This is a genomic window from Micrococcales bacterium, assembly GCA_016703125.1.
Taxonomy (GTDB): domain Bacteria; phylum Actinomycetota; class Actinomycetes; order S36-B12; family UBA10799; genus JADKAV01.
Genome location: JADJCR010000004.1, coordinates 228,335 through 340,660 on the forward strand (window position 1 = coordinate 228,335; position 112,326 = coordinate 340,660).

The window sequence follows — 112,326 nt, forward strand, 5'->3', positions numbered from 1 at the left end:
TCCGCCCCTTCGGTGTCGAGCAGTGGATGAACGAGTACGAGACGCGCTGCACCTACAACCTCGCGGAGACCTGCGTGGAGTCGCTCACCGTGCGCCAGCTGCTGGACCTCACCGGCCACACCGACCTTCTTCAAGACCTGCTGCCCATGAAGCTGACGTACGGCGAGATCGAGGGCAGCGACCGGCTGCGCAGCGCCGTGGCCGCACTCTACGCGGAACAGAGCCCACAGAACGTGCTGATCACGCACGGCGCGATCGGCGCAAACCATCTGATCTACCTGTCGTTGGTCGAGCCCGGCGATCGGGTGGTCGCGATCGTTCCCTCGTATCAGCAGCACTACTCCATCCCCGAGTCGATAGGGGCCGAGGTCCGCCTCGTCCACCTGCGGGAGGAGAACAACTGGCAGCCCGACCTCGACGAGTTGGCCGACGCCATCGGCGGGCGCGCCAAGGTGGTGTCGCTGACCAACCCGAACAACCCGACCGGTTCACTGGTCGACGCGTCGACCCTGGCGCAGATCAGCCAGTTGTGCGACGCGGCTGGGGCCTACCTGCTGTGCGACGAGGTCTACCGCGGCATCGACCAGCAGGGGCCGGGCACCACGGCCTCGGTGGCCGATCTCTACCAGCGGGGGATCAGCACGGGCAGCATGTCCAAGGCCTTCTCCCTGGCTGGCCTGCGCCTCGGCTGGGTCGCTGCACCCACGGATCTGATCGCAGACCTCACCATTCATCGGGACTACAACACGATCAGCGTCGGGATGATCGACGATCTTCTGGCAAGCATCGCCCTCGAGCACGCCGACACGATCCTGGCCCGCAATCGCCAACTCGTGCGCGCTAACCACGCGACCTTGTCTGAGTGGATCGCACAAGAGAAGCGCATCAGTTGGGTGCCGCCGCGGGGCGGGACCACGGCCCTGTTGAAGTACGACCTCGACCTGACATCCCGGGACCTGTGCGTACAACTCGTGGAAGAGACCGGCGTCATGCTGACCCCCGGGAGCGCGCTGGATGTCGAGGGCTACCTGCGGATCGGCTACGCGAACAACCCGCAGGTCCTGGCCGAAGGGCTACCGCGCTTGAGCGGATTCCTCCGCGGTCGCCCGTAGCGATACGGGCGAAGGTTCAACCTCCGGGCGGTCATAGACCCGGATGGCGATGAGCAGGGCAGCTGTCGCGGTGATGGACACCGCGTTGGTGAGGATCAGCGGCACGTCACGGTTGGCCAGACCGTAGGAGAACCACAGCAGGAACCCGACGAACAGGATGCTGATCCAGGCCAGCGACACGCCACCGGCATCGCGCTCGCGGATGACGATGCGCAACTGCAACAGCGGGGCCAGGGCCATCACGAGGCCCCAGGACGTGGTGATGACAGCGAGAAATGCAGACATGTGACTCCAGACTTCAAGTGGGTGGACGGCAGGCCAGCCACTACCGGAAGTCGCCGCGGCGCACGTCCTCCCCGTACAAGGGGAAAGTGAGGTGCGTAGCGGTGGTCACCCCTCAACGGTAGCAACGCGGCCGACAAATGGACACAACCGTCGGACGTGATCCCGCCCATAGACGCGGGCGGCGCGGCCCGCCACCCACGCGACCGATATCGCCGCGCGGGACTGCGGATGCCGGGATGGACTCTGCCCTTCCAGACGGCCCACCACCTCAGCGACGGACTGGGGACCGGCCCGACATCATGGCTGCTGTGGACCGCGTCGGGTTCAGCTGCAGCACCCGTGGCGCTCAGCCGGCGTGAGCTGTGAGCCCGACACGCAACGCGCCCGCTGCCTCGAGCAGCACATCCCGCCCCGCGTGCCCCACACCAGTGGCGTTGATGATGCCGTGGATGAGTCCACTGTGGCGCCGCACGGAGACGGGGACCCCGGCCTGCTTGAGGCGCGCCGCGTAGGCCTCCCCCTCGTCGCGCAGCGGGTCGAACCCCGCCACCGCGATGTACGCCGGTGGCAGGCCGGAGAGGTCGGTGGCCAGCAACGGCGAGACCCGCGGGTCGAGCGCTTGTTCGGGATCGGTGAGGTAGCGGGCCTTGTACCAGTCCATCTGGGACTCCGTGAGGAAGAAGCCCTCGGAGAACAGCGAGTACGACCGGTGCTTGGTCGACAGATCCGTCACCGGGAAGAACAACAGTTGAAAAGCTGGCGCCGCACCGGTTTCGCGGGTGGTGACCTGCGACACGACGGCCGCCAGGTTGCCGCCGGCGCTCTCCCCCGCGACCCCGATGGCCGCAGGATCGGCACCGAACTCCGCCGCGTGCTCCACGGCGTACCGGAACGCGGCCACGGCATCATCCACGGCCGCGGGGAACGGGGCCTCGGGGGCCAGCCGATAGTCGACCGACAGCACTGCCAGGCCGGCGTTCGCAGCGAGAAACCGGCAGGCCGCGTCGGATACCTCGAGATCGCCGAGCACCCAACCGCCGCCGTGGAAATACACCAGCAGCGCGGACGGCTCAGGTGCCTCCCGGTACAGGCGAGCACCGATATCCCCCGCCGGACCCGGGATCGTCAGGTCACGCACAGTGGCCACGGGGGTCTGGTCGCCGAAGACCCACGCCTCACTGCTGATCTGGGCGCGGCCCTGCTCCAACGGCAGGCTCTCGAACGTCTCCCCGGCCGCCAGGTTGAGCAGGCGCAACGCGAGTTGCACCTCGGGGTTCAGTTCCTGGCCGTCGATGCGGACGGTTCGTCCACCCAACCCCCGCTGCACACCCGGGGGCAGTGCCCCCAGCCCGCGCAGCAGTCGGCGGGCGAAGCGCTCTTGCGCGGGTCTCTTGGTCGTCGGCATGTGATGCTCCCGGTGGCGAGTGGTATGACGAACCTACCGGCCTTCAGACGCTGTCCCGTGCCATACGCAGGCGAACCATGCGGTACGCGATTCCCACGAGGAATACCAGGATCCCCACGCTCACCGCCGCCACCGGCAGCGTCACCACCAGCACAGCGCAGCCGACGGCGCCGACAAGTTGCAGCCAGCGCGGATACCGGCGATCCGCGCCGTCCTGCGTCCACGCCGACACGTTGGCGACGAGGTAGTAGAGCAGCACGCCGAACGAGGAGAACCCGATCGCCGACCGCAGGTCGGTGACCAGCACCAGGGCACACACCACGATCGCCACAGCAACCTCCGCGTGATGCGGTACTGAAAAACGCGGATGCACAGCGGCCAACCACCGCGGCAGGTCAGCGTGCCTGGCCATGGCCAGCGCGGTCCGTCCGACCCCGGCGATGAGCGCGAGCAGTGCGCCCAGCGCTGCGGCTGCCGCGCCCACCCGCACGGGCAGCGCCGCCCACTGCCATCCGGCAGCCTCGACCGCCCCCACCAGCGGCGCGGGCGTGGCGGCCATCCCGGCCGGCCCCAGCGCCAGCAGCAGCGCCACCGCGACCACGGCGTAGACGGCCAGCGCGAGGAAGAGTGCGGTCATGATCGCCGTGGGGATCGCCCGGCGCGGGTCCCGGACTTCCTCGCCCATGGTGGCGATGCGGGCGTACCCAGCGAAGGCGAAGAAGAGCAGCCCGGCGGATTGCAGGACGCCGTACCAGCCCCCTGTCCATGTCCAGTCACCGACATCCACCCGGGAGGCCCCGGCCAGTGATGCCGCGACCACCAGGACGAGGCTGGCGAGAACCACCACCACGATGACTCTTGTTGCCGAGGCGGTGCGGGTGACGCCGCGGTAGTTGATCGCCGCCAAGGTTAGAACGGCCGCGACGGCCACGGGCTTGCTCCAGTCTCCGGGCGCCACGTAGACGCCGAAGGTCAGGGCCATGGCGGCGCAGCTGGCGGTCTTGCCGATGACAAAACCCCACCCGGCGAGGAATCCCCACCAGTCCCCCAGCCGCTCGCGGCCGTAGATGTAGGTCCCGCCGGAGGTGGGGTACTGGGCAGCCAACTGCGCGGACGCCGCTGCATTGCAGAAGGCCACGAAACCGGCGATGAGCAAACCGACGAGCAGCCCGGCGCCGGCCGCTGCGGCCGCTGGCGCGAATGCCGCGAACACTCCGGCACCCATCATCGAGCCCAGCCCGATGACCACAGCATCCCGGGTGGACAACCGGCGGGCCAGCGACCCTCCGGAGTCCATCGCCGCCGCCATGACCGTCACGCTACCGACGTCCGACCCGACTATGAGTGCGGTGAAGGGCAACGTCCCAGTGGTTCACGTCCTCATGTGGCCCACTGGCCGAGCCGTTGCGCCGCGCACAGGCGAAGGGGGAGAGACACGTACAGCGGGGAGCGAAACTGCGCGGTCGAATCGCTCCCCGGCATCCGTAACACTCCCCGGTACATCTGGAGTGCGGGAACCCGGCGCCGGGGTCCTTCGGCCGAAGGGGGGAGAGACACGTACAACGGGGAGCGAAACTGCGCGGTCGAATCGCTCCCGAGCATCCGTAACACCCCCGGCACATCTGGAGTGCGGGAACCCGGCGCCGGAGCCGGCAAGAGCCGCCACTCACCGCACTACGGCAACAGGTCGAAGGCCCGCCGCAGGAGATCAGATCGTCGACGAGTGCCTCCCGGCGGTCCTCGGGGACCTCGCTACCGATGACCCACAGTTGATCCCCCCAGGCCTGCGGGGCGATGTCCGGAACGGGCCGGCCGGTCATCTCCCGCAGGACCCGGCGATACGCCTGCTTCTCGATCCGCAGCCGAGTGGGCGGCAACTGACGCAGGCGGTCGGCGGTCATCTCCAACTCGCGTTCGTAACTCATGGGCGTACCTGCTCCACTTCCGGCACCGGGTGACGCCGCACGCGACGCATCAGCGCCCACGGACCTCTGGGACCGCGACCACCGGCGGCCAGGTGGGTCCCGGCCTCCTGCGCGGCATCTGCCGCGGCTTCGGACAATTCCACCACGCTCACCGACGTCTCGTCGTCCGGCCGCGCGGAGTCGAGTGCGACGAGTACCGCCGGGAAGAGCACCTGCGTGACCCGTTCGTAGCCTTCCGGGCCCGGGTGGAAGCGGTCCTCGGCGAACAGGTCCGGGTCGCTGGCGAACTCGTCTCCGAGCTCATCGGCGAAGGAAACCCCGTGGGCACCCTCCCGCACGCACGCGATCATCTGCGCGGCAGCCAACTGCCTGCTCAGGCGCCGGGCCACCCACCGCAGTGGCTGCGGAATGGGCTGTACGGAACCCACGTCGGGACAGGTTCCGACCACGACCTCGCAGCCCACAGCACGCAGTCGGCGGACTGCCTCTTCGAGATGGGAGACCGCAGCCTGCGGCCGTCCGACGTGGGTGATGTCGTTAGCGCCGATGATGATGACCGCGATGTGCGGGCGCATGTGCAGAGCCCGGTCGACCTGTCCGTACAGGTCCGCGCTGCGGGCTCCCACGGTAGCGGTGTTCATCAACCGCACCGGCTGGTCCAAGACGTTGCTGATGCCTTGGGCCAGCATCGCGCCCGGGGTGTTACGCACATGGCCCGCCCCGAGCCCGGCGGCCAGCGAATCCCCGAGCATCACAAAACGCTGCGACGTGCCCTGCCTGCGCGCACCGTAGAGCCCGTCGGCGTAGGGAGCAGCGTGCCGGCGCACCCCGATCTCTTTGCGCGCGTGCCGTCCCTGCGCCACGGCAAGGCCGAAGGCAGCCGCGCCGAACCCCACGACACCCCCACCCCCGTAGGCGGCCGTCATGGCCAGTCGTCTCGCGTGCGAGGCACGGCTCACTGCACGACGCCCTCGCGGCGCAAGAATCCGCGCACTGCCTCCCGCGCCCCGGAGTCGATGTGCGGCCCGTGGGTGAACGCAGCCACGCGGTACTCGACGTCGGCCAGCACCGCAGCCGTCCGCTTGTTGAGCGGGAAATCGGTGCACGCCATCTTGAACGGCCACGTCATCCGTCGGTTCATGTTGAAGATCGAGTCGCCCGTGATGAGCACGCCGGAGGACTGGTGCAGCAGGCTCACGTGACCGGGGGTGTGCCCGGGGGTGTGCAGGACCTGCAGACCGCCGGCCACAGCAAGGACCTCCCCGTCGGTGATCGTCCGCTCGACCGGGCAGGCGGGGAAGCCCATTCCGGGCAGCCGGTCCAACATCCCGAGGACGGCCGATGTGTACGGTGCCGGGGTGCCTTCGCGGATGTAGTCGGCATCGTCGACGTGGACGTACGCGCCCGTCGCCCGGGTGTGTGGCAGCAGGCGGGCGGCCGACCCCGCGTGGTCGCTGTGTGCATGGGTCAGGATGATGCGCTGCACATCGCGGGGATGCTTGCCGAAGCTCGCCAGGCCATTGACGATCCGCTTGGTGGCCAGTCGCGTGCCGGTGTCGACCAGGGTCACCGACCCATCGTCCTCCACGAACGCGAACGAGTTGATGAAGTCGCCGGCGGTGGGGATCCGGTAGACCCCCCTGCCGACGGCGACCACACCCATGTTGCGCTGACTAGTTGTTGCTGTTGAGGATGGCCAGGAACCGCAGGATCTCCAGGTACAGCCACACCAGCGTGACGATGAGGCCGAAGACCATCCGCCAGGAGTAGTCCTCGGACAGGCCCTCGTTGATGCCCTGTTCGATGGCCGCGAAGTCCAGGTTCAGCGACAGCGCCGCCAGGCCCACGCCCACCACGCACAGCAGCAGGCCCAGGCCACCGACGCCGTAGAAGCCCCAGCCGCCACCAACGCCGAACAGCGCTGCAACGAAACTCATGAGCGCGATCACCAGGTAGGAGATCATCGCCACCATCATGATCTTGACGAAAGTGCCGTTGACCTTGATGATCCGCGTCCTGTACAGCACCAGCATCACGGCGAACGCCACCAGCGTGCCCAGCACAGCCTGGGCGATGATGTTGGCATCGCTGCCGGACGCGGCCACGAAGTCCTGGTAGAACATGCTGATGCCGCCGAGGAACACGCCCTCGACCAGCGAGTAGGAGAGCACCGTGCCCGCCTTGGGCAACTTGCGGAAGGCGCCCACGAAGAAGATGCCCAGCCCCAAGATCATCGCGGCGAAAGGCAGCCAGGGCATAGCCGGGGTGAGTACCCAACCGATCCCGGCACCGATCACCAGTGTCAGGAATGCCATGCCGGTCTTCGTGACAACGTCGTCGATGGTCATGGGTCGCCCGGCGGTGGGCGCACCGATGGTCGGGCCGCCCTGCTGGTCGAGGGTGGCGGTGCCCGCAGCGGCCTGCTGGTAGGCGTTCACGCCCTCGTTGTAGGCGAAACCGGGCTGCTTCTCGATGTCCCGGAAGATCGGGTTCTTTGATTGCATATGTGTCCTCCTTGGCACAAGGTTACGGGGTGACGCTGACACGCACCACTACGCCACGGCTGCGACGTCCTACTTGCGTTTCACGAGAACTCGAACAGGTCCCAGACCTGCCTCGTTACGGGCCCGCACTGAGAAGCGCACCGGACCCGCAGCCAGCTTGCGCACCGAGGACTTGGTCCTGGACGTCGTGAACCAGAGTCCTTGACCGATCCGGACCCGGTAGCGCACCTTCAAGCCTGTGCGTACCGGCGGCTTCCACACGATCCGTGCCCGAGGCCCGGAACGCCTGACCTTCAGCGCCCGGACCTTCCCCGGCTTCACCGGTGTGGCCACCTGTCGGGACGCCGAGGCACCCGCACCGCGCTCGTTGAACGCTCGGACCTCCAGCGTGTGGCGCACACCCTTGGCCAGACCGTTGATCCGCATCGACGGTGACAGCGCGGCGTCCGTCCAATCCCCGGGAGCGCGGCCGGTACGGGTCAACCGGTACTGCAGGCCGGTCAGCTGCTCGGGAGGCAGGCCCACCCGCAGTCGCACCGAGGTCTTGGTCGGATAGCGCACCGACAGGATCTGGACACCGCCGGGCAGGCCACGGGGGGTCACGACGCCGGACTGGGTCCACGGGCCCTGACCGAAGACGTTGCGTGCGGCCACGCGCACCTGGTGGCCCACGCCGTTTGTCAGTCCGCTGAGGACCTTGCGGGTCAGGGTGCTGCTCCAGAGGTCCGGCACGACGATCCAGTCGCCGCCGTCCGGGCGGTATTCGACGGCGTATGCCACGACGGGACCGGTGCCGGGATCCGTGGGTGCCGACCAGGAGACCGACAGGGCCGAATCCGCAGGCGAGGCCACCAGCTCACCGCTCGGGCCGGGCACCCGGGGCGAGATCGTCAGGGCCCGCCGCACGTCGAGCATGCCCGCCCCGCAGGAGCCGGTGCAGTTGCTGCCGGCCGGAAATGTGCGGGCGGTGTCCCGCAGGTGCTCTGCGACGGCACTCGGGGCCATCGGTGCCCGCTCCTGCAGGACCGCCGCGGCACCGGCTACCTGCGGTGCAGCCATGCTCGTGCCGTAGTACGCGGCGTACCCGCCGGTGGTCGCCGTGGTCTGGCCGAGGTTGATGGTGGACAGGATGCCCGCGGTGGCGTTCGTGGCAGTGCCACCGGGGGCGAACAGCGGCAGATCCCGATCCACGACGCCGTAGTTCGAGTAGGTCGCCCGGCTCCCGGTCCTGGTCAGCGCACCCACGGTGAGGATGTCGTAGCAACCTCCGGGCGAGTAGTTGACGAACGGGGCGGCGTTGTTACCGGCAGAGGCCACAACGGTCGTACCGCGGCTCATCGCACCGTCGATCGCAGCCTGAACGAAGGGCTGGCAGGACGTCGCCGACGACAGCGACAGGTTGATGACGTCCGCCGGCGTCGGATTCGTGGGCACGCCCGGCACCTCGCCACCGGAGGCCCACGTGACCGCAGCCGCGACATCCGACATCGTCCCCCCACATTTGCCGAGGGCCCGGACGGGCAAGATCTTCGCGCTCGGTGCGACGCCGATCACGCCAGTGCCGTTGTTCCCCGTGGCCGCGGCGATCCCGGAAACGTGGGTGCCATGCCAGGACGACGTTGTCTGGATCGAGCATCCAGCGAAGGTGCCGGGGTTCGATTGGATCTCGGAGACTGTGAGCCAATCCCCCTCGTCGGCGGGATCCGCATCCCGGCCGTCCCCATCGTGTGCGCTGACCGGATCCTCGATCATGTCGTAGCCGGGTAACAGGTTGGCTACCAGGTCGGGATGCCCGGTGATGCCCGAGTCGATCACGGCGATGACCTGTCCGGCGCCCGTGGCCAGATCCCAGGCGGATGGTGCCGCCACCCCCGACACCGGATCGCTCAGTGCCCACTGCTGCCCGAACAGCGGGTCGTCGGGAACGGCATCGGGATGTACGCGGGTGTCGAGGTCGACGCGGGCGATCCCGGCTTCGTCCTCGAGGCTGCGCGCAGCCCGCACGGCTTGTGCCGCGCTCAAGTCCGGGACGGATATCGCCGTCACGCCGGGGGCCACTGGACGACGGCCCTCAACGGGGCCCACCGCCTCTGCTACCAAGGCCTGCGCCTGCCGGGCGGACGTACCCGGATCCCGGGTGACGACCAGGCCCACGACCTCGGAGGGACGGGGCTGGACGGTCAGCGGTGCTGCTTCGGCGGCGGCCGGAGGCACCACCAAGCCCGCCGCCGTGGCCGACACTGCCACCGCGGCCACGATCAGCCGTGTGCCACGCATCACCTCAGGGTAAGCGCTCACCGGAGTTGGACGGCGTAAGGACCGATGTGGATCCGCGAACTGCCCGTTCGCAGACCTCAGCCACCCTGGCCGTTGATCGCGGACTGCACCCTCGCGCAAAGGGCCCCACAGTGCCCGGGGCGGGACTTGAACCCGCACGTCTTTCGACCCTCGGGTTTAAGCCGAGTGCGTCTGCCGATTCCGCCACCCGGGCGCCTCACCCAGGTTAGTCCAGATACACCTTGCGCCGATGGACCCCGGCGGCGGAGACCACGCGATCCAGGAAGAGGAAGCCGTCGAGGTGGTCCACCTCGTGCTGTACAGCGCGGGCCTCGAACGCGTCGGTGGTCAGGGTCACGGTTGCGCCAGTGACCGGCACCTGACCAGTCACGACAAGGCGGGTTGCGCGCTTGACGTCCCCGGTGAAATCCGGCACCGACATGCAGCCCTCACGGGCCTTCTCGTTGCGCGAGGCCTGCGTGACCACCGGGTTGACCAGCACAAAACGCCCGTGGCACGTGCGGGTCTTCGGGTGCGTGCTCACGTCCAGGCTGAACACCCGCCATGCGACCCCCACCTGGTTCGCCGCCAGACCCACGCACCCCGGTGACACCGCCATGGTGGCCAGCAGATCCGCGGCCAGTTGCACCACGTCAGCAGCGGTCGGATCCACCTCCGCGCAGCGAGTGGACAGCACCTCGGCCGGAGCGGTGACGACCGGGCGGACCACCCCGTCCGGGAGCGGAACCTGCAGTGCGGTCACAGGACATCCTGGTCGGCCGGCAGCACTGAAACGTCCACGCCCACCGTGCGGCCGACCTCCTTCAGATCCTCGGTCAGCGACGAGGCGTCAGCTTCCCGGGGGAAGTCGGCTTCGGCCACGACGACGTACAGACCGCCACCGAGCCGGGTCTGCAGGTCGGTGATGTTCCCACCACGGTCGGCGATGGCGTCGGTGATCGCAGCGACGATGCCGACCCGGTCTGCGCCATGCACACTGATGACGAACGGGCGCGCCTGCGCCGGTGGTGCCAGCTGCTCGTCGGTTACGGGCAGCACGCTGACCATCAGGTCGTCGGACTCCAGGAAGGCGAGCTCCGCAGCGACCACCTCGGCGGAGGTGTCGGTGCCGACGACCAGGGTCCACGCGAAGTGCCCCCGCAACAGTGTCATCGACGAGTCCTCGACGTTGGCGTCGCGCCGGGCCAGGACCTTGGTGACGTCGGCGATGATCCCGGGACGATCGTGCCCGAGCACGGTGATTGCCAAGAGGGCCATGCCAGGCACCCTACTGCCCGGTCGCCGCCAGGCTCAGCGCGATCCCGTCGAGGATGTCGTGCTCACTGACGACCACCTCGTCGAAGCCACCGAGGGTCAGGATGCGGTCGAGCACAAGGGCCCCCCCCGATGACGTCGACGCGACCCGGGTGCATCACGGGCTCGGCTGCGCGCTGCTCCCTGGTCGCAGCGAGCATCCGGCTGGTGATCTCGTGGACGTCGCCGGCGTCGACATGGGAGCCGTGAATGAGCTGCGGGTCGTACTCGGGTAGATCCATCGCCAGGGCCGCGACGGTCGTCACCGAGCCGGCAAGTCCCACGATGGCGTCGGCAGCGGCGAACGCGGTCACGAAGAGCGCATGGCTGACGGCGGCGTCGATGTCCCGGGTGGCGGCGGCCACCTGCGCCCCGGTCGGCGGATCGTCGTGCAGGTGCCGCTCAGTCATGCGCACGCAGCCGATGTTCTCACTGACCGCCGCCTCCACCCCGGACGTGCCCACGACGAACTCCGTGGAACCCCCGCCGATGTCGACGACCGCCACCCGGCCGGGCACGTCGACCGCCGACACCGCACCGGCGAAACTCAGGGCGGCCTCCTCGTCCCCGGAGATCACTTCCGGGGCGGTGCCGAGGCGGTCGACCACCCCGGCCACGAACTCCCCTGCGTTCTGCGCGTCGCGCGAGGCGGAGGTCGCGACCATCCGCACCCGGTGAGCCCCTGCTCCGCGGATCTGCGCGGCGTAATCGGAGACCGCATCCCAGGTCCTCTGCATGGCCGCAGGCGACAGTCGTCCGCTGACGTCGACCCCCTCCCCGAGTCGCACGACACGCATGACCCGCACGACGTCGGTGAGGCGGCCGGCGTCCACGTCGGCGATGAGCAGCCGGATGGAGTTGGTCCCGCAGTCGATCGCAGCGACTCTCACGGCACCTCCACACAGGGCTCTGTGCGGTCGAGGACGCCGCGCCGCCGCAGTTCGGCCAGGGCCTCGTCGCCGAAGGGGTTGACCCCCGGCCCCATGGCCAGTGATTGACCGACCAGCACGTGCAGGCACTTGACCCGGTCGGGCATGCCGCCCGCTGACACGCCGTCGATCTCAGGTACGTCGCCGTGGTGGGCGCGTTCTTGCAGGTACACGTCGTGCGCCTGGCGGTACTGCCGCGCCAGATCCTCGTCCTGCGCCAGGCGCTGCTGCATGGCCGCCATCACCCCCTCGGACTCCAGGGTCGAGATCGCAGATGTCAGGCGCGGACACGTGAGGTAGAAGAACGTGGGGAACGGTGTCCCGTCGCGCAGTCGCGGCGCGGTGCTGACCACGTCGGGCAGGCCGCAGGGGCAGCGCGACGCCACCACCACGACATCACGCGCCGGCCGGCCGAGCTGGGCACTGACCGCGGCCACATCCGCGGGTGACGGTGGTTCAGCGGGGGGCATCTGGACGCACCACGACCACGGACTGATCGGGCTGCTGCTGTGCCTGCTGCACGCTGCGCAGCGCCCGCTCGTACCACGCGGAGTTGTCCTCGGAGTCCTGGGTGAGCGGCTGGGTCGCCGGCGCCGTGACCGGCGGGTCGGTGACCACATAACCGGTCTCGCCGGGGTACTGCAGGTGGAACCGCTCACGCGCCTGCCCGACCACGTACGCATCGTCGGCCCACTTGTCCGCCTCCTCCTGCAGCGCGTCGACCCGCTCCCGCTGCGCAGCTGTGGTGGCTTCCAGTTCGGCGATCATCGAGCGCTGGTTGAGGAACTCCCGCAGCGGCAGGGCCAACGTCAGCAGCAGTGCCGCCGCGATGATGACGACGACCGTCAGCCGGCCGGTCGTCAGGCCCGGGCGTTGGGCAGCCCGGATCGTGCTGGTACGTTCCACGTTCCTAGACTCACCCACCCCGGTCCGACCTGTGTGCATTGGCAGGCTATCCGGCGTGTCCGTGGCTCACATGGATCGGGCGTGGATCAGCAGTGCGTCGCGCACGTACGTGGCCCCGGCCAGCCCGCCGTAGTTGGCGGCGAAGCGCTCGTCGGCGACGTACATCTGGGCCAGCCCTTCGATGGCCTCCGAGGAGGGCTGCCGACCACCCCACCCTTGCTGGATCCACCGCACGTGCCGGGCCGCGAGGCGCGCAGCGCGGTCGTCGTCGACCGCCACGCCTTCGGCTCGCAGATCCTGCCAGGCGGCACTGATGGCTGCCGCCTCGGCCATGAAAGCCTGCTTGCCCTCCTCGCCCAGCCCCCGCCACCACCGGTCGCTTTCGGCGTAGGCCTGCTCACCCCACCGCTGTTCGACCTCCTCGCGGTACTTGGTGTGGTCGAAACCGTCGAACATGTCTTCGGCTTGCATCTGTTCCTCCTTCTTCAAGGCCGTCACCGTGCGCTGGACACTGGCGATCTGTCGCTCGAGGCGGCCGCGCTGGGCCCGCAACTGCTCGAGGTGGGTCTGCAGCGCCACACGGTCATCGGTCCGGCCGGCCAGGATCCGGGCGATGTCGGGCAGCCCGAGACCTTGTTCGCGCAGCAGCAGGATCCGCTGCAGTCGCACCAGGTCCTCCTGCCGATAACTGCGATACCCGCTGCGCACCTGGCGCCCGGCGGGCAGCAGTCCGATGGCGTCGTAGTGCCGCAGTGTCCTGCTCGTCACGCCGGCCAGGGCCGCCACCTCGGTGATGCTGTACTCCACCCCTCGAGGTTAAAGGTTGACGCTACGTCAAGGTCAAGCGCGGCCGCTCCGCCAGCGGGTCCTACTCCACGGTGACGGACTTGGCCAGGTTGCGCGGCTGGTCCACATCGTGGCCCTTGGCCGTGGCCAGTTCACAGGCGAAGACCTGCAGGGGAACGGTGGTCACCAGCGGCTGCATCAACGTGGGCACCGCGGGCACCCAGATGATCTCGTCGGCGTACGGCTCGACGCCGTCATCGCCCTCTTCGGCGATGACGATGGTGTAGGCGCCCCGGGCCCGGATCTCCTGCAGGTTGGAGATCATCTTCTCGTGCAGCAATGACCGGCCCCGCGGTGACGGCATCACCGAGATGACCGGCAGGCCGTCCTCGATGAGTGCGATCGGCCCGTGCTTCAACTCCCCGGCCGGGAACCCCTCCGCGTGCATGTAGGCCAGTTCCTTCAGCTTCAGGGCACCCTCCAGGGCCACCGGGTACCCGACATGCCGGCCCAGGAACAGCACCGAACTCGCGTCCTTGAGCCTCCGGGCGAGCTCGCGCACCGGGTCCATCGTGTCGAGTACGCGGTCGATCTTGTTGGGCATGCTGGCCAGGTCCGACACCAGGGATCGAATCTCGTCGCCGAACAGGTTGCCGCGCACCTGCCCGAGGTACATCCCGAACAAGTGGGTGGCGACCAACTGCGTGAGAAACGCCTTCGTCGATGCCACGGCGATCTCCGGCCCCGCGTACGTGTACAACGCGGCGTCGGACTCCCGCGGGATGGTCGACCCCTGGGTGTTGCAGATGCTCAGCACCCGCGATCCCTGATGGCGGGCGTGCCGGACCGCCATGAGGGTGTCCATCGTCTCGCCGGACTGGGAGATGGCGATGACCAGGGTCTGCCGGTCCAGGATGGGGTCGCGGTAGCGGAACTCGCTGGCCAGTTCCACCTCGACCGGGATCCGCGTCCAGTGCTCGATCGCGTACTTCGCCACCATGCCGGCGTGGTAGGCCGTCCCGCAGGCAGCCACCACGATCTTGTCGATCTCGCGCAGTTCGGTGTCCGAGATCGTCAAGCCCTCGAGCACGAGGCGGTTGTCGTCGGTGATCCGCCCGAGGAGGGTGTCGGCGACTGCCTTGGGCTGCTCGGCGATCTCCTTGAGCATGAACAGGTCGTAGCCGCCCTTCTCCGCGGCACTGTCGTCGCATGTGACCTCGTACTCGGTGCCCTTGGCGGCGCGCCGTCGAAGTCGCTGACCTCGACGCCGTCACGGGTGATCGTGATGACCTGGTCCTGACCCAGTTCCATCGCCTGCCGGGTATGGGCGATGAACGCGGAGACATCGGAGGCCAGGAACGTCTCACCATCACCCAGACCGACCACCAGAGGCGAGTTGCGCCGGGCGCCCACCAGCGTGTCGGGGTAATCCGCAGATGCTGCCACCAGCGTGAAGGCGCCGCGCAACTCACGGCAGGTTCGCTGCATCGCCTCGGTGAGATCGCCGGAATCGGCGAGCATCCGGGCGAGCAGGTGTGCGGCGACCTCGGTGTCGGTCTCGCTGAGGAACGTCGCACCGCCGGCCTGGAGCTGGTCGCGCAACTCGGCGAAGTTCTCGATGATCCCGTTGTGGATGACCGCGAGGCGTCCGTCCTCACTGAGGTGGGGGTGCGCGTTCACGTCGTTGGGTGCCCCGTGGGTGGCCCAGCGGGTGTGGCCGATGCCGACCGTGGTATTCGGCAGCGGTGTCTCTGCCAGTGCTGACTCCAGGTTCGCCAGTTTGCCGGCCCGCTTGCGCGACTGCACTCCCGTGGATGTCACGATCGCAACTCCGGCCGAGTCATAACCCCGGTACTCGAGTCGTCGCAGCCCCTCGATCACGACGTCAGTCGCATCTTTGTCGCCCACATAGCCCACGATTCCGCACATGCCATCAACGCTACCTGCCTGCGGACTCCGGCCCGGCAGCGCTGGCGTCCACCTGTACACAGCCCGGCCCAGACGCGGCAGTTGCGCGTCGCACCCCTGTCGTGTGCTGGACACGCAGCGCCGACAGTGCGCGCGGAGCAGGAGAATCAGATGTGCGAGATGTGCGACGGCCTTTCCGAGGCCGACTTGCGGGCACAGGTTGTCCGGACCATCGAAAACTTCGGGTGGCTGGTCCAGTTCGTGGAGGCCGATCCGCAGGTGCCCTCGTTGGCCTACACGGTCGGCCTCACCGGGTTCGGACTCCCCGAGATCTGCGTCGTGGGCCTGAGTCCGCAGTCCGCAGGCGATCTGCTCAACCACGCGGCCGAACTGTGCCTCGCGGGGCAGACCGGGCCGGGATCCCGGGTCTTCAGCCACGACGGCTGCGAGTACCTCTTGGGGCCGGTATCGCCGGCGGATCTGCTGGTGGCGCTCGACGTGTACGGCAGCAGTGTGCGGGCGCTGGAACTGCGAGCCGGCTGACGGGAAGTCAGAGGGCCAGCCGAGCGCGCACCTTGTCGGCGAGGCCCTGGGCGACCTCGGCGGCAGTGTGCTCGTCCTCGGCTTCGACCATCACACGCACGAGGGGCTCCGTGCCGGACTTGCGCAGCAGCACGCGCCCGCTCCCGGCGAGCCGGGCTTCGGCATCGGCGACCGCGTCGGCGACATGCTGATCGGCATCGACGGCGTTCTTGTCCACCCCGTCGACGTTGATGAGCACCTGGGGCAACCGACGCATCACGCCGGCCAGATCTTGTAGCGTCCGGCCTGTCGCCGCCATGCGGGACATCACCTGCAGCGCAGTGAGGACGCCGTCGCCGGTGGTGGCGTGATCGGTCATGACCACGTGCCCGCTCTGTTCGCCGCCGAGGACGTAGCCCGAACCGAGCATGGCTTCCAGCACGTACCGGTCGCCGACCGCGGTCTCCACCACGGCGATGCCCTCACGGTCCATCGCCTGCTTGAAGCCCAGGTTGGCCATCACGGTCGCCACCACCGTGTCGTGGGCCAGGCGACCCTGGTCGCGCAAGGACAGGGCGATGATCGCCATCAGTTGGTCGCCGTCCACGACGTTACCCTCGGCGTCGACGGCCAGCGTGCGGTCGGCATCACCGTCGTGCGCGATGCCCAGATCTGCACGGTGCTGCAGCACCGAGGCCTGGAGGTCCCCGACGTGCGTGGAGCCGCAGCCCTCGTTGATGTTGTAACCATCCGGGCTGCAGTGGATCTCGATGACGTCCGCGCCGGCCTGCCGGTACGTGGCCGGACCGACCACGCTCGCGGCGCCATTGGCTGCATCGACGACCACCCGCAGCCCTTCCAGGGACGGACCGACGCTGGTGAGCAGATGCTTCTCGTAGTCCTCGGCAGCCCGCTCGTCGCTGACGATCCGGCCCACGGCGTCACCGGTCGGCCGGTCCCAGTCCTCACGCAGGCGGCGCTCGATCTGGTTCTCGATGTCGTCGGGGAGTTTGTTCCCGTCGGCGTTGAAGAACTTGATGCCGTTGTCTGGCATCGCGTTGTGGGATGCCGAGAGCATGACCCCCAGGTCGGCCTGCCGGGCCTTCGTCAGATGCGCCACTGCCGGCGTGGGCAGCACGCCGACGTCGATGACGTCCACGCCCGCGCTGGCCAGCCCTGCCGACACGGCGGCCTGCAGGAACTCCCCGCTGGCACGCGGGTCGCGTCCGACGACCGCGGTACGCCGCGAACCCACCTCGGAGAGGATATGGGCGGCCGAGACTGAGAGGTCCAGCGCCAGTTCGGCGGTGACATCCCGGTTCGCCAGACCCCGCACACCATCGGTGCCGAACAGGGCGCCCACGACGGGCCTCAGCGCTTGCTGTACTGGGGTGCCTTGCGGGCCTTCTTGAGGCCGTACTTCTTGCGCTCCACCACGCGCGGGTCGCGGGTGAGGAAGCCGGCCTTCTTGAGGTCCGGGCGGTACTCCTCGGCGGCGATCTCGATGAGGGCGCGGGCGATACCCAGACGCAGCGCACCGGCCTGACCGCCGACCCCGCCACCGTGCAGGCGCGCGATGACGTCGTACTGGCCGTCGAGCCCGAGCACCCGGAAGGGCTCGGTCACGATCTGCTGGTGAACCTTGTTCGGGAAGTACGCCGCGAGGTCACGGCCGTTGATCTTCCACTGACCCGAGCCGGGCACGACGCGCACGCGGGCGACGGCCTCCTTGCGGCGGCCGGTGCCGCCACCAGGCTGCTGAACGGCCTGGCGGCTCGGCGCCACCGGAGTCTCGGTGGTCATGGTCTCAGTCACGGGTGTTCCTTCCTCGGCGCTACTGCGCGACCTGGCTGATGACGTAGGGAACCGGCTTCTGAGCCGCGTGGGGGTGCTCGGAGCCGGCGTAGACCTTGAGCTTGCGGATCTGCTTGTTGCCGAGCTTGTTGTGGGGAAGCATCCCGGCCACGGCCTTCTCGATGACCCGGCGGGGGTTCTTCTCCAGCAACTCACCGTAGGCGGTCGACCGCAGGCCACCGGGGTAACCGGAATGCCGGTGGTCGAACTTCTGCTCCGCCTTCGCGCCACTGAGTGCGACCTTCTCGGCGTTGATCACGATCACGAAGTCACCGGTGTCGACGTGCGGGGCGAAGGTGGGCTTGTGCTTCCCGCGCAGCAACGTCGCAGCGTGAGTGGCCAGCCGGCCGAGGACCACGTCCTCGGCATCGATGACGTGCCACTGAGAAGTGACATCGTCGGCTTTCGGGGTGAACGTACGCACGTCTTCCTACCTAGATATCCGTGTGGTCGCCCTGCTGGTGAGCAGAACTCGGTTCGGGCTGTGGCTCTGCAGCAATCACTGCAGCGGACTCAACCGCTGGTTGGCACGCGCAGAGCGCACACGACCTGTTTCAGGATAACCCACACCTACGAGTGCGATGACGCGGGTATCTGCCCTGCCTCACTCGTAGTACTGGATGCCGTCGACGTCAGTACTCACCCGCGTGCCGGAGGTCCCGTCCAGGATGTCCCTCAGGTTCTCCAGGGCACCGATGACCGCGACTTTGCCCTGCCGGGCGAACTCGCTGGCGGCATCGACCTTCGGGCCCATCGAGCCGGCCGGGAAGTCCAGCGCCGCCAGCGCATCGGGGTGCGCGGCGGCGATCGCCTTCTGCTCCGGCGTCCCCCAGTTCACGTACACGGCGTCGGCGTCAGTGGCGATGACCAGCATGTCGGCCTCGATGTCGCGGGCCAGCACCATCGACGAGAAGTCCTTGTCGATGACCGCTTCCACGCCCATCAGGTGACGCGTGCCCTTCTCGTACATGGTGGGGATGCCACCGCCACCGGTGCAGACGACGACCGCGCCCTTCTCCAGGCACCATTCGACGGGACGGATCTGGAAGATGCGCTTGGGCAGGGGCGACGGGACGACGCGGCGCCACTTGTCTCCGTCCTGCTTGACCGTCCAGTCCCGTTCGGCAGCCAGGCGTTTGGCTTCCTCCTCGCTGTACACAGGACCCACGAACTTGGTGGGGTTCTGGAAGGCCGGGTCGTCGGCGTCGACCTCAGTCATCGTCAGCAGCGTCGCCAATGGCTTCTCGAACGGCAGCAGGTTGCCGAGCTCCTGCTCGATGAAGTACCCGATCATCCCCTCGGTCTGCGCACCCAGCACGTCGAAGGGGTAGCTGGACTCTTCGTTGTAAGAGGCCGCCTGCAGGGCCAGCAGACCGACCTGGGGGCCGTTGCCGTGCGAGACGACGAGCTCATGGTCCAGAGCGACCGGCGCCAGCGCTTCGCACGCGAGCCTGACATTGGCCCGTTGGCTCTCCACGGTCATCGGCTCGCCCCGCTTCTGCAGTGCGTTCCCACCTAGTGCAACCACCACGCGCATGCTTCCTCCAACTCGATCCTGGTAACCGCAGACTGTCATGGGAATGCGGTGGCACGCATCTTTGTCGTATCACCACACCCGGAATCGGCGAGCGCGCTCAGCCTGAGCCGCCAGTTGGTCGGTAGGCGGGTAGCCGACCTCCATCAGGACCAGGCCGTGGGCGGGGCCGTGGTGAAGCGGGAACGCGCGTGGCCGCAGCCAGGATCTGGCCCAGATCGTCGGCACTCAGACTGCCGTGCCCCACAGCCAGCAGCGCGCCGACCACCGAGCGCACCATCGAATGGCAGAAGGCGTCAGCAGTCAATCCGACGGCGATCAACTGCGGGTCGCGGGGATCCTCCCGGCGTTGCACACCGGCAGACAGCACGCGGCGCACGGACGAGGCCTCCGGCCGCGCCCGGCAGAAGGCCGCGAAGTCGTGCTCCCCCAGCAGGACCTGGGACGCCGCGTCCATGGCGGCCACGTCGAGCTCCCGTCGCTGCACCCACACGCTGCCGCGGGCGCGGGGGTCGAGCAGGCCACTGTCGCTCAGCAAGTACTCGTAGCGTCGGTACCTCGCGGAGAACCGTGCGTCGAAGCCCGGTGGAGCCACGTCGGCGGCAAGCACCCGGACATCGGGCGGCAGGACCGCATTGAGACGGCGAAACGCGGTCGGGGCTCCGGGCCACGCCGCGCGGGGCAGATCGACATGGCAGACCTGACCCATTGCATGAACGCCGGCATCGGTCCGCCCGGCCACAACGATGTGCGGGTGCGCTATGCGCAGGACCCTCGCGATGGCAGCGGCCAATTCGCCCTGCACGGTCCGCAACTGCGGCTGGCGGGCCCAGCCGGCGAAACCCGCACCGTCGTAGGAGAGATCCACCCGGATGCGCAAGAGCCCGCCACCTTCCGGTGCGGGCTCCTGCGGATCGTTCGATGGATCAGGCATCGTCCTTGGACTGCAGCCCCTCGACAGCGTCCTGCTCGGCCTGCTCCCGCGCCGCCTCGACCTCAGCGGCTGCCTCAGCCTTGGCCTCGGGCGTTTCGGCTTCCGCCTCGACCTGCTCCACGGCGGCCTCCGAGGCGGCCTCGACCTCCTCGGTGGCCTCCTGCGACGTGACAGGCGCGGCGTCACGAGCAGCGCGCTTGGTGGCCGACGTGGCCTCCGTGACGACGGCCTCGGCCATCGGCTCCACCAGGCTCGATCACGGCCATCGGCGCGTTGTCACCCTTGCGGGGTCCGATTTTGGTGATGCGGGTGTAGCCACCGGGACGTCCCGCGTACTGCGGACCGATCTCGGTGAACAACTCGTGGACCACCGACTTGTCGCGGATGACGGTCATCACCCGGCGGCGGGCGTGCAGGTCACCGCGCTTGGCGAATGTGACCAGACGGTCGGCCAGCGGGCTGAGCCGCTTGGCCTTGGCCTCCGTGGTGGTGATGCGACCGTGCTGGAACAGGGCGGTGGCCAGGTTGGCGAGCATCAGTCGCTCGTGCGCCGGCCCGCCACCCAGGCGGGGTCCCTTCGACGGCTGGGGCATCGTGTTCTCCTTGAATTGCGGCAGCGGGCTCTTAGAGCTGCTCGTCCTCGGCGTACTGTTGGTCGTCCTCGGCGTAGAAGGTCACAGCCTGCGACGGGTCGAACCCGGCCGGGCTGTCCTTCAGGTTCAGGCCCAGGCCGCCGAGGGCGTCCTTGACCTCGTCGATGGACTTCTGGCCGAAATTGCGGATGTCCATGAGGTCCGCCTCGCTGCGGGTGAGCAACTCACCGATGGTGTGCGCCCTCGCGCTTGAGGCAGTTGTAGGACCGGACCGAGAGGTTCAGCGCCTCGATGGGCTGGCTGAACTGCTCGGCCATGTACGTGTCGACCTCGGACGGCCCGAGCTCGAGACCCTCGGCCGCGGCGTTCAGGTCGCGGGCCAGGCCGAAGAGCTCCACGAGCGTCTTGCCGGCGCTGGCGACCGCGTCCCGGGCCTGGATGCTGGACTTGGTCTCCACGTCCACGATCAGGCGGTCGAAGTCGGTGCGCTGCTCGACACGGGTCGCCTCGACCTTGTAGGTCACCTTGAGGACCGGCGAGTAGATCGCGTCCACGAGGACACGGCCGGGCTGCTTCTCGACCATGGAGCCGGCTGCGGCGGGGACATAGCCGCGGCCACGCTCCACCGTCAACTCCATCGTCAGAGACGCACCCTCACCCAGCGTCGCCAGGTGCAGGTCCGGGTTGTGGACCTCGACGCCAGTCGGGGCCTCGATGTCAGCGACGGTGACCGCGCCGGGGCCGGACGCCCGCAGGTACATGGTGACTGGCTCGTCCATCTCGGTGCTGACCACGATGCCCTTGACGTTGAGCACCAGTTCCGTGACGTCCTCGGTCATGCCGGGAACGGTGCTGAACTCGTGCTGCACCCCGTCGATGCGGATGCTGGTCACGGCCGCGCCGGGGATCGACGACAGCAGGGTGCGACGCAGGCTGTTGCCCAGGGTGTAGCCGAAACCCGGCTCCAGCGGTTCGAGGACGAACCGCGAACGGGTGTCGGAGACGAACTCTTCGGTCAGGACTGGCCGACTGGCGATCTGCACTTTCTCTTCCTTTCTGGGACGACCGCTATATGACGCCCCGGAACCACAGCGCGGTGCTGCGGGTTACTTCGAGTAGAGCTCGACGATGAGCTGTTCCTGCACCTGAGTGTCGATCTGCTCACGCTGGGGCAGGGTGTGCAGGAGCACCCGGAAGTGCGATGGGATGACCTCCAGCCAGCCCGGCACGTCGCGCTCGCCGGCCTCGGCGTGGGCCACCACGAACGGCGTCATCTCGCGCGACTTGTTGCGCACCTCGACAATGTCGTTCGGCGACACCCGGTAACTGGGGATGTCGACCTTCTTGCCGTTCACGGTGATGTGGCCGTGTCGCACCAACTGGCGGGCCATGTCCCGGCTCTTGGCGAGGCTGGCACGGAACACGACGTTGTCCAGACGACTCTCGAGGATCGTCAGGAGGTTCTCACCGGTCTTGCCCTGCTGCCGGTTGGCCTCTTCGTAGTAGCTGCGGAATTGCTTCTCGAGCACTCCGTAGATGCGGGCGCACTTCTGCTTCTCCCGCTTCTGCATCAAGTACTCGCTCTCCTTGGTGCGGTTGCGGCCGTGCTGTCCCGGCGGGTAGGGGCGCTTCTCGACCGGGCATGCCGGCGAGTCGCACTTGGCGCCTTTGAGGAACAACTTGGTCTTCTCGCGGCGGCAGCGTTTGCAGTCCGCGCCTGTGTAACGGGCCATCTTCTATCTCCTGGCTCTCAGACCCGGCGCCGCTTGGGCGGACGGCAGCCATTGTGGGGTACGGGGGTGACGTCCTGGATCGTGCCCACCTCCAGGCCGGTGGCCTGCAGCGAACGGATGGCCGTCTCACGGCCGGACCCGGGACCCTTGACGAACACGTCGACCTTGCGCATGCCGTGCTCCATCGCACGGCGGGCGGCAGCCTCAGCAGCCATCTGCGCGGCGTACGGGGTCGACTTGCGGGACCCCTTGAAGCCGACCTGGCCGGAGGACGACCACGCCACGACCTGACCCTGCGGGTCGGTGATGGTGACGATCGTGTTGTTGAAGGTGCTCTTGATGTGGGCGTGACCGAAGGCCACGTTCTTCTTCTCTTTGCGGCGCTGCTTCTTCGCGCCCTTCTGGGGTGCCATGGCTGCTCAGACTCCTGCTCGAATGCTCACTTGCCGACCTTCTTCTTGCCCGCGACCGTCTTCCGCTTGCCCTTGCGGGTGCGCGCGTTGGTGTGGGTGCGCTGGCCGCGGACGGGCAGACCGCGGCGGTGGCGAAGGCCCTGGTACGAGCCGATCTCCACCTTGCGGCGGATGTCGGCCTGCACCTCACGGCGCAGGTCACCCTCGGTCTGGAAGTTGGCCTCGATGTAGTCGCGCAGGGCGATCACGTCGGCGTCGGTCAGGTCGCGCACCCGGGTATTGGGGTCCACACCGGTCGCGGCCAGGGCTTGCTGGGCGCGGGAACGACCCAGCCCGAAGATGTAGGTCAGGCCGATCTCCACGCGCTTCTCACGCGGCAGGTCGACACCCACGATGCGTGCCATAGGGCTCTCCTGTGTTCAGTCAGCGAAGGTGTGGTGGCGTCATCGGTCCCACCGCCCTGGTGGGTCCCCGGCCTTCGCGTCCGGGGGTGGCGTCTGGCAGCCCTATGGCATCGGGCACCAGGTTCGGATGACGTCCTACCAGGGGTCAGCCCTGGCGCTGCTTGTGGCGCGGGTTCTCGCAGATCACCATGACGCGACCGTTGCGACGAATCACCTTGCACTTGTCGCAGATCTTCTTAACGCTCGGTTGAACCTTCATCGGTGTCCTGCAGATTCCTCACTTGTACCGGTAGACGATGCGTCCCCGGGTCAAGTCGTAGGGCGAGAGCTCCACGACCACGCGGTCATCCGGAAGGATCCGGATGTAGTGCATCCGCATCTTGCCGGAGATGTGGGCGAGGACCTTGTGGCCGTTGTCCAACTCGACCCGGAACATAGCGTTCGGAAGCGACTCGATGATCGTGCCTTCGAGCTCGATCGCGTCGTCCTTCTTAGCCATGCGTGGGCCCAGTCCTCCGGTGTCTGCGGATTTGTGCGGCAGGTGCCGCTGTCGAGGTGCATTCGCCCTCTGTTCGAGTGTAGGACATGGTCCCCGGCCCCGGCCAGGGGCCCCCCGGTCGCCGATCCGCCCAGCGCACCCGCGGGCCGTGTTGCGCGGTGGCGGCGATTCATCCGGTTTGCGGCATCCTGGCCTTCCCCGGCACGCGCGACCGGACGGTCAGTCGGCCAGCGCGGAGACCTGCACCCCGAGGCGCTCGAACTCCGCACGGCCACCGTCGCGGGCAGTGAGCACGAAGGGGCCGGTGGAGGTCACCGCCACGGTGTGCTCCCAGTGGGCGGCCAGGGAGCCGTCCATCGTCACGACCGTCCAGCCGTCGGGCAGCGTCACATTCTCCGGGGACCCCAACGTGATCATGGGTTCTACCGCGACGACGACGCCGGGCACCAGCGCCGGACCGCGGCCGGCCGGTCCCGTGTTGGGCACGTCGGGAGGCATGTGCATCTCGGTGCCGATGCCATGTCCCACGTAGTCGCGCACGATGCCGTAGTCGTGCGCCGCGCCCCGGATGGTGCGCTCGACCGCGGCACCGATGTCCGTCAGCCGGCCACCCGGGCGGGCATGGGCCACGCCGTGCCACATCGCCGAGCGCGTCACGTCGGACAGTTCCTGGGCGCCTTGCCCGACCGGCCCTACCGGCACGGTGACCGCCGCATCGCCGTGCCACCCGTTGAGGATGGCCCCGCAATCGATGCTCACCAGCGCGCCGGCATGCAAGGGGTCGTCCCCCGGGATGCCGTGCACGATCGCGTTGTCGACACTGACACAGATGCTGGCCGGGAAACCGTGGTAGCCGAGGAAGGACGGCACGGCGCCGGCCGAACGGATCACATCCTCGGCGATCGCGTCGAGATGCCTGCCGGTCACCCCGGGGGCGACGGCATCGGTCACCGCCGCCAGCGCGTCGGCCACGACCAAGCCGGCCCGGCGCATGAGACCGATCTCATCGTCGGTCTTGACCTGGATGCGGGGTTGCCGGCCGAACACCTAGTCCCCCAGCGCCGCCAGCAGGCGCCCCGTGACGTCGTCCATCGACCCCATGCCGTCGACCTTCACCAGCAGGTTCCGCTCCGTGTACACGCGCACCAGCGGGGCGGTCTGCTCCGCGTAGACGTCCATGCGGCGCCGGATGACGGCCTCGGTGTCGTCGGCGCGCCCCTGCTCCTTGGCGCGGTTCAGCAGCCGGGCGACGACCTCGTCGGTGTCCGCGGTGATCTTGACGACCTTGTCGAGCTGGCCGCCGAGCCCGGACAGGATGGAGTCCAACTCGTCAACCTGGGCCAATGTGCGGGGGTATCCGTCGAGGATGAAGCCCGCGGCGGCGTCCTGCTCGGCCAGGCGCGCGGCCACCATGGAGTTGGTGACCTCGTCCGGGACGTACTCCCCGGCCTCCATGTACCGCTTGGCCTCCAGCCCCAGCGGCGTGCCAGCGGCGAGGTTGGCCCGGAAGATGTCCCCGGTGGAGATGTGCGGCACCTGCAGACGTTCGGCGATCTTCGCGGCCTGTGTGCCCTTGCCCGCCCCGGGCGGACCCATGAGAACAATGCGCATCATCGCAAGAACCCTTCGTAGCTGCGTTGCTGCAGTTGTGCTTCGATCTGTTTCACCGTATCGAGGCCGACACCCACCATGATCAGCAGTGACGTGCCACCGAAGATGAACTGTTGGCCGACCCCCAGCGAGCCGAAGGCGTACAGCGGGATCACGGCGACGACCGCGAGGTAGATCGACCCGGGGAAGGTCAGCCGGCTCAACACGTAGGACAAGTACTGCTCGGTGGGCTTGCCTGCCCGGATGCCCGGGATGAAGCCGCCGTACTTCTTCATGTTGTCGCTGACCTCGACCGGGTTGAACGTGATCGACACGTAGAAGTACGCGAAAAAGATGATCATCGACACGTAGAAGAGCACGTACAGCGGTTCAGTGCCCTGGGAGAGGTTCCGGGCGATGAACATGCCCCACGAGGAGTTGGTGTTGCCGCTGACCGTGGCCAGCAACTGCGGGATGTACAGCAGCGACGACGCGAAGATCACCGGGATCACACCGGCCATGTTGACCTTGAGGGGGATGTACGTCGACGCCCCACCCATCAGCTTCGACCCGACCATCTTCTTGGCGTACTGCACGGGGATGCGGCGTTGGGCCTGCTCCACGTAGACCACCGCACCGATGATGACGACACCCACCGCCAGCGTCGCCAGAAGGACGAAGGCGCCACGGGACTGGTAGATCGACCAGAACTGCCCGGGCATCCCGGCGATGATCGACACGAAGATCAGCAGCGACATGCCGTTGCCGACGCCGCGGTCGGTGATCAGTTCCCCGAACCACATCAGCATCGCGGCGCCCGCGGTCATGACCAGGACCATCGTGAGGATCAGCGCGATGGACTGGTTGGGGATGAGGTTCTCGTTGCAGCCGGTGAACAACTGCCCGGGCGTACGGGCCAGTGAGATGAATGCGGTGGCCTGCAGGACCGACAGTCCGATCGTCAGGTACCGCGTGTACTGCGTCATCCTGGCTTGTCCGGACTGCCCCTCCTTGCGCAAGGCTTCCAGCCGCGGGATCACCACTGTGAGCAACTGGATGATGATGCTCGCGGTGATGTAGGGCATGATGCCGAGCGCGAAGACGCTCAACTGCAGCAACGCCCCGCCGCTGAACAGGTTGATCAGCCCGTACAGCGAGTTCCCCTCGACCAGGGACAGACAGGTGCGGATCGCGGTGTAGTCGACACCGGGGGTGGGGATGATGGCACCCACGCGATAGATCGCGATCAGACCGAGAGTGAACAGGATCTTGTTGCGAAGGTCCGGGGTGCGGAACGCCGCAGCGAATTGCGATAGCAAAGATCCTCCTCGCGCGAACCCAGAGCCCGGGCGCGCAACACATGTGCCGGTACTGTCCCTGAGGGTAGCAATAGGACCGATGGCCGGGGCGGGGTCGGGGCGGGCCAGGGTTTCGTTCACCGCGAACGCGAGTCGAGCACCCCGGTCGCTGGGTGCCGCTGGTACGGCGTTTGGCCGTCGGAGAGAACGCGCGACTGACCAGCTCGGGCAGTTGGGTGGGGCTCGGTGGGGTTGCAGTTGGGTGGGGCTCGGAGTTGGGTGGGGCTCGTGCAGCTGGGTGGGGCTCGTGCAGTTGGTTGACGCTCAGCGCCCGACGAACGTCAACCAACTGCACCAACCCCACCCAACGCGCGAGGCGTCGCACCCGGCCGTGCCAGACGCGAGAAGGGGGCGCCGGTCACCCGACGCCCCCTTCTCGAAAAGTCACACTCAGGCGGTCGTCACCGATCCGCCGGCGGCCTCGATCTTGCTCTTGGCGGTCGCGGACGCGGCGCACACGTGGACCTGGACCGCCACCGAGATGTCGCCGTTGCCGAGCACCTTCACAGGCTGGTTCTTGCGCACCGCACCTCTGGCGGCGAGCTCCTCGGCAGTGACCTCGCCCCCTTCGGGGAACAGCGCCTCGATCTGGGCGAGGTTCACGACCTGGTAGGTCACCTTGTTGGGGCTCTTGAAGCCCTTCAGCTTCGGCAGCCGCATGTGCAGCGGGGTTTGGCCACCTTCGAACGCCGCCGACACCTGACCGCGGGCGTGCGAGCCCTTGGTCCCACGGCCGGCCGTCTTGCCCTTGGAGGCCCCACCACGGCCCTTGCGCGTCTTTGCGGTCTTCGCCCCGGGGGCAGGCCGCAGGTGATGCACCTTGAGGGTCATTACTCCACCTCCTCGACCGTCACCAAGTGGCTGACGGTGTTGACCATGCCCCGCAGTTCGGGGCGGTCCTCGATCTCAACAGTCTGCCCGATGCGGCGCAGGCCCAGCGACTTCAGCGTGGCTCGCTGGTTCTGGGTGCCGCCGATCGGCGAGCGGGTCTGGGTGACGCGAAGTTTCGCAGCCATCAGGACCCCGTCCCCGCCGCCTGGGCGCGCAGCAGCGCGGCCGGGGCGACGTCTTCCAGCGGCAGGCCGCGCCGGGCGGCCACCTCCTCGGGACGCTCGAGTTCGCGAAGCGCGGTCACCGTGGCGCGCACGATGTTCAGTGCGTTGTCCGACCCCAGCGACTTGCTCAGCACGTCGTGGACACCGGCGCACTCCAGCACCGCACGCACCGGACCGCCGGCGATGACACCGGTACCCGGGGAGGCCGGCCGCAGCAGCACCACACCGGCGCTGTCCTCGCCCAGCACCGAGTGCGGGATGGTGCCCTGGATGCGCGGCACCTTGAAGAAGTGCTTCTTGGCCTCCTCGACGCCCTTGGCGATCGCGGCCGGCACCTCCTTGGCCTTGCCGTAGCCGACGCCGACCATGCCGTCGCCGTCGCCGACGACGACCAGCGCGGTGAAGCTGAACCGGCGGCCACCCTTGACGACCTTGGCGACGCGGTTGATGTTCACGACCCGCTCGAGGTACTGCGACTTCTCCGCGCCGCGTCCGCCATCGCGGCGGTCCCGGCCTGAACGATTCTGATTCGACATATCTCTCCTAGAACTCCAGGCCGGCTTCGCGGGCGCCGTCGGCAACTGCGGCCACCCGCCCTTGGTACCGGTACCCACCCCGGTCGAACACCACCGAGGTCACCCCGGCATCCTTCGCACGTTCGCCGACGAGTTTGCCGACCGTCTGTGCCTTGGCGGTCTTGTCGGCGCCGGCGGCGCGCAGGTCGGCCTCCATCGTCGAGGCCGATGCCAGGGTTCGCCCGGCAGTGTCGTCGACGACCTGCACCTCGATGTGCCGGGTGGACCGGAACACGACCAGACGCGGCCGCTCGGCGGTGCCGGTGACCTTCTTGCGGACACGGGAGTGCCGGCGGCTGCGGGACACGCTGCGCTTGGATCCCGCGCCGAGTTTCGTCACAACGTTGCTCATCACTTACCTGCCTTTCCGGCCTTGCGGCGGATCTGTTCGCCGGTGTACCGGATGCCCTTGGCCTTGTACGGGTCGGGCTTGCGCAGCTTGCGGATGTTCGCAGCCACCTCCCCGACCAACTGCTTGTCGGTGCCCGAGACGGTGAACTTCGTCGGACCCTCCACCTGGAAGCTGATGCCCGCGGGGGCATCGATCTGCACCGGGTGGCTGAAGCCCAGGGAGAACTCCAGCCCCTGACCCTTGGGGACCACGCGGTAACCCGTACCGGAGATCTCCAGGGTCTTGCTGTACCCCTCGGTCACGCCGGTGACCATGTTGGCGATGAGGGTGCGGCTCAAGCCGTGCAGGCTCTTGCTGCGCCGCTCGTCGTCCGGGCGGGTCACCTCGATGGTGCCGTCATCGTTGCGGACGGCCTTGATGGGCTCGGCCACGACGTGGGTCAGGGTGCCCTTCGGGCCCTTGACGGTGACCGCCTGGCCCTCGATCTCGACGGTCACACCGCTGGGGACGGGGACCGGGTGCTTGCCGATTCGCGACATGTCGACCCCTTACCAGACGTAGGCGAGAACTTCCCCGCCCACGCCCTTCTGCTCGGCCTGTCGGTCGGTCAGCAGACCCGACGAGGTGGAAATGATCGCGATGCCCAGTCCGCCGAGCACGCGCGGCATGTCTCCACGCTTGGCGTACACGCGCAGGCCGGGTTTGCTGACACGGCGCACTCCGGAGATGGAGCGCTCGCGGTTCGGGCCGTACTTCAGCCCGACAACGAGGGTCCTGCCGACCTGTGCGTCCTCGGTGTGCACGTCGGCGACGTAGCCCTGGGACTTCAGGATCTCGGCAATCCCCTCCTTGATCTTCGAGTGGGGCATGGCCACCTCATCATGGTGGGCCGCACTCGCGTTGCGCAGACGAGTCAACATGTCTGCGATCGGGTCGGTCATGCTCATTCGGATCTTCTTTCCCGCCGTGGTTTCCGTAGGGACCTTCGGCGTTGGGGGTTGGTGGCTACCAGGAGCTCTTGGTCACGCCGGGCAGTTCGCCGCGGTGGGCCATGTCGCGCAGACACACGCGGCACAACCCGAACTTGCGGTACACGGAGTGCGGCCGGCCGCAGCGCGAGCACCGGGTGTAGCCGCGAACCTTGAACTTCGGCTTCTTGTTGGACTTCTCGATCAATGCCTTCTTGGCCATGTCAGTTCTCCTTGAACGGCATGCCGAGCAGCGTGAGCAGCGCGCGGCCGCCCTCGTCGTCGACCGCACTGGTCACGATGGTCACGTCCATTCCACGGGCGCGGTCCACCTTGTCGGGGTCCACCTCCGGGAACATGACCTGCTCGGTCAGTCCGAAGGTGTAGTTGCCGCGGCCGTCGAACTGCTTCGGCGACAGCCCGCGGAAGTCACGGATGCGAGGCAGCGCCACGGCCATCAGGCGGTCCAGGAACTCCCACATGCGGTCGCCGCGCAGCGTGGTGTGCGCACCGATCGGCTGCCCCTCACGCAGTTTGAACTGCGCGATGGACTTGCGGGCCCGGGTCACCTGCGGCTTCTGGCCGGTGATGGTGGCCAGGTCCCGCACCGCCCCGTCGATGAGTTTGCTGTCCCGGGCGGCGTCGCCGACACCCATGTTCACGACGACCTTGGTCACCGTGGGCACCTGCATGACATTGGCCAGGCCGAGCTGCTCCTTGAGCGCCGACTTGATCTCGTCGTGGTAACGCTGCTTCATACGCGGCTGCGTCGTGGTCGCGGTCATTCGATGTCCTTACCTGTCCGGCGGGCCACTCGCACCCGCCGCGTTGCTTCGTACGTGGTTCCGTCTGCGCGTCGCTTCTCGATGCTCTCGCGCCGCGAGCCCACCTTGGTGGCCTTGCCGTCCTCGTCCACGAGCATCACGTTGGACAGGTGGATCGGCGCTTCCGTGTGGATGAGCCCACCGGTCTTGGCGCCACGGTCACCCTGGCCCACCTTGGTGTGCTTGACGACGCGGTTGACGCCTTCGACGATGACGCGGTTGGTCACCGGGTCCACCACCAGCACGCGACCGGTGATGCCCTTGTCCTTGCCGGCGATCACCTGGACGGTGTCACCCTTGCGGATCTTCACGCCTGCCATCACAAAACCTCCGGTGCCAGCGAGATGATCTTCATGAAGCGCTTGTCGCGCAGCTCACGGCCCACCGGGCCGAAGATGCGCGTGCCGCGCGGCTCGCCGTCGGGCTTGAGGATGACGGCCGCGTTCTCGTCGAAGCGGATGTACGAGCCGTCCGGGCGGCGCTTCTGCTTGGTCGTGCGCACGACGACGGCCTTGACGACCTCGCCCTTCTTGGCCGAGCCGCCCGGGATCGCGTCCTTGACGGTGGCCACGATGATGTCACCGATACCGGCGTAGCGCCGGCCGGATCCGCCGAGCACCCGGATGCACAGCAACTCCTTGGCGCCGGTGTTGTCGGCGACCCGGAGTCGTGATTCCTGCTGGATCATGGTTACTTCGCCTTCTCGAGGACCTTCACGACCCGCCACCGCTTGGTGGCAGAGGTCGGACGGGTCTCCATGAGCTCGACGCGGTCACCCACGCCGCACTCGTTGTTCTCGTCGTGCGCCTTCAGCCGGCTCGTACGCCGCACGACCTTGCCGTACAGCGGGTGCTTGAACCGGTCCTCGACGGCGACCACGACGGTCTTGTCCATCTTGTCGCTGACAACCAGGCCCTGGAGGACCTTGCGGAACCCGCGCGGCTGCACCGTCTCTTCGGGGGCGACTTGCTCACTCATGCCACGACCTCGTCATTCGTAATGCCCAACTCGCGCTCACGCATGACCGTGTAGACGCGAGCAATGTCCTTCTTGACCGCACGCAGGCGGCCGTGGTTCTCCAACTGGCCGGTGGCGGACGGTCAGGGGACGGTCCGGGTAGATGTTGATCCAGACCTGTCCGCCACGCTTGATGTGACGGGTCATGGCGATACGAGCGGCCTCGATCTGGCGGTTCGTCACGTACGCGGGTTCCACGGCCTGCAGGCCCCAGTCGCCGAACGCCACCTTGGTGCCACCCTTGGCCATCCCGCTGCGCTTGGGGTGGTGCTGCTTGCGGTGCTTCACTCTGCGGGGGATCAACATGCTCAGGCCTCCGTCGCAGCCGGCGGTGCCGCGGGAGCCTCGGTCACCGGGGCCTCGCGCTCGGCATTGCGGGAACCACGGTCACCACGGTCACCACGGTCGCGGCCACCACGGCCTTCGCGGTCACGGCGACCACGGCCCGGCGACCCGGAGCGTTGCAGACGGGCCTGCCGCTGCTGCTCACGCTCGGTCCGGTCCGTGGAGACCTCGCCGTGGTAGATCCAGACCTTGACGCCGATCCGGCCAAAGGTGGTCCGGGCCTCGTAGAAGCCGAAGTCGATGTCCGCACGCAGTGTGTGCAGCGGCACCCGGCCCTCGCGGTAGAACTCCGTGCGGCTCATCTCCGCGCCACCGAGGCGGCCGGAGACCTGCACCCGGATGCCCAGTGCGCCGGCCCGCTGCGCGGACTGCATGCCCTTACGCATAGCGCGACGGAACGCCACGCGGCTGGACAACTGCTCGGCGATGCCCTGGGCCACCAGCTGGGCGTCGACCTCGGGGTTCTTCACCTCGAGGATGTTCAACTGCACCTGCTTGCCGGTGAGCCGCTCGAGTTCGCTGCGCAGACGCTCGGCCTCGGCGCCCTTGCGGCCGATGACGATGCCGGGCCGGGCGGTGTGGATGTAGATGATCACGCGGTCACGAGTGCGCTCGATCTCGACCTTGGAGATGCCTGCACGCTCCATGCCCTCGGACAGCAGCCGCCGGATCTTCACATCCTCGGCCACGTAGTCCGCGTAACGCTGACCGGGTTTCGTGCTGTCGGTGAACCAGCGGGTCACGTATTCACTGGTGATCCCAAGCCGGAACCCGTGCGGGTGTATCTTCTGACCCACGTGGCTCACCCCTTCCCTTCAGTTGCCATCGCCGAACGCGATGCGACGACGACGGTGATGTGACTTGTGCGCTTGCGGATGCGGTTGGCCGATCCGCGCGCCCGCGGGCGGAAGCGCTTCATGGTCGGCCCCTCATCGACGTACACCTCGGACACGAACAGGTCGTTCGGATCGAGGCTGTGGTTGTTGGCGGCGTTGGCGATGGCGCTGTCCAGCACCTTGCCCACCGGCTCGCTGGCGGCCTGCGGAGCAAATCGCAGAATCGCCTGCGCCTCGGCGGCCGGCAGACCCCGGATGAGGTCGACAACCCGACGCGCCTTCATGGGCGTGACGCGCACATAGCGTGCACAGGCCCTGGCTTCCATCGCTATCCCTGCCTTCTGCTTCGTTCTCGTGTCTTCGATCAGCGGCCGCGCTTGGCCTTGCGGTCATCCCTGACGTGACCCTTGAAGGTGCGCGTCGGGGCGAACTCGCCGAGCTTGTGGCCGACCATGTTCTCGGTGACGAACACCGGGATGTGCTTGCGGCCGTCGTGCACCGCGAGTGTGTGACCCAGCATGGCCGGGACGATCATGGACCGGCGCGACCAGGTCTTGATGACCGCTTTGCTGCCCTTGTCGTTCTGCGCCTCGACCTTCTTCATGAGGTGCGTGTCGACGAAGGGACCCTTCTTCAGACTGCGTGGCATCGTATTTCCCTCTAGCGCTTCTTGCCGGACTTACGGCGGCGGACGATGAACTTGTCGCTCGGCTTCTTCTTCGAGCGGGTACGGCCTTCGGCCTTACCCTTCGGGTTGACCGGGTGACGTCCACCGGAGGTCTTACCCTCACCACCACCGTGCGGGTGGTCGACCGGGTTCATAGCTACACCGCGCACCGTCGGGCGCTTGCCCTTCCAGCGGCTACGGCCGGCCTTGCCCCAGTTGATGTTGGACTGCTCGGCGTTGCCGACCTCGCCGATCGTGGCGCGGCAGCGCAGATCGACGTTGCGGATCTCGCCGGACGGCATGCGCAGCTGCGCGTACGGCCCGTCCTTGGCGACCAGCTGGACACTCGCGCCGGCCGAGCGGGCGATCTTCGCACCACCGCCCGGTCGCAGTTCCACCGCGTGCACCACCGTACCGGTGGGGATGTAGCGCAGCGGCAAGTTGTTGCCCGGCTTGATGTCGGCGCCATGGCCGGTCTCGACGCGGTCGCCCTGCTTCAGGTTGTGCGGCGCCAGGATGTAGCGCTTCTCGCCGTCGGCGTAGTGCAGCAGCGCGATGCGGCTGGTGCGGTTCGGGTCGTACTCGATGTGCGCGACCTTGGCCGGCACGCCGTCCTTGTCGTAGCGGCGGAAGTCGATGATCCGGTAGGCGCGCTTGTGGCCGCCGCCCTGGTGACGGGTGGTGATACGCCCGGAGTTGTTCCGCCCACCCTTCTGGGGCAGCGGCTTGGTCAGCGACTTCTCCGGCTGCGAGCGCGTCACTTCGACGAAGTCAGCCACGCTGGAACCACGGCGCGCCGGTGTCGTCGGCTTGTACTTACGGATTCCCATGTCGTATCCCTCAGCTCACCGGTCCGCCGAAGATGTCGATGCGATCGCCCTGGGCAACCGTCACGACGGCACGCTTCGAGGCAGCGCGGTGGCCGAAGCCACTGCGGGAATCTTGATCTCGGTCTTGTTCGCGTCCGGACGCACCAGGAAGGTGTACTTGTTCTCGTCGAGCAGGCCATAGGCCTTCTCCGAGATCACCGGTCCCAGCAGGACGTCGCGGTGGTCTGCGATCCTCATGCGGACTCCTCTTCAGTCTGCGCGGCCTCGGCCTCGGTCGAGGTGGCGGTCGCCTTGCCCGAGCCGCCCTTGCGGGGCCCGGTCAGGAACTGCTCCAGTGCGGCCTGGGTGAACACCACGTCGTCGTTGATGAGCACGTCGTAGGTGTTCAACTGGTCGGGGGCCAGCAGGTGCACCTCGGGCACGTTGCGCAACGACAACCAGGTCAGGTCATCGCCACGCTCGGCGACCAGGAGCACAGCGGCGGCCTCGGTGACCGCCCGCAGGGACGTCAGCGCTGCCTTCGTCGAAGGCGTGTCGCCGTCGACCAGGCAGGTCACCACGTGCACGCGATCGGCACGCGCCCGGTCCGACAGTGCCCCGCGCAGCGCGGCGGCCTTCATCTTCTTGGGCGTCTTCTGCGCGTAGGACCGCGGCTGCGGACCGTGCACCACGCCACCACCGGCGAACTGCGGCGCACGCACCGAGCCCTGCCGGGCACGACCGGTGCCCTTCTGGCGGTACGGCTTGCGCCCGCCGCCTGCGACCTCTGCGCGGGTCTTGGTCTTGTGCGTTCCCTGCCGCGCCGCGGCCAACTGGGCCACGACCACCTGGTGGATCAACGGCACGTTGGTCTGCACGTTGAACACCTCGGCGGGCAACTCCACGCTGCCGGCGGCGTCGCCGGAAGGGTTCTTGATCTCGATCGTCGTCATGCTCATGCGCCCTTCGCCGCGTCGCGGATGAACACCAGCGCGCCCTTGGGCCCGGGCACCGCACCCTTTATGAGGATGAGGTTGCGCTCGGCGTCCACGGAGTGGATCGTCAGGCCCGGGGTCGTGACGCGGTCGGACCCCATACGTCCGGCCATGCGCAGCCCCTTGAAGACCCGGCCCGGGGTGGCACAGCCACCGATGGACCCCGGCGAGCGGTGCTTGCGCTGCACGCCGTGCGAAGCGCGCAGCCCCGCGAACCCGTGCCGCTTCATGACACCGGCGTAGCCCTTGCCCTTGCTGGTCCCGGTCACGTCGACCACCTGACCGGCCTCGAACACGTCGGCGTTCAATTCCTGCCCGAGCGTGTACTCCGAGGCGTCTTCGGTGCGCAGTTCGACCACGTGCCGGCGCGGAGTCACCCCCGCCTTGGCGAAGTGGCCGCCGTCGGGCTTGTTCACCCGGCGAGGATCCACGGCGCCGAACGCCAGTTGGACGGCCGAGTAGCCGTCTGTCGCCGGAGTGCGGACCTGTGTGACCACGTTCGGTCCGGCCTCGATGACGGTCACCGGAACGATCCGGTTGTTCTCATCCCATACCTGGGTCATGCCGAGCTTGGCGCCCAGCAGCCCTTTGCGAGTTGTCGTCTTCATCAGTGGCGTCCTACAGCTTGATCTCGATCTCGACGCCCGCCGGGAGGTCGAGTTTCATCAGCGAGTCCACGGTCTTCGGGGTCGGGTCGAGGATGTCGATCAGTCGTTTGTGCGTGCGCATCTCGAAGTGCTCGCGGCTGTCCTTGTACTTGTGCGGCGAACGGATGACGCAGTACACGTTCTTCTCCGTCGGCAGCGGCACAGGACCGGCGACCTTGGCACCGGTGCGCGAAACGGTGTCCACGATGGTCTTCGCCCACTTGTCGATCACCTCGTGGTCGTAGGCCTTGAGCCTGATGCGGATCTTCTGTCCCGCCATGGCGCTGGTTTCCTCTTCTTCTCGCCGCTGTCGTTCTTAGGGGTTCTGGCCGGGGGGCGCGGGTTCTCCGCACCCCCCGGACGCAGCTAGTGCTGTACTACTTCGTGATCTTGGTGACCCGGCCGGCGCCGACGGTACGGCCACCCTCCCGGATCGCGAACCGCAGACCGTCCTCCATGGCGATCGGCTGGATCAGCTGCACCGACATCTCGGTGTTGTCACCGGGCATCACCATCTCGGTGCCCTCGGGCAGCGTCACCACACCGGTCACATCGGTGGTGCGGAAGTAGAACTGCGGACGGTAGTTGTTGAAGAACGGCGTGTGCCGGCCGCCTTCGTCCTTGCTCAGGATGTAGACCTGGGCTTCGAACTCTGTGTGCGGGGTCACGGACCCGGGCTTGCACACGACCATGCCGCGCTCGACGTCCTCGCGCTTGGTGCCACGCAGCAGCAGGCCGACGTTCTCGCCGGCCTGGCCCTCGTCGAGCAGCTTGCGGAACATCTCGACGCCGGTCACGGTGGTCTTCTGCGAGTCGTCACGGATGCCGATCATCTCGACCTCCTCGTTGACCTTCACGATGCCCCGCTCGATGCGACCGGTGACGACCGTGCCGCGACCGGTGATCGTGAAGACGTCCTCCACGGGCATGAGGAACGGCTTGTCGATCTCGCGCTCAGGGGTCGGGATGAACTCGTCGACCGCGTTCATGAGCTCGAGGATCGACTCGCCCCACTTCTCGTCGCCGTTCAGCGCCGGAGCCGCGGCAACCTGCACCACGGGGGTGTCGTCGCCGGGGAACTCGTAGATGTCCAGCAGTTCCCGGACCTCCATCTCGACGAGCTCGAGGATCTCCTCGTCGTCGACCATGTCGCACTTGTTCAGGGCCACCACGATGCTCGGCACGCCGACCTGGCGGGCGAGCAGCACGTGCTCCTTGGTCTGCGGCATGGGACCGTCGGTCGCTGCCACCACCAGGATCGCGCCGTCCATCTGGGCGGCACCGGTGATCATGTTCTTGATGTAGTCGGCGTGACCCGGGCAGTCCACGTGGGCGTAGTGCCGGGCCTCGGTCTGGTACTCGACGTGCGCGATCGAAATCGTAATACCACGCTGACGCTCCTCAGGGGCCTTGTCGATCATGTCGAAAGGCGTGAAGGGGTTCAGGTCGGGGTACTTGTCGTGCAGCACCTTGGTGATCGCCGCGGTCAGCGTCGTCTTCCCGTGGTCAATGTGACCGATGGTGCCGATGTTGACGTGGGGCTTCGTCCGCTCGAACTTCGCCTTCGCCACTGCGGTCCTCCTCTTTGTTCCTGGACTGACGGCCTGCTCCCGGGGCGGGTCTCGGCCTTTGACTTCTGTTGTTTCCGGGTGTCTCCAACTGCGAGACGTGACGTCAGGGACTACTCCCCGCGCGCCTTGGCAATGATCTCCTCCGCCACGTTGTTCGGAACCTGGGCGTAGGAGTCGAACTGCATGCTGTAACTCGCGCGCCCCTGGGTCTTGCTCCGGAGATCTCCGACGTAGCCGAACATCTCCGACAGGGGTACGAGAGCCTTGACCACGCGGGCGCCCATGCGCTCCTCCATGGCCTGGATGTGGCCGCGGCGGGAGTTGAGGTCACCGATCACCTCACCCATGAAGTCGTCCGGAGTCGTGACCTCGACGGCCATCATCGGCTCCAGCAACACGGGCTTGGCCCGGCGGGCGGCCTCCTTGAAAGCCATCGACCCGGCGATCTTGAACGCCAATTCCGAGGAGTCGACGTCGTGGTACGCACCGTCGATCAGCGTCACCTTCAGGTCGACCATCGGGTATCCGGCGAGCACGCCGGTCTCCATGGCCTCGCGGCAGCCGTGGTCCACACTCGGGATGTACTCGCGCGGGATGCGGCCACCGGTGATCTTGTTGACGAACTCGTAACCGTTCTCCAGCTTGTCCTCGGACTCCGAATCGGCGTTCGGCTCGATCGCGATGATCACTCGGCCGAACTGCCCGGATCCACCGGTCTGCTTCTTGTGGGTGTACTCCACCTTCGCGACCGGCAGAGTGATGGTCTCGCGGTAGGCCACCTGCGGCTTGCCGACGGTCGCCTCGACGTTGAACTCACGGAGCATTCGGTCGACGATGACCTCGAGGTGCAACTCGCCCATGCCGGCGATGATCGTCTGAGCGGTCTCCTCGTCGGTGTGGACGCGGAACGTCGGGTCCTCGTCGGCCAGCCGCTGGATGGCGGTGGCGAGCTTGTCCTGGTCGCCCTTCGTCTTGGGCTCGATCGCGACCTCGATCACCGGGGCCGGGAACGTCATCGACTCCAGCACGATCGGGTTCGCCGAGTCGCACAGGGTCTCACCGGTGGTGGTGTCCTTCAGACCCATCACGGCGACGATCTCGCCGGCGCCGACCGACGCGATCTCCTCGCGCTTGTTGGCGTGCATCCGGTAGATCTTGCCGATGCGCTCCTTGCGGTCCTTCACGCTGTTGAGCACCTGGGTGCCGGCGTTGAGGACACCGGAGTAGATCCGGATGTAGGTCAACTTGCCCAGGTGCGGGTCCGCGGCGATCTTGAAGGCCAGCGCTGAAAAGGGTTCGTCGTCGCTGGGCTTGCGCTCGAGCTCCACGGCCTCGTCGCCGGGCTTGTACCCGGTGACCGCGTGCACGTCGAGCGGGGTCGGCAGGTAGGCGACCACTGCGTCAAGCATGGGCTGCACGCCCTTGTTCTTGAACGCCGACCCGGTGAGGACGGGGGTCAGGGTGCCACCGATGGTTGCCCGGCGGATGCCTGCCTGCAACTGCTCCTCGGTGGGGTGTTCGCCCTCGAGGTACATGTGCATGATTTCGTCGTCACCCTCGGCGAGGGTCTCGATCAGCTTCTCGCGCCATTCCGCAGCCGTCTCGACCATGTCCGCGGGAATGTCCTCGAGGACGTAGTCCTCGCCCATCTGGGTCTCGCCGCGCCACATCATGGCCTTCATGCGGATGAGGTCGATGAGACCGATGAAGTCGGACTCCGCACCGATCGGGAGTTGCAGCACCAGCGGCGTGGCACCGAGCCGGGACACGATCGTGTCGACGCAGAAGAAGAAGTCGGCACCGGTCCGGTCGAGCTTGTTGACGAAGCAGATCCGCGGGACGGCGTACTTGTCGGCCTGCCGCCACACCGTCTCCGACTGGGGCTCCACACCGGCGACGCCGTCGAACACCGCCACCGCACCGTCGAGCACGCGCAGCGAACGCTCCACCTCGACCGTGAAGTCCACGTGGCCGGGCGTGTCGATGATGTTGATCTGCGTGCCCTTCCACTCACAGGTGGTGGCCGCCGAAGTGATGGTGATGCCACGTTCCTGCTCCTGCTCCATCCAGTCCATCGTGGCTGCGCCATCGTGAACCTCACCGATCTTGTAGTTGATACCGGTGTAGAAGAGGATGCGTTCGGTCGTGGTCGTCTTGCCGGCATCGATGTGGGCCATGATGCCGATGTTGCGGACGTCGCTGAGATCTGCCATGTCGTTCGCCCCTACCACCGGTAGTGCGCGAACGCCTTGTTGGCCTCGGCCATCTTGTGCGTGTCCTCGCGCTTCTTGACGCTGGCGCCGAGACCGTTGCTGGCGTCGAGCAGCTCATTGGTGAGGCGTTCGGTCATCGTGCGCTCGCGGCGCTGACGGGCATAGGTCACCAGCCAGCGCAGGGCCAGGGTGTTGCTGCGGCCGGAACGGACCTCGACCGGCACCTGGTAGGTGGCGCCACCGACGCGGCGGCTGCGGACCTCAAGGGTCGGGCGGATGTTGTCCAGGGCGCGCTTGAGCGTGACCAGCGGGTCCTGACCGGACTTCTCACGACAGCCCTCCAGGGCGCCGTAGACGATCGACTCGGCGGTGCTCTTCTTGCCGTCCAGCAGAACCTTGTTCACCAGTTGGGTGACCAGCGGCGATTCGTACACCGGGTCAACAACCACCGGGCGCTTGGAAGCGGGTCCCTTGCGTGGCATCAGCCCTTCTCCTTCTTCGCGCCGTACCGGCTGCGAGCCTGCTTGCGGTTCTTCACACCCTGGGTGTCCAGCGCGCCCCGCACGACCTTGTAGCGCACACCGGGAAGGTCCTTCACACGGCCGCCACGCACGAGCACGATCGAGTGCTCCTGCAGGTTGTGACCGACGCCGGGGATGTACGCCGTGACCTCGATCTGGCTGGTCAGACGCACACGGGCCACCTTGCGCAGCGCCGAGTTCGGCTTCTTCGGGGTGGTGGTATACACACGAGTGCACACCCCACGGCGCTGCGGGCTGCCCTTGAGCGCCGGGGTCTTGTTCTTGGCGACCTTGTCCTGCCGGCCCTTACGGACCAGCTGCTGGATCGTGGGCACTACGTCTCCGCTCTTTCGATCGGTGGTCGGTGTGGCACCGGGTGGCGCCGTGTCCGATTCGTCCGGTTCGTCCGACCCCCGCGGTCGGGCGTGTCGCGCTCTTGCGCACCATGCACGACCGTTTGTTGGGTCGGGGTCAGTACCTCGTGCTCATGGCACAAGCCAACCCGCCAGCCCCGGGGGCCTGCGTCGGTTGGCTCATAGTGACTGACTGATGCATCCGGACGTCCCAGACACACTCCATTAAGGTACCCCATGGCTTTCCGGCAGGTCAAAGGGGGTTGCACGCCAATACGTGACGCGGGAGGTGATGTTCGCTACGCTGCCCGCCTTGCCCGGCCTGCCCTACCGTCACACTCCCCGCAGCCCCGCTCGGGTGCGGCACTGCGTCAGTGCGCGCGCCGCCGTCAGTCCGGCGGCCAGGCCCACCAGACTGACCCTATGGCAGAGCAGTGGGACGCCAGCGCGTCCGACGTGGTGCTGTACGCCATCGCCATGGCGCTGGTCGCGACTTTGCTGTGGGTCTCGTACCGCACCATGCAGCACCCCCGGCTCCCAGTGATCCGCCGGACGGACCGGCCCCCGCTGGTGACCGTCGCGGGAACGCTGCGATACCTCATCACCACACCCTTGCTAGTGGGGTTCTGGATGGCCGTTCTCATCACGCTGCTGTCCGCCGCGGCGAAGGACCGCAGCGGTGTGCAGGTCGTGGTCGCTACGTCCGCGGTCATCGGCGGCGCCCGGCTGCTTGCACATGTGAAGCAGGAACTCGCTCACGAACTGGCCAAGGCCGTACCGATCACGATCCTGAGCTTCATCATCATCGGGGGCGGGCTGGCCGGCATCGACCCGTTCATCCGTTCCTTCGAACAGATACCGCCGGACCTCGTCGACTCCTACTGGCTGGGCCTGATCCTGTGGGACGTGTTCCTCACCGCGGTGTGGCTGCTGGGCTTGCATGTCTCCTGGCGGCGACAGCACCAGCGCGAAATGGCGGGCGGCCCGGTTGACGCACCCGCGGTCCGCCTCGTGCGCCGCCTGCGCGGGATCGGCTACCGCGATCCGTCAGCCTAGTTAAGGCTCATCAACGCACCGAAGTCCGACGTCTCGGTCGGAACGGTGGTGGAGAAAGCACCGACGATCAGCGCAACGATGAAGAAGCCGAAGAACAGGATGCTCAGCGCGATGTTGATCCAGGCGATGATCTTCGCGGCCGTGACCATTCCTGAACCTTCGAGCATGCCCTGCGAGGCCGTGATCGACTTCGACGCCTTGCTGGCGAACACGAGCGCGACCACGGCCAGAACCAGCGGGCACACAGCCCAGGACAGGATCGCCAGCACCAACGCGACGATGGCGTCCGACGAGGTCTGGCGCGGCTGCGGAGCGCCGTAGCCGTAGCCGGCGGGCGGCGGGGCGGAGGTGGTTGGCTCACCCTTCCAGCCTAGCCACGAGGGGACGCGTACGCGGCCCGCGAGCAGCGACATGTCGGACCGGATTGGCGGCTGGGTCGTTCACCCGTGCCGCTGGTGCGCGACCCAGTGCAAGGCGATGCCGGCGGCGACCGAGGCGTTCAGCGATTCGGTGGCCGCAGTCATCGGGATGGACACCAGCAGGTCGCAGTGCTTGGCCACCAATGGGCCCAGGCCCCGGCCCTCGGCGCCGACCACCACGGCCACGGGACCGTCGGCCAGCCGGGACAGTTCCTCGAGGCCGTGGGGGGAGTCGGCTTCCAGTCCGACACAGAACGCCCCCCGCTCCTGCAACCTCTGCAGCGTCTGGGACACGTTGCCGATCCGGCACACGGGCAGCCGCGCCAGCGCCCCCGCCGAGGTGCGCCACGCGGCGGGGGTCACCGGAGCGCTGCGGCGTTGCGGCAGCAGCACGGCGGTCGCGCCGAAGGCCGCGGCGGAGCGTGCGATGGCACCGAGGTTGCGGGGGTCGGTGACCTGGTCCAGCACGACCCACAGCGGGTCAGGGGTGTCCAGCAGCGTGTCCAACTCGGTGTAGACGAACGGCTCCGCCTGCAGCACGAGTCCCTGATGGACCACATCGGGGGCCAACGCGTCGATCTCGTGCCTGGGCACCTCGTCGACCGGCAGGCCCAGCCCGGCGGCCAACGTCACCGCCTCATGCACGCGGTCGTCGAGCTCGATCTTCTGCTGCACCACCAGTCGAGTCGCCGGGGTCTTGGCACGCAGGGCCTCGACCACCGGATTCCGTCCGACCACGAGGTCGGCGCTCTCGGCCGACCTCGTCGGCTTCTTGCCCGCCTCCCGCCGGCCGGCGGCTTTGGCGCGTCGCGCGGCCGGATGGCCCGGCCGGTCCTTCGCGGCTGGGGTGGGGCCCTTACCCTCCAGCCCCTTGCGGCGCTGACCGCCGGACCCGACCGTGGCTCCCTTCTTCGATCCCGTGGTGCGGCGCGCCCCACGGCGCTGCGAGTTACCCGACATGGGACACCAACGTCCATGCGGAACCGTCAGGACGGTCCTCGATGACAACCCCGGCGGCCGCCAGCCGGTCCCGGATGGCATCGGCCTGCGCCCAGTCCGTCTCCGCACGTGCTTGCTGTCGGGCCGTCAACAACTCGGCCACCAGCGCGGCCAGCGCGTCGGCGGCCGGCTCGGTCCCGGCATCCCCGGACGTCCAGGGTTCCTGAAGGGGGTTGATGCCCAGCACCGAGGTCATGGCGCTCACATGCCGCCACGCCTGCCGGGCTGTCTGGTCATCGCCACGTTCGAGTGCGGCGTTGCCGGCCCGTACGGTGTCGAAGATGACGGCGACCGCGGCCGGCGTGGCGAGGTCGTCGTCCATCGCTGTGACGAAATCCGGCGGGCAGTGGTGCGCCGTCGCGTCCGGCAGCGGCTCGTCGGCGACCCGCGCGAGGAAGGCCGCCACCCGGCGGAACCCCACCGCCGCCTCGGTGATGGCCTCGTAGGAGAACTCCACCATCGACCGGTAGTGGGCCGCCACCATGTAGTAGCGAAGTTCGACCGGCCGCACGTGTTTGAGGACCTCCTCGACGGCCAGGGCGTTGCCCAACGACTTGCCCATCTTCTCGCCGGCGGCAGTGACCCAGGAATTGTGCATCCAGTAGCGGGCGAACCTGTCACCGGCAGCCCGCGACTGCGCCTGCTCGTTCTCGTGGTGAGGGAATACCAGGTCGATGCCCCCGCCGTGGATGTCGAACTGCTCCCCCAGGTAGTAGGTGGCCATGGCCGAGCATTCGATGTGCCATCCGGGTCGTCCGGGTCCCCACGGTGAGTCCCAGGCGGGCTCACCGGGCTTGGCGCCCTTCCACAGGGCGAAGTCGCGCGGATCGCGCTTGCGGGAGCCGTCGGAGTCCGCGGCCGCCTGCAGATCCTCCACACGTTGCCCGGACAGTTCCCCGTACCGGGGGTAGGACGCCACCGAGAAGTACACGTCACCGTCGACGGCATAGGCCACCTTTCGGTCGATGAGCCGCGAGATGAGCGCCTGCATCTGCGGCACGTGCCCGGTTGCGCGCGGCTCGACCGTCGGCGGCCAGCAGCCCAGCGACTCGTAGGCGCGCGTGAACACCCGCTCGTAGTGCTGCGCGAGCGCCCACCACGCACGGCCCTCCTCGGCGGCCTTCAGCAGGATCTTGTCGTCGATGTCGGTGACGTTGCGAGCCAGCGTCACGTCGTACCCCGAGGCTGTGAGCCAGCGGGTGAGGACGTCGAACACCACACCCGGGCGCAGATGCCCCACGTGCGGGGCCGCCTGGACAGTCGCACCGCAGTAGTAGATCGACACCCGGCCTTCGTGCAAGGGCGTGAACTCACGCACAGTCCGGGTACCGGTGTCGTAGAGGTGCAGGGTCACTGCTCAAGGGTATCGACTGCACCCACCAGTGCCGTGGCGATCGCCGCCAGGCCCTCCCCCCGACCGGTCAGGCCGAGGCCATCAGTGGTCGTGGCGGACAGGTGCACGGGACAACCGGCGGCGGCGGACAGGGCTTCCTGCGCCTCTTGCCGGCGCGGGCCGAGCCGGGGGCGCAGCCCGATGAGTTGCACCCCGATGTTGACCGGTGCCAGGCCGCTGTCACGTACGTGTCCGGCCACCTCGGCCAGGATCGCCAGCCCGGACGCCCCCCGCCACTGCGGCCGGTCCGTACCGATGAGCCCGCCGAGGTCGCCAAGTCCGGCGGCGTTGAGCAATGCGTCGGCGCAAGCGTGCGCCACGACGTCGCCGTCGGAGTGCCCCGCCAGGCCGGGCTCATCCGGCCAATGCAGGCCGGCCACCCAGCAGGCGGCCGCGGGGTCGAATGCATGCACGTCGGTGCCGATGCCCACCATCACCATCGTCAGGACTCCTCCAGCATGCCCGCCGCCACAGCCAGATCGAAGGACGTCGTGACCTTCATCGCGCGCGGCGATCCGGCGACGACGTGCACCGGGACCCCCAATTGCTCGACGAGCATGGCATCGTCGGTCACCTCGCCGCTGCGCGCATCATGTGCTTGGCTCAGGACCCCGGTCCGGAAACCCTGGGGGGTCTGCACCGCCACCAACTCATCCCGGGCCGGCGTGCCGACCACGATCCCATCGCGTACGCGCTTGATGGTGTCCGCCACCGGCATCACCGGGATCACCGCCGTCACCTCGTCGAGTGCGTCGAGGACCCGGTCGAAGACCTCCACCGGGGTCAGTGGCCGGGCGGCATCGTGCACCAGCACGTCGCGGGTCGGGGGGTCGACGGCTGCCAAGCCAGCGCGCACCGAGCCGTCCCGGGTCGCAGCGCCGGCGACGACGTCCGCACGCGTGGCCCCCACCGCGACCCGCACCTGCTCCTCCAAGCCGGCCGGCGCCACCACGACCACCTGGGAGATCCGGGGGATGGTTCGGGCCACCTCCAGGCACCTGTCCAGCAGGCTACGCCCGGCCAGGTCGACCAATGCCTTCGGCACTGGTGCCCCGAGGCGTTCCCCCCGGCCGGCCGCGACGATGATCAGCGCGGTCATGGCGCCAGCCGGGCGAACACCAGTCGGCCGTGGCTGGTGGTGGTCACCGAGGTGATGTGCACGTCCAACGTGTCGCCGATGCGATGATCAGCGCGCTGCACCACGACCATCGTGCCGTCCGGCAGGTGCCCCACTGCCTGCCCCGGCTCCTTGCCTGCCCGGGCGAGGTGCACCTCCACGACGTCGCCGGACGTCACCGGAGCGGCCATCGCCTTGGCTAGCGCATGCAGATTGAGCACCGACACCCCGGCCAACCCCGCGGCATCCGCCAAGTGCTGGTCGAGGGTCAACAGTGCCACTTTGCGGCGCAGGCAGATCTGCACGAGTTTCGCGTCCACCTCGGTCACGCCGACGGGATCGTCGCCGATCACCTCGAGCGGCAGCACGGCCTTCACCTGGGTCAGGACGTCCAGGCCACGGCGTCCGCGCGCCCGGCGGCCCTCCTCCGCGCTGTCGGCCAGGCCCTGCAACTCGTCGACGACCGCCTGCGGGACAAGCAGTGTGCCGGTGAGGAAACCACTGCGGGCCACGGCCAGGATCCGCCCGTCGATCGCCACCGACGTGTCCACGACCTTAGGCCCCCACCCGGGTCCCTGGCCGGGGGCGGAGTTCTGACCAAACTGCCCGGGCAGGGACGGCCCGCGGGTACGGGCGATGCGGAACCCGGCCATCCCACCGACCACCACCAGGAATGCGAACAGCGGGGCGATGACCACGGCAGGGCCGAGCAGGAACAGCGGCCACAGGACGAGAGTGAGCCCCAGCATCCCGATCAGGGCTCCGCTGGCGCCGGCCACGACCTGGTCCGGCGGAATACTGGACAGCCGTTCCTCACCACGGTCGATCCCACGGATGATCCGGCGGCTGATCACCCCGCCGATGGAGAAGCCCAGGCCGGCACCCACGATGACACCGACTGCGGTGGCGTCGAACACTCCGAGCAATCTGTCCGGGTTGTTCCTGCTGGACTGCGGAGCCGATCTGGAATCCGAAGGCCACTCCGAAGACGACCAACAGGAGACGCAGGACTTCGGCCCCCACGTCGGGGACCCGCGAGATCCTGGGCACAGGCGCGGCTAGGAGGCGAGGACCTCGTCGAGGATGGTCTCAGCCTTGTCCTCGTTGGTCTTCTCGGCGAGGGCGAGTTCACTGACGAGGATCTGACGGGCGCGGGCCAACATGCGCTTCTCACCTGCCGACAGCCCGCGGTCCTGGTCGCGGCGCCACAGGTCGCGCACGACCTCAGCCACCTTGATCACGTCACCAGAGGCGAGCTTCTCGACGTTGGCCTTGTACCGCCTGGACCAGTTGGTGGGCTCCTCGGTGTAGGGCTGGCGGAGGACGGAGAAGACCTGCTCCAGACCCTCGGAGTTCACGACATCGCGGACCCCTACGAGGTCGACGTTGTCGGACGGCACGCGCACAACGAGGTCACCCTGATCGATGCGAAGAACCAAGTACTCGCGTTCCTCGCCTTTGATGACTCGTTGCTCGATGGACTCGATGCGTGCTGCGCCGTGATGCGGATAGACAACGGTGTCTCCGACGGAAAATGCCATAAGTGGAGGTGCCCCTTTCCGTGAAGTCCATCGTAACACGCCGTATTCGAGGCGTAAGCGGTCCGTAAAGCGCCGTCGGGCGACGACCCGCCGGTCGCCTTGGAACCCCACCGACTGCCCCGATAGAGTGCGCAACAGCATCATCGCCCGGGAGGAAACGCTCGTGTCCATCGCTGCCCGCCGTATCGCCGCTGTCGCGGCGGCGGCCCTCATGCTCCCGTCGCTGTCCGGCTGCTGGTCCGGTTTCGACGCGCAGACCTCTCAGCAGGCCAACCAGGCCGTCGGCAACGGCGCCAACCTCAGCACCGGGGACATCCAGATCCGCGGAGCCACGTGGGTGCGCAACAGCGTCAACCCTGCCGAGGCGACGCTGGTGGCCACGTTCATCAACGACGGCGAGGCCCCCGACCGGCTGGTGAAGGTCGAGGTGCAGCCCACCTCCCCCACCGGCATCACCGCAGGCGCACTTGAGATCGGGCCGATCGGTTCGGTGCGCACCGGTTACTGGAGCCCGGACTTCATCAACGTCTTCGCGCTACAGGCCTTCCCATCGACCTTCGTGCCGACGACGTTCACCTTCGAACGCGCAGGCACGGTCACCGGCGACATCATGACGGTGCCCAACACCGGGCAATACGCGGGTGTCGTGGTGTCCGTGAAGGACCAATTGAAGCTGCAGCGGTTCGTCGACAAGACCACCGACACCGGCACCACGACCGAGAAGGTCGCGAAGGCCAAGAAGAAGAAGGCCGCAGCCACGCAGGGCTGAGGGCCGGGTCAGACCTGGAAGAGGCGGTACCGGCCAATTCCTCGCGCTCCGTGGCATCCGGGGGAGTTTCCGGCATCCGGGAGCGAAACAACCCGGTTGCATTGCTCCCCGATGTACCGATCACTCCCGGGTACCGCCAGACCGCCCTCGGCGGCTAACGCCCCACCTCAGACCTCGAGCTTGTATCCGAGGCCCCGCACGGTCACCAGCCACTGGGGCTCGGCGGGGTTCGGCTCGATCTTGGAACGCAGGCGCTTCACGTGCACATCGAGGGTCTTGGTGTCCCCGACGTAGTCGGCCCCCCAGACCCGGTCGATGAGCTGGCCGCGGGTGAGGACCCGGCCGGCGTTGCGCATGAGAACCTCGAGCAGTTCGAACTCCTTGAGCGGCAACTTGACCGTGGAATCGGCGACTGTCACGACGTGGCGCTCGACGTCCATCACGATGTTCCCGACCTGCAACGACCCCTCATCGGTATGCGCGCGCTCAGGTGTCCGCCGTCGCAGCACTGCGCGGATCCGGGCCACCAGTTCGCGTGAGGAGAACGGTTTGGTGACGTAGTCGTCGGCGCCGAGTTCCAGGCCCACGACCTTGTCGATCTCGGAGTCCTTCGCGGTCACCATGATGATGGGCACCTGCGAGGTCATGCGAATGCGCCGGCAGACCTCCGTGCCCGACATGCCGGGCAGCATGATGTCCAGCAGCACGATGTCCGCGCCGTCCTGCTCGAACAGGTCCACCGCCACCTGGCCGTCGGCGGCCACCGTGACGTCGAAACCCTCCTTGCGGAGCATGAAGGACAAAGCGTCGCTGAACGACTGCTCATCCTCCACCACAAGAATCCGGCTCATACGTTGCTCTCCTCTTCGACGGCAGCGGGGGACAGGGGGATGTCGTCGGCGGAGTACGGCGGCAGGCGCAGGGTGAACGCGCTGCCCTCGCCGAGCACGCTCCACACCCCCACTTCACCGCCGTGGTTCTCCGCGACGTGCTTGACGATGGACAAGCCCAGGCCGGTGCCACCGGTGACTCGCGAGCGCGCTTGGTCGACGCGGTAGAACCGCTCGAACACCCGGTGCAACTCGTTCTCCGGAATGCCCATGCCCTGGTCTGTGACGCTGATTTCGACCACCCCGTGCGACAGGCGCGTCGCCACCGACACCCTGGTTCCGCGCGGGCTGTAGGTGATGGCGTTGGTCAGCAGGTTGCGCAGGGCGGTCACGAGGTGCGCCTCAACCCCCAGCACGGCCAGTCCGGAAGCGCCATCGACCACCACCTCGATCTGCGAGTTCTGGGCCAGCAGCCGGGTGGTGTCCAGCGCCTCGGCCAGCACCGCGTCGATGTCCACGCGCTCAGACTCCTTGAGCGGGTCTTCGCCCTGCAGCCGGCTAAGGTCGATCAGGTCACCGACCAGCGCACTCAGGCGGCCCGCCTCGGCCTCCATACGGCCCGCGAAGTGACGCACAGCGTCCGGTTCGTCTGCAGAACTCAGGACGGCTTCGGCCAGCAGACTCAACGCGCCGATCGGCGTCTTCAGCTCATGGCTCACGTTGGCCACGAAATCGCGGCGGACAGCGTCCACCCGAGCAGACTCCGACAGGTCCTCGGCGAGCACGAGCACTGTGTCCGGCCCGAGCGGCGCCACCCGCAACCGCAGCGTGATCAGACCGCGGCCCAGGGGCGGGCGGCTGACGGACAGGTCGTGTTCGCGGATCGCGCCGTCACGGCGGACATCGGCGATCATCGCCGAGATCTCGGGGATGGCGATGCGGCCGTTCTGCACGAGCGTCAGCGCCAGCGGCCGGTTGCTGACCCGTACCGGCGTGCCGGAGGAGTCGACCACGATGGACGCTCCGGGCAGCGCGGACAGAATGCGTTCGGTCTCGGCCAACTGCAGGACATCCAAGCCGGGCGCGTCGGTGGTGCGGTCGCCGGGGCGAGCGGTCCAGCGCCCGGCGAGCACGCCAATGACGATGCCCAGCACTGCGGCGATGAGGACCCACACTCCGGTCACAGTCCCGAGCGTACGTAACCCGGCGGTCACCCGGCAGCGCCACGCCAGTGGACGCTTCCGCCCGGTTGCCTGCCGTTCACCTGGCGTACGCCCCCACGCGGCGTTCACCGACAGCGTCACGGGCTCCGGGGGCGGCCGCTGCGGGCATCGTTCACACTGGAAGGCATGCACGCAGCGAATCGGGTGGCCATGGTCTCCATGCATACCTCCCCACTCGCCACACCCGGCAGCGGTGACGCCGGCGGGATGAACGTCTACGTCCTGGAGGTCGCCAAGGAACTCGCCCTGGCCGGCACGCAGGTGGAGATATTCACCCGCGCGACGAGCAGCGAGCAGCCGCCCCTGGTGGAGGTCGTCGACGGCGTGACGGTGCACCACGTGACCGCGGGGCCCTACGAGGGCTTGCGCAAGGAGCAGTTGCCCGCCCAGATGTGCGCCTTCACCGCCTCGGTCCTGCACGCCCAGGCCCATCGCCCGGAGGGCTACTACGACTTGATGCACTCCCACTACTGGCTGTCCGGTCAGGTGGGCTGGGTGGCTGCGGAGCGCTGGCAGATCCCGCTGGTCCACAGCATGCACACCATGGCCAAGGTCAAGAACCTGACGCTGGCCGCGGGTGACACCCGAGCCGTACGAGCGGGTATCGGGTGAGGAGCAGGTGGTAGCGGCCGCGGATCGCCTGATTGCGAACACCGAGACCGAGGCCGACGACCTCATCACGCTCTACGACGCGGACCCCGAGCGCATCACGGTTGCTCTGCCGGGTGTGGATCTGCGCGCCTTCTCCCCGGGTCGATGACCGCCGCCCGCACGCGCTACGGCTTCGCCGAGGACGACATCGTGCTGCTGTTCGTCGGGCGACTGCAGCCGCTCAAGGCCCCGGACGTCCTCGTCGCGGCCGCCGCGGACCTGGTTGCGCGGCACCCGCAGTGGCGCCCCCGCTTGCGGGTGGTGATCAACGGCGGCCCTTCGGGTTCCGGCATCGAACGGGCCGAGGACCTGCCGAAACTCGTGGCCGACCTCGGTCTGCAGGACGTCGTGCGGTTCATGGACCCCATCACCCGCGACGCGCTGCCGGACCTGTACCGGGCTGCGGATGCCGTGGTCGTGCCCAGCTACTCCGAGTCGTTCGGCCTGGTCGCTGTCGAGGCGCAGGCATGCGGCACTCCCGTGGTGGCCAGCCGGGTAGGCGGCCTCACGACCGCGGTGGGCGACGGTGGTGTCCTGGTGGCCGGTCACGACCCCCACGACTTCGCCACCGCCCTCGAGTTGGTCGTGGGCGAGCCGGCACGACGGAACCGGATGGCCCAATCGGCCCGCAAGCACGCCGAACGCTTCAGTTGGTCGGCAACCGCCGACGCCACCCGGCGGGCATACGACCTGGCCCTGCGGGAGCGGCCGATCCTCATGCGGCGGTACGCGTGATCGAGGCGATCCAGTCGTGGTTGGCGGATTCCGGGCTGGACCACGAAATCGCCGGGAACACCGTCACGCTGGTGTTGCCCGGCGAACACAAGCTGCGCACGACGGTCTCCCTGGTGGCCGGGTCGCATTCGTTGTCCATCAACGCCTTCGTCGCCCGGCATCCCGATGAGAACACCGGCGAGCTCCACCGCTGGCTGCTGGAGCGCAACCGCCGCCTGTTCGCGGTCGCGTACGCCATCGACCAGCTCGGCGACATCTACCTGGTCGGCCGGATCCCGGCAGCGGCGGTCAGTGCCGACGTACTCGACCAAGTACTCGGTTCCGTGCTCACCGAGGCTGACGGCTCCTTCAACACGATCCTCGAGCTGGGATTCCGTTCGGCCATCGAACGGGAGTGGCGCTGGCGACTGTCCCGCGGGGAGTCCACAGGCAACCTCGCCGCGTTCGAACATCTTCGGCCGCGGGACTGACCGGCTCCAGCCGCCCGCCATCGGCGGTGTGGCCATGGATACCTTTGGGCCATGACCACACTGATCCTGTTGCGCCACGGCGAGAGCGAATGGAACGCGCTGAACCTGTTCACCGGCTGGGTCGATGTTGACCTGACCGACAAGGGCGTCGCGGAGGCCGGCACGGCGGGCGCGCTGCTCGCGGACTCCGGGGTGCTGCCCGAGGTGGTGCACACGTCGGTTCTGCGCCGGGCGATCCGGACCACGAACCTGGCGCTGGAGACCTGCGACCGGCACTGGATCCCTGTGCGCCGGTCGTGGCGGCTCAACGAGCGGCACTACGGAGCGTTACAGGGCAAGAACAAGAAGCAGACCCTTGCGGAGTTCGGTGAGGAGCAGTTCATGCTCTGGCGCCGCTCGTACGACACCCCGCCGCCCCCGATCGCACCCCATGACGAGTACTCCCAGATCGACGACCCGCGCTACGCCGGTCTGCCGCCGGAGATCCGGCCGCTGACCGAGTGCCTCAAGGACGTCGTCACGCGCATGCTCCCGTACTGGTACGACGCGGTCGTTCCCGACCTGTCGACATACGGCACCGTGATGGTCGGGGCACACGGCAACTCGTTGCGGGCCCTGGTCAAGCACCTGGAGGACATCTCGGACTCCGACATCGCAGGGCTGAACATCCCGACCGGTATCCCGCTGGTGTACGACCTCGACGCCGATCTGCGGCCCACCGGTCCCGGGCGCTACCTCGACCCGGAGGCTGCGGCCTCGGCGGCTGCGGCAGTGGCTAACCAAGGCAAGCAGTGAGAGTTACTGTGGAGGTAGGCAGATCCGAGGAGCCATCATGAGCAGGGAGTTCGGAGATCGTCCCGGCGATGAGGTTGTGGCGCAACTCTGGGGCGAATTGAGCCGGGAACTGGGGACCGACGGTCCGCTGTTCACCGAGATCCGCGACGGCGAGGACCACCGGGTAGGGCACTTGGTCTCCCAGGACGATGAAGAGGGCAACGACCGCACCTCCGAGGAGATCGCCTGGGACAGCCACGACACCAGCGACCTGTCCGCCGAGGAGTCCGCGATGCACTACGAGGAGGACGGCGGCGAGGAAGAGTCGCTGTCCGACGACGTGCTGCACGACCTGGAGTCCTTCGAGGACTAGTTCCGGCGCTCGCTCTTGCGTCGTGGCCCGACGACGGCGCGCGCTGCTGGTGCCCTCCCGCAGGCCCCGGTGGACTGCACCCACGACGACTCATACTTGCACTCTCCGCAGGTGAGTGCTAACAATGTCTTTAGCACTCTCAGCGGGAGAGTGCTAAAGGGCGCAGGGTGAGACCGCTCTCGGCACGCGGGACGTGACCGCACGCCGAACGGTCGTCCGTCGCGGGCACCCGGCCCCACCACACCCACCCATGTGCGGGAGGAAAAGCAACCGATGGCGAAGATTATCGCTTTCGACGAGGAAGCCCGCCGCGCTCTTGAGCGCGGCATGAACACCCTGGCTGACGCAGTGCGCGTCACCCTCGGACCGAAGGGCCGCAACGTCGTGCTGGAGAAGAAGTGGGGCGCCCCCACGATCACCAACGATGGCGTGTCCATCGCCAAGGAGATCGAGCTCGAGGACCCCTACGAGAAGATCGGCGCCGAGCTGGTGAAGGAGGTCGCCAAGAAGACCGACGACGTGGCCGGTGACGGCACCACCACGGCGACGGTCCTGGCCCAGGCACTGGTCCGCGAGGGCCTGCGCAACGTCGCCGCCGGGTCCAACCCGATGGCGCTGAAGCGCGGCATCGAGCAGGCCGTCGAGGCCATCAGCGAGCAGCTGCTCAGCATGGCCAAGGAGGTCGAGACCAAGGAGCAGATCGCGTCCACCGCGTCCATCTCCGCGGCCGACACGACCGTCGGCGAGATCATCGCCGAGGCCATGGACAAGGTCGGCAAGGAAGGCGTCATCACCGTCGAGGAGAGCAACACCTTCGGCCTGGAGCTCGAGCTCACCGAGGGCATGCGCTTCGACAAGGGTTACATCTCGCCCTACTTCGTGACCGACCCCGAGCGCATGGAGGCCGTCCTCGAGGACCCCTACATCCTCATCGTCAACTCCAAGATCTCCGCAGTGAAGGACCTGCTGCCGATCTTGGAGAAGGTCATGCAGGCCGGCAAGCCGCTGGCGATCATCGCCGAGGATGTCGAGGGCGAGGCCCTGGCCACCATCGTGGTGAACAAGATCCGCGGCACTTTCAAGTCCGTGGCTGTGAAGGCACCGGGCTTCGGTGACCGCCGCAAGGCCATGCTGCAGGACATCGCGATCCTCACCGGTGGCCAGGTCATCTCCGAGGAGGTCGGCCTCAAGCTGGAGAGCGTCGGCATCGAGCTGCTCGGCCGCGCCCGCAAGGTGGTCGTCACCAAGGACGAGACGACCATCGTCGAGGGTGCCGGTGACGCCGACCAGATCGCCGGACGGGTCAACCAGATCCGCGCCGAGATCGAGAACTCGGACAGCGACTACGACCGTGAGAAGCTGCAGGAGCGCCTGGCCAAGCTGGCCGGCGGTGTTGCGGTGATCAAGGCCGGCGCCGCCACCGAGGTCGAGCTCAAGGAGCGCAAGCACCGCATCGAGGACGCCGTGCGCAACGCCAAGGCGGCCGTCGAGGAGGGCATCGTCGCCGGTGGCGGCGTTGCGCTGCTGCAGGCATCGCAAGCTGCCTTCGAGAAGCTGGAGCTCGATGGCGAAGAGGCCGTCGGCGCCAACATCGTCAGGGTCGCCGTCGAGGCGCCGCTGAAGCAGATCGCTGTGAACGCGGGCCTGGAAGGTGGTGTCGTGGCCGAGAAGGTGCGTCACCTCGAGCCCGGACACGGCCTGAACGCCGCGACCGGCGACTACGTGGACCTCATCGAGGCGGGGATCATCGACCCGGCCAAGGTGACCCGGTCCGCGCTGCTGAACGCCGCGTCGATCGCCGCGCTGTTCCTGACCACCGAGGTCGTCGTGGCCGACAAGCCCGAGAAGGCCGCTCCGGTCGCCCCGGGTGCCGGTGACATGGGTGGCATGGACTTCTAGTCCTGCTCAACACCCGCGAGGGGCCGATCCCAGCAGGGGTCGGCCCCTCGTCACGTTCACCGCTTCGGGGCCGGCCGTCGGCATGTCCACGGCGTTGGCCCGCTTTCGGTCGGTGCACGGCCTCCAACCTCGCGAGCGGCGTGGCGTGGCGTGGCGTGGCAAGCATGCCCTCAGGACATGAGTGGACCCCGGCTCTGGCGGAGCCGGGGTCCACTTGGTGACTTCCCGAGGGAGGCGACGGGAAGCGGGCTTCAGAGCAGGCGGAACACCAACGTTCTTGCCTGCATCGACAATTGGGCGGCCTCTTGGCCGTTGGAACCGTGCATCTGGTCGAGCACCGACCGCAACTCCAACAGTGCTGGCGGGGCCTGTGCGAACCGGGACTGCACCCAGGGCAGGAACTCAGCGCTGAGCCACGCGATCAGCCGCTGGCACTCCGGCACACCGGTGTAGCCGTCATCCACCGCGTAGACCACTTCGAGCACGAGCCGGTCCGCGGTCTCGTTGAGTTGGGCTTGGGCAGGAGCGACAGCGCTGCGTGCCGCCGGGACCTGAACTGTCTTCTCGGGGAACATCGGACACCTCCCGTCTTCGTAATCAAATCGTTACGTTGGGCGTCCATTCTGCCCACACCTTCGGCGCGCTGTCCACCCCCATTCCTCTACAGATCCGCGGCGTCGGTGATCCGGTACGCGTAGCCCTGCTCGGCGAGGAAGCGCTGGCGGTGCGCCGCGAAGTCCGCGTCGACGGTGTCCCGGGTGACGACGGTGTAGAAGTGGGCGGTGGCGCCGTCGGACTTCGGCCGCAGCACCCGGCCGAGCCGCTGCGCCTCCTCCTGCCGGGAACCGAACGTCCCCGACACCTGGATCGCCACGCGGGCTTCCGGCAGATCGATCGAGAAGTTGGCCACCTTGCTGACGACGAGCACCCGGACCTCCGCAGCGCGAAAGGCGTCGAACAGTTCCTGTCGTCTTCGCACGGGGGTCTTGCCGGTGATCAGGGGGGCGTCGAGGTCGGCCGCGAGTTCGTCGAGTTGATCGAGGTACTGCCCGATCACCAGGATCTGTTCGTCGGGGTGCATGCTGATCAACTGCCGAACCACCTCGGACTTCACCGGTGAGGCGGCTGCGAGCCGATACCTGTCCTCCGGCTCGGCAAGGGCGTACACCATCCGGTCGGACTCGGGCAGGCTGACGCGGATCTCGCAGCAATCGGCCGGTGCGATGTAACCCTGCGCCTCGATGTCGCGCCACGGGGCGTCGAACCGCTTGGGCCCGATCAGGGCGAAGACGTCGGACTCCCGGCCGTCCTCACGCACCAGCGTGGCCGTGAGGCCGATCCGGCGGCGACTCTGGATGTCGGCGGTGAAGCGGAACACCGGGGCGGGCAACAGGTGCACCTCGTCATAGATGATCAGCCCCCAGTTGCGGGCGTCGAACAACTCGAGGTGCGCGTACACGCCCTTTCGCTTGGCCGTGAGGATCTGGTAGGTCGCGATCGTGACCGGCCGGATCTCCTTGGACTGACCGCTGTACTCCCCGATCTCATCGGCGGTCAACGACGTCCGCGCCATGAGTTCGTCGCGCCACTGCCGGGCGGCCACGGTATTGGTCACCAGGATCAGGGTGGTGGCCTGCGCCAAGGCCATCGCCGCCGCACCCACGATCGTCTTGCCCGCACCACAGGGGAGCACCACCACCCCCGAGCCGCCGTGGTAGACGTTCTCCGCAGCCTGCTGCTGGTACTCGCGCAGGTGCCAGCCCTCCTGGCGCAAGGCGATCGGATGCTGCTCACCGTCGACGTAGCCCGCCAAGTCGTCGGCGGGCCAGCCGATGGCGAGCAACGCCTGTTTCAGACGCCCGCGTTCACTGGGGTGGACCACCACGGTGTCGTCGTCGATCTGTGCCCCGAGCATGGCGGAGGTCTTCTTGTGCCGCTGCACCTCGGTGAGCACCGCGCGGTCGTGACTGACCAGGACCAAGCCGTGGGCGGGGTGGTTGTGCAACTCCAGCCGCCCGTATCGGCTGACCGTGTCGCTGATGTCCAGCAGCAGCGCGGGGCTGACCGGGAAGCGCGAGTAGCGGACGAGGGTGTCCACGATCTGTTCGGCATCGTGCCCGGCGGCGCGGGCGTTCCACAACCCGAGTCGGGTGAGGCGGTAGGTGTGCACGTGCTCGGGCGAGCGCTCCAGTTCTGCGAACACGGCGATCTCCCGGCGGCAGGTGGCAGCCTGCGGATGGTCGACCTCCAACAGCAACGTGTGATCGCTCTGGACGATCAGCGGTCCGTCCGTCACTGCGCGCTCCGGTAGGCGGCGATCCGGGCCAGCGGCACCCCCAGCGTGCGTCCGGCGGTGAGACTCCATCCGGTCAAACGCCCCGATCGCACCTCGATCGGTTCGATGAGTTCGATGCGGTCCAGATCACCGTCGGGGTACTGCACCCACAGCCGCTGCTCTTTGCCGATGGCCTCAAGACACACGTCGACCATGGTCGCGGGATCGGCGTCCTGCAGCGTCGGCGGACCGACGTCGGACAGCGCATGCTCACCCAACAGCAACCCCACCAATCGATTGACACTGTGCTCATCGGGGACGGCTGCCACCCGCTGCACGTCGAAGGGCGTTCCGGCGACCGGTTCCGCGTGTGCGGCCACGCTGATCCCTGCCGCCGCCAACTGCTGCTCGACCACGGTCAGCGGCAAGTCGGTGGTGAACAGGTGGTCCGTCACCCTCGTCAGCCCGAGTTCGGTCAGCGCAGCGGTGTCCGCGCCACCGGCTTCGACGACAGTCGCGCGGTACACACGGGCCGCCGTGGCGCGTGCTGCGTCGCGCACCAGGTACTCGACGGACTGCGGCAACGGGGTGCGCGACATCCGAGCCAACCTCTGCAGGAGCTCGTCCGGCTCGCGCCCGGCCACCACGGTGCGCAACCGGGCCGGGTCGATGCGGTGTGTCGTCACCGGACCCCAGGACTCGACGTGGGCGACGTCCTGCAACAACCGCCAGGTCCCGGTGTCCACCGAGAGCGGGGCGATCACGGTGTGGTCGGGTTGCACGATCAGGCCACCCGAATCCGCAGCCGGCACCTCAGCAGCCGCAGCCGCCACATCGTCCGGCAGGGCCGCCATCGCAACTGTGGGCACTCCCCCGACGACGAGCCCGAGCCGGACCGCCTCGTCCAGGAACCCCGCGGCCTGCGCTTGCGCCTCATGCATGCGCGGACGCTCCCACGCGACCGTCTCCTGCAGCAGGTCGGCGTGGGGGGGCCACACAGCCAGCACATGACGCCGGTGGTGGGCGGTGCGCGGCTTGCCCGTCAGGGTGAGGCTGCCGAGTTCCTCGGGCTGGCAGGCACCGAGGGGGCGGTCACTGTCCAGCCAGGAATCCACCAGGGTGGCCCACATGGCGGTCGGGTCGGCATGTAGCCACGTCTCAGCAGCGGGAGTCGGCCGCACCGTGTCGTTCGCCGGACCGATCAGACCCGCGATCGCTGCCAGTTCCAGCCACGTCAACAAGTCATCGGCGGGCGCGTTCATGGAGGCGGACCGATCGTTGACCGTGCGTCGCGAGACCCCCGCACCGGATGCCAGGGCAGCGGCTCGCGGGCCAGGTCGGTCAGCACGTAGCGCACCCCGGCCAACGGCGCCCACATGAGCACGTTGCCGGCAGGGGTGACGTCGGGAGCCGGCGCGGGCGGATCCACGGGTCGCAGGAATGCACCGTCGCGCAGCACCAAGGCGGATTCCCGGGCGAGGACGAAATGATCCCCGCGGGGAATGAGCAGCGGGTCAGCGGCCTGCCGCACCGGGTCGTGCCACAGCAGATCCTCCAGTTCATCGGTGTCCCAGCCTGCCGCTGCTGCGCGAACCGACACGTCGTCGACGGCGGCGTGACCCGCGGCACTGAGTCCACAGGGATGGGCGCCGAAGGCCTGCTGTGCGGCCCGGGTGATCCGATACACCTGCGGACCCCCCCACAGCAAAGCCATGGACCAGAGCCGGTCCACAGCAGCACGGACCTGCTCGGGGTCGTCCGGCAGACCCTGCTCAGTGTCCTCGATCGTCCCTTCGTGAAGGCATGCGAACACCTCCAGCACGCGCAACTGCACCGTGCTGAGGGATTGCATCGCCTCCAGCACGCTGGCGTCGTCGGCGGCACGGCGGGCCAACTGACTCAGATCGGCCGGCCAGGGGTGCAGGAGATCCGGCCTGAGACGCAGCAGGCGCGTCACTTGCCCGGCCGTACGGCCACGCAGATCGTCGGCGAGGGACCGTGGGGACCGGGGAATTGCATTAGAAGCCATCCGCACTACGTTACGTACATGCCGGGAGTTGACGCGAACGCGGATCGGGTTAAGGCCCTCTGCGACGACCTAGCCGACTACCCCGGACTGCTGATCGCCTTCTCGGCCGGCGTCGATTCCGCCTTCCTGCTGGCCGCGGCGCTGCGCTCGCTGCCGATCGATCGGGTGCTCGCCGTCACCGCCGTGAGCCCCTCCCTGCCGGCCGCGGAGCTCGACTACGCCCGGGAATTCGCCGCACGCATCGGCGCCCGTCACGTGGAGGCCGCGACGGACGAGATGCAGCGCGCGGGTTACCGCAAGAACAGCACCTCGCGGTGCTACTACTGCAAGGCGGAACTGCTCGACGTGGTGACCGACCACCTCGGCGCCTTGCCCGCAGGCTCCCGGGTCGCCACCGGGACGAATGCCGATGACCTCGTGGCGGGCTTCCGCCCGGGTATCCGCGCAGCCGCCGAGCGTGGCGCCGTGACCCCGCTGGCCGACGCAGGGCTGGACAAGGCGACCATCCGTGCGACGGCCCGCGCCTGGGGCCTGCCTGTGTGGGACAAACCGCAGGCGGCGTGCCTGTCGAGCCGAGTCGCGTACGGCATCGAGATCTCCCGCACCCGCCTGGCCCGCGTCGAAGCCGCCGAGATCGCAGTGCGCTCGTCATTGGCCGCGTCGCAGGTCGCCTCGGTGAACATCCGAGTGCGCGACCTCGGCGACTCCGCCCGGATCGAGGTGGACCCGGACCTCCTCGAGCGGCCGGGGCCGTGGCAGGAGTCGGTGGTGGCGGCGGTGCAGGCCACGGGCTTCCGGGAGGCACACATCGACCCCCAGGGCTTCCGGTCCGGTTCGATGAATGAGGGCCGGACACCGCCGACGTAGGCCAGAAGCGCACTGCACCGCCGGGATCACCGGGGCGGCGCGCAGAATAGAGTCAGGGGTGGCTGCGATGAGTAGCGATCTGAAGCGTAGTCCTGCCGCGATTCTTCCGACGTCCGCGTTCGGCTGGGTGGCTGTTGCCTTGGCCGTGGTCGGGTTGGGGTCCTGGGTGGCGCTGCCGGTGATCACCACGGTCTTTGCCGAGGCCTACCCGGTCACCGATACCTTCCTGATGCCGGTGATCGGGCTGCTACTCACAGTCCTCGCCGCGGTGGTCAACGCTCTGGCGGTATGGCGGGGACGCCAACGCTCGGTCGTCAGCCTCGTGGCCATGTTTCTCACCGTGATGGCGTCGTTGTTCTTCGGACTGTTCGTCATCGGCGAAGGCCTGAGCGGGCTCTGACTGCATGCGGGCCGAGGCGTGAACTGGTTCAGCGTCAGGCGGGGTTCGACGGACCGGGGGCGGACACCGCCTCCCTGATCTTCCGCCGACGGCGTCGCGACTGGACCCACAGCCAACCCAGCAGGATGGCGAAGCCCACGCCGCTGAGCATCGCCAGGAACCACAGCACAGGCAACAGCGGCGCTTCGTCGAACACCAGCCGCGACAGCACCAGCAGGGTGACGGCCACCCCAGCGCCGAAGAGCACCAGACCGATCGACACGGATCTGTTGCGCATATCTGGAGCCTACGCCGGTCGGTCACACCCCAGCCGAGGGCGGGAGCGATACCGACACCGGGGAGCGAAACCGCGCGGTCGCATCGCTCCCGGATGAACGTATCGCTCCCGCCTTCACCTGTGGGGTGCGGCTAATCGATGTGGGCGCTCCACCCCGGCTGGATCACGTCCACGATCAGGTCGGCCTTGTCGTCGAACGACTGGAAGGACGCGTCGACCGCCGCGATGGTCGCGCCGTAGAGGTCCTGCAGGTCCCAGCCCGCCTCCTCCACCAGACTGTGCATCTCCTGGCTCAACGAGGTCCCGCTCATCAACCGGTTGTCCGTGTTGAGCGTGATCGTGAAACCGAGATCGTTGAGCAGCGTCACCGGGTGCTCGGCGATCGAGTCGGCGATACCGGTCTGCAGATTCGACGACGGGCACACCTCCAGTGGGATCTCGCGGTCGCGCACGTACTGCGCCACCTCGCCGATCTCGGCAGCCTCTCCCGACACCCGGATGTCCTCGATGATCCGCACACCGTGCCCGAGCCGTTCCGCGGAGCAGACGGCCAGGGCGTCCCGGATGCTCTCGACCCCGGCCGCCTCGCCCGCGTGGATCGTGTAGTGACACATGGCCCGGCGCAGCGTGGCGAACGGCTCGGCGAACAGCGACGCGGGGAATCCGACCTCGGGCCCGGCGATGTCCATGCCGGCGACCCCGTCATCCCGGAAGGCGATCACGAGGTCCGCCACCTCGCTACCGCGGTCGGCCTGCCGCATCGCGCACAGCAGCGCGTTGACCTCGATGTCCAGATCGGTGTCGAACCCATCGAGCACCGCCTCCACCGCTTGCCCCATGCTCAAACCACCCGCGGTGAAGAGCTCGGGGGCGAAACGGACCTCGGCGTACACCACGCCATCCGCCACGAGGTCCTCGACACATTCGGCGGCGACCCGGCGGATCGCCTCCTCGGTCTGCATGACCGCAACCGTGTGCTCGAAACCCTCCAGGTACCGGACCAGTGACCCACTGTCGGCCGCATCGACGAACCACTGGCCGAGTTCCCCGGCATCCCGGGTGGGCAACTGGTCGTACCCGCATTCGGCGGCGAGGTCGATCACGGTCTGCGGGCGCAGGCCGCCGTCGAGGTGGTCGTGCAGCAGGATCTTCGGCAGGGCGCGGATCTCGGCGAGTTGCATACCTCGATCCTGTCAGACGTCCTTGTGGAGGTTCGCAGGCCCGAAGGCGCTCGGTAGCAGGTCGTCGAGGGTCTTGGTCCCGTCAGGATGGTCGATGAGCAATTCAGGGCCGCCGAACTCGTACAGCAGTTGCCGACAGCGTCCGCAGGGCATCAGTAGTGCGCCCTCACCGTCACAGCAGGAGAACGCCACCAAGCGCCCTCCCCCGGACATCCGCAGCGCCCCCACCAGGGTGCACTCCGCGCACAGGGTCACTCCGTACGACGCATTCTCCACGTTGCAACCACTGATGACACGGCCGTCGTCGACGAGCGCTGCGGCACCCACCGGAACCTTCGAGTAGGGCACGTAGCAGTGCTCAAGCGCCGCGCGTGCCGCTGCCCGTAGTGGCTCGAAGTCGGTCATGACTTCTTGTACGGCACGCCGTCCGCAGCCGGTGCACGCACCTTGCCGACCAGTCCCGCCACGGCGAGCAGGGTGGCCAGGTACGGGGTCATCAGCATGAACTCACTCGGGATCGGCGTCCCGATGATGCTCAGCACGCTCTGGAGGTTGTCCGCGAATCCGAAGAACAGCGCCGCGGCCAGCGCGCCCAACGGCTTCCAGCGCCCGAAGATCACTGCCGCCAGGGCGATGAAGCCCTTGCCCGCCGTCATCTCCTTGCCGAAGGCACCGACCGAGGCGATGGTGAAGAACGCTCCGCCGAGTCCGGCCACCATGCCGCCGAGGAGAACGTTGCGGAACCGCACCTTGTTGACCTGGATGCCCACGGTGTCGGCGGCTTGCGGGTGCTCGCCGACTGCGCGTACCCGCAGGCCCCACTTGGTGCGGAACAGCGCGACGTTGATGACGATCACGATGACGTACATCAGGTACACGACGATGTTCTGGTTGAACAGGATCGGCCCGATGATGGGGATGTCACTGAGCACCGGGATCGCGATGGGCGAGAACGTCGGCGGGGAGTTCCACGTCTCCTGGTTCGGCGACAGCAGCCGGCCGTAGAAGAAGGACGTCAGACCCACGGCGAGGACGTTCAGGACGACGCCCAGGATGACCTGGTCCACGAAGTACTTGATGGCGAACACCGCCAGCAGCGCGCCGATGAACAACCCGCCCAGCGGTGCGGCGATGAGGCCCAGATAGGCGTTCTGCGTGAGGCTGGCCACCACCGCCGCCACGAAGGCCCCGGTCAGCAACTGACCCTCGATGGCGATGTTGATGACACCGGCACGCTCACAGAGGATGCCGGACATCGCCCCGAAGACCAGCGGCACCGCCAGCAGCAGCGAGCCCTGCAACAGGCCCACGAGGTTGATGGAGCTGCCCGCGACGGCCCAGGACAGGAACGCCAGGACGAAGAAGATCCCGAAGACCGTCGCGTAGGGCCACCAGGGCCGCTCCCGCCGGGCTGCGAACAGCGCGCCCACGGAGGCGAGCAGTGCGATCAGGCTGAAGACGATCGCGCTGAGCTTGGCGGGCAGCACGAGTTCGGGCAGCGCGAGCGCCTCGTCGCCCAGCGTCAGCTGGAACGTGACGTCCTTACCGGCATCGGTGAGGAAGCCGAAGACGACCAGCGCCAGGATGCCCAAGGCGATCATGACCTTCACGACCCGCGGTGTCGGCGGGACGATGTGCACCTCAGGGAGGACCTCGGGCGCGGGGGCTTCTGCGACGCTCATCCGTTCCATCCCTTCGCCGTCTGCATGAAGCCGGCGCTGCCGGTCTCAGGCAGTCGGAAGACCGATCTGACCAGCGGCGGTGCCGCGATGAAGAGCACGATCAGTGCCTGGATCACCAGCACGATGTCAATGGGCGTACCGGTCTGGGTCTGCATGTTCAGACCACCGGCCCGCAGGCCACCGAAGAGCAGGCCGGCTGCGACCACACCCCACGGGTTCGCCCGGCCCAGCAGGGCCACCGTGATCGCGTCGAAACCGATGCCCGCAGAGATCCCGCCGGTCAGCGACTTCTCCGTGCCCAGCACCTGCGCGCTGCCGGCCAGCCCCGCCAGACCACCGGCGATAAGCATGACCAGCAAGTACATGCGGCCGACGTTCATACCGGCGGTGCGTGCCGCACTGGAGTTCGCGCCAACCGCCCGGAACTGGAAGCCGAGCGTCGACTTGTCCAACAGCCAGGCCACCCCCGCCGCGGCCAGCAGGGCGATGATGATGCCCGCGTGCACCCGCCACTCGTCGACGATGGTCGGGTACTCCGCACCCGAGTTCACCGGGGGGCTGATCGGGTCCTGCCGGCCCTCCCGCAGGAAGGCGGGCTTGGTCAGCAGCCAGGCCACGAGGTAGATCGCGATCCAGTTCAGCATGATCGTCGTGATGACCTCGTGCGCGCCGGTCTTGGCCTTCAGGAAACCCGCGATGCCACCCCAGATCGCGCCTCCGATGAAGCCACCGAGCACCGCCAGCGGCAAGTGGATGAACCACGGGAGGGAGAAAGTGAAGCCGACGTAGGCTGCGACGATCGCACCGAGGATGATCTGGCCCTCGGCGCCGATGTTGAACAGTCCGGCGCGGAACGCCAGCGCCACGGCCAGACCGCCGAGGATCAGCGGCGTGCCCATGGTGATGGTCTCGCTCAGCGGCTTCAATGCGCCGACCAGACCCTCTGTGGAGAGTTTCGAGGGGTCGAACAGCATGCCGGTCAGCAGGGCCTTGTAGGCCTCGACGACCGACGTCCACGCGGCGCTGAGCGTGTCCAACGGCTTGGAGAAGAAGTAGCTGCTGGCGTCCTGGACGGCCGGGTCGGAGAAGGCGATGAAGAACGCCCCGATGATCAGGGCCATCACGATCGACAGGAACGTGATGCCGGCGGTCCCGCTCATCGCGGTGCGCAAACCGCTGGGGGCCTTCTGTGTCGCGGTCTCACTCATTGGTCACTCCTGCCATGAGAAGGCCCATATCGTCACGCGAGGTCTCGGGGCCGACGACGCCGATGATCGCACCCCGGTACATCACCGCGATCCGGTCGCTGAGGGCGTAGATCTCGTCGAGCTCGCTGCTGATGATCAGGACGGCCGCCCCGCGCTCCCGCTCGGCGACGATGCGCTTGTGCAGGAACTCGATCGAGCCGACGTCCACACCACGGGTCGGCTGCGACGCCACCAGGACCCGCAGCTCCCGCGACATCTCGCGGGCCATGACGACCTTCTGCTTGTTGCCACCGGACAGCGACGACACCGGCGCGGCAGCCCCTTGCGTTCGCACATCGAACTCCTCGATGAGCTCCCCCGCCTTCTTGTCGATGACCGCGCTCTTGAGCACACCGCCGGAGGAATAGGGGGGGTTGCCGAACTGGTCGAGGACCAAATTCTCGGTCACGGTGAAGGAACTGATCAACCCGTCGTGTTCGCGGTCCTCAGGAACGTAGCCGAGGCCGCTATCGAGGATGTGTCGCGGCGCCAGGCCCAGCAACTCTTTGCCGTCCAGCGTGATCGAACCGGTGACCTCGCCCTCGAACAGGCCAGTCAGCACCTCGGCCAGTTCGGTCTGGCCGTTGCCCTGCACCCCGGCGATCCCGTAGATCTCACCGGCACGCACGTCGAAGTTCAGATCGCGCAGAATGGGCCGGCCGTCGAGGTCAGCCGCCGACAGTCCCTTCACACTCAGCACCGGTGCGCCTGGGTTGGCCGGCGGTTTGTCCACCGTCAGGCTCACCTCGCGGCCGACCATCATGCCCGCCAGTTCCGCCTGGGTGGCCTCCGGCGCGGCCTCTCCCACGACCTTGCCGCGGCGGATGACGACGATCCGGTCAGCGGCCGCGCGCACCTCGCGCAACTTGTGCGAGATGAACACGATGCTGGTGCCCTTCTCCTTGAGGTCGCGCATGATCCCGAGCAACTCATCGGTCTCCTGCGGCGTGAGCACCGCGGTGGGCTCGTCGAGGATGAGGACGCCGGCGTCGCGCACCAGGGCCTTGATGATCTCGACGCGCTGCTGGACACCGACCGGCAGGTCTTCCACCAGGGCATCGGGGTCCACGTGCAAGTTGTAGGCCTCGGAGACCCGGCTCACTTCGGTGCGGGCCGTCTCGAGGTCCAGGAACATACCCTTGGTGTGTTCGTGGCCGAGCATGACGTTCTCGGCGACGGTGAACACCGGGATGAGCATGAAGTGCTGGTGGACCATGCCGATGCCCTCGGCCATGGCATCACCCGGGCCGTCGAATTTCACTTCCACGTCGTTGACGAACATCTGGCCCGAGGTCGGCTCCAGCAGCCCGTAAACGACGTTCATGAGGGTCGACTTGCCGGCGCCGTTCTCGCCGAGCAGGGCCACGATCTCCCCCGGGTTGACGGTCAACGAGATGTCTTCGTTGGCCGCGAAGTCTCCGAATTTCTTGGTGATGTTCCGCAGTTCCAGCTTCACGGGCGACCCTTCTCGTGGAATGAACCGGTGGGGGGTCCGGGCTCGGCCCGGACCCCCCACACGCAATCAGCTAGCCGAGGCTCCCGGCTGGTTCGGCGACGTGACCTCGATGGTCCCGTCGATGATGCCCTGCCTGATCTGCTCGAGCTGGTCCTTCAGCTCCTGGGGCACCTGGCTCTCGAAGTCGTGGAACGGCGCCAGGCCGGTCCCCTCGTTCTCGAGTGTGCCGACGTACTCCTCGCTGGAGAAGTTGCCCTCGATGGTCTCACCGATGGTGTCGGTCACCGCCACATCGATCTTCTTCAGCACCGAGGTCAAGAACACGTCCTTGTACTGCGGAGCGGACTCGTAACCGTCGCTGTCGACCCAGATGATGTCCGCCTTGCCTGTGGACTGGGCCTCCTTGGCGGCACCCAGACCCACCGGTCCGGCCACCGGCAGGATGATGTCGGCGCCCTGCTGGATGAAGTTCTTCGCCAGCTGCTGACCCTTTGCCTGGTCATCGAAGCCACCGGCGAACGAACCGCTGTCCGGGGAGTTCATGTCCCACCCGAGCACCTCGACGTTCGTGCCGTTCTGCTCGTTGTAGTACTGCACGCCCTCCCAGTAGCCGTCCATGAAGGCGGTCACCGACGGGATGGGCAGACCGCCGAAGGTGGCGACCTTGCCGGTCTGGCTCATGCCTGCCGCCAGGTAACCGGCCAGGAAGGACGACTGCGCGGTGTTGAACACCAGGCCCTTCATGTTGTCGATCTTCGGGTCGCTGGCCGCGTCGACGATCGCGAACTTCTCCTCCGCGTTCTCCTCGGCCGCCTGCTTGGTGGCGTCCTCCATGAGGAACCCGACGGTGATGATGATCCCGCAGTCGTCGTTGACCAGCGAGTTGATGTTCGGTGCGTAGTCGGTCTGGCTCTTCGACTCCAGGAACTTCTCCTGGATCCCGAACTCGGCCACCGCGTCCTGCACGCCCTTGTAGGCGTTGGCGTTGAACGAGCGGTCGTCGATGCCACCGGCGTCGGAGACCATGCACGCGACGAAGTCACTGCTGCCCGAGGCGGCCGGCGACCCGCTGCTGTCACTGTCGCTAGGGGCGCTGCCACATGCACCGAGCGTCAATGCGGCTGCCGCTCCCAGCGCCGCGAAACGCATTTTCTTCATTTGACTCCTCCAAATAGGGGTACGCCGTGGACTTTACGCCTGCATTACATGACGATGCTGCTCAACGCGCCGTTTCATTGCGGGCATGTTTCGTGCCCACGGCAGGGCCGCGGGGGTGCGTCCATCACCGGACGAACCGGCCGATTGCCGACTCTGGGACAGCCACTGGCCGGGCCTCCCACTAGCATGAGGACGTACTCACGCCCAAGGAGGTAAATGTGCCCAAGGCTTCCACCGGCACGCTCTACCGGGGGCATGAGGGGATGTGGACCTGGGTCGCCCATCGCATCACGGGTGTGGCGGTCTTCTTCTTCCTGCTGGTCCACGTGCTCGACACCGCTCTGGTGCGGGTCTCCCCGAATGCCTACGACGAGGTCATTGCGACCTACAAGACCCCGATCGTCAACCTCCTCGAGGTGGGCCTGGTCGGCGCCGTGCTGTTCCACGCCCTCAACGGGATCCGCATCATCCTGGTCGACTTCTGGTCGAAGGGACCACGGGTGCAGAGGCAGATGACCTGGGCGATCGTCGCCATCTGGCTGGTCCTGATGGTCCCGGGTACCTTCTTCATGCTGCAGCACACTGTCGAGTCGCTGTTCGGGAGCACCTCATGAGCGCACCGGCTCTGAACAACCCCAAGACCGCGCGCAGCGGCGGGCGCACGAACTACGAGATGTGGTCCTGGATCTTCATGCGGGTGTCGGGCATCGTGCTCATCTTCTTCGTCCTGGGCCACCTGCTGATCATGAACATCCTCGACGGCGGTGTGCAGCGCATCAACTTCGGCTTCGTCGCCGGTCGTTGGTCCAGCCCGTTCTGGCAGATGTGGGACCTTCTGCAGTTGTGGCTGGCCATGATCCACGGCGCGAATGGTCTGCGCACGATCATCAACGACTACTCCGAGCGCGACCAGACCCGCTTCTGGCTCAAAGCCGCCCTGCTGACCGCGACCGTCTTCACGATCGCCCTCGGCACGCTCGTGATCTTCACCTTCGACCCCAACATCAGCTGAGGTAGATGATGCAAATCCACCAACACGACGTCCTCATCGTGGGTGCCGGCGGGGCCGGCATGCGTGCCGCCCTCGAGTCCAGCACCCGGGCCCGCACGGCAGTGCTGACCAAGCTGTACCCCACCCGCTCCCACACCGGAGCCGCCCAGGGTGGCATGTGCGCCGCCCTGGCCAATGTGGAGGAGGACAACTGGGAGTGGCACACCTTCGACACGATCAAGGGCGGTGACTACCTGGTCGACCAGGACGCCGCCGAGATCATGTGCAAGGAGGCCATCGACGCGGTCATCGACCTCGAGAAGATGGGCCTGCCGTTCAACCGGACTCCCGAGGGCCGTATCGACCAGCGTCGCTTCGGTGGACACACCCGCAACCACGGCGAGGACGCGGTGCGCCGAGCCTGCTACGCCGCCGACCGCACCGGCCACATGATCCTGCAGACGCTGTACCAGAACTGCATCAAGCAGAACGTCGAGTTCTACAACGAGTACTACGTGCTGGACCTGGTGATGTCCGAGGACGGGCAGCGCACCGCAGGTGTCGTGGCCTACGAACTTGCCACCGGCGAGATCCACGTGTTCCGCGCCAAGTCGGTCGTGTTCGCCACTGGTGGCTTCGGCAAGGTGTACAAGACCACGTCCAACGCACACACCCTCACCGGCGACGGCATGGGCATCGTGTGGCGCAACGGTCTGCCGCTGGAGGACATGGAGTTCTACCAGTTCCACCCGACCGGCCTGGCGGGATTGGGCGTGCTGCTCACCGAGGGCGCGCGCGGCGAGGGCGGCATCCTGCGCAACAAGGACGGCGAGCGCTTCATGGAGCGTTACGCCCCGACCATCAAGGACCTGGCCCCGCGCGACATGGTCGCCCGGGCGATGGTGCAGGAGGTGCGGGAGGGCCGCGGCGCGGGTCCCGATGCGGACTACGTCTACCTCGACCTCACCCATCTGCCTGCCGAGCAGATCGAGACCAAGCTGCCCGACATCACGGAATTCGCCCGCACGTACCTCGGGGTGGACCCGATCACGGAACTGGTCCCCGTGTTCCCCACCGCGCACTATGCAATGGGCGGCATCCCGACCAACATCGAGACCGAGGTGCTGCGCGACAACGACACCGTGGTGCCGGGGCTGTACGCCGCCGGGGAATGCGCCTGCGTGAGTGTGCACGGCGCCAACCGCCTGGGCACCAACTCGCTGCTGGACATCAACGTCTTCGGCCGTCGCGCCGGTATCGCGGCCGCCGAGTACGCGGTCGGCGCGGACCTGCCGGACCTGCCCGACGACCCGGCGGCCTTCGTCGCCGACTTGGTCGGATCGCTGCGGGATTCGACCGGCGGGGAACGAGTCGGGGAGATCCGCCGAGCCATGCAGGAGACCATGGACATGAACGCCCAGGTCTACCGCACGGAAGCGACCTTGAAGCAGGCCCTGTCCGACGTGCAGGAACTGCAGCGCCGCTACCGCAACGTGGCGATCCACGACAAGGGAGAGCGCTACAACACCGAACTGCTGGAGGCCATCGAGCTCGGCTTCCTGCTCGACCTTGCCGAGGTGCTCGTAGTGGGCGCCATCGAGCGCAAGGAATCCCGCGGCGGGCACGCCCGGGAGGACTACCAGGCCCGCGACGACGTCAACTTCATGCGTCACACCATGGCCTACCGGCACGTCGGGGAGAACGGCGACACCAGCGTGCGCCTCGACTACAAGCCCGTGGTCGTCACCCGTTACCAGCCGATGGAGCGTAAGTACTGATGACTGCCACCGTTCCCGATCAGGTCGTCCGGCTCGACGTCACGTTCAAGATCGCGCGGTTCATCCCGGAGACCGACGAGGAGCCGCACTACGAGGAGTACCAGGTACAGGCGCTGCCGACCGACCGGGTGCTCACCGTGCTGCAGAAGATCAAGGACGAGGTCGACGGCACGCTGACGTTCCGGCGGTCCTGCGCCCACGGCATCTGCGGCTCCGACGCCATGCGGATCAACGGCCGCAACCGGTTGGCCTGCAAGACCCTGATCAAGGACCTGAACATCAAGAAGCCGGTCGTCGTGGAGGCCATCAAGGGGCTGCCACTGGAGAAGGACCTCGTGGTCGACATGGAGCCCTTCTTCGCGGCTTACCGCGACGTGATGCCGTTCCTGATGCCCGAGGGGCACGAGCCCACCAGGGAGCGCCTGCAGTCCGCTGAGGACCGGGCCGTGTTCGACGACACCACCAAGTGCATCCTGTGCGCCTGTTGCACGACGAGCTGCCCGGTGTTCTGGTCCGACGGACAGTACTTCGGCCCGGCGGCCATCGTCGGCGCGCACCGGTTCATCTTTGATTCCCGGGATGCCGGCACGGACGTGCGCCTGGACATCCTCAACTCCCAGGAGGGTGTCTGGCGCTGCCGGACCACCTTCAACTGCACGGAGGCCTGCCCCCGAGGCATCGAGGTGACCAAGGCCATCCAGGAGGTCAAGCGCGCGCTGATGTTCCGCCGCGACTGAGGCGGGGCGACCACGCCAGTGCTGGGTTGATACCGCATCCGGGTGTCCACCTAGGTACGAACGCGTTGTGCAACACCACGACACTGGCCGGAGGGACCGGCCGGCTCAGACCACGCCGCCGTGCTCACTGTCCAACGGCGACTCCCGGTGCGCGTGTTCCAGCGGCCGGTAGGTGTAGAAGAAGGTGCAGCCGCCGGCGGACACATCGGTGACCGCGTGCGGGACCGTCGGCGGGATGTAGACATAAGACCCGGGGCCGACCCGCTTGCCCACCATGGTGCTCTCACCGGAGAGCACGAGGATGTGGTGGTGCGCCGCGTGGTGGGCGTGCTCGGGGTTCACGTAACCCTCATCGACCTTCATCAGGCCCAGGGTCACGTCCCCGGATTGCCACAGCGTCTTGCGAAGCACCCCAGGGGAGTCCGTGGTCTCCCACTGCAGCGCCTCGATGTCGTCGCCGCTCATGGCGATCAGCCTGCCCAGATCATCGCGAGCCATCACGATCCCACCGCCTCTCGTCGGTCCCAGCCTATGCCCTGCGCACGGAGCGTCGCGGCACGGATGGACGAGGTGGCGGACACGCCTGCGTGGCGTTGCGCGGCAGCCCCGGGAACCGCACTTACGCTGTTCCGTAATGCGTATCCTCATGACTTCTCTCGTGGCCGTCCTGCTGGCCGCTGCGCCGGCAGCGGCTGAGGAGGTGCCGGTCACCCCATCGCCCATTCCGTCAGCCGCGCCGGGTGTGGTGATCCCCGATTTCGCCACCAAGGCGTGGATCGTCGTCGATGCGGACACCGGCAACGTGCTGGCCGGACAGGACATCGACGTACAGCGGCCCATGGCCTCGACGCTCAAGACCTTGACCGCGCTGACCCTGCTGCCTCGCCTGCAGTACGACAGTGTGTACGAGGGCCGGCCCGAGGAAACCCTCACCGAGGGGATGCACGTGGGGGTGCTGGCCGGCGCCAAGTACACCGTTGAGCAGTTGTTCCACGGGATGCTCATGCGCAGCGGCAACGACGCCGCCGTGGCGCTCGCCGATGCTTACGGCTACCAGCGCACGCTGGCGGCGATGAACCAGGAAGCCGCCCGGATTGGTGCCACCAGCACCGTCGCCAAGTCCCCGAACGGCCTGGACCAGCCCGGCCAGGTGAGTACGGCGGCCGACCTGGCGCAGATCTACCGCGTGGCCATCCAGGACCCTCGCCTGCGCGAGATCCTCACCGCCCGCGAGTACGAGTTCCCCGCGCAGCCCCCGTCCGACCCGACGCAGTCGGCGACCACGTTCACCATCTACAACCACGACACGCTGCTCAACAGCAACTACCCCGGATTCACCGGCGGCAAGAGCGGCTTCACCAGCCAAGCCGGACGCACCTACGTGGCCGGGGCCGAGCAGAACGGCCGCAATCTGATCGTCGCCCTGCTGGGCATCGGAGGTGGAACCACCTCGACCGCTCGGCAGGTCCTCGACTGGTCGTTCAGCAACGTCGGCCAGCTGACCCCGATCGGGCAGTTGCCGGAGATCCCCGAGGCCGAGCAAATCACCCCCGAACCTGCCGGCAGCAGCGCGGACGCCCAGGATGTGGCACCGCTGCCCACTGACCTGCCGGTACCAGCGGTACAGGCAGTTGAGGCCCAAGTCCAGTCCCCCACGCAGGGCACCTACGCGGTCGCCGCGGATATGCAGGTGGGCGGATACCTGGCATCGCCCTTCGCCCCGCCGGCACCGGCCGCCCAGCCGGAACCGCAGCGCGGTTTCCTCGCCAGCCTGCTGATCGGGCTCTTCAAGGCCTTGATGTGGATGGTGCTGCTGCTCGGCATCGCAGTGGTTCTGCTGCGCATCCGGGCGGTCCGGCGGCAACGGCGCCGGCGGGAGGCCTACGAGCAGGCTATGCGCCAGCGCGCAGGTCGAAGTCCCGCAGCGGACCCCACACGCCGCCGGACCCCATCTCGTACAGGGTGACGGCATCTGCGGTGAACGTCGCTTCGTAGTCAGCCAGCGTCCGCTGCGCTACCGCCAGCGTCGCGTCCGGCAGGTCGTGTGCGACGGTGACGTGCGGGTGGTAGGCGAACCGGAGTCGGCGCTCGAGCGGTCCGGATCGCACGTCGGCTTCCAGGGTTACGATCTCCGGTTCGCCGGCCGTCACCCGCACGTACACCACCGGCGACAGCGGCCGGAACGTCCCGGTGCCCTGCAGTCGCACGGGGAAGGACCGGTGACGGGCCGCGACGCCCGCAAGGTGCTCGGTGACGGCGGCGAGATCGACCACCTGAGTGGGTGGCAGCAACGTGACGTGCGCCTGGATCGTATGAGCCGCAGGGTCACCGAAGCGCTCCCGCCAGCCCTCGAGTTCATCGGCGTAGGGCCGCGGGATGGCGATGGCCACGCCGATGGTGCGCTTCACCGCGAACTCGCCTGTAGTCCCATCGCGGTGTGGACGGCGTCCAGGGTGGGCTGTGCGGCCGCGCGCGCCCGTGCGGAGCCCGCCTGCATCAAGCGGTCGAGTTCGGCGGGGTCATCGAGCAGGTCCTGGGTCCGCTGCGCGAACGGTTCGGCCACGGCCACCACGGCGTCGGCGGCCGCGGCTTTGAGCGGTCCGTACATGCCTCCGCCGTACTCCTGCGCGACGTCCTCCACGGTGCGATCCGTTGCGGCCGCCAGGATGCTCAGCAGGTTCGACACCCCCGGCTTGGCCACGGGGTCGTACCGCACCTCCGTCTCGGAGTCAGTGACAGCGGACTTGATCTTCTTGGCGATCTGCTTGGGGGCGTCGCGCAGGAACACACAGCCACCCGGCACGGACTTGCTCATCTTGGAGGTCGGGTCCTGCAAGTCCAAGATCTTGGCGCTGTCCTTCACGATGAAGGGCTCGGGCACGACGAACGTCTGGCCGTACCGGGCATTGAACCGGTTGGCCAGGTCGCGGGTCAGTTCCAGGTGCTGTCGCTGGTCCTCCCCCACCGGGACTGCGGACGCCTGGTAGAGCAGGATGTCCGCGGCCTGCAGGCAGGGGTAGGTGAACAGGCCCACCGACGCACCGGCCGCTCCCTCGCGGGCCATCTTGTCCTTGAACTGGGTCATCCGGGAAGCCTCCCCGTAACCGGTGAGGCACATCATGACCCAGCCGAGCTGGGCGTGCTGCGGGACGTCGCTCTGGACGAACACCGTCGACCGTTGCGGATCGATGCCGGCAGCCAGCAGTTGGGCGTACGAAACCCGGGTGCGTTCTCGCTGCAGCACCGGATCGACCGGGACCGTGATCGCGTGCAGGTCCACCACGCAGTAGAACGCGTCGTTGTCGTCCTGCAGTGCCACCCATTGCCGCAGCGCCCCGAAGTAGTTGCCGATGTGGAAACTCTCGGAGGTCGGCTGGATGCCGGACAGGATACGTGGACGGGACATGGATCTATTCTCCTGGTTCATCGGCAGCGACCGGCGCCAGGGCGACCTGCACCCGTGCGATGCGCCGGCCGTCCATGCTCGTCACGGTGAGCGTGTGGCCCTCGAAATCGACGTGGTCGCCCTTCTGCGGCAGCCGACCCAGATGGGACACCATGAACCCCGCCACGGTCTCGTACGGGCCCTCCGGAAGCTCCACTCCGACGTCCTCCACGAAGTCGTCCAGACTGAGCAGACCGTCCACCTCTGCCTCGCCCCCGGGCCGGAAGCTCTGCGACTCGCGCACGTCGAACTCGTCGCGGATGTCACCGACCAACTCCTCGACGAGGTCCTCCAGGGTGACGATGCCCGCCGTGCCCCCGTACTCGTCCACAACGATGGCCATGTGGCTTCCGCTGTCGCGCATCTCCTGCATCGCCGGCAGGATCGACTTGCTGTCCGGGAAGCGCGGGACCGGCCGCACCAGGCGCTGCACCTGCAGGGAACGATGCGCGATGGCGGGGTCCAGCAGGTCGCGCACGTGCACGAAACCGACCACGTCGTCGGCCGAACCCTCCACCACCGGGTACCGGGAGTGGGGCATGTCCCGCACCTTGCGTACCGCCTTCTGGATGGGCAGCTGCGCGTCGAGGAACTCCACCTCCGTGCGCGGGACCATGACCTCGGCCAGTTCCCGGTCCCCGGCGGTGATCACATCGTCGATGAGTGCGCGCTCCTCCGTGCTCAGGGAGTCCTGGGCGGCGACCAGACCCCGCAGTTCCTCCCCGGAGATGCCTTCCTTGGCCGCCTGGGGGTCACCGCCGAGCAGGCGCACTACCCCGTTCGTGGAGGCCGACAACAACCAGATGAAGGGCCGCGAGACCTTGGCCAGGGCGTCGACGGGCCCGGCGACCCACAGGGAGAAGGCCTCGGCGCGCTGCAGGGCCAGCCGTTTCGGTACCAGTTCGCCGAGCACCAGCGACAGATAGGCAATGACGACGGTGACAGCGACGAAGGCCACCGGCTCGGCCACGCTGGCGGGCAGGCCAAGCTGCTCGATCCACGGAGTGACCTGGGGGGCGATCCGGGAGGCCCCGAAACCGGCCGACAGGAACCCGGCCAGGGTGACTCCCACTTGCACCGCCGCGAGGAAGCGGTTGGGGTCACTGACCAGGTGCTTGAGCCTGCGCCCCCGGCCGCCCTGGCTCGCGGCCAGATGTTCGACCTGCGACTCCCGCAGACTCACCAGGGCCGTTTCGGCCGCAGCGAAGAACCCGCCGATCAGGGTGAACAGCAGCACCACGGCGATGTTGGTGAGCAACTCCGTCACACGCTCCAGGGTACGCAGGCGTCCGGCACCGTCGCCGTCGTGGCCATCACCCGAACTCGGCCACCACGGCGGCGTGGTCGCTCCAGCGCTGCGCGTAGGTGGCTGCGCGGGCGACGGTGAATGCCGAGAGTTCGCTGGCCAGGTCGGGCGAAGCCAGCACACAGTCGATGCGCCAACCGGCGTCGTTGTCGAACGCCTTGCCGCGCCAGGACCACCACGTGTAGCCGGCATCCCGGCCGAGGTCCACCCAGGCCAGTTCGTCGTACCAGTGCGTGAGGTACGCCCGCTCTGACTCCAGGAATCCGGCCTTGCCCCGGTTGCCCTTCCAGTTCTTGATGTCCGCCTCACGATGCGCCACGTTCAGGTCCCCGCATACCAGCGCCGAGGTCCGCTGCTCCATCCATTTGCCCATGGCGGCCAGGAACCTGTGCTTGTCGTCCTGGGCGGGAGTGTCCGCCTCGCCAGTGTGCACATAGACGCTGGCGACCTCGATCTCGCGGTCCGGAAGCGACACCCGCACCGCCAGCCAGCGGCCCTGGTCGTCGGCCTCACCGAGATCCTCGGTGGCCGCCAGCGGCCAGCGACTCAGGATCGCCACCCCGCGTGCCCAGCGCGTGTGCCCGACGGCCGGTGCTGCAGGGACCACCCGGCGAAGACATCGCCGAGCGCGGCCCGCAACTGCTCGTCGGTGGCGCGCACCTCCTGCAGGCAGATGACGTCGGCGTCCTGCGCGGCGAGCCAGGACAGACCGCCCCGGCGGACCGCAGCCCGGATGCCGTTGACGTTGGCACTGACCAGGCGCATCAGGCCATCGCGGCTTGCAGGTTCTCGTCGATGGAGGTGAGGAACTCCTGCGTGGTCTGGAACGGTTGGTCCGGCCCGACCAGCAACGCGAGGTCCTTGGTCATCTTCCCGCTCTCGACCGTCTCCACGCACACCCGCTCGAGCGTCTCCGCGAAGTTCGTCACCTCAGGGGTGCCATCGAGCTTGCCGCGATGGGCCAGTCCCTGTGTCCAGGCGAAGATGCTGGCGATCGGGTTGGTCGAGGTGGGGTTGCCCTGCTGGTGCTGGCGGTAGTGGCGCGTCACAGTGCCGTGGGCGGCTTCGGCCTCCACGGTCTTCCCGTCCGGGGTCATCAGCACCGAGGTCATCAGCCCCAGCGAGCCGAAGCCCTGCGCCACCGTGTCGGACTGCACGTCGCCGTCGTAGTTCTTGCAGGCCCAGAGGTAGCCGCCCTCCCACTTCATGGCCGCAGCGACCATGTCGTCGATGAGCCGGTGCTCGTAGGTCAGGCCGGCGAGCTTCGAACTCGGCCTTGAACTCAGTCTCGTAGACCTCCGCGAAGAGGTCCTTGAACTGGCCGTCATAGGCCTTCAGGATCGTGTTCTTCGTCGACAGGTACACCGGGTAGTTGCGGCTCAGGCCGTACCGCATCGATGCCCGCGCGAAGTCGCGGATGGAGTCATCGAGGTTGTACATGCCCATCGCCACGCCTCCGCCGGGGAAGTCGTAGACGTCGAACTCCATCGGCTCGGAGCCGTCGGCCGGCGTGAACGTCATCGTGAGCTTGCCCGCGCCGGGCACCAGGAAGTCGGTCGCGCGGTACTGATCACCGAACGCGTGACGGCCGATGACAATCGGCTTGGTCCAGCCGGGCACCAGGCGCGGGATGTTGCTGATGATGATCGGTTCGCGGAAGATGACGCCGCCCAGGATGTTGCGGATCGTGCCGTTGGGCGAACGCCACATCTTCTTCAGGCCGAACTCCTCAACCCGGGCCTCGTCGGGGGTGATGGTCGCGCACTTGACGCCCACGCCGTACTTCTTGATCGCCTCGGCCGAGTCGATGGTGATCTGGTCGTCGGTGGCGTCCCGGCTCTCTATGCCGAGGTCGTAGTACTTCAGGTCCACGTCCAGGTAAGGCAGGATCAACTGCTGCTTGATGAAGTCCCAGATGATCCGGGTCATCTCGTCGCCGTCGAGTTCGACGACCGGGTTCAGTACCTTGATCTTCGCCATGGTCGCCTCCTACAGGTCCTGGACGTCGGCCTGCTTGGCACGCACTGCGTCCGCGGCACCGTGCAACCCGGCCAGCTCGGTCTCGGTCAGGTCCGTCTGCACGACCCGGCGGACCCCCTCGCGCCCCATCTCGGCTTCCACACCCAGGTAGACCCCAGAGATGCCGTAGTCGCCGTCGACCCACGCACACGGGCATGATCTGACCGCTGTCCTCGATCACGGCCTTGGCCATGCGGGCCGCTGCGGCCGACGGGGCGTAGTAGGCCGAACCGGTCTTGAGCAGGGCCACGACCTCCGCACCGCCGTTGCGGGTGCGCACGACGAGTTCCTCGATCTCGTCGGCGCTGAGCAGGTCGGACAGTGGCTGGCCGTCGACGGTGCATCGCGACGGCACCGGGACCATCGTCTCCCCGTGGCTGCCGAGCGTGAGCGTCTTCACGCTGGCGACGGGCTTGCCGAGTTTCTCGGCCACGAAGTTCGTGAAGCGGGCGGTGTCCAGCATGCCGGCCTGCCCGATGACGCGACTGTGCGGGAAGCCGGTCGCCAATTGCGTGAGAGCAGTCATCTCGTCCAGCGGGTTGGACACCACGATGACCACGGCGTTCGGCGCGTGCTCCGCGACGTTTTCGGCGACCTGGCGCACGATTCTCGCGTTGGTCTCGATGAGGTCCATGCGGCTCATACCGGGCTTGCGCGGCAGACCCGCCGTGATCACCACGATGTCGGACCCGGTGATCGCCTCGTAGCCCGATCCGTCCAGGCCGGTGGTCTGGCCGATGACCTTGGTCTCGAAGCCCTCGACCGGGCGCGACTGGTTCATGTCGAGGGCTAGCCCCTCGGCCTTGCCCTCCACGATGTCGGTCAGGACGACTTCGTCGAAGACGTCGTACTCAGCCAGTCGCATGGCCGTGGTCGACCCGTAGAACCCTGCTCCGACAACCGTGACTTTTCCAGGCATGACTCACCTTCCGCTTATGGCGTTGACCCGCCACAAGGCTATCCGAACCTGGTGCCGGGCTCGGTCGCAGCCCGCGTCAGTGCATCAGCAGCAGCGTGACGCCCGCGAGCGCGCCGGCGAGCACCGCGAATCCGGCGGCATCGAAGAAGCGTGACCGCGAAACCAGCCATCCGGCGGTGCGAGCGGGGAGGACCAAGCGCAGCAGTGATGCCAGGCAGATGGCGACGGCCAGGCCGACCAGGCCTTGGAGCAACGACCCCGTCCCGATGAGGACCAGACCGCCCAGCGAAACGACCGCGACCAGCAGGAATGGCCACTGCGCGGTGGGTTCTTGAGGGGTGACACCGATGGCGCCGGCGGGGATCTCCGCCGCGCCCAGCAGGGTGGCCGAATCGGCTACCAGGTACTCGTCCCCCGATGCCGCACTCATAGGGGTAACGGTAGCCCCTCATACACGCGAACAGCGGACCACGTCGCCGTTAATGACTCGTACTTTCGGCCATCTCCACGACGTTGACCAGCAACATCGCACGTGTCATCGGTCCCACGCCGCCAGGCATCGGTGCCACATACCCGGCCACCGCCACAACATCTGGGGCCACATCGCCGACCAGGCCACCATCGGTGCGGGTGATACCCACGTCGAGGACCGCGGCACCAGGCTTGATCATGTCGGCTGTCAGCAGCCCCGGCCGTCCGGCGGCCACCACCACGATGTCGGCGGAGCGGGTGTACTGCGATACCTCAGCGGTGCCCGTGTGACACAGCGTCACCGTGGCGTTCTCCGACTTGCGGGTCAGCAGCAGCCCCAGCGGTCGTCCGACCGTCACCCCGCGTCCGATCACCACCACGTGCCGGCCTGCGATGGGGACGTCGTAGCGACGCAGCAGTTCCACGATGCCGCGCGGTGTGCACGGCAGCGGTGCGGGCTCGTTGAGCACCAGCCTGCCCAGGCTCATGGGGTGCAGGCCGTCGGCATCCTTGGCCGGATCGATCGCAGCCAGTACGACACCTTGGTTCATACCCGCGGGCAGCGGCAACTGCACTATGTAACCGGTGCAGGCAGGGTCGCGGTTCAGGTCCTTCAGAGCGGTCAGCACCTGCTCCTGGGTCGCGGTGGCGGGCAGGTCGACCCGGATCGACTCGATGCCCACCTCCGCGCAGTCCCGGTGCTTCCCGGCGACGTACGCCTGGCTGCCGGGGTCGTCCCCGACCAGGACCGTGCCCAGCCCGGGGTGATCCCGCGGGCCTTCAATGCGAGCACACGCTGGGCCAATTCCGCCCGGATCGCTGCCGCCGTCGCCTTGCCGTCGAGCATCACCGCTGTCATGGGGCCGATTCTGGCATCCAGCCTGCGGGCTGCCGTTCGTGGCGGTCCCGGTGAGCGCCGCCTCAGTGGAAGAAGTGGCGCACGCCGGTGAAGTACATGGTGGCGCCGGCGGCCCGCGCCGCAGCGATGACCTCCTCGTCGCGCACCGACCCGCCCGGTTGCACGACCGCACGCACACCGGCCTCCAGTAGGACCTCGAGCCCGTCGGGGAAGGGGAAGAACGCGTCGGACGCACCGACGGCACCCACCGCGCGCTCCTCGCCGGCCCGGGCCACGGCCAGTCGGGCGGAGTCCACGCGGTTCACCTGTCCCATGCCGATGCCGACCGCCGCCTGGCTCTTGGCCAGCAGGATCGCGTTGCTCTTCACCGCGCGGCAGGCCCGCCACGCGAACGCCAGGTCCCCCAGCGTGGCCGCATCCGCGGGGTCGCCGCTGACCAGCGTCCACGTCGCCGGGTCGTCGCCGGGCGCGTCGATGCGGTCCGGGTGCTGCATGAGGCAGCCCGCCGGAGATGAAGCGCACCTCCGCGCCGGCCCGGCGCTGCGGTGCGACCAGCAGGCGGATGTTCTGCTTCTTCGTCAGCACCTCGAGGGCCTCGGCGTCGAACTCGGGTGCGATCACCACTTCGAGGAAGATCTCGGACATCGTTTCGGCCACCGCCCGGGTCACCGGACGGTTGAGCGCCACGACGCCGCCGTAGGCCGAGACCGGGTCGGTCTCGAAGGCGGCCCGGTACGCGGCCAGGGCGTCGTCACCCACCGCGATCCCGCAGGGGTTCGCGTGCTTGATGATGGCCACTGCCGGCTGCTCGAAGTCCCACGCGGTGCGGTAGGCGGCGTCACCATCGACGTAGTTGTTGTACGACATCTGCTTGCCGTGCAGTTGCTCGGCGTGGGCCAGGCCCCGGCCGTGCTCGTTGACGTACAGCGCGGCGGCCTGGTGGGGGTTCTCGCCGTAGCGCAACACCTCCGCCCGCTGCCAGGTGGCGGCCACCCAGCCGGGGAACCCCTCGCCGGGCTCCAGCGATCCCAGCCAGGACGCGACAGCCACGTCGTAATCGGCGGTGTGCCGGAAGGCCCTCACCGCCAGTTCCCTGCGCTGCGCGTCGGTGAAACCCTCACCCGACTCGACGACCGCGACGACCAGTGGGTAGTCGGTGGGACTCACGACGACCGCGGTGTTGGCGTGGTTCTTGGCAGCCGCCCGCACCATGGCTGGACCGCCGATGTCGATCTGCTCGATGCAGTCGTCCACGCCGGCGCCACTCGCGACGGTCGCGGTGAAGGGATAGAGGTTGACCACCACCAGGTCGATGCCGGTGATCTCGTGCTCGTCCAGGGTCTGCCGGTGCTCGGCCTTACGGCGGTCGGCGAGGATGCCGCCGTGGATCGCCGGGTGCAGCGTCTTCACCCGGCCGTCGAGGATCTCCGGGAACCCTGTGACGTCCGCGACTCCAGTGACGGGGATGCCGGCGGTCGCGATTGCCGCGGCCGTCGACCCCGTGGAGACGATCTCGATCCCGGCCCGGTGCAGCGCGGCCGCCAGGTCCTCCACTCCCGTCTTGTCGTAGACCGAGATAAGTGCTCGGCGCATCGTCATAACTCCACTCTCCGTCCGTCGACTCGGCAGCCGCCGGTCACGAGGCGGTTGACCACCTCGGGCAGCAACTGCCACTCCACTTCCTTGATCCGTTCGTGCAGGCTCGCCTCGTCGTCACCGGGCTCGACCGGCACGGTGCGCTGGGCGATGATCGGGCCGGTGTCCACGCCGGCGTCCACCAGATGCACCGTGCAGCCGCTGACCCTGACGCCGTAGGCCAGCGCATCAGCCACAGCATGGGCTCCGGGGAACGCCGGCAGAAGTGCGGGGTGGCTGTTGATCACCCGCTGGGGAAACCGCTCCAGGAACGCCGCGTCGAGGATGCGCATGAACCCCGCGGACACCACCCATTCGGGGTCGGAATCCGACAACGCGTCGGCCAGCGCGAGGCTCCACGCCGCGCGATCGGGGTACTCGGCGGGCCCGATGACGACGGTGGGGATGCCGGCTGCCTGCGCGCGACGCAAGCCAACCGCGGGCCGGTCCGCGGCCACCACCGCGATGTCATAGGTGCGTGCGGGGTCGTCGATGAGGGACTGCAGCAGGGTGCCGGTTCCGGAGATCATCACGGCGATGCGGGCGGGCACGACACCGATCCTAGGGCCCGCCCCGGGGCGGCTCAGGCGGGGACGTCCTCGGCGTCGTCAGCGTGGGTGACGTCATCGGTGATATCGACGACATCGCGAGAGCGCCAGCGCCGGTGGGCCCACATGGCAGCGCCCTCCAGCACGGTCCCGGCGACCACGCCGGCCAGCAGCACGGCGATCGCCATGGGCGGGGGGCCGAGGACCTCGAGCCGACCGGCGCCCAGGCGGCCGATGCTGATCGCCCACCACAGATCGACCGCGATGAGCACCAGGCCCACCGCCGCCGCCCTCGGCAGCAGCCATGACCGCCAATCCGCGGCGCGACCGGCCAGCCGGGACAGCACCACCCCGGCGGCGACGGGGATCAGGATCCCGATCAGCCACAACGGCTGCGAGGTCGTGGGCAACAGGTTCAGGCCGATCAGCGGCACCTGCTCGGTGACCGGGCTCACGGGCGTGACCGCGACCCCGCCCACCGTGACCCCGGTCCCGGCCACGAACGACAGGCACCACATGAGGGTCGCCGGCAAGTAGCCAAGCCACGCGACCAGCAGCGCGATGCCACCCACGAGGCCGGGATCGAGATCCCGCAGCCAGGCGCTCAGTACCGGGTAACCCACAGCCAGAGCCGCGACGAGGATCACACAGGCACCGGCGGTCAGTGCCGCCAGGGCGCCGACGGCAGGCCGCGACCAGCGCCACACGCGGGGCAGCAGGTCGGGAGCCAGGCGCGCGCGCCACACGATCGCCGCGAACGAGACGACGAAGGCCAGCAGCCCGGCGTGCAGCAGAGCCCGGCTCGGCATGGCCGCGGCACCGGTGACGGTGCCGTACAGCGCGGCCAGCAGGGCGATCAACGCGTAGGGGCCGGCCAGGCAGGCCGCTGCCACGACGGCGGATTTCGGGTATGCGATGGCCGCCCTGTGGGCCACCCATCTGCCCGCGGCCCACAGGGTGAGGGCAGGGAACACCACCCACGCCCACGGGAGGAGTGACCAGACACCGGCACCGACCACGAAGGGGGTGCCGTGTGCGACCAGCCAGATGTCCGCACCCATCCGCATCGCGGTGTCGGACGCGGACTCGCCGGCGGCGAAGATCCACACGACCAGCGTGAGGACCACGGTGATCACCAAGCCGGTCAGTGCCGCCCAGATGCCGGCAGCTGCCCCCGCCACCGGGGCGGGCAGCGGACCGGACCGCCAGAACGTCGACACGGCGTTGGCCGGGGAGGCCCAGCCGGCGCGAGTGGCCTTGATGCGGTCGGCCTCACGGCCGGTCCCGGTGCGGTTGCCCGGACGGGACCGCGGGGTCCGGCTCCGGTTGGCGGGACCCTGTGAAGCGCGACTCACTGGACTAGGTTCGCATCCCTTTCTGGCAGTCGGTGGACATACACGCCGATTACCCCACCTGCGCCGGTGCCGGCCGCAGTACGGTCGAAGCATGAGCCGACCCGTGGTGGCGGTGGTGTTGACCGGCGCTGCCGCACGGGGCGCGTTCCAGGCCGGCGCGCTGTCGCGCATCGTGCCCGCGCTCATCGAACGCGGCGAACGTCCGACGGTCTTCCTGGGCACGTCGGCAGGTGCCATCAACGCCTCGCTCTGGGGTAGCCTCGCGCATCTGCCCGCCGACGAGGCGGCCGCAGCCCTGCTGGCCATCTGGCGCAGCATGGACCGGCCGGACGTGTACGCCCACCCGGCCGGATCTCTCGTACGCAGCGCTTTGGGGTTGCTGCCCGGAGCGCTGCTGGGCACCGGGGACGGCGTCGCGAGCGTGCTCGACACCGAGCCCCTGCGCCGAACCGCTGCGGAGACGCTCGACGCCGGGCGACTGAGCGCCAATGTCGCGGCCGGACATGTGGACGCGGTGGGAGTAGCTGCCACCCGGATTCCGCCCGACCTGCCGAAGGCCCCCACCCGTCGCGATCCCGCCGAGCAGTGGTCCATCTCGCACGCCCACAGCGTGCTCTTCCTCGACACCACCCTGGATGCGACCCACGTGGCTGATCCCGATCGGGCATTGCGCCTGAGCAGCGGACCCGTCGAAGCTGAACACGTCCTCGCCTCAGCGGCCATCCCCGTCGCGTTCCCAGCCGTGGAGGTCACACGGCCCGAACGGTTCGCGGGCTGGTACGTGGATGGCGGAGTCCGGCTCAACGCGCCGTTGCGCCCGGCCGTGGCACTCGGCGCGCAACGCCTGGTCGTGATCGCCGCGCATGCCACGAGGTACCCCACCTCCACGCCGGGGAGCCCCGGCGAGCGACCGGACGTGGCCGACGCGGCGGCGATGACCCTGCACTCGATCCTGGCCGACCGGGTCATCGAGGATCTCCATGACATCCGCACTCGCAACAGGTGGCTCGCGCAGGGGTGCTCCCCCACTCCCGCGGCGCGCCCCGGATACCACCATGTGGCGGTCATGGAGGTGTCGCCGGAACCCGGCTCGCTGGCCGATCTCGCCGCGGAGGTTCTCAGGTCGAAGTCCTGGTGGCGTGAGAGCGACAGCATCGTCCTGGGTCGCCTGCTGCGCGGAGTCGGCGCGGGACCCGGCCAGCAGGAGTTGCTCAGCTACATGTTCTTCGACGACGAGTACTTCGCGCGCCAGATCGCACTGGGCCAAGCGGCCGCCGACCGGGCCCTGCGCCGCGGCTGGCAGTAGCCGCCCGACACCACAAGTGGGCGAAACCCTCTTCCCGGCGCCCAGTTCCGGTGTCCACGGAAGCGACACAACGGGGCAATACGGGCAAATCACCGCCACAAGTGGGCGGATCCACAGGCAAACCACGCTGGGTCGCCCAGTTGTGGTGCCGACGCACTGCGTTGCGGCTGGCAGTAGCCGCCCGACACCACAAGTGGGCGAAACCCTCTTCCCGGCGCCCAGTTCCGGTGTCCACGGAAGCGACACAACGGGGCAATACGGGCAAATCACCGCCACAAGTGGGCGGAACCACAGGCAAACCGCCCTATGTCGCCCAGTTGTGGTGCCGACTCCGTCGAGCCGGTCGGTCAGAGACCCGCGACGATCTCGTGGACGAGACGGGCAGCCTGCGCCGGTGTCTTCCCGACCCGCACGCCCGCGGCTTCGAGCGCCTCGGCCTTGGCCACGGCGGTCCCGGACGAGCCGGACACGATGGCGCCGGCGTGGCCCATCGTCTTGCCCTCCGGCGCGGTGAACCCGGCCACATAGCCGACGACAGGCTTGGTGACGTTGTCCTTGATGAACGCCGCTGCCCGCTCCTCGGCGTCCCCGCCGATCTCACCGATCATGATGATGACGTCGGTCTCGGGGTCCTCCTCGAACGCGGCGAGGCAGTCGATGTGGGTGGTCCCGATAACGGGGTCACCACCGATGCCGACCGCTGTCGTGAAGCCGATGTCACGGCACTCGAACATCATCTGGTACGTCAAGGTCCCCGACTTCGACACCAGCCCGATCCGTCCGGGCCGGGAGATGTCCGCCGGGATGATGCCGGCGTTGGACTTGCCGGGGCTGATGAGTCCGGGGCAGTTCGGGCCGATGATCCGGGTGGTGCCGGCGTCCTTGGCGTAAGTGAAGAAGTTGGCCGTGTCGTGCACCGGCACCCCTTCCGTGATGACCACGGCCAGCGGCACCTGCGCGTCGACGACCTCTTGCACCGCGCCCTTGGTGAACTTGGGCGGCACGAAGACGACCGACACGTTGGCGCCGGTGCCGTCCACGGCCTCCTGCACCGAGTTGAAGACGGGGATGGCCGTGCCGTCGGCGTCGACGGTCTGGCCCCCCTTGCCCGGCGTGACGCCGGCCACGATGTTGGAGCCACCGGCGACCATCCGCCGGGTGTGCTTGCCACCCTCGGAACCGGTGATGCCCTGCACCAGGATGCGGGAGCTGTCGTCCAGGTAGATCGCCATGTCTGTTGTTCTCCCTCTACCGCGCGGCCAGTTCGGCGACCCGCGCCGCGGCCTCGTCCATCGTGTCCACGAGTTCGATCACGTCGTGCTCGGCTTCGTCGAGGATGCGCCGGCCCTCGGCGGCGTTGTTGCCGTCGAGCCGGCAGACCAAGGGCTTGTCCACCACGTCGCCGCGCTCCGCAAGCATCTGCATGGCCTGCACGATGCCGTTGGCCACCGCGTCGCAGGCGGTGATGCCGCCGAAGACGTTGACGAACACGCTCTTGACCTCGGGGTCGCCGAGGATGATCTCGAGGCCGTCCGCCATGACTTGTGCGGAGGCACCACCACCGATGTCGAGGAAGTTCGCAGGCTTCACGCCACCGAACTGCTCACCGGCGTAGGCGACGACATCCAGAGTGCTCATCACCAGTCCGGCGCCGTTGCCGATGATGCCGACCTCGCCGGAGAGCTTGACGTAGTTCAGGCCCTTCTCCTTGGCCTGAACCTCCAGCGGGTCGGTGGCTGCGATGTCCACCAGGGCTTCGTGGTCGGGGTGGCGGAAGTCTGCGTTGTCGTCGAGCGTGACCTTGCCGTCCAGCGCCAGCACCTGACCGTCGGGCGTCTTCACCAGCGGGTTGACCTCCACCAGGGTGGCGTCCTCCTTGACGAAGACGTCCCAGAGCTTGACCAGCACGTTCACCACCTGGTCGGCGACATCGGCCGGGAACGTCGCCTCGGCCACGATCTCGGCGGCCTTCGCGGGGTCGACGCCGGCGATCGGGTCGATCGCGACCTTCGCCAGCGCCTCAGGCTTGGTGGCGGCCACCTCCTCGATGTCCATGCCGCCCTCGACACTGGCCATCGCCAGGAAGTTGCGGTTGGCGCGGTCGAGCAGGAACGAGACGTAATACTCCTCTGCGATGTCCGCTGCACCGGTGATGAGCACCTTCTGGACGATGTGGCCCTTGATGTCCAGCCCGAGGATCCCCTCGGCCTTGGCCTGCGCATCGGCGGGGTTCTCGGCGAGCTTCACACCGCCGGCCTTACCCCGGCCGCCGGTCTTCACCTGCGCCTTGACCACGACCGGACCCCCGATGCGCTCGGCAGCCGCCGCGGCAGCCCCGGCTTCGGTGATGACCTCGCCCGACTGGGTGGGTACGCCGTGCTTGGCGAACAGTTCCTTGGCCTGGTACTCGTAAAGATCCACTGCACCACCTCGATCGCTACCAACTGTGCTTGCTTGAGACGCTACTAATCGCGGCACCGGCAGTGGACAGTGGGTCGCGCGAACCCTTCAGACGACCGGGGTCGCGCCCAGGTTCGCCCTGACCCAGGTGACGACGTCGTCGGTGGAGGTGCCGGGGGTGAACACCCGGGCCACCCCCATCTGCGCCAACGGCTCCAAGTCCTCCTCGGGGATGATGCCCCCGCCGAAGACCACGATGTCGTCGATGTGACGGGCCGCCAGCAGGTCCAGCACGGCCTTGAACAGCGTCATATGGGCCCCGGACAGGATGGACAGGCCGATGGCCTGCACGTCCTCCTGGATGGCCGCGTGCACGATCATCTCCGGGGTCTGGTGCAGGCCGGTGTACACCACTTCGATCCCGCCGTCGCGCAGGGCCCGGGCGATGACCTTGGCACCGCGGTCGTGCCCGTCGAGTCCCGCCTTGGCGATCAGCACGCGAATGGGCTCCGTCACGGGCCCGAGTCTACGCGCTCGGGCCATCGCCGTGACCTATGACCTGTACTTCCGCGATCAGCCGCACGGGGACCGGAAACCGCCGTATTTCGCGGTGTCCGGGGTACAAAACCCGCGATCTTGGGCTAGTTTCCCCTTATGCCCGACTGTCCGCCTGAGCACCCCGACCATTCATTCCGGCACAGGATGCAGAAGGCGCGGGACACCACCGGGACCGCCAAGAAGTCCCTGCTGAACCCCCTGGGGCTGCGCGGGGTCGCCGTCGAGGCGGCCTTCCTGGCCACTCACGTCGCGATGTACCCCTTCGGCCTCGTCGAGGACAAGTACCGGCACGCCGAGCAACGGCACAACCTTGATGGCCTGCCACCGGTCCAGCGTGGGCTGATCATCGGCGACGTCGAGGCTGCGGGCACGCCGATCATCCTCATCCACGGCATCATCGACAACCACACCGTCTTCGCGTTCCTGCGCCGGGCGCTGAACCGTCGGGGTTTCGGCCGGGTCATCACACTGAACTACTCGCCGCTGTCCGACGACATCCCGCGTGTGGCCCGGCGGTTGAAGTCGCTGGTGGAGAAGGTCCGCCGTGAGACCGGCTACGAGCGCGTGCACGTCATCGGTCACTCGATGGGCGGGGTCGTGGCGCGTTACTACGTGCAGCGTCTCGGTGGCGACAACCGGGTGCACACGCTGGTGACCCTGGGATCTCCGCACGCCGGCACCATGCCGGCCTATCTGATCCCCACTCGGTGGTCAAGCAAATGCGACCGGGCAGCCCGGTCGTGCAGGAACTCGACGCCCCCCGCCCCGGGTGCCGCACGCGGATGGTGGCCATCTGGTCGGACCTCGACCAGATGATCATCCCGAAGCGCAACGCCCGTATCGTGCACCCGGACCTCAACGCCCGCAACGTGTTCGTCCGGGGCGTGGGCCATATGTCGTTCCCGGTTGACGGCAGGGTCGTGCACGAGATCTGCACCACGCTGGCTCAGCTCGATCCGGACGGCTCCACGCTCGTGCGCGGCGCCACATCCATCGGCAGCAGCACCGGCCGTGTCAGCGAGCCGGTGGTGCCGAGCCGACCGGCCGCGCAGGCGCGCACAGGGGTGGCCGAGTAGGACCCCACACCGGGTCGGGCCTACAAGAAGTCCTGCGGATCGCGCTGGTCGCCCTTCTTCAGCACTTCGAAGTGCAGGTGGGGCCCGCTGGTGTTGCCGGTGCTGCCCACCGCGCCGATACGCTCCCCGCGCAGGACCCGGTCGCCCTTGTCCACCCCGATGTCGTTCAGGTGCGCGTACAGCGTCTCGACGCCGTTGTCGTGGCGCACGATGATGTGGTTGCCGTAGGCGCCACCCCAGCCGGCTTCCACCACCCGGCCGGCCAGAGCCGAGAACACAGGTGTGCCCGTGGCGGTGGCGAAGTCCAGTCCGGTGTGGTGACCGGAGGACCAGCTGCTGCCGGCCTGGCCGAAGTAGGCGGTGTTGCGGTAGTTGCGGGTGGGCGTGAACATGTCGCCGCTGCTGCGTTGTGCCCGCTGCTCGGCGCGCCTGGCCCGGCGGATCTCGATCTGCTTGGCCGTGTCCGCCGCGTCATCCATCAGGTCCGGCGGGAACGCCGGCATATCCGCCGCGGGCTGCGCCACGGGCGGCGCCACGGGCTGATCGACCGCCTCGGCCTGATCGACGGAGGCAAGCACCACGTCGGCGCCGCCTGGCACCGCACCGAGCACCAGCGCACCGGCGACCACCGCGACACTGGCTCCCTGCACGAACTCCGGAATGCCATATGTGCTCACAGGCGCCTCACTCCCCACGCAGGTAGGGACGGGGGTCGAGCTTCTTGCCGTGCTGCGAACGGATCTCGAAGTGCAGGTGCGGACCGGTGGTGTTCCCGGTGCTGCCCACCTTGCCGACCCGCTGCCCGGACCGGACGGTCTGACCCTTGCGCACGGCGATGGCCGACAGGTGCGCGTAGAGACTGCGCTTGCCGCTGCGGTGTTTGACGAGTACCGCCTTGCCGTACGCGCCGGCCCAGCCTGCGTGCACGACCTTGCCGTCGGCCACGGTCCGCACCGGCCGGCCCCGGGGGGCGGAGAAGTCAAGACCGGTGTGCCGGCCGGAGGACCACAGCCGGCCTCGCTGGCCGAACTTGGCGGACAACCGGTAGCCGGTGGTGGGCAGGTGGCTGAAGCGGGCCGAGGTGGCCACGGATCGGCGGTCGCCATCGGCGGCATGCGGGGGCGGTGGCCGGGACCGGCAGTGCCGCCGTGAGGCCTGCTCCCAGCAAGGGGATCAACGTCTTCATGGCGCTGTTGTGCTCGGTGCGCCGTCGCGTCAATCACTAGGAGACCGTCAAAACGGGCAAATAGACCGTGACATCCCGCACGTGGGTGTGTTGTGCGTCACTTACACCTTCTCGACGGGGGCATAACGCAGTAGGAGGCGCTTGACGCCTGCACTTCCGAAATCGATGTGCGCCTCGGCCCTGTCGTCCTGGCCGGCCGTCGAGACGACAGTCCCGAACCCGAACTTCGGGTGCAGCACGTTGTCGCCGGCGGTGAGGTCGATGACCGGTCCCGCGGTCCGGCGGGCGGCCCCGGCGGCCTGGGCCAGCGCGGGTGCGCCCCCGCGACCCCCGGCACTGGGGCGCCGCGACAGGTCACGGCCGGTGCGGCGCCAATCCACCAGGGACTCCGGCAACTCCTCGAGGAACCGGCTCGGCGGGTTGGACTGCGGCGTGCCGAACTGCATGCGCACGGCGGCGCGGCTGACATACAGCCGCTGGCGTGCCCGGGTGACACCCACGTACGCCAGGCGTCGTTCCTCCTGCAGCTCCACGGGGTCGTCCAACGAACGCATGTGGGGGAATACGGCTTCTTCTAGTCCCGTCAGGAACACCGCGTCGAACTCCAGGCCCTTGGCGGTGTGCAGGGTCATCAGCGTGACCAGGCCGCCCTCGTGCTCGGGCACGTCATCGGCCTCAGCCACCAGCGCGACCCGTTCGAGGAAGTCCGCCAGCGTGCCGTCGGCGTTGTCATTGAGGAACTCCCGGGCGACTGACGCGAGTTCGGCCAGGTTCTCCAGGCGCGACTCGTCCTGCGGATCGTTGGAGGCCTGCAGTTCAGCCACCAGCCCGGACTGTTCCAGCACGGCCTCGACCATCTCCTCGGGGTCGGCACCTGAGTCCAGCCGCAGCCGCAGCTCATCGAGAAGCGCCAGGAAACCACCTATGCGGGTCTCCGCGCGCGGACCCAGGCCGATCTCAGCCACGCGGCGCAGGGCGGCCTCGAAACTGATCTGCTCGCGCGCTGCCAGGGCGGTCACCTGTTCCACGGTGCGGTCCCCGAGTCCCCGCTTGGGCACGTTGAGGATCCGCTGGAGCGCGACATCGTCCTCAGGGTTGGCCACCACGCGCAGGTAGGCCAGGGCATCGCGCACTTCTCTGCGCTCGTAGAAGCGGACGTTGCCGACGATGCGGTAGCGCAGGCCCGAGCGCACCAGTACCTCTTCCAGGGGCCGGGACTGCGCGTGGGTCCGGTAGAACACGGCGATCTCACCGGCCGGCATCCCGTGAGCGGTGAGGCTGCGGATCTCATTGACGACGAAGGCCGCCTCGTCGCGGTCGTCATCGGCCACGTAGCCGACGATCTGGTCGCCGTCACCGGCATCGGTCCACAGTCGCTTCTCACGGCGGCCCGCGTTGTGGGCGATGAGGGCGTTGGCCGCCGAGAGGATGGTCTGGGTGGAGCGGTAGTTCTGCTCCAGCAGAACGACCTCGGCACCGGGGAAGTCCTTCTCGAACTCCTCGATGTTGCGCACATCGGCCCCACGGAAGGCGTAGATGGACTGGTCGGAGTCACCGACCACGCACAACTCCGCCGGGTCCAGGCCCTCGGAGCCGTCCCCCACCAGCCGCCGCACGAGTTCGTACTGGGCCTTGTTGGTGTCCTGGTACTCATCGATGAGGATGTGCCCGAACATCCGGTGGTAGTAGGACGCCACCTCATCGAAGAGCGTCAGCACGGCCACGGAGTTGCCGATGAGGTCGTCGAAGTCCATCGCGCCTGCCCGCTGCAGCCGCTCGGTGTACTGCCGGTACACGTCGGCCAGGACCTGCTGGGACTCGGTCTCCACCCCGGCGGCGAACCCCTCATGGTCGATCAGTTCGTTCTTCAGCCCGGAGATCTGATGCTGCAGACCGCGTGGACGGTACTTGCGCGGGTCGAGGTCGAGGTCCTTGCCGATGGCCGTGAGCAACCGGCGGCTGTCATCGGTGTCGTAGATCGAGAAGGAACTCGGGAATCCGAGGTGGTGGCCCTGCCGTCGCAGGATCCGCACGCAGGCGCTGTGGAATGTGGAGACCCACATGCGCCGGCCGACGGGTCCGACCAGCGCACTGACCCGCTCCTTCATCTCGTTGGCGGCCTTGTTCGTGAACGTGATCGCGAGGATCTCCGAGGGCACGGCCTGGTTGCTGGCCAGCAGATGGGCGATCCGCCGGGTGAGCACGCGCGTCTTCCCCGAGCCGGCACCGGCCACGACGAGTATCGGGCTGCCGCGATGGGTCACGGCCTGGGCCTGCTGGGGGTTCAGATCGGAAAGAAGGTCGTCCACTGCTCCCGAGTGTAGGCTCCGGCGACCACTACCGGATGACCCCCACCAGACGCAGGGACACCCGCGCCTTCCTGGGCGCGCCGGCCACTCGGATGGCCTTGTCGTCCGACAGGTTCACTACCACCAGGTCGGTGTTCGAACGACGGGCGCGCACGTCCACGCTGCGCACCCCGGGCCGGTCCCCGGCGCTCCACACCGTCACACCGCCGGCCTTCCCGGCCCCCTTGGTGGTGACGGCGAGCACGACCGCGCGCGCGGTGGCCGGGACCTTGCCGGTGATCGTCTTCTCCGTGGCAGCCCGGAACGTGCCCAGATCCGACGATGACGGCCGCAGGCGTGCGGCACCCGGTTGCGGAGTCGTGACCCACCCGCCGAGCGCCACCGTGACCGTGGTCGGCGCCTGGGCCGTGTTCTTCAACGTCACCGCGGCGTCCGTCGTGGCTGTGAACACGGTGGCCGAGCGGGTTCCCTTGACCACGTCGACGGCGTCGGCGCGGGTCGTGGCTCCGGACGGCGTGACCCGGATGTGACCGGCGACCGTGCCCGTGGTGTTGAGGGTGAGCACCGCGCCGGTGAGGCCCTTGTCCGGGGCCCCGGGCAACGTGATGTTCTGGGTGCCGCCGGCGGGGATCTCGGTCGTGGCGGCCACCGTCGCCGGGACCGGCCGCCACGTACCCGTGCGGTCGGTCGCGGCCGCGGTGCTGGCTCTGGTGAAGTACCCGAGGACGTCGACCGCGACCGGGGCGTGACCGGCCACCGTCGCCAGCCAGATGCGGCCGGTATCGGACACCGGCACGATCGCAGTGGCCGCACTTGTTCCCTGCATGCCCAGTGAGACGACCTTGGGGCCGTTGGCGCCCGGGGCGCCGGAGGCGGTGATCCAACCCGGTGCGTTGGACTCGTAGGCCGTCACCAGCACGGCCACTGCTTGCGCGCCGTCCTTCGGGATGCCCTTCTTGCCGACCACCGCCACCGACACACTCCGGTTGTCTCCGGACCAGCGCCGTTGCTGCAGGTAGCAGCCGGCCGGGCCCTTCGTGCGCCCGTCGAACACGCGCACCGGCTTGACGGGGACGAAGGCGGCCGACGACTGCAGGCTGCGGGCCTGGCCGCCGACCCGGGCGACTGGGCAGGGCCGGTCCACCACCGGAGTGCCGTCCCAGTACGAGGTGCGCCCTGCGGCACCGTCCCACGTCATCGAGAAGTGCACATGATCGCGGTGGCAGAAGGTGTCGCTGCCCGACCCCTGCAGCGAGTAGCAGCCCTTGAGCTCGGTCCAGCCACGACCCGGGTCGTACGCCCGCCACATCTCGTCGCCCCACCCGATGTACATGATCCCCAGGCGCCGGGCGTTGGCCGCAGGCGTGCCGTCCGGGCCGGGGGCGGTGACCCAGTCCACAAAGGCCTGGGCCTCGGCTCGCTCTGCGGGGTTCTTCCAGTCCACCATCCAGTCGACCGCACGGCCCTCCTTGTGCTCGGAGATGCTGTCCTGGTCGCAGGCCCGCGTGATGCCGATGACAGCCTTGCCGTAGGTGTCGAGCAACAGTTGGCGCAACATCATGGCGCCGGGCCGGGCCACCGGGTCGCAGGTGGTCATCCCTTCGTACTCGATGGGAGCGTCGAGGACGGCCGGGTAGGGCCGGTCCGGGGGGAGCACGGAACTGGCGTTCTTCGCAGCGGTGGCCGGGGAGCTGGCGAGCAGCACCAGCAACAGCGCCGACAGCAGGGGAAGGATGCGTCGCACCCGAGGCAGGCTGCCAGGGTCATCCGGGCGGTTCGGGCATGTCGCGCCCGTGTCGGTCACGAAAAGGTCACGACGGACCCGCTTTGTGCGTTTATGTCCGGTTCTGGGTCACTCCCACTCGATGGTGCCCGGAGGTTTGCTGGTGACGTCCAGCGCCACGCGGTTAACGGCATCCACCTCGTTGGTGATGCGGGTGGAGATGGTGGCGATCACCTCGTGCGGCAGGCGCGACCAGTCGGCGGTCATGGCGTCCTCGCTGCTCACGGGCCGCAGCACCACCGGATGCCCGTAGGTGCGGCCGTCACCCTGCACCCCGACGCTGCGGACCCCCGCCAGCAGCACCACGGGGAACTGCCACACCGATCGGTCGAGACCCGCCGCGTTGAGTTCCGCGCGGGCGATGGCGTCCGCACGGCGCAGGGTCTCCAGGTTCTCCGCGGTGACCTCCCCCACGATCCGGATCGCCAGGCCCGGCCCGGGGAACGGGTGGCGCCAGACCATGTCCTCCGGCAGTCCGAGGGCCGTCCCCACCGCACGCACCTCGTCCTTGAACAGGTCTCGCAGCGGCTCGACGAGTTCGAACTCGAGGTCGTCGGGCAGGCCGCCGACGTTGTGGTGGCTCTTGATGTTGGCGGTGCCCGTGCCGCCCCCGGATTCCACGACGTCGGGGTAGAGCGTCCCCTGCACGAGGAACCGCACCTCCCCGCCGGCCTCCGCGACGACGTCGGCCGCGGCCGCCTCGAACACCCGGATGAACTCCCGGCCGATGATCTTGCGCTTCTGCTCGGGCTCGGTGACCCCCGCCAGCGCCTCCAGGAACCGCCCTCGCGCGTCCACCACGACCAGGCGCGCACCAGTGGCGGCGACGAAATCCCGCTCCACCTGCTCCACCTCGCCCTGCCGCAGCAGACCGTGGTCCACGAACACGCAGGTGAGCCGGTCCCCGATCGCGCGCTGCACCAGCGCCGCGGCCACTGCGGAGTCCACGCCGCCGGACAGCCCGCAGATCGCCCGGCCCTCCCCCACCTGTGCGGCGATCGCGGCCACCTGGGTGTCGATCACCCCTTCGGTCGACCAGTTCGGCGTGAGGCCCGCGACGTCGTAGAGAAACCGCTGCAGGATGGCCTGCCCGTGGTCGGTATGGGCCACTTCGGGATGGAACTGCACCCCGGCCAGCGGACGGTTGCGGTGGATGAAGGCCGCCACGGGGGTGGCTGCGGTCATGGCGACCACCTCGCAGTCCGCCGGCGCCTTCACCACCGCGTCCCCATGTGACATCCACACCGACTGCTCGGCGGGTTGCCCGGCGAACAACACGGAGTCGGTGGTGCGCACGGTCGTGCGGCCGTACTCCCGCAGTCCCGTCTTGTCCACCTGCCCGCCGAGGGCAGCGGCCATCACCTGGAAGCCGTAGCAGATGCCGAACACGGGGACGCCGGCGTGAAGGATCTCCTCGTCGAAGGCGGGGGCATCGTCGACGTAGACGCTGGCCGGCCCTCCGGACAGGACGATCGCCAGCGGCTGCTTGGCCAGGATCTGCTCGGCGGTCCAGGTGTGGGGGACCACTTCGGAGTACACGTGCGCCTCCCGCACCCGGCGGGCGATGAGCTGGGCGTACTGGGCACCGAAGTCGACGACCAGGACCGGACGGGGCAGATTCGCCATGCGGCAAGTCTAGGTGTGACGCAGCGCGGGCCGACGGCGCGCCCGCTATCCCAAGTCACTAAGTCGGAAAGGCTGTGTTACGGTTTCCTAGTAACTTGACCGACAATGCCATGTATGGAGGCAGTAATGACCACATCCCTTCGCCGCAGACTCGCGGGGGTGGCCGCAGCCGTGGCAGTGATGGGGACGCTGGCCGCGTGCTCGTCCGACGCCGACAACGCGTCCAGTTCAGCCGACCCCAGCGCCGCCGCCCAGGAGATCAAGACCGTGCGGCTCGGCTTCTTCCCGAACCTCACGCATGCCCCGGCCCTGGTCGGTATGCAGGAGGGCTACTTCAAGGAGGCGCTGAAACCGCTGGGCCTCACGGTGACCCCGACCGCCTTCAACGCCGGTCCTGACGCCGTGACCGCCCTGTTCGGCGACTCCCTGGACATCACCTACATCGGCCCGAACCCCACGATCAGCGCCTACACGCAGTCCAAGGGCGAGGCCGTGAAGGTCGTGTCCGGCGCCGCGTCCAGTGGTGCCGCGCTGGTCGTCAGCCCGGACATCACGACTGCGGCCGACCTCAAGGGGGAAGGCACTGGCCACACCGCAACTGGGCAACACCCAGGACGTGGCGCTGCGTTACTGGCTCCAGGACGAAGGTCTGACCAGCACTGTCGAGGGTGGCGGAGACGTCTCCATCAAGCCGCAATCCAACGCCGACGGACTGACCGCGTACGGCGCCGGGCAGCTCCAGGGGGCATGGGTTCCCGAGCCGTGGGTGTCGGAGTACGTGGCCAAGGGCGCCAAGGTGCTGGTGAACGAGAAGGACCTGTGGCCCGACGGCAAGTTCGTCACGACGAACATCCTCGTGCGTAGCGAGTTCCTCGCCGACCACCCCGACGTGGTGCAGGCCGTGCTCGACGCCCACGTGCAGGCGCTGCAGGAGATCGAGAAGAACCCCGACCAGGCCAAGACCGACGTGAACGCCGCGCTGCAGAGCCTGACCGGTGGACAGCTCGACCCGGAGATCATGGACTCTGCCTGGGAGCAGGTCGACTTCACCGCCGATCCGCTGCCGCAGACACTGGTGACCTCGGCCTCGCACGCGGCGGACGTGGGTCTGCTCGATCAGGCCGAGATCGACGCCGCCGGTGGGTTGCCCGGGACGCTGTACGACCTCTCGCTGATCAACAAGTCGCTGGAAGCCGCCGGATTGGACCCGGTGACCCAGTGACCGTGACCCTGCAGGCACCAGCGCACACCGCACTGCAAGTGCGCGGCGTGACGAAGGTCTTCGACTCCGAGGATGGCCGCACCGCGGCCCTGCACGGCGTGGATCTCGATGTCCGCCGGGGTGAGTTCGTCACCGTGGTCGGGCACAGCGGCTGCGGCAAGACGACCCTGCTGAACATCGTCGCCGGCCTCGACACTCCCACCTCCGGGAGTGTCGAGGTCGACGGCCGCTCCGCGCTGATGTTCCAGGACCCGACGCTGCTGCCGTGGCTGACCGCCCGGCAGAACGTGGAATTGGCCCTCAAACTGCGGGGCGTCCCCCGGAAGGAACGCAGGACGCAGGCCGAGGAGTTCCTCAACGTCGTGCGACTCGGCGATGCGGCCACCCGGCGGCCGCACGAGTTGTCCGGCGGCATGAAGCAGCGGGTGAATCTGGCCCGCTGCCTGGCGCAGAACGCCGACCTGGTCCTCATGGACGAGCCGCTCGGCGCCCTGGACGCGATGACCCGCGACCTACTCCACGACGAGATCGAGCGGGTGGTGCGCGAACGCGACCTCACGGTGGTGTTCGTGACACACAACATGCGCGAAGCCGTGCGCCTCGGCGACCGGGTCATCCTGATGGCCTACGGGAAGATCGTCCACGAGCAGATCGTGAACCTCCCCCACCCGCGGATCATGGACTCCGCGGAAGTTGCTGAACGCGCCGGGGACCTCACCCGGCGCCTGCACGAGGCGGCGTGACATGGCGACCACTGTTCTGACCCCTGTGGTCGACGTCCTGCCCGAGCCGACCAGGCAGACACTTGTATCGCGCGTCTGGGCGTGGAGCTGGCCCAAACTGCTCGCGGTGGGCCTTGTGCTGGGCGCATGGCAACTGGTCGTGTGGTCGGGCTGGCGGCCCGAGTATGTGCTGCCCGGACCGATCCCCACCCTGCAAGCCGTCTGGGAGATGCTCGGCACCGACCGCTTCTGGAGCGCCATCGCCACCACGATGACCCGGGCGGTGGCAGGCTTCGCGCTTGCACTGCTGATCGGTACTGCGATCGGAGTCCTGGTCGCGCGGATCCGACCGCTGCGGCTGGCGATCGGCGCTCTGATCACCGGGTTGCAGACCATGCCCTCGATCTCGTGGTTCCCGCTGGCGATCCTGCTGTTCGGGATCAACGAGAGGGCGATCCTGTTCGTGGTCGTGCTGGGGGCTGCCCCCAGCATCGCCAACGGCGTGATCTCCGGTATCGACCAGGTGCCACCGGCGTTCTGGCGGCTGGGCCAGGTGCTCGGCGCCGGGCCGGTCTCGCTGTACCGCAACATCGTGTTGCCGGCGGCCTTGCCCGGCTACGTGAGCGGGCTCACCCAGGGCTGGGCCTTCGCCTGGCGCTCGCTCATGGCCGGTGAGTTGCTGGTCATCATCGCCGAACGGCCGTCGCTGGGTGCGCAGTTGGAGTTCGCCCGGCAGTTGGCCAAGGCCCCGCAGCTGCTCGGCACGATGCTGGTGATCCTGATCATCGGGATGCTGGTCGACGGACTGTTCTCGTCGGCCTCACGCCGCATGCGCGAACGCCGTGGCCTGGCGACCTGAGCCGGGCACCACGCCCGCCCATGGTGGCATTGCCCGCAGGACGCGGGACAATGCCACCATGCAGATCTCAGCTCGCGTCGACTACGCACTGCGCGCGATGACGGAGTTGGCCGTGGCCTGGGACGATGACCCCACGCGCCTGGAGAAGGCCGATGCGCTGGCCACCCGGCAAGCGATCCCTGCGCGCTTCCTCGAGAGCATCCTCGGCCAGCTGCGCAAGGCCGGGCTGATCGTGAGCCAGCGTGGGGCCGACGGCGGCTACCGGTTGGCTGTGCCACCCGACCGGATCACGGTCGCGGACATCATCCGGGTCCTCGACGGGCCGCTGGGCGCCGTGCGCAGCGAAGCGCCCGAGGACGCCGTCTACGCCGGCCCCGCCGAACACCTGCGCACGGTGTGGGTGGCGACCCGGGCAGCAATGCGCTCGGTGTTGGAAAGCACCACGTTGGCTGATGTCGTGGCCGGGCGGACGACCGACCAGATCGACACGCTGCTGGCGACGCCCGGGGCGTGGGACCGCCGCTGAGCCTCCCCAGGCCAAGGCGGGCGAGGTTCGTACACCCGGGAGATACGCGGTCGTCCTCTCCCCGCCATACGCATAAGTACCGGTTGCCATAACCGCGCGCAGGCCCGGCGGGTACGCCCGGATTGTGCGGCTGGACCCCTGCCCGAGGCGTTGGGTCCCCGCCATACGCATCACTCCCGGTTGCCGCAAACGTCCGCAAGGCCCGGCGGGTGCGCCCGGATTGTGCAGGCAGTGCCGGGAACGCCACTATGGGGGGCAACAGCTTCGAGAGGACCGGCATGGCCCGTTCGACCCCCGACGCCGACCCGGGATCCCACCAGCGATCCCGGGGGGCGTTCACATCGCGCAAGGTGTTCATCCTCGCCGCCATCGGCTCCGCCGTCGGCCTGGGCAACATCTGGCGTTTCCCCTACGTCGCGTACGAGAACGGTGGCGGTGCGTTCGTCATCCCCTACCTGGTGGCGCTGCTCACGGCCGGTCTGCCGTTCCTGCTCTTCGACTACGCCATCGGCCATCGGTACCGGGGGTCGGCGCCGCTGTCGTTCAGGCGGATGAGCCGGGCAGCGGAGACCATGGGGTGGTGGCAGGTCGGGATCTGCGCGGTCATCGCCATTTACTACGCGGTGATCATCGCCTGGGCGCTGCGCTACACGTTCTTCTCCATCGACCAGTCATGGGGCGACGACCCCGGCACCTTCCTGATGACGGACTTCCTGCAGGTCGCCGAACCCGGGGTGGGACTCGACTTCCTGCCGGGCGTACTCATCCCGCTGCTGGCGGTCTGGGTCGCCGTGATCGTGATCATGGTGGCCGGGGTGCAGAAGGGCATAGGCACCACCGCGGTGTTCTTCATCCCGCTGCTCGTCCTGGCGTTCCTGGCTCTGGTGCTGCGCTCGTTGTTCCTTCCCGGCGCCGCGGAGGGACTCAACGCGCTGTTCACGCCCAACTGGGGCGCGCTGACCGACACCGCTGTGTGGGCAGCGGCCTTCGGGCAGATCTTCTTCTCCCTGTCGATCGGCTTCGGCATCATGATCACCTACGCCTCCTACGTCGGCCGCCGTACCGACATGACCGGCTCGGGGCTGGTCGTGGGGCTGTCCAACTCCGGCTTCGAACTCCTCGCCGGGATCGGGGTGTTCGCGGCGCTGGGTTTCATGGCACAGGCCAATGGCGTCGGCGTCGATGGGGTGGTGGACCAGGGCTTGGGCCTGGCCTTCGTCGCCTTCCCGGCCCTTATCTCCGAGGCGCCCGGCGGCGCCATCATCGGCGTGCTCTTCTTCGGGTCGCTGGTCATCGCCGGGCTGACGTCCCTGGTCAGCGTCATCGAGGTCGTCATCTCCGCGGTGCGCGACAAGTTCGACCTGACCCGGGTCACGGCCAGCCTGGCAGTCGGCATCCCGGCGACGGTGATCAGCGTGCTCGCGTTCGGCACGACCACCGGGGTGCCGATCCTGGACACGATGGACCACTTCATCAACCGCTTCGGGATCCTGTTTGCTGCGGTCGTCAGCATGGTTGCAGTCACCTGGATCTTCCGCGACCTACCCGGCTTGCGCGCACACATGAACGCCACCGGTTCGATCCCGCTGGGTCAGTGGTGGGTCGCTCTAGTCGCTGTCGTGACCCCGGCGGCGCTGCTGTTCGTGCTGGTGCGCGAGTTCATCGACACTGTCCGCGAGCCGTACGGCGACTACCCAGCGTGGCTGATCAACACCTTCGGCTGGGGCACGGCGGTCGCCGTCGTCCTGCTCGCCGTCATCGTCAGCCGCGTCCCGTGGAACAGTCGCGTGAGTCTGCAGGAACCGCAGGAGGAGGACCAATGAACGGTTCTGCCATCGTCATGATGCTCGTGGCCATGCTCGTCCTCTGGGGTGGGCTGTGCTTGGCCGTGTTCAACCTCGTCCGGTACCCCGGCGAGGAGCCCGAGGAGGTCCTGCGGGATCTGTGACGCGCGGCGCCGCCCGCCCCGCAGGTCCAGCGCGAGGCGTGAGCGATACGGGTACCCGGGAGCGGAAAAGACCGTCCGTATCGCTCCCCAACGTACGTATCGCTAACCGATACCGGAGTTGCCGCCCCGCCCCGCAGGTCCAGCGCGAGGCGTGAGCGATACGGGTACCCGGGAGCGGAAAAGACCGTTCGTATCGCTCCCCAACGTACGAATCGCTAACCGATACCGGAGTTGCCGCCCACCCCGCAGGTCCAGCGCGAGGCGCGAGCGATACCCGGAGCGGGAAAAACCGTCTACCGCCCACCTCGACGATCGCGGGGCCCAGCGGGAGCGATACGGAACCGCTACCGCACCTCGACGATCGGCAACCGCAGCGCCCCCGGTGCAGCATCCGGAACCACCGGTTCCTTCGGGGCGATGGGCGCGATCCGCTGGTACCCCTGCCCTTGCGCCGGGCGCACATCGGTCTCGCCCTTGTTCGGCCACATCGCCATCGCCCGCTCGGCCTGCGCGGTGATCGTCAAGGACGGGTTCACCCCGAGGTTCGCCGAGATCGCCGAACCGTCGGTGATGTGCAGGCCAGGGTGGCCGTAGACCCGGTGGTAAGGATCGATGACACCGGCCTGCGCCGAGTCGCCGATGACGCAGCCGCCGACGAAGTGCGCGGTCATCGGTGCGCTGATCAGGTCGCCGAGGTTGCCTCCCGGCAGTCCGCCGATGCGATTGCTCAGGAGCCGCGCCGCTTCGTTGCCCGCCGGGATCCAGGTCGGGTTCGGTTCGCCGTCGCCCTGCTTGGACGTCAGGCGCCACCGGCCGAACCGGCCCCGCTTGCCGCTGACGGTCAGCGAGTTGTCGACCGCCTGCATGACCAGCAGGATGATGGCCCGCTCCGACCACCCCCGCAGGTTGATGAACTGCAGAGCCTCCGAGCGGTGGGCGACCAATGCCTTGACCCACGTCCGCCAGCGGGGCTCGCCGTCGATCTCGTCGGTGAGCACGGTCTGCAGGGCGCCCATCACATTGGAGCCCTTGCCGTAGCGCACCGGCTCGATGTGGGTGTGCGGTTCCGGGAAGAAACTCGACGTGATGGCCACGCCCCGGGTGTAGTCGCGACTGCGGTCCTTCGTGATGGCACCGAGCAGGGACTCGGAGTTCGACCTCGACAGCTTGCCCAGCGCCGGCGAGAGGTTCGGCAGGCGTCCGGTGTCCTTCATCGCGTGCAGGAGGCGCTGGGTGTTATAGGCGCCCGCGGCCATGATGACCTCTTTGGCCATGATGCGGCGGCGACCTTTGCGCGGGGCATCAGTGCGGGTGACATCGATCGCGTAGCCCTCACCGAACTGCTCGAGCCCGGTGACGGTGGTCATCGGCTGGATCTCCGCCCCGGCACTCTCAGCGAGGTAGAGGTAGTTCTTGACCAAGGTGTTCTTGGCGTTGTGGCGACAGCCGGTCATGCACTCGCCGCACTCGGTGCACCCCGTGCGCTCCGGACCGCGCCCGCCGAAGTACGGGTCCTGCTTGGTGACGCCCGGTCCGTCACCGAAGTAGACACCCACCGGGGTCAGCTGGAACGTCTCCCCGACGCCCATCTCCTCGGCAACTGCCTTCAACTCGACGTCCGCGGGCGTCATGGTCGGGTTCTGCACCACGCCGAGCATGCGCTTGGCCTGGTCGTAGAACGGCAGGAGCTCGGACTGCCAGTCGGTGATGTGCGCCCACTGCTTGTCCTTGAAGAACGGCGTCGGCGGCACGTAGAGCGTGTTCGCGTAGACCAGCGAGCCACCTCCCACCCCGGCGCCGGCCAGGATGATGGCGTCCGGCAGCAGGTGGATGCGCTGGATGCCGTAGCAGCCGAGCGCCGGTGCCCACAGGAACCGGTTGGTACGCCACGAGGTCTTCGGGAAATCACCATCCTCGAAGCGGCGTCCCGCCTCGATGACGAGGACCTTGTACCCCTTCTCGGTCAGCCGGAGGGCGGCCACCGAGCCGCCGAACCCGGAGCCGATGATCGCCACGTCGTAGTCGAACTGTTCCATCAGGACATCCCCATCTTCTTCATCGCCGCCAGGGACAAAGCCATGAAGTGCCCCCACTGCTCATCGTCCATGCCGAACTGCGGTGCGATCCGCACCAACCGCTGCACTGCCACTGTCTGCGACTCCGTGTATTTCAGCAAACCCTCGGTGCCGTGCCGGCGACCGATACCTGAGGCTCCCATACCACCCATCGGGGCAGATGTGGTCCCCCATGCCGAGGCATAACCCTCGTTGATGTTGACCGTGCCTGCGCGCAGTCTGGCCGCCACCCTCCGGCCGTGTCGGGTGTCGCGGGTCAGCACCGAGGCGTTCAGACCGTACTCGGTGTCGTTGGCCCGGTCGATGGCCTCCTCGTCGTTCTGCACCTTGTAGACACTGACCACCGGGCCGAACGTCTCCTGGATACAGGCACGCATCTCCCGGGTGACGTCCGCCAGCACGGTCGGCTCGAAGTACAACGGGCCGATGTCGGGGCGCGCCTTGCCGCCGGCCAGGACCGTGGCCCCCTTGGCCACCGCGTCCTGAACGTGCTCATTGACCGTGTCGAACTGCTTCTGGCTGATCAGAGAACCCATGTCCGAGCCCCAGCCGACACCGCTGCGCAGCCGCATGGCCTTGACACGTGCCACGAACTTCTCCAGGAACGCGTCGTACACCTTCTCGTTGATGTACATGCGCTCCATGGAGATGCACAACTGCCCGGCGTTGCTGAAGCACGCCCGCACCGCGATCTCGGCGGCCCGGTCCACGTCGGCGTCGGCCAGCACGAGCATGGCGTTCTTGCCACCGAGTTCCATCGAGCACCCGATGAGGTGCCTGCCGCATTGCTCGGCAAGGTCCCTGCCGACGGCGGTGGAGCCGGTGAACATCAGGTAGTCGGCGTTGCGGACGATGAGCGGGCCGAGTTGCGCGCCCGGCCCCACCACGACCTGTACCAGGCCCTCGGGGATGCCTGCCTCGCGCAACAGCCGCACAGCCCACAACGCGGTGAACGCGGTCTGCGAATCGGGCTTGAGCACGATGCCGTTGCCCGCCAGCAGAGCGGGGATCGCATCGGACACCGCCAGGGTCAGCGGGTAGTTCCAGGGCGAGATGACCCCGACCACACCCTTGGGGTGACGGATCTCGGACACCGCCGTCAGCACTGGAAGCACCCCGCGGTGCTTGACGCGCTTCAACTTCGTCGGGGCCACGCGCGCGTAGTGGCGGGACGTGAGCAGGACGTCGAGGAACTCATCGGAGGCGTCCGAGCGGGTCTTGCCGGTCTCGAGCTGGATGAGGTCCAGGGACGCGCTGCGGTTCTGCAGCATGACGTCGTGGAACCGCAGGATCACGCGGGCGCGCTCCTTGGGGGTCCACTGCGCCCACCTCTTCTGCGCCCGGCGGGCGGTCTCGAAGGCCATGTCCACGTCCTCGGGGGTGCTGATCGGGACGTCACCGATCGGTTCGAGGGTGAATGGCGAGATGGACTGCATGGTCTGGGCCCGGGGGGAGGCAACAACCTGTGCGACCAGGCTTTTCACGTCGATTCCGGCCACGGGGGCCGCCGGCTTGTCCGGGGCGAGCGTCATGCGATCAGGGTAAACCCAATGGCCCCGCCGCGAACCCGGAAGACCCGGATACGTCCGGCCCGCACCCGCACCAGGCAGGGGCCCCGGGTTCAGGTCGATCCCGCGAGGCGAAAGTCGAACATCACGCGGCGACTGACGCCCCTGACGACCGACTACCGGACCGGAGGTTGTTCAGTCCGGTCAACTCCCCTGGCGCCCTGTACGGTATCTGTATGCTCCCCGCTGCCTCCTGGGCCATCGCTGCTGCGCTGGTGACCCCTGTGGCGTTCTCGCTGGCGAGCACCGCCCCGGTCAGTGCCGACCCGTCACCGCCGGGGACCTCAGCGTCGGTATCCCTCTCGCCCTCGCCGTCAACATCGGTATCCCTCTCGCCCGCGCCGTCAACGTCGCCCTCGGAATCGGCCTCCACCCCGCCGGTCGAGCCGGCGCCGATCCCTCCGACCGAGACCGGCCCGCCGGACCCAGGCTTGACGGTTTCACCGGAGATGGAGATGGAGTCATCCCTGTCCGCACTGGGACTGCCGACGGGCCGCGTCGACGGCCTGGTCGACGCCGCGACCCGGCGAGCCCTGTGCGCCTACCGCGACCTGAACGGCCTCAGCGCCACCCGCAAACCGGCCCGCTCGGCCCTCGTGTCGGAGATCTCCGTTTCAACGGAACTGCCGCTGTTGCCCCGCAAGTTGTTCGGGGTCAAGGCCCTGGTCAGTCTGACCTGCCAAACCGCCTACATCACCAACAACGCCGGGGTCATCGTGCGGGTGCTGCCGGTGAGCACCGGCAAGGACAACGGTTACCACGCCACGCGGCGGGGCTTCAAACGCGTGTACTGGAAGTACAACGCGTGGCAGCACAGCACCCTGTTCCCCGAGCCGGACGGCCGGCCCGGCCTGTACCGGCCGATCTACTTCGACCGCGGCATCGCCTTCCACGGTGTGCGCCACCCGGTCAAGACCCGCCCGCAGTCCCACGGATGTGTGCGAACCCGGCCTAAGGACCAGGACTGGCTGTGGAAGCAGCTCAAGGTCCGTGACCGGGTATTCGTGTACGGCAACTACTGGCGGCAGAAGACCGCCTCCCTCGGCGGTTTCGCCACGCGCTGACCGAGGGTCAGTGACTGCGTACCATCTCCACACGCTGGAAGCTCTTCAGATCCGAATACCCGCACAGGGCCACGGATCGGCGCAGCGCCCCCGTGAGGTTCATCGTCCCGTCACTGACCCGCGAGGGCCCGAACAGCACTTCCTGCCAGGTCCCGACGGTGCTGAACTCCACTATTTCCCCGCGCGGCAGTTGCGCGTGCGTGGCCTCCATCCCCCAGTGGCGGCCCGCCCCCGGCGCCTCCTGGGCGCGGGCGAGCGGCGAGCCCACCATGGCTGCGTCAGCCCCACAGGCGATGGCCTTCACGATGTCGCCGCTGCGCCCCATCGCACCGTCGGCGATGACGTGCACATACCTGCCGCCAGACTCGTCGAGGTAGTCGCGGCGGGCAGCGGCGACGTCGGCGACGGCGCTGGCCATGGGTACCCGCACGCCGAGGACGTCGGCGGTGGTGTGGCTTGCGCCGCCGCCGAAGCCCACCAGGACTCCGGCGGCTCCGGCGCGCATCAAGTGCAACGCCGACTGGTAGGTGGCCACCCCACCCACGAGCACTGGCACGTCGAGTTCGTAGATGAACTGTTTGAGGTTCAGTGGTTCCTGGTCGGCACTGACGTGCTCGGCACTGACCGTCGTGCCGCGGATCACGAACACGTCCACGCCGGCCTTGATGACGTCGCGGAACAAGTCATGAGTCTTCTGCGGCGAGAGCGAACCGGCTACCGTGATCCCGGCCTCCCGCATCTGCTGTACCCGTGCGGTGATGAGTTCGGGTTTGATCGGCTCGGCGTACAGCCTCTGCAGCAGCGGCAGCGCATCCTGGCCATCCACGGCGCGGATCTGCGCGAAGGCGTCCGACGGGTCCTCGTGCCGGGTCCAGAGGCCCTCGAGGTTCAGCACCGCCAGCCCGCCGACCTGCCCCATGGCGATCGCGGTGGCGGGAGACACGATGGAGTCCATGGGCGCCGCCACGATCGGCATGTCGAAGGAGTACGCGTCGATGTTCCACCGCAGGTCGACGCCCTCGGGGTCGCGGGTCCGGCGGTGCGGTGCCACGGCCACGTCGTCGAAGGAGTAGCCCGCTCTGGCCGACTTGGACAGCCCGATCACGATGTCGCTCACGGGATCACAGCCTAGTGTCCCCGCGCCGCGGTGTATCAGCGCGGCGCATGTTGGGTGATGCCGCTCCCCCGCCAGTCAGTACTCCTAGGAAACGGGTCAGCGCCGGTGGTAGTTGGGCGCCTCGACGGTCATCTGGATGTCGTGGGGATGGCTTTCCTTGAGCCCGGCGGCGGTGATGCGCACGAACCGGCCGTTGGTGTGCAGTTCCGGGATCGAGTTCGCGCCGCTGTACCCCATGGCCGCCCGCAGGCCGCCGGTCAGCTGGTGGGCGACGACGGACAGTTTGCCGCGATAAGGCACCTGCCCCTCGATCCCTTCCGGGACCAGCTTGTCGTCACTGAGCACATCGTCCTGGAAGTACCGGTCCTTGGAGTAGGACTTGGCCTCCCCACGACTCTGCATCGCCCCCAGTGACCCCATGCCGCGGTACTGCTTGAACTGCTTGCCGCTGACGAAAACCACGTCGCCGGGGGACTCCTCGCAGCCGGCCAGCAGCGACCCGAGCATCACCGTGTCGGCGCCGGCCACGATCGCCTTGGCGATGTCGCCGCTGTACTGCAGTCCACCGTCCGCGATGACCGGCACCCCCAGCGGGCGCACGGCGGTGGCGACCTCGTGGATCGCCGTCACCTGCGGCACGCCGACACCGGCGACGACGCGGGTGGTGCAGATCGACCCCGGTCCGACGCCCACCTTGACCGCGTCGGCGCCCGCCCCGGCCAGCGCCAGGGCAGCCTCAGCGGTGGCGATGTTCCCACCCACGACGTCGATGGTGGTGTCCTTCTTCAACCGGGCGACCATCTCCAGTACGCCGCGGCTGTGGCCGTGGGCGGTGTCGACCACGACGAAGTCCACACCGGCCTCGGTCAGGGTCATGGCCCGTGTGTAGGCGTCCTCGCCGACCCCTACGGCCGCCCCGACGACCAGCCGGCCGGCGGCGTCCTTGGTCGCATCCGGGTAGGCCTCGGACTTCAGGAAGTCCTTCACGGTGATCAGCCCGCGGACGCGGTTGTCCTCGTCCACCAGCGGCAACTTCTCGATCTTGTGCAGCCGCAGCAGGCCGAGGGCCTCGGCGGGCTCGATGCCGAGGTAGCCGGTCACCAGCGGCGCGGGCGTCATGATCTGCGCGACCGGCACCGACCGGTCCTCCTCGAAACGCATGTCCCGGTTCGTCACGATCCCGAGCAGGCGGCCGGCGTCGTCGACCACGGGCAGACCGGAGATCCGGTAGCGGCGGCACATGGCGTCGACCTCGGCCAGGGTGTCCTCGGGCCGGCAGGTCACGGGGTTGCTCACCATGCCCGCTTCCGAGCGTTTCACCATGTCCACGTGCAGCGCCTGGTCCTCGATCGACATGTTGCGGTGCAGGACCCCGACCCCGCCTATCCGCGCCATCGCGATGGCCATCCGGGCCTCGGTCACGGTGTCCATCGCGCTGCTCACCAGCGGCACCCGCAGTCGCAGCGACCGGGTCAGATGCGAGGAGGTGTCCACTTCGGAGGGGACGACGTCGGAGGCAGCGGGTACCAGCAGGACGTCGTCGAAAGTCAGGCCGACGGGAGCGAAAGGGTCAGTGGGCGAGGGGGGTTGCACCATGCAGCAAGATTACGCTCCGGCCGATGGGTCAACTGATGAGTCCCGCGCGAAGCCCTACTGCCACCGCCTGGGCGCGGTCGGCAGCCCGCAGCTTGCGGAACAGCCTGCGTGCGTGGGTCTTGATGGTGTCCTCCGACAGGAACAGTTCGCGGCCGATCTCCCCATTCGACAGTCCGCGCGACATCCCATCGAGCACCTGCGTCTCGCGCTCGGACAACTTGTACTGGGGCGGCGCGTCCGCCGGGTGCCGGTCGGCGCCCCCGACGTGGTGGATCGCCAGACCCATCTCCAGCCGGGTGGCGTCCTTGGTGATGTAGCCGGCGGCGCCGTTGGCCACCGCGGTCGCCACGGCTTGTGGGTCTTCGCCGGCGGTGAGCATCACGATGCGCACGCTCGGGTCGGAGTGCAGCAGGCGGCGGGCACACTCCAGTCCGGTCATCCCCGGCATGCGGACATCCAGCAGCACCAAGTCGGGTCGATCGCTGAGACACCGCGTCAGAGCCTCTTCACCACTGCTCGCCAGGCTGACGCTGGCCACCCCCGGAAGGCCGCTGACCAGGCGCCGCAAGCCGTCCCGCACTGCCGGCGCGTCGTCGACGATCAGCACTGATGTCACCGCGCACCTCCTGGTCACTGGGCTGTATGTCGCCCTATCGGCGTGAAGCCGGAGAGGCTTGAGTGCCCAGGCATGTCGGCCCGGTCAGGAGGCCTCGCGATGCAGAGCCATGATGTCTGCGCGCGCGTCCCAGCGACTAGCCAGCTCACCGGACAATCCCGCACGCACCCCCGTCGTGATGGTGCTGGCCTGTGCGAAGTGAGCACGCGCGGAGTCGGGGTCGGCATCTTTCAGAAGTGCCGCCAGCACGGCGTGTGCCGGCCAGGCGACGGCGAGGAATCCCATGGAACTGCTCAGCATGAGCGATCGGCGCAGTCGCGGGACAGCATCCTCCCGGTGACCGGCCTCGATGTCCGCGACGGCCACGAACAGCAGGCTCTTGGCCACGTGCCGGGGGGCTGTCGCCGATTCCGCGGAGTCGAGGGCCTGGGTGGCGTGGGTGAGCGCGTCCTCGTACCGCGACTGCAGCAGCGCCACTTCGCACTCCACCCAGGCCACGCGTACCCGGTGCCGCCACCACGTCGCGCCGCTGTGCGGATCGGCGGACACCCGGTCGAGTAACGACCGCGCCTGGGCCAGCGTGGTCGTGGCCGTCAACGCGTCCTGCAGACCGACAGCATCCGCCGCCAGGCCGGTCATCGCCTCGATCGCTGCCCCCGGTGTCGCGGCGCCGGCCATCGCCTCGCGGTCGGCCAGCAGGGCCAGGTCGTGGCAGCCGATCTGTCGAAGCAGGCTCGCACGCAGGGAACGGGCCATGGAGTACTCCGGCGTCCCGCCCGCGATGCCCTCGATCACAGCGAGCGCCTCCCCGTAGCGGCCGCAGGCACCGAGGGCCACCCCGTGCAGCCACTGCGCGTAGACCTCCGCACGTCCCTCCAGCCCCTGCAGGCCTGCCAAGAGGGGTAGGGACTCGTCGACCGCGCCGTGGAAGACGAGCCATTCGGCGCGCTCCAGGTCGGGGTTCATCGCCACATACTCAGCGTATTGCTCAAACGTGGGCTCGGACGAAGTCGATGGCCTCGCGCAACCCTTTCAGCTGTGTGGCCACCACGTCATCCGGCCAACCCGGCCCGGCAACAGCCAGGGCCGGCCGCGGGCGCAGCCCGGGCAGCTCGTCGAAACCCTGCAGGTCGGCATTCTCCGGCAGTTGCGCCCAGAGGATGATCACCGCAGGGTGCAACCGACGAGCCGCCTGTCCGAGTGCCGAGGCTGGTGTGCGGGCAGTGAGCAGTTCGGCACCAACTCCCTGCTCGGCCAGCGCTGCTCGTAGCGCATACAGCGGCAGGACATGGTCCTCGGTGGCGGTCGCCGCCAGCAGCACGCCCTCACGCTTGACCGGTGTGTCGATGAACAGTCCGGCGGTCACCGCGTCGGAGAGCACGTGCTCCACGTCGACCCCCGCCGCTCGCTGCTCCCACTGCTCGCCGGCCCGCTGCAGAGCCGGAGCGATCAGATGTTCCCAGGAGGCGAGGACGCCGGCAGCTCGCACGCTGTCGGCCACGATGTGAGCGCAGCGCTGACCGTCGAGGGCCTGGGCCGCCTCCCACAACGACCGCACCGGCGCGGTGGGCACGTCGTCGACGGGTGCGGCCACCGGGGCGGGCACAGCGGGCGCGCCATCGCGCACCTGGGCCGCCGCCTGGGCCACCGGGACACCAGAACGCATCAGCCGTTGCATCATGACGAGCTTCTCGACGTCTTCGGGGGTGTATCGGCGGTGCGAACCCTCGCTTCGTACCGAGGGTTCGAGGCCGTAGCGGTGCGCCCACGTGCGCAGGGTCGCGGGGGAGATGCCCAACTGCCGCGCCACCGAGCCCGCAGACAAGGTCACCGTGATCGATTGCACCAGCCGAGTCTCCCCCGTTTCTGCGTGCCCCGCACGTTTTCGCTCTGGGCGAATCGACCCTTGACACGGTTTTGAAACGATATTAGGTTCAGACGTAACACAGATGAAGGAGGCAGTCATGGCGGAACTCTCCCGGCTCCCGGGCACCAACACCGACCACTGGGACTGGCAGATGGACGCCGCCTGCCGGGGCGAGAACTCGGAGGTGTTCTTCCACCCGGAGGGCGAGCGCGGCGCCGCTCGAGTCATCCGCACCAATCGGGCCAAGGCCGTTTGCGCCGAGTGCCCGGTCCGGCAAGCCTGCCTCGACCACGCCGTGGCGGTACGGGAGCCGTACGGCATCTGGGGCGGTCTCGGCGAGGACGAACTCGCCGCCCTCTACCAGCAGCGCAAACTCCACATCGCATAGACCACCTCTCGGGTCGCCACCTGCCCCCTCCCCTGGTGGCGACCACCCCAGAAGGCCCCGGGCACACTCCCCCGGGGCCTTCGCTTGTCTTCGGTCCGCGCCACGGCGACCGCGGCGCGGAACCCGGCGCCGGCGTCCACCCACCCCGGCCCAGCCCATGGCGGGACCCCGCTGAACCTCCCCGCTGACCGGATCTCTCCCCGATACCAGCAGCGCGCACACCCACCCCGGCCCAGCCGAAGGCGGGAGAGAACCCGCTGGGCGGGAGCGTTCCAACCCCGCTTAACCTCTCCCCGCCTTCCGGACCTCTCCCCGATACCAGTAGCGCGCACAACCCCCGCCGCCCCGGCCAAGGCGGGCATCGCCGGACCTCTCCCCCTGCCGCTGATCGGTGGCCGCAAACGAAGCAGGGCCCCGGGAAGTCTCCCGGGGCCCTGCTTCGTGCGGTGTCAGTGGGTGTGACCGTGGTGGTGGGAGTGGCCGTGACCGTGGTCGTGGCTCTCCTCTTCATCCTCCGGCTTGTCCACGACGAGCGCCTCGGTCGTCAGCAGCATCGCCGCGATCGAACCGGCGTGCTCGACGGCCGAGCGGGTCACCTTGACCGGGTCGATGACGCCGTCTGCGATGAGATCGCCGTACTGACCGGTCGCGGCGTTGTACCCGTGGCCCAGTTCGGCCACCTTGGAGACCACGACGTCACCGGATTCCCCGGCGTTCTGCGCGATCCACGACAGCGGGGCGACCAACGCCTTCTGAACGATGCGGACACCGGCCGCCTCATCAGGATCGGCGAAAGCGGTCGGGTCGAGTTGCGCCGCCGCGAACACCAGCACGCTGCCGCCACCGGCGATGATGCCCTCCTCGACCGCAGCCCGCGTGGCCGCCACGGCGTCCTCGACGCGGTGCTTCTTCTCCTTGAGTTCCACCTCGGTGTGCGCGCCGACCTCGATGACACAGACCCCGCCGACGAGCTTGGCCAAGCGCTCTTTGAGCTTCTCGCGGTCCCAGTCGGAGTCGGACGCCTCCACCTCGCTCTTGATCTGCTCGATACGCCCGGCGATCGCCGCCTCGTCGCCCTTGCCGTCGACGATGGTGGT

At 68.1% G+C, this 112,326-nt stretch carries 114 protein-coding genes, 1 tRNA gene and 14 pseudogenes (2 of these 129 only partly in view); 26 read left to right on the plus strand and 103 right to left on the minus strand.

The window, feature by feature from the left end; all coding sequences use genetic code 11:
* Window positions 1-1,112, plus strand: partial view of an aminotransferase gene (locus IPG68_07845; GenBank protein MBK6763186.1) — the 3' portion only. It extends 7 nt beyond the left edge of the window; only the last 1,112 of its 1,119 coding nucleotides appear in the window; its start codon lies off the left edge, out of view; the stop codon is at window positions 1,110-1,112.
* On the opposite strand, the gene IPG68_07850 is transcribed toward IPG68_07845, so the two are convergent.
* The 15 genes and pseudogenes from IPG68_07850 to glmS all read right to left on the minus strand — a co-directional run bounded on the left by IPG68_07850 (window position 1,074) and on the right by glmS (window position 15,372).
* Window positions 1,074-1,397 carry a hypothetical protein gene (locus tag IPG68_07850; GenBank protein MBK6763187.1) on the minus strand — a complete coding sequence of 108 codons (324 nt, stop codon included), beginning with the start codon at window positions 1,395-1,397 and terminating at the stop codon, window positions 1,074-1,076. The two genes, IPG68_07845 and IPG68_07850, sit on opposite strands and share 39 nt — an antisense overlap.
* Before the next feature lie 346 nt (window positions 1,398-1,743).
* Window positions 1,744-2,802: an alpha/beta hydrolase gene (locus tag IPG68_07855; protein ID MBK6763188.1), complete on the minus strand. Its 1,059-nt coding sequence runs from the start codon at window positions 2,800-2,802 to the stop codon at window positions 1,744-1,746.
* A gap of 43 nt (window positions 2,803-2,845) precedes the next feature.
* Window positions 2,846-4,099 carry an APC family permease gene (locus tag IPG68_07860; GenBank protein ID MBK6763189.1) on the minus strand — a complete coding sequence of 418 codons (1,254 nt, stop codon included), beginning with the start codon at window positions 4,097-4,099 and terminating at the stop codon, window positions 2,846-2,848.
* Window positions 4,100-4,723: 624 nt separating this feature from the next.
* Complete coding sequence (locus tag IPG68_07865; GenBank protein MBK6763190.1) at window positions 4,724-5,653, minus strand: SGNH/GDSL hydrolase family protein; 930 nt, start codon at window positions 5,651-5,653, stop codon at window positions 4,724-4,726.
* Window positions 5,654-5,682: 29 nt separating this feature from the next.
* Window positions 5,683-6,390, minus strand: a complete 708-nt coding sequence (locus tag IPG68_07870) for an MBL fold metallo-hydrolase (GenBank protein ID MBK6763191.1) — start codon at window positions 6,388-6,390, stop codon at window positions 5,683-5,685.
* A 10-nt stretch (window positions 6,391-6,400) separates the two neighbouring features.
* Complete coding sequence (locus tag IPG68_07875; GenBank protein ID MBK6763192.1) at window positions 6,401-7,231, minus strand: Bax inhibitor-1/YccA family protein; 831 nt, start codon at window positions 7,229-7,231, stop codon at window positions 6,401-6,403.
* 69 nt (window positions 7,232-7,300) lie between these two features.
* The gene (locus tag IPG68_07880; GenBank protein MBK6763193.1) at window positions 7,301-9,508 is read right to left on the minus strand and encodes a S8 family serine peptidase; all 2,208 of its coding nucleotides are present in this window, start codon (window positions 9,506-9,508) and stop codon (window positions 7,301-7,303) included.
* 132 nt (window positions 9,509-9,640) lie between these two features.
* A tRNA-Leu gene (locus IPG68_07885) sits at window positions 9,641-9,722 on the minus strand.
* 12 nt (window positions 9,723-9,734) lie between these two features.
* Window positions 9,735-10,262 (minus strand): peptide deformylase, encoded by a 528-nt coding sequence (def, locus tag IPG68_07890; GenBank protein ID MBK6763194.1) that lies wholly within the window; start codon window positions 10,260-10,262, stop codon window positions 9,735-9,737.
* Window positions 10,263-10,267: 5 nt separating this feature from the next.
* A complete protein-coding gene (locus IPG68_07895; GenBank protein ID MBK6763195.1) occupies window positions 10,268-10,786 on the minus strand; it encodes an ACT domain-containing protein in 519 nt (172 codons plus the stop codon).
* A 10-nt stretch (window positions 10,787-10,796) separates the two neighbouring features.
* A pseudogene (locus IPG68_07900) lies at window positions 10,797-11,712 on the minus strand (Ppx/GppA family phosphatase).
* Complete coding sequence (locus IPG68_07905; protein MBK6763196.1) at window positions 11,709-12,221, minus strand: DUF501 domain-containing protein; 513 nt, start codon at window positions 12,219-12,221, stop codon at window positions 11,709-11,711. The pseudogene IPG68_07900 and the gene IPG68_07905 overlap by 4 nt, the downstream one beginning before the upstream one ends.
* On the minus strand, window positions 12,208-12,657 hold the full coding sequence (locus IPG68_07910) for a septum formation initiator family protein (protein ID MBK6763197.1): 450 nt from the start codon (window positions 12,655-12,657) through the stop codon (window positions 12,208-12,210). Before IPG68_07910 ends, IPG68_07905 begins: the two co-directional genes overlap by 14 nt.
* A gap of 66 nt (window positions 12,658-12,723) precedes the next feature.
* Window positions 12,724-13,464: a MerR family transcriptional regulator gene (locus IPG68_07915; GenBank protein MBK6763198.1), complete on the minus strand. Its 741-nt coding sequence runs from the start codon at window positions 13,462-13,464 to the stop codon at window positions 12,724-12,726.
* A gap of 61 nt (window positions 13,465-13,525) precedes the next feature.
* Window positions 13,526-15,372: pseudogene (glmS, locus tag IPG68_07920) on the minus strand (glutamine--fructose-6-phosphate transaminase (isomerizing)).
* Between the two features lie 159 nt (window positions 15,373-15,531).
* Between glmS and IPG68_07925 the strand changes: the two are divergent.
* Entirely contained in the window at window positions 15,532-15,894 is a 363-nt protein-coding gene (locus tag IPG68_07925) for a DUF4262 domain-containing protein (protein MBK6763199.1), read from the plus strand.
* Window positions 15,895-15,901: 7 nt separating this feature from the next.
* Here IPG68_07925 and IPG68_07930 read toward each other — a convergent pair whose 3' ends face one another.
* From IPG68_07930 to IPG68_08125, 40 genes and pseudogenes are all read right to left on the minus strand, one after another.
* The gene (locus IPG68_07930) at window positions 15,902-17,236 is read right to left on the minus strand and encodes a phosphoglucosamine mutase (protein MBK6763200.1); all 1,335 of its coding nucleotides are present in this window, start codon (window positions 17,234-17,236) and stop codon (window positions 15,902-15,904) included.
* Window positions 17,237-17,244: 8 nt separating this feature from the next.
* On the minus strand, window positions 17,245-17,676 hold the full coding sequence (gene rpsI / locus IPG68_07935) for a 30S ribosomal protein S9 (protein MBK6763201.1): 432 nt from the start codon (window positions 17,674-17,676) through the stop codon (window positions 17,245-17,247).
* A gap of 31 nt (window positions 17,677-17,707) precedes the next feature.
* A complete protein-coding gene (rplM, locus tag IPG68_07940; protein ID MBK6763202.1) occupies window positions 17,708-18,151 on the minus strand; it encodes a 50S ribosomal protein L13 in 444 nt (147 codons plus the stop codon).
* 180 nt (window positions 18,152-18,331) lie between these two features.
* Window positions 18,332-19,264 carry a carbamate kinase gene (gene arcC / locus IPG68_07945; protein MBK6763203.1) on the minus strand — a complete coding sequence of 311 codons (933 nt, stop codon included), beginning with the start codon at window positions 19,262-19,264 and terminating at the stop codon, window positions 18,332-18,334.
* A gap of 69 nt (window positions 19,265-19,333) precedes the next feature.
* Window positions 19,334-20,195: pseudogene (gene truA / locus IPG68_07950) on the minus strand (tRNA pseudouridine(38-40) synthase TruA).
* Window positions 20,188-20,433 (minus strand): hypothetical protein, encoded by a 246-nt coding sequence (locus IPG68_07955; GenBank protein MBK6763204.1) that lies wholly within the window; start codon window positions 20,431-20,433, stop codon window positions 20,188-20,190. Before IPG68_07955 ends, truA begins: the two are co-directional and overlap by 8 nt.
* The gene (rplQ, locus tag IPG68_07960) at window positions 20,378-20,788 is read right to left on the minus strand and encodes a 50S ribosomal protein L17 (protein ID MBK6763205.1); all 411 of its coding nucleotides are present in this window, start codon (window positions 20,786-20,788) and stop codon (window positions 20,378-20,380) included. The genes IPG68_07955 and rplQ overlap by 56 nt, the downstream gene beginning before the upstream one ends.
* 31 nt (window positions 20,789-20,819) lie before the next feature.
* A pseudogene (locus IPG68_07965) lies at window positions 20,820-21,831 on the minus strand (DNA-directed RNA polymerase subunit alpha).
* Window positions 21,832-21,894: 63 nt separating this feature from the next.
* Window positions 21,895-22,521, minus strand: coding sequence for a 30S ribosomal protein S4 (rpsD, locus tag IPG68_07970; protein ID MBK6763206.1), 627 nt, complete (start codon window positions 22,519-22,521; stop codon window positions 21,895-21,897).
* A gap of 17 nt (window positions 22,522-22,538) precedes the next feature.
* Window positions 22,539-22,934: a 30S ribosomal protein S11 gene (gene rpsK / locus IPG68_07975; protein ID MBK6763207.1), complete on the minus strand. Its 396-nt coding sequence runs from the start codon at window positions 22,932-22,934 to the stop codon at window positions 22,539-22,541.
* Between the two features lie 26 nt (window positions 22,935-22,960).
* Entirely contained in the window at window positions 22,961-23,338 is a 378-nt protein-coding gene (rpsM, locus tag IPG68_07980; protein MBK6763208.1) for a 30S ribosomal protein S13, read from the minus strand.
* A 145-nt stretch (window positions 23,339-23,483) separates the two neighbouring features.
* Window positions 23,484-23,597, minus strand: a complete 114-nt coding sequence (gene rpmJ, locus IPG68_07985; protein ID MBK6763209.1) for a 50S ribosomal protein L36 — start codon at window positions 23,595-23,597, stop codon at window positions 23,484-23,486.
* Between the two features lie 18 nt (window positions 23,598-23,615).
* The gene (gene infA, locus IPG68_07990) at window positions 23,616-23,837 is read right to left on the minus strand and encodes a translation initiation factor IF-1 (protein ID MBK6763210.1); all 222 of its coding nucleotides are present in this window, start codon (window positions 23,835-23,837) and stop codon (window positions 23,616-23,618) included.
* A 219-nt stretch (window positions 23,838-24,056) separates the two neighbouring features.
* Window positions 24,057-24,884: a type I methionyl aminopeptidase gene (gene map, locus IPG68_07995; GenBank protein MBK6763211.1), complete on the minus strand. Its 828-nt coding sequence runs from the start codon at window positions 24,882-24,884 to the stop codon at window positions 24,057-24,059.
* Window positions 24,885-25,448 carry an adenylate kinase gene (locus IPG68_08000; protein MBK6763212.1) on the minus strand — a complete coding sequence of 188 codons (564 nt, stop codon included), beginning with the start codon at window positions 25,446-25,448 and terminating at the stop codon, window positions 24,885-24,887.
* Window positions 25,448-26,746 (minus strand): preprotein translocase subunit SecY, encoded by a 1,299-nt coding sequence (gene secY / locus IPG68_08005; GenBank protein ID MBK6763213.1) that lies wholly within the window; start codon window positions 26,744-26,746, stop codon window positions 25,448-25,450. The genes IPG68_08000 and secY overlap by 1 nt, the downstream gene beginning before the upstream one ends.
* Before the next feature lie 429 nt (window positions 26,747-27,175).
* Complete coding sequence (gene rplO, locus IPG68_08010; protein MBK6763214.1) at window positions 27,176-27,616, minus strand: 50S ribosomal protein L15; 441 nt, start codon at window positions 27,614-27,616, stop codon at window positions 27,176-27,178.
* On the minus strand, window positions 27,616-27,801 hold the full coding sequence (gene rpmD / locus IPG68_08015) for a 50S ribosomal protein L30 (protein MBK6763215.1): 186 nt from the start codon (window positions 27,799-27,801) through the stop codon (window positions 27,616-27,618). The genes rplO and rpmD overlap by 1 nt, the downstream gene beginning before the upstream one ends.
* The gene (gene rpsE, locus IPG68_08020) at window positions 27,801-28,376 is read right to left on the minus strand and encodes a 30S ribosomal protein S5 (GenBank protein ID MBK6763216.1); all 576 of its coding nucleotides are present in this window, start codon (window positions 28,374-28,376) and stop codon (window positions 27,801-27,803) included. The genes rpmD and rpsE overlap by 1 nt, the downstream gene beginning before the upstream one ends.
* A 7-nt stretch (window positions 28,377-28,383) precedes the next feature.
* Window positions 28,384-28,767 carry a 50S ribosomal protein L18 gene (gene rplR / locus IPG68_08025; protein MBK6763217.1) on the minus strand — a complete coding sequence of 128 codons (384 nt, stop codon included), beginning with the start codon at window positions 28,765-28,767 and terminating at the stop codon, window positions 28,384-28,386.
* Window positions 28,767-29,306 carry a 50S ribosomal protein L6 gene (rplF, locus tag IPG68_08030; GenBank protein MBK6763218.1) on the minus strand — a complete coding sequence of 180 codons (540 nt, stop codon included), beginning with the start codon at window positions 29,304-29,306 and terminating at the stop codon, window positions 28,767-28,769. Before rplF ends, rplR begins: the two co-directional genes overlap by 1 nt.
* A gap of 9 nt (window positions 29,307-29,315) precedes the next feature.
* A complete protein-coding gene (gene rpsH / locus IPG68_08035) occupies window positions 29,316-29,714 on the minus strand; it encodes a 30S ribosomal protein S8 (GenBank protein ID MBK6763219.1) in 399 nt (132 codons plus the stop codon).
* A 58-nt stretch (window positions 29,715-29,772) separates the two neighbouring features.
* Window positions 29,773-29,958: a type Z 30S ribosomal protein S14 gene (locus tag IPG68_08040; GenBank protein MBK6763220.1), complete on the minus strand. Its 186-nt coding sequence runs from the start codon at window positions 29,956-29,958 to the stop codon at window positions 29,773-29,775.
* A gap of 1 nt (window position 29,959) precedes the next feature.
* Window positions 29,960-30,520 carry a 50S ribosomal protein L5 gene (rplE, locus tag IPG68_08045; GenBank protein MBK6763221.1) on the minus strand — a complete coding sequence of 187 codons (561 nt, stop codon included), beginning with the start codon at window positions 30,518-30,520 and terminating at the stop codon, window positions 29,960-29,962.
* Window positions 30,517-30,870 (minus strand): 50S ribosomal protein L24, encoded by a 354-nt coding sequence (gene rplX, locus IPG68_08050; protein MBK6763222.1) that lies wholly within the window; start codon window positions 30,868-30,870, stop codon window positions 30,517-30,519. The genes rplE and rplX overlap by 4 nt, the downstream gene beginning before the upstream one ends.
* Before the next feature lie 8 nt (window positions 30,871-30,878).
* The gene (rplN, locus tag IPG68_08055) at window positions 30,879-31,247 is read right to left on the minus strand and encodes a 50S ribosomal protein L14 (GenBank protein ID MBK6763223.1); all 369 of its coding nucleotides are present in this window, start codon (window positions 31,245-31,247) and stop codon (window positions 30,879-30,881) included.
* Between the two features lie 2 nt (window positions 31,248-31,249).
* Window positions 31,250-31,537 (minus strand): 30S ribosomal protein S17, encoded by a 288-nt coding sequence (gene rpsQ / locus IPG68_08060; GenBank protein ID MBK6763224.1) that lies wholly within the window; start codon window positions 31,535-31,537, stop codon window positions 31,250-31,252.
* 36 nt (window positions 31,538-31,573) lie between these two features.
* On the minus strand, window positions 31,574-31,882 hold the full coding sequence (gene rplP / locus IPG68_08065; protein ID MBK6763225.1) for a 50S ribosomal protein L16: 309 nt from the start codon (window positions 31,880-31,882) through the stop codon (window positions 31,574-31,576).
* Between the two features lie 2 nt (window positions 31,883-31,884).
* A complete protein-coding gene (rpsC, locus tag IPG68_08070; GenBank protein ID MBK6763226.1) occupies window positions 31,885-32,718 on the minus strand; it encodes a 30S ribosomal protein S3 in 834 nt (277 codons plus the stop codon).
* A gap of 5 nt (window positions 32,719-32,723) precedes the next feature.
* The gene (gene rplV, locus IPG68_08075) at window positions 32,724-33,083 is read right to left on the minus strand and encodes a 50S ribosomal protein L22 (protein ID MBK6763227.1); all 360 of its coding nucleotides are present in this window, start codon (window positions 33,081-33,083) and stop codon (window positions 32,724-32,726) included.
* Between the two features lie 38 nt (window positions 33,084-33,121).
* The gene (rpsS, locus tag IPG68_08080) at window positions 33,122-33,406 is read right to left on the minus strand and encodes a 30S ribosomal protein S19 (GenBank protein ID MBK6763228.1); all 285 of its coding nucleotides are present in this window, start codon (window positions 33,404-33,406) and stop codon (window positions 33,122-33,124) included.
* Window positions 33,407-33,417: 11 nt separating this feature from the next.
* Window positions 33,418-34,254 carry a 50S ribosomal protein L2 gene (gene rplB, locus IPG68_08085; protein ID MBK6763229.1) on the minus strand — a complete coding sequence of 279 codons (837 nt, stop codon included), beginning with the start codon at window positions 34,252-34,254 and terminating at the stop codon, window positions 33,418-33,420.
* Between the two features lie 10 nt (window positions 34,255-34,264).
* Window positions 34,265-34,491: pseudogene (locus tag IPG68_08090) on the minus strand (50S ribosomal protein L23).
* Entirely contained in the window at window positions 34,488-35,186 is a 699-nt protein-coding gene (gene rplD / locus IPG68_08095) for a 50S ribosomal protein L4 (protein ID MBK6763230.1), read from the minus strand. The pseudogene IPG68_08090 and the gene rplD overlap by 4 nt, the downstream one beginning before the upstream one ends.
* Window positions 35,187-35,188: 2 nt before the next feature.
* A complete protein-coding gene (gene rplC / locus IPG68_08100; GenBank protein MBK6763231.1) occupies window positions 35,189-35,836 on the minus strand; it encodes a 50S ribosomal protein L3 in 648 nt (215 codons plus the stop codon).
* A 10-nt stretch (window positions 35,837-35,846) separates the two neighbouring features.
* On the minus strand, window positions 35,847-36,155 hold the full coding sequence (rpsJ, locus tag IPG68_08105) for a 30S ribosomal protein S10 (protein MBK6763232.1): 309 nt from the start codon (window positions 36,153-36,155) through the stop codon (window positions 35,847-35,849).
* A 97-nt stretch (window positions 36,156-36,252) separates the two neighbouring features.
* Window positions 36,253-37,446 carry an elongation factor Tu gene (gene tuf, locus IPG68_08110; protein ID MBK6763233.1) on the minus strand — a complete coding sequence of 398 codons (1,194 nt, stop codon included), beginning with the start codon at window positions 37,444-37,446 and terminating at the stop codon, window positions 36,253-36,255.
* A 110-nt stretch (window positions 37,447-37,556) separates the two neighbouring features.
* Entirely contained in the window at window positions 37,557-39,659 is a 2,103-nt protein-coding gene (fusA, locus tag IPG68_08115; GenBank protein ID MBK6763234.1) for an elongation factor G, read from the minus strand.
* Between the two features lie 11 nt (window positions 39,660-39,670).
* Window positions 39,671-40,141 carry a 30S ribosomal protein S7 gene (gene rpsG / locus IPG68_08120; protein ID MBK6763235.1) on the minus strand — a complete coding sequence of 157 codons (471 nt, stop codon included), beginning with the start codon at window positions 40,139-40,141 and terminating at the stop codon, window positions 39,671-39,673.
* Window positions 40,141-40,515 (minus strand): 30S ribosomal protein S12, encoded by a 375-nt coding sequence (locus tag IPG68_08125; protein ID MBK6763236.1) that lies wholly within the window; start codon window positions 40,513-40,515, stop codon window positions 40,141-40,143. Before IPG68_08125 ends, rpsG begins: the two co-directional genes overlap by 1 nt.
* A 441-nt stretch (window positions 40,516-40,956) precedes the next feature.
* On the opposite strand from IPG68_08125, the gene IPG68_08130 reads away from it, so the two are divergent.
* Complete coding sequence (locus IPG68_08130; GenBank protein ID MBK6763237.1) at window positions 40,957-41,589, plus strand: hypothetical protein; 633 nt, start codon at window positions 40,957-40,959, stop codon at window positions 41,587-41,589.
* Here the strand turns inward: IPG68_08130 and IPG68_08135 are convergent.
* The 7 genes from IPG68_08135 to IPG68_08165 all read right to left on the minus strand — a co-directional run bounded on the left by IPG68_08135 (window position 41,586) and on the right by IPG68_08165 (window position 47,058).
* The gene (locus IPG68_08135) at window positions 41,586-42,002 is read right to left on the minus strand and encodes a DUF4190 domain-containing protein (GenBank protein ID MBK6763238.1); all 417 of its coding nucleotides are present in this window, start codon (window positions 42,000-42,002) and stop codon (window positions 41,586-41,588) included. The genes IPG68_08130 and IPG68_08135 overlap by 4 nt on opposite strands.
* A gap of 27 nt (window positions 42,003-42,029) precedes the next feature.
* A complete protein-coding gene (gene rlmB / locus IPG68_08140; protein MBK6763239.1) occupies window positions 42,030-42,968 on the minus strand; it encodes a 23S rRNA (guanosine(2251)-2'-O)-methyltransferase RlmB in 939 nt (312 codons plus the stop codon).
* Window positions 42,958-44,361 (minus strand): cysteine--tRNA ligase, encoded by a 1,404-nt coding sequence (locus tag IPG68_08145; GenBank protein MBK6763240.1) that lies wholly within the window; start codon window positions 44,359-44,361, stop codon window positions 42,958-42,960. Before IPG68_08145 ends, rlmB begins: the two co-directional genes overlap by 11 nt.
* Window positions 44,358-44,840 (minus strand): 2-C-methyl-D-erythritol 2,4-cyclodiphosphate synthase, encoded by a 483-nt coding sequence (locus IPG68_08150; protein MBK6763241.1) that lies wholly within the window; start codon window positions 44,838-44,840, stop codon window positions 44,358-44,360. The genes IPG68_08145 and IPG68_08150 overlap by 4 nt, the downstream gene beginning before the upstream one ends.
* Window positions 44,841-44,842: 2 nt before the next feature.
* The gene (locus IPG68_08155; protein MBK6763242.1) at window positions 44,843-45,499 is read right to left on the minus strand and encodes a 2-C-methyl-D-erythritol 4-phosphate cytidylyltransferase; all 657 of its coding nucleotides are present in this window, start codon (window positions 45,497-45,499) and stop codon (window positions 44,843-44,845) included.
* Window positions 45,496-46,434 (minus strand): TRAM domain-containing protein, encoded by a 939-nt coding sequence (locus tag IPG68_08160; GenBank protein MBK6763243.1) that lies wholly within the window; start codon window positions 46,432-46,434, stop codon window positions 45,496-45,498. Before IPG68_08160 ends, IPG68_08155 begins: the two co-directional genes overlap by 4 nt.
* Window positions 46,435-46,575: 141 nt before the next feature.
* Window positions 46,576-47,058: a CarD family transcriptional regulator gene (locus IPG68_08165; GenBank protein ID MBK6763244.1), complete on the minus strand. Its 483-nt coding sequence runs from the start codon at window positions 47,056-47,058 to the stop codon at window positions 46,576-46,578.
* A 127-nt stretch (window positions 47,059-47,185) separates the two neighbouring features.
* Between IPG68_08165 and IPG68_08170 the strand changes: the two genes are divergently transcribed.
* Window positions 47,186-47,827: a hypothetical protein gene (locus IPG68_08170; GenBank protein ID MBK6763245.1), complete on the plus strand. Its 642-nt coding sequence runs from the start codon at window positions 47,186-47,188 to the stop codon at window positions 47,825-47,827.
* Between the two features lie 167 nt (window positions 47,828-47,994).
* Here the strand turns inward: IPG68_08170 and IPG68_08175 are convergent, their stop codons facing one another.
* Window positions 47,995-48,678, minus strand: a complete 684-nt coding sequence (locus tag IPG68_08175; GenBank protein ID MBK6763246.1) for a response regulator transcription factor — start codon at window positions 48,676-48,678, stop codon at window positions 47,995-47,997.
* The gene (locus IPG68_08180) at window positions 48,675-50,045 is read right to left on the minus strand and encodes a two-component sensor histidine kinase (protein MBK6763247.1); all 1,371 of its coding nucleotides are present in this window, start codon (window positions 50,043-50,045) and stop codon (window positions 48,675-48,677) included. The genes IPG68_08175 and IPG68_08180 overlap by 4 nt, the downstream gene beginning before the upstream one ends.
* On the opposite strand from IPG68_08180, the pseudogene mshA reads away from it, so the two are divergent.
* The 5 genes and pseudogenes from mshA to groL (IPG68_08205) all read left to right on the plus strand — a co-directional run bounded on the left by mshA (window position 50,007) and on the right by groL (IPG68_08205) (window position 54,782).
* Window positions 50,007-51,266, plus strand: a pseudogene (gene mshA, locus IPG68_08185) (D-inositol-3-phosphate glycosyltransferase). The gene IPG68_08180 and the pseudogene mshA overlap by 39 nt on opposite strands.
* Window positions 51,215-51,736, plus strand: a complete 522-nt coding sequence (locus IPG68_08190) for a YbjN domain-containing protein (GenBank protein ID MBK6763248.1) — start codon at window positions 51,215-51,217, stop codon at window positions 51,734-51,736. Before mshA ends, IPG68_08190 begins: the two are co-directional and overlap by 52 nt.
* A gap of 51 nt (window positions 51,737-51,787) precedes the next feature.
* Window positions 51,788-52,531 carry a phosphoglyceromutase gene (locus tag IPG68_08195; protein MBK6763249.1) on the plus strand — a complete coding sequence of 248 codons (744 nt, stop codon included), beginning with the start codon at window positions 51,788-51,790 and terminating at the stop codon, window positions 52,529-52,531.
* A gap of 37 nt (window positions 52,532-52,568) precedes the next feature.
* On the plus strand, window positions 52,569-52,883 hold the full coding sequence (locus IPG68_08200; protein ID MBK6763250.1) for a hypothetical protein: 315 nt from the start codon (window positions 52,569-52,571) through the stop codon (window positions 52,881-52,883).
* Between the two features lie 273 nt (window positions 52,884-53,156).
* Window positions 53,157-54,782, plus strand: coding sequence for a chaperonin GroEL (groL, locus tag IPG68_08205; GenBank protein ID MBK6763251.1), 1,626 nt, complete (start codon window positions 53,157-53,159; stop codon window positions 54,780-54,782).
* A gap of 251 nt (window positions 54,783-55,033) precedes the next feature.
* Here groL (IPG68_08205) and IPG68_08210 read toward each other — a convergent pair whose 3' ends face one another.
* The 4 genes from IPG68_08210 to IPG68_08225 all read right to left on the minus strand — a co-directional run bounded on the left by IPG68_08210 (window position 55,034) and on the right by IPG68_08225 (window position 58,657).
* Complete coding sequence (locus tag IPG68_08210) at window positions 55,034-55,357, minus strand: hypothetical protein (protein ID MBK6763252.1); 324 nt, start codon at window positions 55,355-55,357, stop codon at window positions 55,034-55,036.
* A gap of 86 nt (window positions 55,358-55,443) precedes the next feature.
* Window positions 55,444-57,078: a DEAD/DEAH box helicase gene (locus IPG68_08215; protein MBK6763253.1), complete on the minus strand. Its 1,635-nt coding sequence runs from the start codon at window positions 57,076-57,078 to the stop codon at window positions 55,444-55,446.
* On the minus strand, window positions 57,075-58,319 hold the full coding sequence (locus IPG68_08220) for a helicase-associated domain-containing protein (GenBank protein MBK6763254.1): 1,245 nt from the start codon (window positions 58,317-58,319) through the stop codon (window positions 57,075-57,077). The genes IPG68_08215 and IPG68_08220 overlap by 4 nt, the downstream gene beginning before the upstream one ends.
* The gene (locus tag IPG68_08225; GenBank protein MBK6763255.1) at window positions 58,316-58,657 is read right to left on the minus strand and encodes a hypothetical protein; all 342 of its coding nucleotides are present in this window, start codon (window positions 58,655-58,657) and stop codon (window positions 58,316-58,318) included. Before IPG68_08225 ends, IPG68_08220 begins: the two co-directional genes overlap by 4 nt.
* A gap of 42 nt (window positions 58,658-58,699) precedes the next feature.
* Here IPG68_08225 and larE point away from each other — a divergent pair, with 42 nt between their 5' ends.
* Window positions 58,700-59,953, plus strand: coding sequence for an ATP-dependent sacrificial sulfur transferase LarE (gene larE, locus IPG68_08230; protein MBK6763256.1), 1,254 nt, complete (start codon window positions 58,700-58,702; stop codon window positions 59,951-59,953).
* A 67-nt stretch (window positions 59,954-60,020) separates the two neighbouring features.
* On the plus strand, window positions 60,021-60,353 hold the full coding sequence (locus IPG68_08235; GenBank protein ID MBK6763257.1) for a hypothetical protein: 333 nt from the start codon (window positions 60,021-60,023) through the stop codon (window positions 60,351-60,353).
* Between the two features lie 34 nt (window positions 60,354-60,387).
* On the opposite strand, the gene IPG68_08240 is transcribed toward IPG68_08235, so the two are convergent.
* The 7 genes from IPG68_08240 to IPG68_08270 form a co-directional block, all read right to left on the minus strand.
* Window positions 60,388-60,630 (minus strand): hypothetical protein, encoded by a 243-nt coding sequence (locus IPG68_08240; protein ID MBK6763258.1) that lies wholly within the window; start codon window positions 60,628-60,630, stop codon window positions 60,388-60,390.
* Between the two features lie 131 nt (window positions 60,631-60,761).
* Window positions 60,762-61,811, minus strand: a complete 1,050-nt coding sequence (locus IPG68_08245; GenBank protein MBK6763259.1) for an adenosine deaminase — start codon at window positions 61,809-61,811, stop codon at window positions 60,762-60,764.
* 12 nt (window positions 61,812-61,823) lie between these two features.
* A complete protein-coding gene (locus IPG68_08250; protein ID MBK6763260.1) occupies window positions 61,824-62,216 on the minus strand; it encodes a cytidine deaminase in 393 nt (130 codons plus the stop codon).
* Window positions 62,213-63,493 carry an ABC transporter permease gene (locus IPG68_08255; protein ID MBK6763261.1) on the minus strand — a complete coding sequence of 427 codons (1,281 nt, stop codon included), beginning with the start codon at window positions 63,491-63,493 and terminating at the stop codon, window positions 62,213-62,215. The genes IPG68_08250 and IPG68_08255 overlap by 4 nt, the downstream gene beginning before the upstream one ends.
* A complete protein-coding gene (locus IPG68_08260; GenBank protein ID MBK6763262.1) occupies window positions 63,490-64,701 on the minus strand; it encodes an ABC transporter permease in 1,212 nt (403 codons plus the stop codon). Before IPG68_08260 ends, IPG68_08255 begins: the two co-directional genes overlap by 4 nt.
* Window positions 64,694-66,196: an ABC transporter ATP-binding protein gene (locus IPG68_08265; protein ID MBK6763263.1), complete on the minus strand. Its 1,503-nt coding sequence runs from the start codon at window positions 66,194-66,196 to the stop codon at window positions 64,694-64,696. Before IPG68_08265 ends, IPG68_08260 begins: the two co-directional genes overlap by 8 nt.
* 66 nt (window positions 66,197-66,262) lie before the next feature.
* Complete coding sequence (locus tag IPG68_08270; GenBank protein ID MBK6763264.1) at window positions 66,263-67,354, minus strand: BMP family ABC transporter substrate-binding protein; 1,092 nt, start codon at window positions 67,352-67,354, stop codon at window positions 66,263-66,265.
* 218 nt (window positions 67,355-67,572) lie between these two features.
* Between IPG68_08270 and sdhC the strand changes: the two genes are divergently transcribed.
* From sdhC to IPG68_08290, 4 genes are read left to right on the plus strand one after another with little or no spacing between them, the layout of a single operon-like run.
* Window positions 67,573-67,968, plus strand: a complete 396-nt coding sequence (sdhC, locus tag IPG68_08275) for a succinate dehydrogenase, cytochrome b556 subunit (GenBank protein ID MBK6763265.1) — start codon at window positions 67,573-67,575, stop codon at window positions 67,966-67,968.
* Window positions 67,965-68,366: a succinate dehydrogenase hydrophobic membrane anchor subunit gene (locus IPG68_08280; GenBank protein ID MBK6763266.1), complete on the plus strand. Its 402-nt coding sequence runs from the start codon at window positions 67,965-67,967 to the stop codon at window positions 68,364-68,366. The genes sdhC and IPG68_08280 overlap by 4 nt, the downstream gene beginning before the upstream one ends.
* Before the next feature lie 8 nt (window positions 68,367-68,374).
* Entirely contained in the window at window positions 68,375-70,123 is a 1,749-nt protein-coding gene (locus tag IPG68_08285) for a succinate dehydrogenase flavoprotein subunit (GenBank protein ID MBK6763267.1), read from the plus strand.
* A complete protein-coding gene (locus tag IPG68_08290; protein ID MBK6763268.1) occupies window positions 70,123-70,860 on the plus strand; it encodes a succinate dehydrogenase iron-sulfur subunit in 738 nt (245 codons plus the stop codon). Before IPG68_08285 ends, IPG68_08290 begins: the two co-directional genes overlap by 1 nt.
* A 105-nt stretch (window positions 70,861-70,965) precedes the next feature.
* Here the strand turns inward: IPG68_08290 and IPG68_08295 are convergent, their stop codons facing one another.
* Window positions 70,966-71,361 (minus strand): cupin domain-containing protein, encoded by a 396-nt coding sequence (locus IPG68_08295; protein MBK6763269.1) that lies wholly within the window; start codon window positions 71,359-71,361, stop codon window positions 70,966-70,968.
* Window positions 71,362-71,494: 133 nt separating this feature from the next.
* Here IPG68_08295 and IPG68_08300 point away from each other — a divergent pair, with 133 nt between their 5' ends.
* Entirely contained in the window at window positions 71,495-72,826 is a 1,332-nt protein-coding gene (locus tag IPG68_08300; GenBank protein ID MBK6763270.1) for a D-alanyl-D-alanine carboxypeptidase, read from the plus strand.
* Here IPG68_08300 and IPG68_08305 read toward each other — a convergent pair.
* From IPG68_08305 to IPG68_08355, 11 genes and pseudogenes are all read right to left on the minus strand, one after another.
* A complete protein-coding gene (locus IPG68_08305; GenBank protein ID MBK6763271.1) occupies window positions 72,753-73,268 on the minus strand; it encodes a 2'-5' RNA ligase family protein in 516 nt (171 codons plus the stop codon). The two genes, IPG68_08300 and IPG68_08305, sit on opposite strands and share 74 nt — an antisense overlap.
* Window positions 73,265-74,287, minus strand: a complete 1,023-nt coding sequence (gene trpS / locus IPG68_08310) for a tryptophan--tRNA ligase (protein ID MBK6763272.1) — start codon at window positions 74,285-74,287, stop codon at window positions 73,265-73,267. Before trpS ends, IPG68_08305 begins: the two co-directional genes overlap by 4 nt.
* A complete protein-coding gene (locus IPG68_08315; protein MBK6763273.1) occupies window positions 74,271-75,572 on the minus strand; it encodes an HlyC/CorC family transporter in 1,302 nt (433 codons plus the stop codon). Before IPG68_08315 ends, trpS begins: the two co-directional genes overlap by 17 nt.
* Window positions 75,573-75,618: 46 nt before the next feature.
* A pseudogene (locus tag IPG68_08320) lies at window positions 75,619-76,376 on the minus strand (endonuclease/exonuclease/phosphatase family protein).
* A pseudogene (locus tag IPG68_08325) lies at window positions 76,376-77,591 on the minus strand (NADP-dependent isocitrate dehydrogenase). The pseudogenes IPG68_08320 and IPG68_08325 overlap by 1 nt, the downstream one beginning before the upstream one ends.
* 9 nt (window positions 77,592-77,600) lie before the next feature.
* Window positions 77,601-78,549, minus strand: a pseudogene (locus IPG68_08330) (malate dehydrogenase).
* A gap of 76 nt (window positions 78,550-78,625) precedes the next feature.
* Entirely contained in the window at window positions 78,626-78,979 is a 354-nt protein-coding gene (locus IPG68_08335; protein ID MBK6763274.1) for a DUF3017 domain-containing protein, read from the minus strand.
* Window positions 78,980-79,028: 49 nt separating this feature from the next.
* Window positions 79,029-79,879 (minus strand): annotated as a pseudogene (locus tag IPG68_08340) (bifunctional methylenetetrahydrofolate dehydrogenase/methenyltetrahydrofolate cyclohydrolase).
* A 62-nt stretch (window positions 79,880-79,941) separates the two neighbouring features.
* A pseudogene (purH, locus tag IPG68_08345) lies at window positions 79,942-81,478 on the minus strand (bifunctional phosphoribosylaminoimidazolecarboxamide formyltransferase/IMP cyclohydrolase).
* The gene (locus IPG68_08350) at window positions 81,475-82,065 is read right to left on the minus strand and encodes a phosphoribosylglycinamide formyltransferase (GenBank protein MBK6763275.1); all 591 of its coding nucleotides are present in this window, start codon (window positions 82,063-82,065) and stop codon (window positions 81,475-81,477) included. The pseudogene purH and the gene IPG68_08350 overlap by 4 nt, the downstream one beginning before the upstream one ends.
* Window positions 82,066-82,097: 32 nt before the next feature.
* Window positions 82,098-83,417 (minus strand): hypothetical protein, encoded by a 1,320-nt coding sequence (locus IPG68_08355; GenBank protein MBK6763276.1) that lies wholly within the window; start codon window positions 83,415-83,417, stop codon window positions 82,098-82,100.
* Between the two features lie 91 nt (window positions 83,418-83,508).
* Here IPG68_08355 and IPG68_08360 point away from each other — a divergent pair, with 91 nt between their 5' ends.
* Window positions 83,509-84,723, plus strand: a complete 1,215-nt coding sequence (locus tag IPG68_08360) for a patatin-like phospholipase family protein (protein MBK6763277.1) — start codon at window positions 83,509-83,511, stop codon at window positions 84,721-84,723.
* A gap of 347 nt (window positions 84,724-85,070) precedes the next feature.
* Here IPG68_08360 and sucD read toward each other — a convergent pair whose 3' ends face one another.
* The 3 genes from sucD to IPG68_08375 form a co-directional block, all read right to left on the minus strand.
* Window positions 85,071-85,955 carry a succinate--CoA ligase subunit alpha gene (gene sucD, locus IPG68_08365; protein MBK6763278.1) on the minus strand — a complete coding sequence of 295 codons (885 nt, stop codon included), beginning with the start codon at window positions 85,953-85,955 and terminating at the stop codon, window positions 85,071-85,073.
* 16 nt (window positions 85,956-85,971) lie between these two features.
* Complete coding sequence (sucC, locus tag IPG68_08370; protein MBK6763279.1) at window positions 85,972-87,144, minus strand: ADP-forming succinate--CoA ligase subunit beta; 1,173 nt, start codon at window positions 87,142-87,144, stop codon at window positions 85,972-85,974.
* A gap of 87 nt (window positions 87,145-87,231) precedes the next feature.
* Window positions 87,232-87,666, minus strand: coding sequence for a cobalamin B12-binding domain-containing protein (locus tag IPG68_08375; protein MBK6763280.1), 435 nt, complete (start codon window positions 87,664-87,666; stop codon window positions 87,232-87,234).
* 159 nt (window positions 87,667-87,825) lie between these two features.
* On the opposite strand from IPG68_08375, the pseudogene IPG68_08380 reads away from it, so the two are divergent.
* Window positions 87,826-88,757 (plus strand): annotated as a pseudogene (locus tag IPG68_08380) (alpha/beta fold hydrolase).
* 20 nt (window positions 88,758-88,777) lie between these two features.
* On the opposite strand, the gene IPG68_08385 reads toward IPG68_08380, so the two are convergent.
* The 5 genes from IPG68_08385 to guaA all read right to left on the minus strand — a co-directional run bounded on the left by IPG68_08385 (window position 88,778) and on the right by guaA (window position 95,661).
* Entirely contained in the window at window positions 88,778-89,260 is a 483-nt protein-coding gene (locus tag IPG68_08385) for a M23 family metallopeptidase (protein MBK6763281.1), read from the minus strand.
* A gap of 181 nt (window positions 89,261-89,441) precedes the next feature.
* On the minus strand, window positions 89,442-89,846 hold the full coding sequence (locus IPG68_08390) for a M23 family metallopeptidase (GenBank protein MBK6763282.1): 405 nt from the start codon (window positions 89,844-89,846) through the stop codon (window positions 89,442-89,444).
* A gap of 198 nt (window positions 89,847-90,044) precedes the next feature.
* Window positions 90,045-92,252, minus strand: a complete 2,208-nt coding sequence (gene pcrA, locus IPG68_08395) for a DNA helicase PcrA (GenBank protein ID MBK6763283.1) — start codon at window positions 92,250-92,252, stop codon at window positions 90,045-90,047.
* A gap of 28 nt (window positions 92,253-92,280) precedes the next feature.
* A complete protein-coding gene (locus tag IPG68_08400; protein ID MBK6763284.1) occupies window positions 92,281-93,996 on the minus strand; it encodes a hypothetical protein in 1,716 nt (571 codons plus the stop codon).
* 108 nt (window positions 93,997-94,104) lie between these two features.
* Window positions 94,105-95,661: a glutamine-hydrolyzing GMP synthase gene (gene guaA, locus IPG68_08405; GenBank protein MBK6763285.1), complete on the minus strand. Its 1,557-nt coding sequence runs from the start codon at window positions 95,659-95,661 to the stop codon at window positions 94,105-94,107.
* A 114-nt stretch (window positions 95,662-95,775) separates the two neighbouring features.
* Between guaA and IPG68_08410 the strand changes: the two are divergent.
* From IPG68_08410 to IPG68_08435, 6 genes and pseudogenes are all read left to right on the plus strand, one after another.
* Window positions 95,776-96,883: pseudogene (locus IPG68_08410) on the plus strand (ABC transporter substrate-binding protein).
* Window positions 96,862-97,626 (plus strand): ABC transporter ATP-binding protein, encoded by a 765-nt coding sequence (locus IPG68_08415; protein MBK6763286.1) that lies wholly within the window; start codon window positions 96,862-96,864, stop codon window positions 97,624-97,626. The pseudogene IPG68_08410 and the gene IPG68_08415 overlap by 22 nt, the downstream one beginning before the upstream one ends.
* A gap of 1 nt (window position 97,627) precedes the next feature.
* Window positions 97,628-98,464, plus strand: a complete 837-nt coding sequence (locus tag IPG68_08420) for an ABC transporter permease (GenBank protein MBK6763287.1) — start codon at window positions 97,628-97,630, stop codon at window positions 98,462-98,464.
* Between the two features lie 58 nt (window positions 98,465-98,522).
* Window positions 98,523-98,990, plus strand: coding sequence for an Rrf2 family transcriptional regulator (locus IPG68_08425; protein ID MBK6763288.1), 468 nt, complete (start codon window positions 98,523-98,525; stop codon window positions 98,988-98,990).
* 278 nt (window positions 98,991-99,268) lie between these two features.
* Entirely contained in the window at window positions 99,269-100,813 is a 1,545-nt protein-coding gene (locus IPG68_08430; GenBank protein MBK6763289.1) for a sodium-dependent transporter, read from the plus strand.
* Window positions 100,810-100,938 carry a methionine/alanine import family NSS transporter small subunit gene (locus tag IPG68_08435; GenBank protein MBK6763290.1) on the plus strand — a complete coding sequence of 43 codons (129 nt, stop codon included), beginning with the start codon at window positions 100,810-100,812 and terminating at the stop codon, window positions 100,936-100,938. Before IPG68_08430 ends, IPG68_08435 begins: the two co-directional genes overlap by 4 nt.
* Window positions 100,939-101,282: 344 nt before the next feature.
* Here IPG68_08435 and IPG68_08440 read toward each other — a convergent pair whose 3' ends face one another.
* Together IPG68_08440 and IPG68_08445 are read right to left on the minus strand one after the other, a co-directional pair.
* Complete coding sequence (locus IPG68_08440) at window positions 101,283-102,974, minus strand: GMC family oxidoreductase (GenBank protein ID MBK6763291.1); 1,692 nt, start codon at window positions 102,972-102,974, stop codon at window positions 101,283-101,285.
* Window positions 102,974-104,545, minus strand: coding sequence for a succinate-semialdehyde dehydrogenase (NADP(+)) (locus tag IPG68_08445; protein MBK6763292.1), 1,572 nt, complete (start codon window positions 104,543-104,545; stop codon window positions 102,974-102,976). The genes IPG68_08440 and IPG68_08445 overlap by 1 nt, the downstream gene beginning before the upstream one ends.
* Window positions 104,546-104,757: 212 nt before the next feature.
* On the opposite strand from IPG68_08445, the gene IPG68_08450 reads away from it, so the two are divergent.
* A complete protein-coding gene (locus IPG68_08450) occupies window positions 104,758-105,645 on the plus strand; it encodes a L,D-transpeptidase family protein (GenBank protein MBK6763293.1) in 888 nt (295 codons plus the stop codon).
* 7 nt (window positions 105,646-105,652) lie between these two features.
* On the opposite strand, the gene IPG68_08455 is transcribed toward IPG68_08450, so the two are convergent.
* From IPG68_08455 to IPG68_08475, 5 genes are all read right to left on the minus strand, one after another.
* The gene (locus IPG68_08455; protein ID MBK6763294.1) at window positions 105,653-106,762 is read right to left on the minus strand and encodes a GuaB3 family IMP dehydrogenase-related protein; all 1,110 of its coding nucleotides are present in this window, start codon (window positions 106,760-106,762) and stop codon (window positions 105,653-105,655) included.
* A gap of 96 nt (window positions 106,763-106,858) precedes the next feature.
* Entirely contained in the window at window positions 106,859-108,358 is a 1,500-nt protein-coding gene (gene guaB, locus IPG68_08460) for an IMP dehydrogenase (GenBank protein MBK6763295.1), read from the minus strand.
* A gap of 28 nt (window positions 108,359-108,386) precedes the next feature.
* Window positions 108,387-108,974, minus strand: a complete 588-nt coding sequence (locus IPG68_08465) for a response regulator transcription factor (GenBank protein ID MBK6763296.1) — start codon at window positions 108,972-108,974, stop codon at window positions 108,387-108,389.
* Between the two features lie 84 nt (window positions 108,975-109,058).
* Entirely contained in the window at window positions 109,059-109,946 is an 888-nt protein-coding gene (locus IPG68_08470) for a hypothetical protein (GenBank protein MBK6763297.1), read from the minus strand.
* Between the two features lie 16 nt (window positions 109,947-109,962).
* On the minus strand, window positions 109,963-110,820 hold the full coding sequence (locus IPG68_08475; protein MBK6763298.1) for a MerR family transcriptional regulator: 858 nt from the start codon (window positions 110,818-110,820) through the stop codon (window positions 109,963-109,965).
* 118 nt (window positions 110,821-110,938) lie between these two features.
* Between IPG68_08475 and IPG68_08480 the strand changes: the two genes are divergently transcribed.
* A complete protein-coding gene (locus tag IPG68_08480; protein ID MBK6763299.1) occupies window positions 110,939-111,229 on the plus strand; it encodes a WhiB family transcriptional regulator in 291 nt (96 codons plus the stop codon).
* A gap of 449 nt (window positions 111,230-111,678) precedes the next feature.
* On the opposite strand, the pseudogene groL (IPG68_08485) reads toward IPG68_08480, so the two are convergent.
* Window positions 111,679-112,326, minus strand: a pseudogene (groL, locus tag IPG68_08485) (chaperonin GroEL) (it continues 981 nt past the right edge of the window).

Excerpts from the sequence above, each read along its gene's own strand:
- arcC (MBK6763203.1), bottom strand. The coding sequence starts at position 19,264 with ATGCGCGTGGTGGTTGCACTAGGTGGGAACGCACTGCAGAAGCGGGGC.
- IPG68_07895 (MBK6763195.1), bottom strand. The coding sequence starts at position 10,786 with ATGGCCCTCTTGGCAATCACCGTGCTCGGGCACGATCGTCCCGGGATC.
- rpsK (MBK6763207.1), bottom strand. The coding sequence starts at position 22,934 with ATGGCACCCCAGAAGGGCGCGAAGAAGCAGCGCCGCAAAGAGAAGAAG.
- IPG68_08155 (MBK6763242.1), bottom strand. The coding sequence starts at position 45,499 with ATGACCGCGCTGATCATCGTCGCGGCCGGCCGGGGGGAACGCCTCGGG.
- IPG68_08420 (MBK6763287.1), top strand. The coding sequence starts at position 97,628 with ATGGCGACCACTGTTCTGACCCCTGTGGTCGACGTCCTGCCCGAGCCG.
- IPG68_08385 (MBK6763281.1), bottom strand. The coding sequence starts at position 89,260 with ATGCCGGCGTTCCCGCCGGACCTGATGGATGACGCGGCGGACACGGCC.
- IPG68_08440 (MBK6763291.1), bottom strand. The coding sequence starts at position 102,974 with ATGGAACAGTTCGACTACGACGTGGCGATCATCGGCTCCGGGTTCGGC.
- IPG68_08480 (MBK6763299.1), top strand. The coding sequence starts at position 110,939 with ATGGCGGAACTCTCCCGGCTCCCGGGCACCAACACCGACCACTGGGAC.
- IPG68_08285 (MBK6763267.1), top strand. The coding sequence starts at position 68,375 with ATGCAAATCCACCAACACGACGTCCTCATCGTGGGTGCCGGCGGGGCC.
- IPG68_08290 (MBK6763268.1), top strand. The coding sequence starts at position 70,123 with ATGACTGCCACCGTTCCCGATCAGGTCGTCCGGCTCGACGTCACGTTC.
- IPG68_07855 (MBK6763188.1), bottom strand. The coding sequence starts at position 2,802 with ATGCCGACGACCAAGAGACCCGCGCAAGAGCGCTTCGCCCGCCGACTG.
- rplD (MBK6763230.1), bottom strand. The coding sequence starts at position 35,186 with ATGACGACGATCGAGATCAAGAACCCTTCCGGCGACGCCGCCGGCAGC.
- IPG68_08375 (MBK6763280.1), bottom strand. The coding sequence starts at position 87,666 with ATGGCCCGAGCGCGTAGACTCGGGCCCGTGACGGAGCCCATTCGCGTG.
- IPG68_08250 (MBK6763260.1), bottom strand. The coding sequence starts at position 62,216 with ATGACCGACTTCGAGCCACTACGGGCAGCGGCACGCGCGGCGCTTGAG.
- IPG68_08255 (MBK6763261.1), bottom strand. The coding sequence starts at position 63,493 with ATGAGCGTCGCAGAAGCCCCCGCGCCCGAGGTCCTCCCTGAGGTGCAC.
- rplQ (MBK6763205.1), bottom strand. The coding sequence starts at position 20,788 with ATGCCCCAGCCGTCGAAGGGACCCCGCCTGGGTGGCGGGCCGGCGCAC.
- IPG68_08245 (MBK6763259.1), bottom strand. The coding sequence starts at position 61,811 with ATGCAACTCGCCGAGATCCGCGCCCTGCCGAAGATCCTGCTGCACGAC.
- rplN (MBK6763223.1), bottom strand. The coding sequence starts at position 31,247 with ATGATCCAGCAGGAATCACGACTCCGGGTCGCCGACAACACCGGCGCC.
- IPG68_08135 (MBK6763238.1), bottom strand. The coding sequence starts at position 42,002 with ATGTCGCTGCTCGCGGGCCGCGTACGCGTCCCCTCGTGGCTAGGCTGG.
- guaB (MBK6763295.1), bottom strand. The coding sequence starts at position 108,358 with ATGGTGCAACCCCCCTCGCCCACTGACCCTTTCGCTCCCGTCGGCCTG.
- rplO (MBK6763214.1), bottom strand. The coding sequence starts at position 27,616 with ATGACCCTCAAGGTGCATCACCTGCGGCCTGCCCCCGGGGCGAAGACC.
- IPG68_08450 (MBK6763293.1), top strand. The coding sequence starts at position 104,758 with ATGCTCCCCGCTGCCTCCTGGGCCATCGCTGCTGCGCTGGTGACCCCT.
- rplP (MBK6763225.1), bottom strand. The coding sequence starts at position 31,882 with ATGTTGATCCCCCGCAGAGTGAAGCACCGCAAGCAGCACCACCCCAAG.
- IPG68_08300 (MBK6763270.1), top strand. The coding sequence starts at position 71,495 with ATGCGTATCCTCATGACTTCTCTCGTGGCCGTCCTGCTGGCCGCTGCG.
- rplF (MBK6763218.1), bottom strand. The coding sequence starts at position 29,306 with ATGTCGCGAATCGGCAAGCACCCGGTCCCCGTCCCCAGCGGTGTGACC.
- rplC (MBK6763231.1), bottom strand. The coding sequence starts at position 35,836 with ATGAAGACGACAACTCGCAAAGGGCTGCTGGGCGCCAAGCTCGGCATG.
- rpmD (MBK6763215.1), bottom strand. The coding sequence starts at position 27,801 with ATGGCTGCGAAACTTCGCGTCACCCAGACCCGCTCGCCGATCGGCGGC.
- IPG68_07865 (MBK6763190.1), bottom strand. The coding sequence starts at position 5,653 with ATGACGGCCGCCTACGGGGGTGGGGGTGTCGTGGGGTTCGGCGCGGCT.
- rpsD (MBK6763206.1), bottom strand. The coding sequence starts at position 22,521 with ATGGCCCGTTACACAGGCGCGGACTGCAAACGCTGCCGCCGCGAGAAG.
- IPG68_08040 (MBK6763220.1), bottom strand. The coding sequence starts at position 29,958 with ATGGCCAAGAAGGCATTGATCGAGAAGTCCAACAAGAAGCCGAAGTTC.
- guaA (MBK6763285.1), bottom strand. The coding sequence starts at position 95,661 with ATGGCGAATCTGCCCCGTCCGGTCCTGGTCGTCGACTTCGGTGCCCAG.
- IPG68_08280 (MBK6763266.1), top strand. The coding sequence starts at position 67,965 with ATGAGCGCACCGGCTCTGAACAACCCCAAGACCGCGCGCAGCGGCGGG.
- rpsQ (MBK6763224.1), bottom strand. The coding sequence starts at position 31,537 with ATGAGTGAGCAAGTCGCCCCCGAAGAGACGGTGCAGCCGCGCGGGTTC.
- larE (MBK6763256.1), top strand. The coding sequence starts at position 58,700 with ATGGGCGCCGAAGGCCTGCTGTGCGGCCCGGGTGATCCGATACACCTG.
- IPG68_08130 (MBK6763237.1), top strand. The coding sequence starts at position 40,957 with ATGGCAGAGCAGTGGGACGCCAGCGCGTCCGACGTGGTGCTGTACGCC.
- rplE (MBK6763221.1), bottom strand. The coding sequence starts at position 30,520 with ATGACCGCGACCACGACGCAGCCGCGTATGAAGCAGCGTTACCACGAC.
- IPG68_07955 (MBK6763204.1), bottom strand. The coding sequence starts at position 20,433 with ATGGCCGAGGCCGTCGTCACGGAGGCCACGTCGGCCACCAAGCGCGCT.
- IPG68_07925 (MBK6763199.1), top strand. The coding sequence starts at position 15,532 with ATGTGCGACGGCCTTTCCGAGGCCGACTTGCGGGCACAGGTTGTCCGG.
- IPG68_08435 (MBK6763290.1), top strand. The coding sequence starts at position 100,810 with ATGAACGGTTCTGCCATCGTCATGATGCTCGTGGCCATGCTCGTCCTC.
- IPG68_08150 (MBK6763241.1), bottom strand. The coding sequence starts at position 44,840 with ATGGTGATGGTGGGCATCGGCACCGACGTGCATGCATTCGACCCCGCG.
- rpsS (MBK6763228.1), bottom strand. The coding sequence starts at position 33,406 with ATGCCACGCAGTCTGAAGAAGGGTCCCTTCGTCGACACGCACCTCATG.
- rpsM (MBK6763208.1), bottom strand. The coding sequence starts at position 23,338 with ATGGCACGCATCGTGGGTGTCGACCTGCCGCGTGAGAAGCGCGTGGAG.
- IPG68_08360 (MBK6763277.1), top strand. The coding sequence starts at position 83,509 with ATGAGCCGACCCGTGGTGGCGGTGGTGTTGACCGGCGCTGCCGCACGG.
- IPG68_08335 (MBK6763274.1), bottom strand. The coding sequence starts at position 78,979 with ATGAGTGCGGCATCGGGGGACGAGTACCTGGTAGCCGATTCGGCCACC.
- IPG68_08210 (MBK6763252.1), bottom strand. The coding sequence starts at position 55,357 with ATGTTCCCCGAGAAGACAGTTCAGGTCCCGGCGGCACGCAGCGCTGTC.
- IPG68_07905 (MBK6763196.1), bottom strand. The coding sequence starts at position 12,221 with ATGCCCCCCGCTGAACCACCGTCACCCGCGGATGTGGCCGCGGTCAGT.
- infA (MBK6763210.1), bottom strand. The coding sequence starts at position 23,837 with ATGGCTAAGAAGGACGACGCGATCGAGCTCGAAGGCACGATCATCGAG.
- rplR (MBK6763217.1), bottom strand. The coding sequence starts at position 28,767 with ATGAGCAACGTTGTGACGAAACTCGGCGCGGGATCCAAGCGCAGCGTG.
- IPG68_08445 (MBK6763292.1), bottom strand. The coding sequence starts at position 104,545 with ATGACGCTCGCCCCGGACAAGCCGGCGGCCCCCGTGGCCGGAATCGAC.
- IPG68_08425 (MBK6763288.1), top strand. The coding sequence starts at position 98,523 with ATGCAGATCTCAGCTCGCGTCGACTACGCACTGCGCGCGATGACGGAG.
- IPG68_08220 (MBK6763254.1), bottom strand. The coding sequence starts at position 58,319 with ATGAACGCGCCCGCCGATGACTTGTTGACGTGGCTGGAACTGGCAGCG.
- IPG68_08240 (MBK6763258.1), bottom strand. The coding sequence starts at position 60,630 with ATGCGCAACAGATCCGTGTCGATCGGTCTGGTGCTCTTCGGCGCTGGG.
- IPG68_08180 (MBK6763247.1), bottom strand. The coding sequence starts at position 50,045 with ATGCATGGAGACCATGGCCACCCGATTCGCTGCGTGCATGCCTTCCAG.
- IPG68_07850 (MBK6763187.1), bottom strand. The coding sequence starts at position 1,397 with ATGTCTGCATTTCTCGCTGTCATCACCACGTCCTGGGGCCTCGTGATG.
- IPG68_07875 (MBK6763192.1), bottom strand. The coding sequence starts at position 7,231 with ATGCAATCAAAGAACCCGATCTTCCGGGACATCGAGAAGCAGCCCGGT.
- IPG68_08165 (MBK6763244.1), bottom strand. The coding sequence starts at position 47,058 with ATGGCATTTTCCGTCGGAGACACCGTTGTCTATCCGCATCACGGCGCA.
- IPG68_08200 (MBK6763250.1), top strand. The coding sequence starts at position 52,569 with ATGAGCAGGGAGTTCGGAGATCGTCCCGGCGATGAGGTTGTGGCGCAA.
- rpsH (MBK6763219.1), bottom strand. The coding sequence starts at position 29,714 with ATGAGCATGACCGACCCGATCGCAGACATGTTGACTCGTCTGCGCAAC.
- rplV (MBK6763227.1), bottom strand. The coding sequence starts at position 33,083 with ATGGAAGCCAGGGCCTGTGCACGCTATGTGCGCGTCACGCCCATGAAG.
- IPG68_08235 (MBK6763257.1), top strand. The coding sequence starts at position 60,021 with ATGAGTAGCGATCTGAAGCGTAGTCCTGCCGCGATTCTTCCGACGTCC.
- rlmB (MBK6763239.1), bottom strand. The coding sequence starts at position 42,968 with ATGTCGGGTAACTCGCAGCGCCGTGGGGCGCGCCGCACCACGGGATCG.
- IPG68_08270 (MBK6763264.1), bottom strand. The coding sequence starts at position 67,354 with ATGAAGAAAATGCGTTTCGCGGCGCTGGGAGCGGCAGCCGCATTGACG.
- IPG68_08000 (MBK6763212.1), bottom strand. The coding sequence starts at position 25,448 with ATGCGCATTGTTCTCATGGGTCCGCCCGGGGCGGGCAAGGGCACACAG.
- rpsJ (MBK6763232.1), bottom strand. The coding sequence starts at position 36,155 with ATGGCGGGACAGAAGATCCGCATCAGGCTCAAGGCCTACGACCACGAG.
- sucD (MBK6763278.1), bottom strand. The coding sequence starts at position 85,955 with ATGGCGATCTACCTGGACGACAGCTCCCGCATCCTGGTGCAGGGCATC.
- rpsI (MBK6763201.1), bottom strand. The coding sequence starts at position 17,676 with ATGACCACCGAGACTCCGGTGGCGCCGAGCCGCCAGGCCGTTCAGCAG.
- IPG68_07860 (MBK6763189.1), bottom strand. The coding sequence starts at position 4,099 with ATGGACTCCGGAGGGTCGCTGGCCCGCCGGTTGTCCACCCGGGATGCT.
- IPG68_08175 (MBK6763246.1), bottom strand. The coding sequence starts at position 48,678 with ATGAGCCGGATTCTTGTGGTGGAGGATGAGCAGTCGTTCAGCGACGCT.
- IPG68_08430 (MBK6763289.1), top strand. The coding sequence starts at position 99,269 with ATGGCCCGTTCGACCCCCGACGCCGACCCGGGATCCCACCAGCGATCC.
- trpS (MBK6763272.1), bottom strand. The coding sequence starts at position 74,287 with ATGAACCAGGAGAATAGATCCATGTCCCGTCCACGTATCCTGTCCGGC.
- groL (MBK6763251.1), top strand. The coding sequence starts at position 53,157 with ATGGCGAAGATTATCGCTTTCGACGAGGAAGCCCGCCGCGCTCTTGAG.
- rpmJ (MBK6763209.1), bottom strand. The coding sequence starts at position 23,597 with ATGAAGGTTCAACCGAGCGTTAAGAAGATCTGCGACAAGTGCAAGGTG.
- IPG68_07870 (MBK6763191.1), bottom strand. The coding sequence starts at position 6,390 with ATGGGTGTGGTCGCCGTCGGCAGGGGGGTCTACCGGATCCCCACCGCC.
- IPG68_08195 (MBK6763249.1), top strand. The coding sequence starts at position 51,788 with ATGACCACACTGATCCTGTTGCGCCACGGCGAGAGCGAATGGAACGCG.
- IPG68_08260 (MBK6763262.1), bottom strand. The coding sequence starts at position 64,701 with ATGAGTGAGACCGCGACACAGAAGGCCCCCAGCGGTTTGCGCACCGCG.
- rpsG (MBK6763235.1), bottom strand. The coding sequence starts at position 40,141 with ATGCCACGCAAGGGACCCGCTTCCAAGCGCCCGGTGGTTGTTGACCCG.
- fusA (MBK6763234.1), bottom strand. The coding sequence starts at position 39,659 with ATGGCAGATCTCAGCGACGTCCGCAACATCGGCATCATGGCCCACATC.
- rpsE (MBK6763216.1), bottom strand. The coding sequence starts at position 28,376 with ATGTCGAATCAGAATCGTTCAGGCCGGGACCGCCGCGATGGCGGACGC.
- IPG68_07880 (MBK6763193.1), bottom strand. The coding sequence starts at position 9,508 with ATGCGTGGCACACGGCTGATCGTGGCCGCGGTGGCAGTGTCGGCCACG.
- rplB (MBK6763229.1), bottom strand. The coding sequence starts at position 34,254 with ATGGGAATCCGTAAGTACAAGCCGACGACACCGGCGCGCCGTGGTTCC.